Source organism: Nocardia sp. NPDC024068 (assembly GCF_040638875.1).
GTDB lineage: Bacteria > Actinomycetota > Actinomycetes > Mycobacteriales > Mycobacteriaceae > Nocardia.
On sequence record NZ_JBEZYU010000008.1, the window covers coordinates 1 to 111,413 of the forward strand.

The window sequence follows — 111,413 nt, forward strand, 5'->3', positions numbered from 1 at the left end:
GTCTGCTGTCAGCCCTCGAAGCGAAGCGGCGCAGCCGCGAGTCTCGAGGGCTGACAGCAGACGCTCAGGAGGGCCGAACCTCGAGCGGCGGAGCCGCTCCAAAATTACAGCCCGAACCTCGAGCGGCGGAGCCGCTCCAACAACTCAAGCCCAGAGTTGGCCGTCCAGGCGTTCCTCGGCTTCTTCCAGGGTGCCGTCGTAGGCGCCGGTGGAGAGGTATTTCCAGCCGCCGTCCGCGACGACGAAGGCGATATCGGCCCGTTCCCCCGCCGCGACCGCCTTCCGGGCCACCCCGAGCGCGGCGTGCAGGATCGCGCCGGTGGAGATACCGGCGAAGATGCCCTCTTCCAGCACCAGTTCACGGGTGCGCCGGACGGCGTCGTAGGGGCCGACGGAGAAACGGCTGGTGAGCACCGTCTCGTCGTACAGCTCCGGGATGAACCCCTCGTCGATGTTGCGCAGACCGTAGACCAGCTCACCGTAGCGGGGTTCGGCGGCCACGATCTGGATCCCCGGGACCTTCTCCCGTAGGAAGCGCCCGGTGCCCATCAGCGTTCCGGTGGTGCCCAGGCCGGCGACGAAATGGGTGATCTCGGGCAGGTCGGCGAGGATCTCCGGGCCGGTGGTCTCGTAGTGGGCGAGTGCGTTGGCCGGGTTGCCGTACTGGTAGAGCATCACCCAGTCGGGGTTGGCCGCGGCGATCTCCTTGGCTCGCGCGACCGCCTGGTTCGACCCCCCGGCCGCCGGTGAATCGATGATCTCGGCGCCGAACATGGTGAGCAGCTGCCGCCGCTCCACCGACGTGTTCTCCGGCATCACGCACACCAGCCGGTAGCCCTTGAGCTTGGCCGCCATGGCCAGCGAGATCCCGGTATTGCCGCTGGTGGGTTCCAGGATGGTGCAGCCGGGGGTGAGCCGGCCGTCGGCCTCGGCCTGTTCGATCATCCGCAACGCCGGCCGGTCCTTGATGGATCCGGTGGGGTTGCGGTCCTCGAGTTTGGCCCACAGCCGTACCGGCTGGTCACCGTCCCACTGCGGGGAGAGGGTGCGCAGGCCGACCAGCGGCGTATCGCCGAGGGTCGCGATCAGCGATTCGTAGCGTGCCACGGGTCCGTCAGACCCCGCCCGCGACGGCCGGCAGGATCGTCACCGTCGAACCCTCGCCCACCGTGGTCTCGAGGCCGCCGGAGAAACGCACATCCTCGTCGTCGACGTAGATGTTGACGTAGCGGTTCAGCTTGCCTTCGTTGAGCAGCCGCTCGGCCAGGCCCGGGTGGTTGGATTCCAGGTTCTCGATCACCGAGGCGAGCGTGGCCCCCTCGGCCTCGACACGCTTCTCGCCTCCGGTGTGGGTGCGCATGATGGTCGGGATGGACACGGTGACCGGCATGAAAACTCCTAGCTCGTTACGGTCGTATCGGAAATCTGCGGTGGTCAGGCCGTTTCGTAGGCGGGGACGACCCGCACGGGCTCCTCGGTGACCTCGCCGTCGACGATCCGGTAGCTACGCAGTTCGTGCTGTTCGGGATCGCGGGTGGAGATCAGCACGTAGTGCGCGCCGGGTTCGGAGGCGTAGGAGATATCGGTGCGGCTCGGATAGGCCTCGGTGGCGGTATGCGAGTGGTAGATCACCACCGGCTCCTCGTCGGCGTCGTCCATGGCGCGCCACACCTTCAGTTGCTCGCCGGAGTCGAACCGGTAGAAGGTGGGTGACCGCTCGGCGTTCAGCATCGCGACGAAACGTTGTGGCCGGTCCGACCCCTCCGGCCCGGCGATGATCCCGCAGGCCTCGTCGGGGTGATCGGCGCGCGCGTGCGCGACCATCGAATCCACCAGGTCGGCCCTGATCACGAGCACAATCGAACCCTTCCACGCATCGTCTCGGCTCCCGCCGACCCGTCAGAGCCGACAACCGTCGAGGATATTCGGCTATTCCCGGCGCTCCACACACGCCCTCACGATTCGCGCGATGGCCGCATCCGGCGGCCGGGGCCCGCCCCTGGGCTGCGGGGACGGGTGCGGGAGCGCAACGACCGAGCGGAGGAGTGTGGGCCCGGGGTCACGAGGGCCCCGCCCCCGCGACGCCGAAGGCGGCGCCATATGACGGGATACCCGCCACCGGGACCGCCGCGAGGATGGCGTCGACCATGGCGCGTTCCACGCAGACCGCGGTGGCGGTGCAGAGTTCGTCCAGCAGGGGGAGGTCGGCGGGGAAGGCGCCGGGTAGGGCGGGCAGGTTCGGCGGTGTCGCCGTACCGGTGGCCAGGGCGAAGAATGTATCGCCGTCGAGCGGGGAGTGCGCGGGCCGGACCGCGCGGGCCAGGCCGTCGTGGGCCACCGTGGCCAGCCGGCGGCAGGCCGCCGGGTCCAGCGGCGCGTCGGTGGCGACCACTCCGATCGTGGTGTTGAGGACGGTCGATTTCACCGCCAGCGCGTTCGCCGCCGCGAGCCGGTCGGCGGCGGGCGGGCGCAGACCGAAGAATTCCGGTCCGTCGGTGCCCGCGCCCCAGGGCAGGCCGGTGCGGGGGTCGAACACCGAACCCACCGGGTTGGCCACGACCAGTGCGCCCACGGTCAGCCCGGACGCGACTCCGCCGGTGAAACGAATACTGGCGCTGCCGATTCCGCCTTTGAGTGAACCTGCCTGCGCGCCCACCCCGGCCCCGGCGCACCCGCGCAGGAAATCGGGTCCGGCGGCTTCCGCGGCGTGATAGCCGAACTCGGCGGTCGGGCGGGTGTACCAGTCGCCGACGGGCAGATCGAAGATCACCGCGGCGGGCACGATCGGCACCACCCGGGCGGGATCGTCGGGCGACATCGGAATGCCCTCGCCGTGTTCCTCCAGCCAGCGCATCACGCCGTCGGCGGCGGCCAGGCCGTAGGCGCTGCCGCCGGTGAGCAGGACGGCATGCGCCTGCCGCACGGTGTTTGCCGGGTCCAGGAGATCGGTTTCCCGGGTGCCGGGCCCGCCGCCGCGTACGTCGACCGCCGCGGTCGCGCCGCCCGGCGCCCGGACCACCGTGCAGCCGGTGGCGGCGCCGGAGCCGCGGGTGGCATCCGGGTCGAGGACGTGATGGTGACCGACCAGCAGGCCGGATACATCGGTGAGCGCGTTGAGCGGGCCGGGCGTGCCGCTCACGGGGCCATCGCCTGGAGTAGGGAGTCCTGCATCCAGGTGAGCCAGTGATAGACGTCCAGATGCGGGGCGCGCGGATCGTCCGGTGGGAACTGCTCGGGCGTGTCGGCGTCGATATCGAGGACCACACCGAGCGCGAGGCGGACATCGGTGAGTGCGGTCAGCCAGGCGTCCGCTTCTTCCGGGGTGATCAGGATCTTGCCGCCCTCTTCCGGCACCGTGTGCAGGACGACGCCGGCCGCGGCCAGTTTCTCGTCGATGATCTCCGGCTCGTGCAGGCCGCGCAGCGCACTGTTCAGATCGGCGCGGTCGGCGTCGGGGGAGCCGGGTTCGGCGCGGTGGAATTCGGGCAGCAGCCGGGCGAGTCGCGGATCGTCGGGCGGGAGCGTGTTCCCGCTGCGCAGGCCGGTGAGGGCGGCGAGTTCGTCCTCCGGCGCCGAGGACGCCCGCTCACCCAGCAGGCCCGATACGGCGCCCACCAGGGAACGCAGCACACTCGCTTCGCGCGCGTCCAGCTCCGACCGCAGCTTGAGACCGCTCAATGAGTTTTTCCGGCTCCATTTACGCACGTCGTTACGGTAACCGTCCGATCAGTCGTCTCGCTGCATGGTCGCCCACAGGCCGGCCGCGTGTAGCCGGCGCACATCCTGTTCCATTTTGTCCCGCGAACCGGACGAGACGACCGCCTTGCCCTCGTTGTGCACCTTCATCATCAGCTCGGTCGCTTTGGCTTTGCTGTAGCCGAACAGCTTCTGGAAGATGTAGGCGACGTAATGCATGAGGTTGACCGGATCGTCCCAGACCACGGTGACCCACGGCCGATCTTCCGCCTCCAGGATCTCGGTGGCTTCCACGGCTTCGGGGGTCGCCTGTGCCGCCGACAACATGGCGCCGGGAGCTCCGGCGCGGACCGCGATCGTCCGATAGCGGGGTGCTGTATTGCACATGGCCATGAATTCAAGGGTACGACTCGAGGAGTAATTCACAACACCCGGAGCAGGAACGATGGCTCCGCCACCGGCGGTTCCCCCGCCCGCGCGGCCGGCCTGTTTACAGTGACCACCGTGGACCTGCGCGACGCGGTGGGCAGCACCGCCCTGCTGACCGACCAATACGAACTGACGATGCTGGCCGCGGCCCTCGCGGACGGTTCCGCGGCGCGCAGGTGCACCTTCGAGGTGTTCGCCCGGCGCTTGCCGCACGGCCGCCGCTACGGCGTGGTCGCGGGAACCGGCCGCCTGCTCGAGGCGCTCGACCTGTTCCGGTTCGGCGCGGCGGAACTCGAGGTCGCGGCCCGGTTCCTGGACGAGCGGACGGTGGCGTGGCTGCGGGGTTTCCGCTTCTCCGGGGATATCGACGGGTATGCCGAGGGGGAGCTGTATTTCCCGGGTTCGCCGATCCTCTCGGTGACCGGCAGTTTCGCGGAATGCGTCGTCCTGGAGACGCTCGTGCTGTCGGTGCTGAACTACGACAGCGCGATCGCGGCCGCCGCCGCGCGGATGGTCAGCGCGGCGGCCGGGCGCCGGACGATCGAGATGGGCTCGCGCCGGACCCATGAGCAGGCGGCGCCGGCCGGTGCGCGGGCGGCGTATCTGGCCGGTTTCGACGCGACCTCGAACCTCGAGGCGGTGCGTCGTTACGGCGTGCCGGGTGCGGGGACCAGCGCGCACGCGTTCACGCTGGTGCACAGCGGCCCCGACGGTGAGCACGAGGTGGAGGCGTTCCGCAGTCAGGTCGCGACCCTCGGGACCGGGACCACACTGCTGGTGGACACCTTCGATATCACCCGGGGTGTCGCGTTGGCGGTCGAGGTGGCCGGCCCGCATCTGGGGGCGGTCCGTATCGATTCCGGCGATCTCGGGGTGCTGGCCCGGCAGGTTCGCCGGCAACTGGACGAACTGGGTGCGCCGAATACCCGGATCGTGGTGTCCGGGGACCTGGACGAGTACGCGATCGCGGCGCTGCGCGCCGAACCCGTCGACGCGTACGGGGTGGGCACCCAGCTGGTCACCGGCTCGGGCGCGCCGACCGCGGGGATGGTGTACAAGCTGGTGGAGGTCGACGGGGTGCCGGTGGCGAAGCGGTCGAGTCACAAGGAGTCGCGGGGCGGGGCCAAACGAGCGTTGCGGTTGGCGCGGCGCACCGGCACCATCGTCGAGGAGATCGTCTATCCCGCTATCGCCCCGCGGCCGGATCCCGGCGAGCTGGAATCGCGTGATCTGATGGTCCCGCTGGTTCGGGGCGGTGCGGTGCTCGACCGCCCGGAGCTCGCCGAATCCCGTGATCTGGTGGCCCGCGGCCTGGTGAGTCTGCCGTGGGAGGGCCTCAAGTTGTCCGATGGTGATCCCGCCGTGCCCACCACATTTGTGGCCTGACCGGGACCGGGCGCGCACACTGAGGGTATGAGACGCGCGCTGATCGTGGTGGATGTACAGAACGACTTCTGCGAGGGCGGCTCCCTCGCCGTCGTGGGTGGTGCTCGCGTTGCGGAGCTGATCAGCGATTATGTGTCCGGCTCCGAGTACGACGCGGTGGTGGCCACCCGTGACTATCACGTCGATCCCGGCGCCCATTTCTCCGACACTCCCGACTATGTCGACAGCTGGCCGCCGCACTGCCGCGTCGGTACTCCCGGCGCGGATTTCCATCCGAATTTCGATACCGGCGCGGTGCAGGCGGTGTTCTCGAAGGGCGAATACTCGGCCGCGTATTCGGGTTTCGAGGGTGCGTCGGAGGAGGGCACACCGCTGGGCGACTGGCTGCGCGGCCGCGAGATCGAACAGGTCGAAATCGTCGGCATCGCGACCGACCACTGTGTTCGCGCCACCGCCCTCGACGCCGTCGCGGCGGGATTCTCGACCCGGGTGTTGTTGGACCTCACGGCGGGCGTCGCGCCCGGCACCGTGGAGAAGGCGCTCGACCAGCTCACCGGCGCCGGGGTGGAACTGTCGGGCACGATCACCCGCGCCGACGTGTGAGCGCCGGGCGCCCGGCCGTCCGGGTTGGGTGCCCGCCCCCGCCGGGGCAGAATTTCGTCCATGACCGCCACCGGGGACGACGTCCGCACCTACGCTCTTTCACTGCCCGAGACGTCCGAGCAGTTCACCTGGGGAATGCCGGTGTTTCGCGTGGAGCGCAGGCTTTTCCTCACGTTGCCCGAGGACGAGACGTCGATGGCGGTGCGGTGTCCGGCGGTCGACCGGGACGAACTGGTGGTCGCGGAACCGGCGAAGTTCTGGGTCGCGGCCCATGAGGCGAACAATCCGTGGGTCCGGGTGCGGCTGACCGCGCTGGACGACGCGGAGGAGATGCGGGCCATCGTCCTGGATTCCTGGCGTCTGGCGGCCCCGGGACATCTGCTCTAGGAGTTCCTTGCTCTCAATTACTCGCCTGCGTATATTCGTAGACGAGTAAGGAGGGTGCATGGCGAAGAGACGCAAGGTCGGCAATCTGCTGGCGCTGGCGGTACTCGCGGTGATGCAGGACGAGGCCATGCACCGGTACCAGATCGCGGCGCGGCTGCGTGACTACGGCAAAGACCGCGATATGGATATCAAATGGGGGTCGCTGTACACCGTCGTCCAGAATCTCGCCAAGGCCGGATTCCTGGAGGTGGTCGGCAGCGAACGCGAAGGCGCGCGGCCGGAACGGGTGATCTACCGGATCACCGCGGCCGGGCGCGCGGAACTCGTGGACTGGACCCGGGAACTGATCGCCGAACCGGAACCCGAACAGAGCCGCTTCGTCGCGGGCCTGTCGATCCTGGCGGCCCTGCCTCCGGCCGAGGTCGCCGAACTGCTGGGCCGCCGGCTCGCGGCCCTGGACGAGCGGATCGCGCAGACCGAGCGGGAGTTCGCGGAACTCGCCGGGCAGCTGCCCCGGCTCTTCCTCGTCGAATCCGAGTACGGGCTGGCGATCCTGCGGGCCGAAGCGCGCTGGACCAGGGAACTACGCACCGAACTGCTGGACGGCACATTCCCCGACCTGGCGGAATGGCAGGCGTGGCACAGCGGGTCCGGAGTCGACTCCGCACGTGCCCGTGAATACGCGAAGGGGGCCGATACGACCGGCGAAGACTGAATGCCAACCGAGCCCGATGGAGGTGCGGCAACACCGCCATCGAGCCCGGGTCACCTGTCTCGGACCGTGCCCGCCTGATGCACACCCGGCCGCGAGTTTGGCAGAACACAGAATAACCGGGTGAGGGGACGACGGGGCGGTTCGGCTCGACCAGATCCGAAGCGAACTCTTCGAGGAGTACACCCATGTCCAGAATCGACACCGCGCTGGTGATCGGCGGCGGAATCGCGGGGCCGGTCGCGGCCACCGCCTTGCGGAAGGCGGGTATCGCCGCCGAAATATACGAGTCCTATCCGAGCCCCGCCTACACCATCGGCAGCGGGCTCGCGCTGGCCCCGAACGGGGTGGCCGCGCTCGACGTGATCGGCGCCGGTGACGCGGTGCGCGATATCGCGGTCCCGGTACCCCGGATGTGTCTTTCGGTCGGCGGGAAACTGCTGCCCGCCCCCGTCCTGCGGGATCAGCCGCCACTGCAACTGGTCGATCGCGCCGATCTGCACCGGGTGCTGTACGAGCGGGCGGTGGCCGCCGGGGTTCCGGTCACCTTCGGCAAACGGCTCGTGGGCGCCGAGCAGACCGCCGCCGGTGTCACGGCCAGTTTCGCCGACGGCAGCACCGCCACCGCCGACGTCCTGATCGGCGCGGACGGTATCCGGTCCACCGTGCGCGGGCTGATCGATCCGCAGGCGCCCGGCCCCGAGTACACCGGGATGCTCGGATTCGGCGCCACGATCGATTGCGCCGCCGAGATACCGCCGGACACCATGGTCTTCGCCTACGGAAAGAAGGCCTACTACCTGTATTGGGCGCTCGGCGACGGCCGGGTCGGCTGGGGTGCGAACCTGCCGAGCACGCGGTATCTCTCCCTGTCCGAGGCGCGCGAGATCCCGGCACAGCGCTGGCTCGACACCCTGCGCGATGTCTACGGCGACGACACCCCCGGCGGGCAGTTCGCCCGCGCCACCACCGCGGAACAGCTGGAGGTCACCGGGGCCTTGCACATCATGCCGCCGGTGCCGCACTGGTACAGCGGCCGGATGGTGCTGGTCGGCGATGCCGTGCACGCGCCGTCGAACAGTTCCGGGCAGGGCGCCGCACTGGCCGTGGAGAGCGCGGTGCAGCTGGCCCGCTGCCTGCGCGATATCGGCGATCCGGCCGCGGCGTTCGCCGCCTACGAGAACCTGCGCCGGTCGCGGGTGGAAGGGATCGCGGCCCGGGCCGCGAAGATCAACCACAGCAAGACCCCGGGCCCCGTGGCCCGCAAGGTCATGCAGGTGGTGATGCCGATCATGGCCCGCACCATGAACCCGGAGAAGATGCTCGGCGAGCAGCGCTACCGAATCGATTGGCCCGCCCCCGCGCAGGGGTGAGCCGGCGCGGCTGAGCCGCGCCTGAACACCGCTCTCAACATTCGAAGGGGATCGTGTTGCCCGCCGCGTCGCGGGCGCCGATCCCCTTCGTGATGGCTTCGGCGAGGTCCCCGCAGGTTTTCCAGGTGCGGGGATCTTCGTCGTCGAGGTTGCCGATCGTGTACCACTCCTCGGTTTCCCGGTAGCGCACGAGTCCGTGACCCTCGGGGTCGAGGGTGATATCGAGCTCGCCGGAGATCGTCCCGGCTTCACGGGTCATGACCGAGGCTGCGGCGGGTAACTCGATGACGTCGGCTATTTGAACTCACCTCGCTGTACGCAGTCGTCCACCGCGGTACGCAGTGCGGTCTGTTCGTCCTGATCGACGGTCAGGCCGTACTTTACTTTCACCTGGACGTAATGCCAGATATAGCCACACCGGAAACTTCCCGGCGGGAGATAGTCGGCGGGGTCCTGGTCGCCCTTGGATCGGTTGGCCGAAGGGTCCGAGGCGATGAGATTCACCGCGTCGTTGGCGATCCGGCGCCGGGTATCGGTATCGAGATCCTTGGCTCCCGACCGCCAGGCCTCCGCGAGCGGGACGATGTGCTCGGCGTCCACTCCGGAGGATTCGGATATGAACTTGTAGGGCTTGAGCTTTCCGGCCTTGTTGTCCATCACGCCGTAGGCGTCCTGCCAGCCGCCGCCCTTGCCGATCTTCAGATCGCAGGTCTTCGCGTCCAGGCTCACCTCGCCGGTGGCGTCGCGCAGGAGCATCACCTCTCGGGTGGTGCACTTGCTGTACTGGGCGTATTCGGGACCGAACCCGTGTTCGGCCGCGTTGTCGTCCCAGTGCGGGAATTTCTCCCTGCTGTAGCCCGCCATCCCGGCTTCTTTTTTCACGGGCAGTTTGTCCATGGCCGCGCGGACGTCGGTGGCGGTGGCTCCGGTGGATTGCGCGGCGCCGGCGGCGGGGCCGGTGCCGGGACTGCCGGCTTCCAGGGAACAGCCGGCCAGCCCGGCGACGAGGAGCAGCGGCGCTGCGGCGGTGGCGAATGTGCGCAGCGCGGAGAGAGGTGAGTTCATCGCCGGACCTCCGGAATTCGATGTGCGGCGGGCGCTGCGGTCACAATCACACGGGGTACTGCGTCCCCGATCGTGCGGGGCGTGGTGCCCGGGTCTATTTCATATGCTGTGGGCTTCAACGAATTTCCTTGCCGAGGTTCCGGGATGTGCCGTGTGCCGAGCACCGGCGTCAAGCTACCGGTCGTCAGCTAACCGAAAGCTACTGTGCGGTGTGAGATTCGGCATACCTGGGCGGGAGTACCCGGGAAGCGCGCGAGTATCCCTGATTCGACTACCTCCGATGCGACGGAGTGCGCCACCCCCGAGTCGCCGTGCCGGCGCCGACTCGGGGGTGGGCCTGTCACGAACGAGGGCGTTGGGTGCCCGGCGCGGAGTAGCGGACCGGTTGTCCGGACCGGTTTGCGCGACGCGCCGCGGGACTTGATGAGGGGGAGCCCCGTGGACGCTTCCACGCCGGATGCGCTCGTCGTGACGTATCCGGGCCGGAAGAGATCCGGCCGTGTCTATGAAGATATCGATGTGCCGCGGCCCCGGCGATACCCGCCGGGCGGGCACGCCCGCCGACGCATCGATGAAAAGCATAGGGAATTCCCATGATTGGGAGCGAGTGGGGTGGGCCGACGCCGGCCGGGCGTTCAGTCGGCGGGTTCTTCCTCGGGAATCGGCTGCGCGGTGGGGGGTACGCCGGTGTCCAGGAATTGGATCAACCGTTCGATGCGATCGGTGTGGTCGAGGGTGCGTGCGAGCTTGTCACCGATCAGCGCGAGGGTCATCGCGCCCTCGGTCGCGTGATCGCCCGCGGCCAGGGCGGAATGTAGTTTCCGGTTCAGCTCCTGCATATCCCCGGCCGCCGCGGCGTCGTCGCGGGCGTGGCGGGCGGTGGTGACGGCGCGCTGGGCGCGGGCGGTGGATTCGGCGGTCAGATCCGCCATCTGCGCGAGCACGGCCAGGATCGGCGCCGGGGCGAGGGGGTCGGGATGGGATTGGTACACCTGGTCGGCTATCCGGCTGAGCAGCCAGCCGACGCGGGAGAGCTCACCGGCGATCTGGATCGCGGTCACCACATGACGTAAGTCGCGGGCGACCGGCGCCTGTAATGCCAGGAGTACGACGGTGCGCGCCTCGCAGGCGCCGTACATCGCCTGCAGTCGCTCGTCGTGAGCGAAGACCTCGTAGGTCGCGGTGAGGTCGGCCCCCACGAGAGCGTCGGTCACACGTTCGGCCGCTTCATGGGTGATGTGGCACATCTGTGTGAGATCCGCGGTCAACGCGACGAGCTCGTTGGTGAACTGAGTTCGCACGGAGGAATTGTCACCTATGGCGCGGGTATCGGTCGAATGAACCGGCGATTCTCGCGGGCGGGCTTTCGGCCGCCTTCGGTGTTACCGTCGCCACATGGCCGACCTGCGAGGTATCAAGCATCGGATTGTGACCACTATTCAGCGCCGGGTGGCCAATCCGCTGAACCGCAGGCTGCCTTTTCAGCAGCTGCTGGAGACGACCGGCCGGGTCAGCGGGGAGCCGCGGGTGGTGCCGATCGGCGGCCGCCGGACGGGGAACGAGTTCTGGTTCGTCTCCGAGTTCGGCGACCGCTCGAATTATGTGCGCAATATCCGGGCGTCCAACCGGGTCCGGGTGCGTCTGCACGGCGAATGGCTTTCCGGCACCGCGCATCCGATGCCCGAAGACGACCCGGTGCGCCGCCTCGCGTCGCTACCGCGTGGCAACAGCGCGGCGGTGCGGGCGATGGGTACGGATCTGCTCACAATTCGTATCGATCTCGACGCCTGAACACGGTCGGCCATTTCTGTGTGACGCGCAGATATTCTTTTGATAGAACTTGTTCTAATTTCCTCTTTTCCATGTCGTGACCGTTCACACAATTGCCGGGAATTCATGCGCACCCGGTATTTCTCGTGCGCACTGTCACACCCCGCATAATTTGTCCGTGACCTTCCGTAACGATTAGCTTCCTCTCCGTTGGCATCGATGCCGGACCGGAGAGATCACACGCATGAAATTCGCAACATTGCGCGCCGCGAGCGCGGTCCGGAGATCTCGGCCATGAGCTCCGAGAGACCTCTCGCGTCGATCGATCCGGATCCGCGGCCCGAGCCGGGCGGCCCCGAGAGTGTGGCCCGGCGCCCCGAAACCGCGCGCGAAATCGTCGCCGAGAACTTCTCGGGCACCGTCGTATCCTCGGTGCGCACCTTCGGCCGCGCGGTCGGGATGGCGCAGGAATCGGTCACCGGCACGGTCTCGGATCTGGCGCGGGGTCGTTTCCAATGGCAGGAGATGCTGGTCCAGGCGTGGCGGCTGGTCACCGTGACCGCGTTCCCGGCCATCCTGATGGCCGTCCCGTTCGGTGTGATCGTCTCCGTCCAGGTCGGTAACCTGATCCACAATCTCGGCGCGGATTCACTGCTGGGTGCCACCGGCGGTCTCGGCGTGATCAAACAGGGCGCCCCCATGGCCACCGGGTTCCTGCTCGGTGGCGCGGGTGCGGCGGCCATCGCGGCCGATCTCGGCGCGCGCACCATCCGGGAGGAGATCGACGCGCTGCAGACCATGGGCATCAGCCCGGTGCACCGGCTGGTGATCCCGCGGATGGTGGCGATGCTGCTGGTAGCCCCGCTGCTCAATATTCTGGTGATCTTCGTCGGCGTCGTCGCCGGATACCTGGTGGCCATCGGCGGTCAGGGGGTCACCCCCGGTTCGTACTGGGCGACCTTCGGCTCGTTCACCACCGCCGCCGATGTCTGGGTGTCACTGCTCAAGGCAGTGATCTTCGGATTCCTGGTGGTGATCATCGCCTGCCAGCGCGGCCTCGAGGCCAAGGGCGGACCCCGCGGGGTCGCCGACGCGGTGAACGCCGCCGTGGTGCTGTCGGTGGTGTGCATCGTGATCGTCAATCTCGCGATGACGCAGGTGACCGCCATGTTCCTGCCCACCAGGCTGGCGTGATGGCGGCGACCTCGTACGCCCCGAAGGGGCTGGGCCCGCTCGCGCGGTACTTCCGCCGCGGCAGCCGGCTGCTGGGCGCGGTGGATTCGGTCGGCTTCGTGACGGTGTTCTGCTGGCAGGTGCTCTCCTCGATACCGCTGTCGCTGCGCCGGTACCGGGCCGAAACGCTGCGGATCATCACCGATATGACCTGGGGTCGTGGCTCGGTCATCGTCGGCGGCGGCACCGTTCCGATGATGATCGTGCTCGGGTTGGTGATCGGCGCTTCGATCGGCGTGGAATCCTTCGCGACCCTCGACATGCTCGGTATGGGACCGGTCACCGGAATCGTCTCCGCCTTCGCGACCACCAGGGAACTGGCGCCCATCGCGGCCGCGGTCGGTTTCGCGGCGCAGGCCGGCTGCCGTATCACCGCCGAGATCGGGTCGATGCGGATCTCCGAGGAAATCGACGCCATCGAGGCGCTGGGCCTGCGGTCGGTGCCGTTCGTGGTGACCACCCGGGTGATCGCGGGCGCGATCGCCATCGTCCCGACTTTCCTCATCGCGCTGATCGGCGCGTATTTCGCCTGCCGTGGCCTGATCACCCTGGTGCACGGCCAATCGGCCGGGGTCTACGACCACTACTTCTTCCAGTTCATCTCCGGGTTCGACATCATCGCGGCCACGGTGAAGGTCGCGGTGTTCGGCACCGTCGTGATCTGTGTGCACAGCTATTACGGGTTCTTCGCCACCGGCGGTCCCGAAGGGGTGGGTATCGCCTCGGGGCGCGCGGTCCGCGCCAGTTTCGTGGCCATCATCGCCATCGACATGGTCCTGACGATCGTGTTGTGGGGATTCAACGCGGCGATCAGCTTCACGGGATAGGGACAGATGCCGAAGTACGGAATGCCGGGGGTCGCCGCGGACCGGCGCAGCGCGCGCCGGGTCGGCGCGCTCGTGGTGGCGGCACTGGTGGTGGTCACCCTCGCCGGATACGGGTACCGGGAGCTGACCTCCGACCGAGGACTGCGGATCGCGCTGCGCACCGAGCAGATCGGCGACGGAGTGGTCGCCGGGACACTGGTGCGGGTGGACGGGGTGCAGGTCGGTTCGGTCACCGGGATCGCGCCCGCCGGTCGCGGGACCCAGGAGATCTCCCTGTCCCTCGATGACAAGCGACTGCGCGGTATCGACGACAGTCTGCGGGTGGACTACGCCCCGGCGAACCTGTTCGGGATCAGCGAGATCGAACTGCACCCGGGCGACGGCGGGGCGCCGCTGCGTTCCGGTGCGGTGGTCGACCTGACCGGGCAGCGGGCCGCCGATGTCTACGACGCCACGATGGGCGCGCTGCTGCGCAGCCTCTCGCAGACCAGCGGCACCGTGTTCACCGCCGATATGGCCCGGGTCATTTCGCAGGCCGCCGCCGATGTCAAGGCGTTCACCCCGTTGGCCGAGGCCCTGATCACCGCCGGCCGGGTCATCGCCGACCATCAGTTGATGCCGGCGAACGAACTGGTGGGCAGGCTGGGACCGGCCTTCCAGGGTGGCGGGCAGTTCGCGGGAGCGACCATCGAGGTGCTCGACCAGATCGTCGATATCGATGTGCTGCGCACCGACCGCGCCGATTACGACGCCGGGGTGAAGGCGCTGACCGGCGATATCCTGCCGTCGCTCACCGGCGCGGTGCACAGCGCCGGGCAGCTGTCCGGCTACACCGATATGCTCGCGCCCACGCTCAACCTGCTGGCCCTGGCCGTACCGGACCCGCAGCAGTCCGCCGCCGACCTGCGGACCCTGCTCACCCGGCTCGGCCTGGCTTTCCGCGAGGGACCGCAGGGGCCGGTGCTGGACGTGGAGGCCGAACTCGGCCCCGCCGCGGGAGGCCCCCGGTGACCGCGCGCCGCGCGGCCTGGCGGCTGGGGCTGTTCGCCGCGGTGATGGCCCTGGTGCTCGCCCTGGTGATCGGTGCCATCGAACGTCCCGTCGACGGCGACACCGAAACCCATCACGCGCTGTTCACCGACGCCAACGGCCTGAAAACCGGTGACGATGTGCGGATGTTCGGGGTGCAGGTCGGCAAGGTCGAGGCCGTCGCCCTCGACGGCGACAAGGCGAAGGTCCGCCTCACCACGACCACCGGCACACCGGTCTACGACAACAGCGTGCTGGCCATCCGCTACCAGAACCTGACCGGCCAGCGCTATGTCGATCTGCAGCAGCAGCCGAACCCCGGCGTCCGGCTGGACGACGGCGCTACTGTCCCGCTCGCGCAGACCATCCCCTCATTCGATGTGACCAGCCTGTTCAACGGTCTGCAACCGGTGCTGGCGACGTTGTCACCGGAGGCGATCAACCAGTTCACCGAGAGCATGCTCGCGGTGATCGAGGGTGACGGCACCGGTCTCGGACCCGCGCTCGACGCGATCGGGAAGCTCAGCGAATACGCCGGCGACCGGCAGCAGGTGATCGGCACCGTCGTGCGGAACATGTCCGACCTCGCCGAACGGGTGGGCGGGCGGCTCTACCATCTGGTGCCGCTGCTGGCCCGGCTCACCGATATCTTCGAGGCCCTGCAACGCAATGTCGGCGGGCTCGCCGATTTCGCGATGAGCGCGCCGTCGGTACTCGAACCGGTGGACCGGCTGCTGGCCGCGGTGGGCCTGAGCCCGGAGATGGGCCCCGATATCGACGCCATGATCCGGAACCTGTTCCCGGATCCCCGGCAGGCCGTGGACGTATTCGGCCGCCTGCCCGGGCTGCTGGCGTCGGTGGATACGGCCTTCCCGCGTAAACCCGCGGGGTTCGCACCGGTTTGCAGCCGCGGCGCGGCCGAGGTCCCGGCCCCGGTGCGGATTCTGATCGGCGGACAGCAGGTGGCGATATGCAACGGCTGACCTTCACCGGTTCGCGGTCCGCGCTCGCGCGGTGGTTCGACCGCGACCGCCCGATCACCGACGAACCCACCGCCCTGCGCCGCCAATTGCGGCTCGGGATCATCGGATTGTGCTTCGTCGCCCTGCTCGCGGTCGGCGCGGGCGCGCTGTATGTGGTGCCGCTGGGCAAGGCCACCTACACCGCCGAACTGTCCGAGGCGCAATCGGTCAAACCCGGGGACGATATCCGCCTGGCCGGGGTACCGGTCGGCGAGGTGAAATCCCTGGAACTGCGCCCGGATACGGTCCTCATGCGGTTCACCGTCGACAGCGATGTCTTCGTGGGCGATCAGAGCTCACTCGATATCCGCATGCTGACCCTGGTCGGCGGCCACTATGTGGCGCTGTTCCCCGCAGGCGGCAAACCGCTGGGTGAGCAGGCGATTCCCGCCGACCGGGTCCGGCTGCCCTACAGCCTGATGGACACCTTCCAGGACGCCACCGCGCCGCTGCGCGAAACCGACGGCGACACCCTGCGCCGCAACCTCGCGGCCCTGGACACCTCCATCGACGCGGCGCCGGAATCGCTGCGCAGCGTGCTGGACACCGTCGGCAGCTATCTGGACGCCGTCGAACGCCAGCGCACCCAGGTGTCGAATGCCATCGCGACCGCCGACGAATACGTGACCATGTACGACGGCGCGAAAACCGATCTCGGCCGGTTGATGGACAACGTCAACCTGATGGAAACGGTGCTGCTGGACAAACGCGCCGAACTGCGCCAGGCGCTGGCGTTGCTGAGTTCGGTGGTGCAGCGGGTGACCGCGCTCGCGCCCGCGTGGGATCAGACCCTGCGGCCGAAGGTGCAGCAGCTGGCCGACGCGCTGCCGCGGTTGCGGTCCTACGGCGATCAGCTCGAGCCGATGATCGCGTCGGCGCAGAGCCTGGGCGCGAAACTCCGCGAATACGTGGGTCCGGACGGCGGCGTGCGGGTCGGCGATTCGGGCACCATGGTCACGGCGCCGGGACTCGATCCCGGGGCCGCCGTCTGTGTTCCGCTTCCCGGGAAGGTGTGCTGATGCCGAAACGGGTTCTCGGATCACCGGCGCTGATGTCGGTCGCGGGGGCACTCGTACTGGTGCTGCTGGCGAGCGCGCTGTACGTGGTCGTCTTCCAGCCGCTGCAGGCCACCCGCGCCTATTGCGCGATCATGCCGGACAGTATCGGCCTCTACCAGGGCAATCAGGTATCCATGCGGGGGATCACGGTCGGCACCGTCACCCGTATCGCACCCGAGGGCCCGAAGGTGCGTGTCGATTTCGAGGTCGACGCCGACCATCCGCTCTACGCCGACGCCGGTGCGACCACCGTGTCCGATACCGTCGTCGCCGATCGCGATCTGGCGGTGATGTCCAGCGGGAATACCACCGAGCAGTGGGATCCGGGGCAGTGCGTCACCAAAACCCTGACGCCCAAGAGCCTCACGCAGACGATCACCGCGCTGGCCGAACTGTCCGATCAGATCGGTGGTACCGAGACGCAGCCGAACGCGCTGGCCGGCGGCCTGGACGCGCTGGATTCGGCCTCGGCCGGTACCGGTCCGCAGATCAACGACCTGATCAACAAGCTCGGCCGGGTCCTGGAATCGCCCGATGCCGATATCGCCCATCTGGCCGGTATTTTCGACGCGTATGCCTCGGTGTCGAACAAGGTCGCCGAACACTGGGGTGATCTGAAACTGATGCTCACCCGGCTGGGCCCGACCCTGAATCAGGCGCACACCGAACTGCTCACCCCCGGTATCGCACTGTTCGACGGTCTGCGTGAGGTACTGCCCATGCTCAACGACCTCACCGTCATCCTGGCCGACCCGCTCATGTCCGCGCTGGACAATCTGGTGCCGCTGGTGAAGCTGCTGCGCGCGAACGTCGGTTCGCTGAGCGAGATCGTGGCGACCACTCCGGTTCTGGCCTCGGCATTCCGGACCGTCACCGATCCCGGTACCGGCGCGCCCGGTCTCACCTACGCGCCGCCGCGGGTCGCGGTTCCGCAGGAGAACGCCGAACAGGTGTGCGCGGCGGTGAACGCGCTCGCCCCCGGCCAGTGCGCCGGCGCCGCGAACGGCATGGTGGATCTGCACCTGGTGCAGCTGGTATTGCGATTGGCGGGTGCGCGATGACGGCACGGATCACGCTGGACCTCGTCCGCGCGCGCCGCGCCCTGGCCGGTGCGGGTCTCGTCGCGGCCCTGGGACTTTCCGGTTGCGCGTACGACCCCTCGGATACCCCCGTTCCCGGCGCCTCGGTGTCCGGGGGCAGTTATCCGGTGCGGATCGAATTCGCCAACGCGTTGAACCTGCCCGCGCGGGCGAAGGTGATCGCCAACGGCGCCCAGGTCGGGAACGTGGAGAAGGTCGAGGTCGTCCCCGGCGACGCGTCCGGTCCGGGTTATGTGGTCGTCGATATCGAGGTCGACGATTCGGTGGAGCTGCCTGTCTCCACGGTCGCCGAACTGCGGCAGAACACGGTGCTCGGCGATATCCACGTCGCGCTGACCACCCCGCCCGACGGGTACGGCACCCTCCTCGAACCGGGCGGCACCATCACCCTCGACCGCACCCGGCCGCCGGTACAGCTCGAGGACACGATGGCCGCCATCGCGTTCTTCGTCAACAGCGGGTCGGTGGGTCATCTGCAGGACATCGTGAACCGGTTCAACTCCGTCCTGCCCGCCGAACCGGCGGAGACCCAGCGGATCGCGCAGGTGCTGTCCACCGACGCGGTCGATCTGGCGAACCATCTGGACCAGGTGGATCTGCTGCTGTACGGCGTCGCCTCGAACGCCGAGGTCATGCACGGTATCCAGGACGAGCTGGACAATATCCTGCGACCCGAATCGGTCGAGCAGATGAACGCGGCCACCGAATCGATTGCCGGGGTGACCGATATCTTCGGCGGGCTCGGTCCGGTGGGACAGTCGCTGACCTGGCTGGCGCCGCTGGCGCAGTCCGGCGGGGCGGCCGCCGCGGCCTTCATCCCGTTGCTCACCGGCGGTCCGCTGGATCTGCGGGAGCCGTCCAACCTGAACCTGCTGGTCGACCTGATCCAGAACAAGGTCATCCCGTTCGTGGAGAACGGCCCGAAGGTGAACGTGAGCGCGGTGCGCACCGGGGACCCCCGCTCCACCGACGACCAGGTGCACCGGATCATCGAAACCCTGCGCATGATCGGAGCCGTGCGATGAAACTCGGCCCACTGGCCTCGCTGGGCGGGATCGCGGCGATCACCGTTCTCGGCGCGGGTTATCTGACCTTCGGTGTGGTGCGGGCGGATCCGTTCCCCGACTATCTGAACGCCTCCCTGGTGCTCGACGACTCCGGCGGGCTCGGGGTCGGTTCGCCGGTGCTGCTCACCGGAATCGAGGTGGGCCGGGTGACCTCGGTGGACCGCGGCGCCGGGGGCGTAGAGGTCGGTTTCCGGGTGGGCGAGAAGCATCCGCTGCCCACCGACAGTGTCGTCACCATCGAACATCTGTCCGCGCTGGGCGAACCCTATGTGCAGTTCGTCCCGAAAACCGGTGCCGGGCCGTACCTGGTGGACGGCCAGCGGCTCGAATCCGAGGACATCCGCAGCCCGCTGTCCATCCCGGAGGCGGCGCGGATGGTTACGAAGACCATGAACCAGCTCGACCCCGCGACCATGGGTTCGCTGGTGCGGACCTTGAGCGACGCCCTGAACGGCACCGACGCGGTACTACCCGAACTCACCCGCGCGGCCGATCTGCTCGCGGCCACCATCATGTCCCGCGAACCCCGGATCGCGGAACTGCTGGACAATTTCGAGACCGCGGCCGCCGACAGCGACTGGGCCGGCCCGTCGACCTCGGCGGCGGCCACCGAGTTCACCCGCTTCGCCGAGGTACTCGACGATTTCGTCGAATCGGTGGGCAGGTTCACCGGCGACGAGGGGTCGCCGGAAATCTACTACCAGGACGGCGGCCTGGTGCCGCTGCTGCAGAAACTCCGCGCCGTACTCGACGAGATCGGTCCCGAACTGGCCGGATTGCAGCCCGGCCTGGCGCCGTTGACCCGGGCGCTGGACACCGCCGCACCGCAGATCGATATCAGCAGCCTGCTCGGCCAGGCGTTGCAGAGCACCGATGACGATTCGGTGCGGATCCGGGTCGGGGTGAAATAGCGCGCCCGGACTACTCGTCGGTGTCGGCGCGGTCGAGGATCGCCTGGGCGCGCGCGTCGACATCGCCCAGCGCCGAGATCAGATCCAGGGCACCCAGTTCCAGCGGGGTCTCGTCGGCCATCTGCCGCAGCTCGGCGAGGAGGCTGTCGATATCGTCCTCCGGCGCGGCGCGGCGTCTCGGGGCCGGGGCCTCGGTGCGCTGCCAGGCGATGGCCTGATGCCACCACGGATCACCGGTCGCCCAGGCCCACAGGGTTTTGCGCACCAGCGTCGTATCGTCGGTGTAGAGCTGATAGAACTCGTCGAGGTTGCGATGTTCGAGTTCGAAGATCTCTTCGGGTAATCGCCGGGCCCGGATATGGCACATGGGTGCGCGGGTGACCTCGAGGGCGGGATCTCGGGTGTCGGGCAGGGATTCCAGGATTTCGACGAGCATGGTCTCGGTGAGGTAGGGCAGCGTGATGTTCCCCATGGTCATTCGCACCCGGGCCGCGCCGCGCGGGTTGTAGAGCCGCTTGGTCGCCACATCCAGGACGGCCAGATCGCGGTCGGCGGTGAGGGCGAGCAGGGCCCGCAGGCAGTCGAACCGGTCGTCGACGGTCGCCTCCAGTACCGCCCCGCGGGCGTCGGGGCGGCGGTACACCCGCAGACCCGTTCCGGAACGATGGATCAGTGTGCACACCACCCCTACCGCCGCCGGCGGCGGAGTGGGTTCGGGTGCGCTGTCCAGGGCCAGGAAACGCGCGTACGCCTGTTCGGCCGATTCGATCGCGGCCGCTGGCAATACGGCGAAAAGAGAACTCACCCGCCAAGTACAGCAAAGTATGCGAATCGGCGCTGGTTCACTTCCGATAAATACCGACCTGACAACAGAATTCGTGACATTTCAGATACCCGCCACGTCGGCCGCCTGGCCGATCACATAGGTCACCGCCATCGCCAGCGCACCGCCGAGCACCACCCGGGCCACCGCGCGCGCCCGGCTGCTGCCGCCCACTCGCGCGCTGATCGAGCCGGTGAGCGCCAGCGCCAGCAGTACCGCCACCATCGTCACCGGGATCCGCACCGCGGTGGGCGGCAACAGAATGGCCAGCAGCGGCAGTAGCGCGCCCAGGGTGAAGGAGATCGCCGAGGAGAAGGCGGCATGCCAGGGGTTGGTCAGCTCCTTCGGATCGATGCCGAGTTCGGCTTCGGCATGGGCGGTGAACGCGTCGTAGGCCGTCAGCTCCTCGGCCACCTGCCGCGCCGTCTTGGCGGACAGTCCCTTCGCGTGGTAGATGGCGATGAGTTCGTTCAACTCGTCGCGCGGATCGTCGGCGAGTTCCCGGCGTTCCTGCGCCAGCAGTGCCTTCTCGGTATCGCGCTGGGTGCTCACCGAAACGTATTCACCGACCGCCATGGAGATGGCGCCCGCGCTGATCCCGGCGATGCCCGCGGTGAGGATCGTATCGGTGTCCGACGAGGCGGCCGCCACCCCGACCACGAGGCCCGCCGTCGATACGATGCCGTCGTTGGCGCCCAGCACACCGGCCCGCAACCAGTTGAGTTTGGACGCGAGGCCGCGTTGCGGCAGGTAGCTGTCATCGATCCGCTCGGCCATAGCTGCAGGCTATGCCACTATTCGCAGGTTCGGGTAGGCCGACTCCGGGGTGGGCATCAGTTCGGCACCGCGTAGACGTAGAGCAGGCCGACGGTCACCAGACCCATCAGCGGCGTGAGAACCCAGGTCTCCACCTTGTTGCCGGTCCGGGAGATGATCGGCAGCGCCAGCCGCGGTTTCAGCGGCCACAGCAGCGGACAGCCGCGGTCGGTCAGGCAGTCACCGGCGATATGGATGAGCGCGCCCAGCCCGAGCGCGAACGGTAGCCAGTACGGGGCGTCGGGAAGCCAGCGATCCATGAGCACCGTCCCCGCCCCCGCCAGCAGCACACAGGTACCCCAGGCGCGGATGGAGTCGCCTTTCGGGGTCAGATGCAGGGCCCGGATACCGAAGGCCAGCATGATGAAGATGATCGCCAGGGTGAAGTACCGGCCGAGATAGGTCACGCCCGCCCAGGTGGCCCACCCGGCGAGCAGCACGAACAGCAGACCGTGCGTGCCCTTGCGGTGCCCGCCCGATACCGCCGCCACCCCCTTGGCCACCACATTGCTGAACGGCCCCAGCGACTGCCCGATCGTTCCGCCCGGGTGGTCGATATCCGGGACCAGCGCCGCGCCCGCCGTGATGAGCGCGCCGAGGACCAATTCGAGCGCGCTGATATCCACGGGTCCGCGCACGGCCTCCATGACCTCGACGGGAACGACGGTAGCGGCGGTGACGAATGCCAGCGCGCCGCTGGTGGCATGGGAATGGCCGAGCAAAAGGAACTCTCCGGTCTCGCGAGGTGAAGGTTACGTAGCGATCCAAACTAGCAATCGATACCGACATGCCCACCCACCGCGAGACCCGGTGCGACGCGCCGAAGCCGCCGCAGCGTGGGACACGCCGTGCCCGTGGCACTTTCGGCGAATCGACCTGCGGGAACGCTGTACCGAGTCGGTGATCGATGCAATGCTGTCGCCGTCGGGTCACCGAAGGGGGGATCCGGTTGCCGAGGGGGGGCCTATGAACGATTTCCAGCCGATTCTGTACCGGGTACCGGGATTCGAGCCGTCCAGCGGCTCGCCGGCCGCCGGTTCCACACCGGATCGGGAGTCCGCGGCGCCGGCGAGCACACCGTCCGCCACGCGCTCCGAGAACCCGGCCGCGTGTGGCCGCGTCGACCGGCCGTCCCTCCGCGCCAATCGCAGCGCCCCGGCCGGTATCCGGCGGGCCCAGCGGGCCGCGCATACCGCCCAACGGCGCCCGGCGCCGCCCGGGTCCCAGGAATTCGCCACGACAACCCTGCGGATCCTGCTGGAGGTGCTGGACCGGCGGCGTCCCGTCGCCCAACTCGCGACGCTGTGCGCGCCCGCGCTCGTCCGCGCGATCGGAACGCTGGTGGCAGGCGACCACGTTCCGAGCCGGACGCTCGGAGCGGCCGCGCTGACCAGTGTGCGCCTCCTCCCGGCCGGCGAGCGCGCCGCCGAACTGGTGGCGATGTATCAGCGCGGTCCCCGGCGGCTCGCCATCGCCGGACGGATCGAACTCGATACGCGAAAGGGCTGGACGGTGACGGCCCTGCGTCTCATGTGACACCGCGGGCCCGTCGGCCGGTGCGGGAATACCCCGGCGCGGCCCTGACCGGATCAGGCTTCGCTGGGTTGGACGATGACGAAACCCTCGCCGTCCAAGCGGAGTTGGAACATCTCACCCGACCCGCCCCGCACCATCGACCCGAACGATTGCGAGCGGTTGAGGGAGGTCTGGAGGTTGGCGCTCCAGCCGACCACCGCGTCGGTGTCGACGAAGACCGGCGCCTGCGGTTGGACGGGGATGATGATGGGCACGCCCGCGCAGACCAGCCCGAGCCGGCCCTGCCCGGTGAAGACACAGTTGAACAGGCCGCCGCCGGTCATGCCGACGCCTTGGACGAGGCGGATGTCGTATTGCAGGCTCGCGTCGAAGACCAGGACGTTGCGGCCGTTGAGGGTGAGTGCGTCGCCTTGGACGAGGTCGACGATGAAACAGTTGCGGTCGAAATGCGCGAACCAGGCTTCGCCCTGCCCGCGCACCGACATGAGGGGTACGCCTTCGCCGGTGAACGCGCGTTGCAGGAACTTGCCGACGCCCTGGCCTTGTTTCTCGAACTGCAGGTTGCCGCGGAAGGCGACCATGGATCCCTGGCGGGCGAGGCAGTTGCCGTTCACCGCGTATTTGAGCGATTTCGCGCTCTGCCGGGTGAGGCCGGGGGCGGTCGCGGGCTGGGCCATGTTCTCGGCGGAGAAGAGTTCGCTCTGCATATATCGATCGTGCCGCACGGGACCCGGCGCCGGGTGCGGAAACGGGGACGCCGGGGCGGTGCCGGTCAGTTGAGCGGGCGGTGGGCCCGGATATCGACGGGGCGGCCGTCGGGATCTTCGGCGGTCATCGTCCACTGGGTGGGCAGGGTTTCGATGAGACCGGCCGGGAATCCGGCGCCGAGAATCCGTTCCCGGACCTCGCAGAGCTGTTCGTAGTTCGCCAGCCGCAGTCCCCAGCCGGCGCGGCCGAGCGCGTCGGGGCCCGCGGGGGCGGCCGCGGCGGCTTCGACGATCATCAGGTGGTCGGCACCGCCGACGTCGACGACCGCGAAACGCGGATCGGCGCCGGTGGCGGCGCGTTCGAAGGCGAGGCGGGCGCCGAGGAGGCCGGTGTAGTACGCGACCAGCTGGTCGAGGTCGGGTGTGGCCAGGGTGAGATGGTTGATCCCGAGGAGGTCGGACATGATGCTCCGAGCCTAAGGCCTGTTCCGGCGGTCCGTCCAGGACGGGTTCCGGCGGCCGGTTCCCGGCGAGCTGCCCGCTTTGCCCTGATCGGCCGTGTTCTACGCTGCTGGTCCGACCAGGAGCGGAGGATGTATGACCGTCGGCGACGAGCCGCAGGGCCGGCGGCGGGATGCCGCGGCGACCAGGGTGGCGATCCTTTCGGCGGCGCAGGAACTGTTCGCCGAACGTGGATACGAGCGGGCGACCGTGCGCGATATCGCCACCCGGGCGGGGGTGAATCAGGCGCTGTTGTTCCGGTACTTCGGGAACAAGGACGAACTGTTCCGGGCGACGATGACCGATCGGGGACGGTCGGTGCTCGAGGCCGGGCCGGTGGACGCGCTGCTGTCCCGGTTGCTGGAACGGGTGCTCGAACCCGGTGGGGGAGTTTCGCCCGGGAGCTGGTTGCAGGCGGCGTTGCGGTCGAGCGGACACGAGGAGGGGGCGTCGGTGATCCGGCGCGAACTGGGGGAGGAGTATCTGCGCGCACTCTCCTCGCTCACCGACAGCGCGGACGGGGAGCTGCGTGCCGACCTCCTGCTGGCCTGGTTGCTGGGGATCGGATTGGTCCGGTCGGTGCTGCGTCGGGAGCCGCTGAACAGCTCCGATCCAGCGGAGATTGCCGGTCATGTGCTGCGGGCGGCGGGGGTGCTGCTGGAACGCAACGACGCGGAATTCCCTCCGGCGTAACGCGGCGGGATCGTTGACCCCGCCTCACGAAACCCCTTACCCTGCCTAAGTAAGCTGCCGCTTACATAGTCTCGCGCCCGGCGCCGGGCGCCCCGGGAAGGGAGACCCGCATGACCGTGAACACCGAGGTTCGCCGATTCCCCTTCGGCGAACCGGTCCGTCTCGATATGGATCCGCTTTTCGCGCGACTACGCCGCGAGGAGCCGGTATCCCGGGTCGAACTGCCCTACGGCGGCGAAGGGTGGCTGGTCACCCGGTACGAGGATGTGAAACTGGTCCTCGCCGACCCCCGGTTCAGCCGCGCGGTGACCGTCGGCCGCGAGGACATCCCGCGCGCCACTCCGGCGCCCGCCCGCGCCGACTCGTTGCTGAGCCTGGACCCACCCGAACACAGCAGGCTGCGCAAACTGGTCGCGAAGGCGTTCACCGCCCGGCGCGTACAGGAGTTGCGGCCGCGGACCCGGGAGATCGTCGACACCGCGCTCGATACCCTCGAATCCGCCGGTGCCCCGGCCGATCTGGTGCAGAACTTCGCGCTCCCGGTACCGGTCACGGTGATCTGCGAAATGCTCGGCGTTCCCCCGCGTGACCAGCACCGTTTCCGCGATTTCTCCGACGCGATCCTGTCCACCACCGCCTACACCCGCCAGCAGATCGAGGATGCCCGCGACTCCCTCGAGGGCTACCTCGCCGAACTGGTCGCCGAACGCCGGCAGCGGCCGACCGACGATCTGCTGGGCGCGCTGGTCACCGCCCGCGACGAGGACGATCGGCTCAGCGAGAAGGAACTGGTGAACCTGGGCGTCGGCATTCTGATCGCGGGCCACGAAACCACCGCCAACCAGATCGCCAACTTCACGTATCTGCTGCTCACCCAACGGGAGTACTGGGACATGCTGCGCGCGGACCCCGCACTCATCCCCGGCGCGGTGGAGGAACTGCTGCGTTATGTGCAGCTCGGATCGGGCGGCGGCCAGCCCCGGGTGGCGACCGAGGATGTGGTGCTCAGCGGGGTCACGGTGCGCGCGGGGGAGGCGGTGTTCGTGAACACTCAGGCCGCCAACCGCGACGAATCCGTCTTCGAGGACTCCGAGACGCTCGACCTCACCCGGCAGCGCAACCCGCATATCGCGTTCGGCTACGGAGCGCATCACTGCCTCGGCGCACAGCTGGCCCGGGTGGAACTCCAGGTCGCGCTGGAAGCGCTGATGCAGCGATTCCCGGCGCTGCGGCTGGGCGTGCCGGTGGCGGAGATCCCGTGGAAGACGGGTCTGCTGGTGCGGGGTCCGGAGGAACTGCTCGTGGCCTGGTGAGGAACCCGGCGCCGGTCAGGCGAGCCAGCCCCGGCGGTTGCGTTCCCGGTAGTAGTCGTCGTCCGAGTCGGCGGACTGCTCCGGGATCGCCCGGCCCGGCGCCGGTTTCGGCTCCGGGCCCGGCCGAAGAGCTGTGATCGCCTGCCGGAGGCGGTGGGTGATCTCCTGCGGACTCCCCGGTGTGAGGGTGAAATCCTCTTTTGTGTGGTTGATCAGCAGGTACCGGCCGTCCTGGGGTAGATAGTCCATCCAGTGGAAACCGTGCGGATTACCGGTGGGGCGGGCGTCGATCGCCGGACCGGCGAAAACGCCGATCTCGCCGATACCGGAACGCGGCCGGCGAATGATCCGGTTGATCTCCTCGGTGCGGGAGATCCGGGTGGGATGGCGGGCGTATTCGACCTGCCCGATCTCGGCCCGGCTCCCGCGCACCGCGCCGAAACGCCCCGCCGCGCAGCCCGGTAACTGCGCCACCAGCCGGTCGGCCAGCTGCTCGGCCGGAACCGACAGCAGCACGATATCGCCCCCGTATTCCTTTGTGGCGCCGGGAGTCTGGACGGCGAGGGTCGCGGCCGGTCCGGCGATACCGGCGTGCAGCCGCACCACCCGCTCGAAACCACGGTCGTAAACACCGTGCACCTCCACCCGGACCTGCGGTTCCAGCAGCACCCGCAAGGCGTGAAACAACCGCTCGTCCGCGATCTCCCGCAGCCGCCGCGCGGCCTCCGCCCGGAACTGTTCGTAGTCGTCGGCGCTGGGCGGTGTCTCGGAGGGCCCCAGCGGCAGCACCCGGATCGGGTACGGCAACCTGTCCCGCCCGAACCCCCGCACCGCCTGGAGGAACATCTCCCCGTCCAGGCGCCATTGCAGGTCGTTCACCCGCCGATCACTCCACCCGGAGGCAGCGCGGGCGGCTGGGTTCCGAGCAGTTCGCTACCCCGGTCGTAGATCAGGTAATCGGGGGTTTCGTGCTCGTCCTCGTCGTCACGGCCGTTACCGCGCCCGGCGCCCGGCGACATCATCCCCGGCATACCGCCGCGGGCACCACGATTGGCGGCGTTCGCGGCCGTGGTTCCGGCGGGCGTTCCCGTCGTCGAATTCGGCGTGCCCTGCAAGGTCTGACCGGCGATGAACGGAGTGGTGGTCTGCGGTGTGCCCGAGGGGGTTCCGGACGGTATGCCCGACGGCGTGCCCGGTGTGGTGGTCGTCGGGGCTCCGGTGGTGAGGGCGGGAGTCGTCGACTGCGGGGTCGTCGACTGCGGTGTGGTGCTCTGCGGGTCGTCGGTGGACTGTGGATCGTCTTCGCCGGTGGTTTGCCCCTGACCCTCCGGGTTCGTGCCGTCCTCGGTCTTCGTGCCGTCGTCGGTGCTCGTGCCCTGCGGTTGGGTGTCGGTACCGGCGGGCTGGGTGGTGGTGCCGTTCGGCTGATACGGGCCCGGCTGCTGGGTGCCGTCGTCGACGGGTTGTTTGGGTTCCGGCAGGACGGGGGTCTTGCTGTCGACGTCGGCGGCGCCGGGCTCGTAGAAGGCGGTCATCACCCAGCGGGCGGTTTCCTGGGCCTCGTCGGCGCGGTATTGGGGGGTTTTGAGGAGATCGTCCATCGGGAGGGCATTGATGATGGTGTCGCCGACGGTGACGTTATCGGGTTCGCCTACGGAAGCCTTGGCCTGGGCGAGATGGCCCTCCATGAGATCGAGACCGTGCGCGACCACCTGAAAACCTGCCGCCAGCGCGGAAAACGAGGTACTGAACTCGCGCACTCCGTTGACCGCCGCGGTGCCGGATTGCCCGTTCCAGCCGGCCTCGAGATCGGCGTTCACCCCGTCGAGAAACTCCTTGTTCGCTGCACGAGCCTCTGTCGTCAGGTTCCGCCAAGCACTCGCCTTATCGTTGATCACCGACGAGTTGACGTCCTTCAGCGCATCCCAGATCTGCTGATGGGTCATGGCCGCGAAGCCGTCCTTGTCCAGGATGGCGGGTGGCGCGAACTGTCCGCCGAACTCGCCGACCAGCCCGGACCACTCCCCGCCGACAGCGGCGCGATCCTGATTCCAGGTGGTGTTCTGGTCCTCGGCGCGATGGGTGTCGTCGCTCTTGTTCTTCGATGCTTCGTCCCGCCCGCCGAGGATCGGTTCGAGCCATTGAGAAAGGGAAACCACGGCTACACTCCTGCGTTGCCCAGAGCGGTGGAGGTGGACTGATCGGTTTCTTCGATCCGGCGCGCGGACAGTTCGAAGGTTTCCTTCATCAGGGTGACGATGTCGATGGCGGTCTTCAACCGGTTGGCGGCGGAATCGGCGTCGTTGACGGCTTTGCCGGCGAACTTGTTCTTGAGCGTGTCGGCAGACCGGAGGGTTCCGAAGCCGTCCACGTAGCTCAGACGATCGGTCTGCCTGAGCATTCCGTCGAGTCGTGTGAGGAAGTTGGTGCATCGAGCGGCGAGTTGCCCGCCGATTTCGGCTTCCATTCGAAGCTCTCCGCTCTCGGCCTGGGCCTTCAAGCTCTGCCACTGCTGCAACATCTGTGACTGCGAAGGTTCCTCAGCCACAGCACTCTCCCTTCGCGAGATTCGAGGGCCGGACCCGCTGTGTACAGGACTTCGGCGTCATATCGTCATTCCGGGAGGAACGGTTCGAGAGTTTGCGCATGCTGGACTGCCAGCCCGCAGGGCGGCGCCTCCGGCAGGGAACTCCGCTCGCTGTATCGCCAATCGACGTACACGTTGAGCATCCCGCCCTGCATCGGCAGGCTTACATAGCAGGCGCGAATCGGATCCTCGGAAGTGCTGGGATAGTAGGTCAGCCCTGCTCGGCCGTTGATCTGCGCTTCGGTAATGCCCGTCACGGACGTGTTCTGGTACATGTCCGATTGCTGGATGGTTGTCGCTCCTACACCGATGTAATAAGGACCGTCGACCGAATTCCATGCGCACATGCGCCAAGTGGCCCTGTCGCCCGGCGCATCGAAGTCGGTGCTCTTGCTGGCCGGGTCCGCACCTGTAGCCTGCAATGCCTCGTCCGGCAGTTCGGAGCAGGGATTCCATTCGACGAACTGTTCGCCGCTGGTCGTGCTCTGCCTCTCCGCGGCAGGATCGCCGTCAACCGTCACCCCGCACCCGGTGACCGGTCCGGCCATCGCCCCAGCGAGTGCTACGGTCCCCGCGACCCTTGCGAACTGTTTCCTCGCGGTGCGCATGCCCCTCCTGCCCGACGTGTGAGCCATCCACACAAATCCCCCCGTCACGATACAGGCCGGATATTCGGCCCAGCGCGGCATCCAGGGGCGAGCTGCCGGACAATCAGGTGGAAGGCCAACCTGTCCTTCCGCTACGAACCCAGCCCGTGAATGCCGACCACTCGCCGTGGGTGAACCGCAGAGCCGGTCCGCCCGGGTGCTTCGAATCGCGGACCCCCACATCCCTGGTGCCGAGCCAGGCCACCTCGACGCATTCGCCTGCGGGATGGCTGCGGGAAGATTTGAACCATCGAGTATTTGTCCGGTCAACGGTCACCACTCGTACCTCCTGGCCACCTGCCTCAGCAGGTCTATTGAGTGCTGTTCATCCAGTGTTGCCGCATTGAGAAAGGGAAACCATGGCTACACTCCTGCGTTGCCCAGAGCGGTGGAGGTCGACTGATCGGTTTCTTCGATCCGGCGCGCGGACAGTTCGAAGGTTTCCTTCATCAGGGTGGCGATGTCGATGGCGGTCTTCAACCGGTTGGCGGCGGAATCGGCGTCGTTGACGGCTTTGCCGGCGAATTTGTTCTTGAGCGTGTCGGCGGACCGGAGAGTGCCGAAGCCGTCGAGGAAACCGAGGCTGTCGGTGCCTCGCAGCATCTCCTGCAGCCGTCCGATGAACGTATCGCAACGGACCGCCAACTGCTGACCGATCCCGGCGTCCATCCGCAGCTCACCGCTTTCGGCCTGCGTTTTGAACGTCTGCCACTGCTGCAACATCGTCGCCTGAGCGGTTTCTTGTTCGGTCGGCGCCATGCTGCCCCCCTTAGTTTCTCTCCTGACGGCGCCCGCTCGGACGCCGGTATCGATAACTTAGGATCATTTCGGCAGGTAGGGCTCGAGATTCAGCGTGTGGTTCACGGCCAGACCGCATGGCGGCGATTCGGGCATCGAGTCGTGCTCGCCATAGCGCCAATCGACGTACACGTTGAGCATCCCGTTCTGCATCGGGAGGCTCACATAGCATCGGCGGATGGGACGCTCGCCACTACTCGGATAGAACGTGAGCCCGGATCGGTCACCGACCTGTACAGGAGTGAAGCCGGTTACCGTGGTGTTCCCCCGGACCTGCTCCTGCGTCAAGGTAGTGGCCCCGACACCGATGAAGTATGGCGCGTCGACGGAATCCCACGAACACATCCGGTAGGTGGCCCGATCTCCGGGCGCATCGAAGTCGGCGTCCTTACTGGCCGGATCGGCGCCGGTGGCGAGCAGGGCCTCCTCCGGAAGTTCCGAACAAGGATTCCATTGGACGTGTTGCTCGTCGGATGTAGGGGAGGAGCTTTCACCCGCCTCACCATCAACCGTCACCCCGCACCCGGTCACCAGGCCGACCATCACGACTGCTCCGCTCACGACCCCTGCGTACTGTCTCCTCGCGGTGCGCATGCCCCTCCTGCCGAGCGTGTGAACTATCCACACAGATCAGGAACAACCATACAGGTCCGCTATGCGCCTCAGCGCGGCATCGTTGCGGTGATGATTACGCGAACTACGCGTTCGAGGCGTTGCTCCGGACGCTTCTCGTGAACGCCGCCCACTCTCGCTGCGTGAACAGCAGGGACGGCCCGGCCGGGTTCTTCGAATCGCGGACCCCCACCTGCGCCGCACCCACCCAGGCGACTTCTACACATTCGTTGGCAGGTCCGCTGTGCGATGACTTGAACCACTGCGGCCCCGATCGCTCTTCGGTCACTGCTCGTATCTCCTTGCCGTCCGCCTGAGGAGGTCCCTCGATCGTTGCTCATCCAGTGTGGCGGAGCGAAGACCCTCGTGGATCTCGCGGTGCCGCGCCACATCGGCAGCGTCCTCGAAGAACATCGAGCCGATGGGACTTTCGCAGTACACGACCGGTGGTTCCGAACTCTCAGCTGGAAATTCGAGCAAGATATAAGGAAGAACCGGAGCTGCGGCCCCGGGAAATCCCGCCGTGAACGGCAAGATGCGGACGGTGACGTTGGGGAGAGCGCTCAGATCCGCAATATGGCGGAGTTGCGCCGCCATTACCCGATGGGAACCGACGACAATATGCAGAACACTCTCGTGAAGAATGAATTCGGCGGTGATCGGCTTGCGTTGCCGCGTAAGGATCGCCTTCCGCTGCACGCGGACAGACACCCGGTTGTCCAGGTCCTCTGGTAGATCACCTGGGAAGACAGGGCGCTCGATCGCGCGGGCATAGTGCGCAATCTGCAACAGTCCGGGAATGATCACCGGTTGGTACGAGCGCAGGTGAGATGCCCCTGATTCGAGTCCGAGATAGGTGTTGTAACCGGACAGAAGTAAATGCCGCGACGCCTGCCACCACGATTTGGTCGCGGATTGCTGCGCAAGGGCTTTCAGCTCCTCGATACGTTGGTCCGGGAGTTCGTACAACCTCCCGAATTCCTCCACATCCCGCACCCGGACTTTCTCGTTGTGCCCCTTCTCGATCCGGATCACCGCGGTTTTGCTCATCTCCATTTCCCGGGCCGCCTGTTCCAGCGTGAACCCCACCCCCTGCCGCGCTTCGCGCAGCGCCCGGCCGAGTTGGCGGCGCGGCAGGGTCGAGCCCGGCTGGTCACCTCGTGTCATATCTCCCCTTCCCCGATGGTCCGAAACGGCCCAGGATGCGGTCCGATTCGTACTACTGCGATTGGCCGGTCGGTCCGGGCTGTGGGGGTTTGCCCGAACTGAATCGGACTGTCCCGCTGAGCCGTTCGGGCGCGGCGTGCGGGGTGCAACATAACCATATGAACGAGCGACACGGAAGCCCGCTGACCAGGCAACTATCCCGTTCCCGGGACCGTGGTGACGGGGTGGCCGATTCCGGTTTCCGGGCTGTCGGGCGGCGGCCGGCGAGCGGTTCGCGGCTGTGGGGTGGCGGTGACGAATTCGCCGTCGGCACCCGCAGCACCGAGGCGGGGCAGTGGCGGGCGGTGTGGTGGCGGGGGGAACACGGGATCCGAATCCTGCGGGTGCGCGATATCGTCGGCGACCGCACGGTGCTGGCGGTGACCGATGCCGCCAACGCCCCGGATCTCGCGGATATGCGGGAGCGGTTCCCCGAGCTCACGGCGCTGTGGGACGCGATCCGGCATCAGTTCTGGGTGCGGGCGGGAGAGGCGGCGGGATGACGGTGATCCGCTACCCGGGTGCCGAGGTCGTCGAGGAGATCACCGCCCGGTACCTGCTGTCCATGCCCACCGGCCTGATGCCGATGCTGTACGGGTTCCGCTTCGACGGGGACGCGATCGACGGCGACTGCGCGGCGGTGGACCTCTCCGGTGACCGCGGTCCCGGCGAACCCAATCCGATCCACCTGCGGGCGGCACGGTTGCGCGAGATCCTCGGGCCCGGGATGTTCGGTTTCGGCCTGGTGTTCGTCGTCTGCGCCGATCAGCTCACCGATGGTGCGGAGAACCGTCATATTCCCGACCGGGTCCGGCTGGCCGCCGGGCAGCTGCCCGGTGCGGGAGACGTGATCGTCGCGGTGGTGGCCGACGCGACCGGCCGGCAGTGGTGGGCTGTGGTGGACCGGTATCTGCTGGAGCTGGATCCGGTGCGGATCCACGTCCCCGCCGTCGCGCCCGGTGAGTGGAGTCTGCCCGAATCGGTCGACGCCTCGCTGCTGACCGCGGCGCTCGCTCTCGACGCGGCCAACCATCCCCACCTGTTACGACTCGGGAGTCCGCACCGGCCGGAGATATGAGCTGTCCGGTGCCGGATCGGCCGGCCCGGATCGGAAGGCACGGCGATAGGCGCCCGGCGTCGTGCCGACCTGGGAGCGGAAGCGGCGGCGCAGGTTCACCGCGGAGGCGAGGCCCACGCGGGCGGCGATCGCCTCCACCGGCAGATCCGTTTCCTCCAGCAGGGTCCGCGCTTCGGTCACCCGGCGGCGCAGCAGCCACGCACCGGGACTCGTGCCGAACCGGCCGGTGAAGCGGCGGGCCAGCGTGCGTGGCGAAACACCCAGTCGGGCGGCCAGATCGTGCACCGACAGCGGTTCGGCGAGATGCGCGGATGCCCAGGTGAGCAGGTTGTCCAAGGGGTCGGCAGAGGCCGGGGCGGTGCCGTCGCGCCGGGGTGGCAGGGCCATATGGTGCGCGAGGAGATCGGCGTACCCGGGGCCGTGATCCCGCCGGACCAGATGCAGGCACAACTCCATCCCCGCGCCCGCCCCGGCGCTCGTGGCGATATCTCCGTGATCCACGTAGCGCCGCTCCGGTTCCACCCGCACGCGGGGGAACTGCTGCCGCAACTGCGCGGCGCGCGCCCAATGCGTGGTGGCGGTGCGACCGTCCAGTAGTCCGGTGCGGGCGAGCGCGAACACACCGGAACAGATCGTGACCAAGCGGGCGCCCCGGGCATGGGCATCCAGCAGCGCCCGGCACACCCGGTCGGGCAGGGGCGCCTCCACCGGGTCCCAGCCGGGGATGATCACGGTATCGGCGGATTCGAGCGCCGACAGGTCCCGGGAGACGGAGATGGCGTAGCCGGCGGTGGTCGGCACCTGCCCGGGGGTTTCGGTGCAGATATCGAATTCGTAGTGCTGTTCGATCCCCGCCCGTTCGGTGCCGAAGACTTCGACGGCGCATCCGAGCTCGAAGGTCGACTGCACCGGCCGGACCAGGACCACCACTCGATGCATGGCAGGAAAGTACCCGATGATGTCCGGCTCGGCTCTGTCCCGGGTGGCCCGCGCTCGGCACTGTGGGGACATGCATCCCGAAATCCTCGCTCAGGACGGCTACCGCGCCGTTTCCGTCACCGAATCACCGGTCCGTGAACTGTTCCCCGGGATCCGGCTCCGACCCCTCTGGCAGGGGCCGGACGGCGCGCACGCCAACGTGCTGGAAATGGATCCGGGCAGCTCATGGCCGCGCCGCGATGTGCACAGTCCCGGACCGGAGGAGGTCTATGTGGTCGCCGGTGTATTCAACGACGGCGCGCGCGACTACCCGGCCGGGACCTTCCTGCACGCACCGGCCGAATCGTGGCATATACCCGCCACCCGGACCGGCTGCACACTGTTCCTCTTCTATCCCCAGGGGTGAAACCGCAGGCCGGGCCCGCACCGCCGACCTGTCACCGGTCCGGCGCGGCAGGGATCGCGTTCGATGAACGAGCTGTGGAATACCACTGTTCGTCTCGAGTGGTGGAGCGGCGACACGATCGCGGGGGTGCGGTGGGCGTGCCCCAGGAAGAGGGGGCAGGGTTCGCTGTAACCGTGGTGCGGGCGGATCCGAAAAACCCTGTGACGCATGCATTCGTGGTGTCCGCGATTTCGGTAGGAGCGGGCGGGTGCAGACGTCGAATCCTTGCTCGCGATCGATTATCGAGAGGGCTCGAAATGCCTCCGTTCCTGCAGTACCTCGTCTTTCTGAATGTGCTGGGCTATCTGACCGGCGCCTTGGTCATGTGACCGGGCCCGCCTACCGGCGCTCTGCGCGGCCCGGTAGGCCGGGGCCGGCCGTGGAAATTCCGGTTCGGGGGCGCGGAGGCGAGGTGGTCGGGGCCGAAGGTGAGGCTTCGACCGGGGGGAGGGCGATCCGTAGGATTGGCGAACCGGGTGGTGGGCAGCCATGGGTCCGGAACGTCGAGGATGGGATCGTATGACCAAGACCGCACTGGTGACCGGGGCGTCGTCGGGGATCGGGCGGGCTACCGCCGCGCTGCTGGTCGAGCGGGGGTACCGGGTGATCGGGACCAGCCGGAACCCGGATTCGGTCGACGAATCGGTGCGGGTCGCGGGGGTGGAGTACCGGGCGCTGGACCTCACCGATCCGGAGGGGATCGAACGGTTCGCCGCGGCGTCGGGGCCGGTGGATGTGCTGGTCAACAATGCGGGGGAGAGTCAGTCGGGGCCTGTCGAGGAGTTGCCGCGGGAGGCGATCGCGCGGATATTCCAGCTCAACGTTTTCGGGGCGGTGCAGTTGGCGCAGGCGGTGCTGCCGGGCATGCGGGAGCGGGGATACGGGCGGATCGTGATGGTGGGGTCGATGCTGGCGAGTTTCCCGCTGGCGTATCGGTCCTCGTATGTGGCGACGAAGGCGGCGATCAAAGGATTCGCGGACGCGGCGCGGTTGGAGACCGCGCCGTTCGGGGTGTGGATCACCACGGTGGAGCCGGGGTCGATCGCGACGGGGATCGGGGAGCGGCGCACCAAATACGTCGGGGAAGACTCGGTGTACGCCGAGGATTTCCGGACGATGCAGACCCACCTGGATCGCAACGAGCGGGCCGGGACGCGGCCGGACGAGGTGGCGGCGACGATTCTGCGCGCGATCACGGCGGAGAAGCCGAAACCGCTGTACGCGAAGGGGAGCCGGGCGCCGGTGGTGTTCCTGCTGCGCCGGCTGGTGCCGGCGGCGGTGGTCGAGAAGGTGGTCGCGCGGATGCACGGGCTGAAACGCTGACGGGAGGCCGGAGCATGCGGTTGTCCGTGGGGTGCGCCATGTGGACCCACAGCGCCTGGCCGGTGACCGGGGACAAACTGCGCGGTTACGCGAGCTGGTGCGACGCGGTGGAGGGCAACACCACCTTCTACGCGGTACCGGCCCGGAAGACGGTGCAGACGTGGGCGGAGCAGACCGATCCCGGGTTCCGGTTCGTGATGAAACTGCCCAAAACCGTCACCCATGAGCGGCGGCTGTCGGGGGCGGACGCCGAGATGAACAACTTCCTGCACGTCATGGAGCCGCTGGGGTCGCGGATGCACGCGCTGTGGATCCAGTTGCCGGGGTCGTTCGGCCCCGGCGATCTCGGGTCGCTGGCGAATTTCGTGCGGAAGATGCCCGCGGGAACACGGGCGGCGGTGGAGGTGCGGCATCCGGCGTTCTTCACCGACCGGGACGCGGCCGCGCAGCTCGAGCGGGCGCTGGGCCGGGCCGGTGCGGAATGGGTGCCGTTCGATACGACGGTGCTGTTCGCGCAGCGGCCCGCGAGTTCGGCGGAATACGAGGCGCAGTCCAAGAAACCGCGGTTACCGCGGCGGATGGTCGCACTCACCGATACACCGATCGTGCGCTACCACGGCCGGGACGAACTCGAAGCGACCGTGGCGGGCTGGCGACCCTGGGTCGAGCAGGCGGCGGCATGGTTGCGGGAGGGGCGCTCCCCGACGGTTTTCCTGCACACGCCGGACAACGCCTCGTCGCGCGATCTGGCCCGCCGTTTCCATGCCGAGGTCGGCGACCTGGTCCCCGGCCTCGAACCGCTCCCCGACCCGGCGGAAACGGAGCCGATGACCCTGTTCTGACCGGACCATCGAGGAACTCAATTCACGGCCAGGAGCGCCGCGGCCGCGACCGTCTCGACCCAGAAGTAGAACCACACCGGGTAGAACGCGGTCGGAGCGTCGAACAGCCGGGAGAGCAGCCGGCCGGCGGCCATACCGGCCAGCGCGACCGCTACGGCGACCACGACACCCCGCGGCAGCTCACCGGAGGCCGTCGCGGACCAGAACAGGGCACCGGCGACGGCCAGCCCGAAACCGCCGTAGACCGCCCGCACCTCGGAACGGCCCGCCGCGGTGGCGGCGGTGATCCCGAACGGCTGTACGAGCCGAGCGGGGGAGGCGAGGGCGAACAGCCCCATCCCGGCGAAGAAGACTCCGGCCGCGAGCAGTACGACGGTGCGCATATTCTGCCTTTCGTTCGACGTTCGTCCTCTCGATCATCGGGTGCCGGCCGGGGGTGCGCTTCCGGAAACGTGCCGCGTGTCGTGCGGCGGCGTGTGCGCCTCGGCGACGCTGTTCCGAGCGGTCCAAGTAAATAGCCATTCATCTTCGATTAAGAACCAATTGCCTGGTTTCGGCGCCGTTAGTGAGCGCGGATTCGCGCACCGTGGTAGAACTTCGGCAGTTGTGAAGGGTGGACGCTTATGAAACCGACCAGCAAGCAGCGCGCCGCGCTGGAAATGATCTGCGATACGTTCCTGCCGGGTGACGGACCGACGCTGCCGTCGGCCTCCGAACTCGGCGCCGTCGATACCGTTCTCGAGCTCCTGGCACGTAATCCGCGGGAAGCCGATACCAAACAGCTGGCCACGTTGCTGGGTATCTGGGATTCGCCGGTGACGGGGCTGCTCACCGGATGGGGTCCGCGACGGTATTCGAAGTTGTCCCAGGAGGGCCGGGAGCGCGCCATGCTGCGTCTCGGGGACTCCCGGATCGGCGCGGTGCGGGCGGTTTTCCAGGCCCTGAAGCAGGCCTCGCTGCTGGCCTACAACGTGACCCCCGGCCCGACCGGATTCAACCCGCTGTGGAAGGAGATGAGCTACCCCGGCCCGCCCGGCGTACTCGCCGCGGCGCCGCGGCCCGCCCTGTCCCCGCAGCGCATCACCGAACCCGGCACGCTCACCTGTGATGTGGTGATCGTCGGATCGGGTGCCGGAGGCGGAACGGCGGCCGGGGTGCTCGCCGAGGCCGGGCTCGATGTCGTGGTCCTGGAACGCGGCGGCTACTACGACGACCGGGATTTCGGCACCGGTGAACTGGACGGGCTCGAGCAGCTGTACGCGCCCGGGCCGCTGGCGTCCGCGGAGGGACAGATCTCGCTGGTGGCGGGAACCTGCCTCGGCGGCGGCACCGTCGTCAACTGGAGTACCTCGCTGGCGACCCCCGACGGTGTGCGGGAGGAATGGGCGGGCCTGGGCGCGACACAGTTCGGCGAGGCCGAATTCACCGAATCGCTCGACGCGGTGGTCCGGCGGATCGGGGTCAACGAACAGCGGTCGACCATCTCTGTCCGGGACAGCACTCTGGAGAAGGGGGCGCGCGCCCTCGGCTGGCAGGTGGATCCGTTGCCGCGCAATGTGACCGACGCCTGCGATGCCGGGGTGGAATGCGGCCGGTGCGGCAGCGGCTGCCGGGTCGGGGCCAAACAGTCGGTGACCAAGACCTGGCTGGCGGACGCCGCCGCCAAGGGTGCCCGGCTGATCGTGGACGCCGATGTGCGGCGGATCGAGGTGCGGGGCGGTAAGGCCGAATCGGTGTCGGTGCGCACCGCCGACGGTGTCGAGTTCGAGGTGCGGGCGCGTGCGGTGGTGGTGTCCGCCGGCGCGATCCAGACCCCCGCGCTGCTGCGGCGGTCCGGGCTGAAGAACGACAACATCGGGCGCTACCTGCGGCTGCATCCGGCTTCGGCGGTATTCGGACTCTTCGACGAGGAGATCCGGCCCTGGGAGGGCGGGATGCAGACGCGGATCTGCCGCCAGGACGCCGACCTCGACGGCAACGGCTACGGCGTGATCTACGAGACCGGGCCGCTGCAGCCGGGATCGGCGACCGGGTTCATGAGCTGGCGGGGTTCGGCGAACCATCGCGATGTCCTGGTGAACTTCGCCCGCACCAACGCCGTCGGCATCATCACCCGCGACCGTGACTCCGGATCGGTCGTGCTGGGCAAGGACGGCGAGCCGACGGTCAACTATCGTCTCTCCGACTACGACGCCGCCCACCTGCACACCGGTGTGGAGGGCGCCGCCCGCATCCTGGAGGCCGCGGGCGCCCGGCGCATCTTCTCCGGCCATCAGGCGGGCGTCTCCTATGAACCGGGCGTGCGTGGCTCGCACGCCGAGTTCACCGCCGCCGCCCGCGCCGCGGGCTACGGACCCGGCAACTGCGCGCTCGGCGCCCTGCACATCATGGGATCGGCCCGGATGGGTGGTTCGCCGGACCTTTCGGCCACCGACCCCGACGGCGCCACCTGGGAGGTCCCGAATATCGTCGTCGCCGACGCGTCCTGCTTCCCGACGGCGTCGGGCGTGAACCCGATGGTGTCGATCGAGGCGATCGCCCATATGAACGCGAAACGTCTGGCCGCGCGGCTGAACTGAGAGAGCAGACGTCAGAACCCCCGCAGGCTCTGCGCGATGGTCCGCAACATATCGATATCTCCGGTCGGGTCGATGGTGACCTCCACCGGGGCGCGAACGGCCAGCCGGCCGTCATCGATCAGATCACCGACGAGGACCTTCGTCAGGGCCAGCGGGAGGTTCAGTTGCGCCGAGATCTCCGCGACCGACTGCGGCCCCCGGCACAGCCGGATGATGTCCACATATTCGGGTTCGGTGCGCCGCGGCGCGAACCCCGCCCCGACGTCGATCACCCTGGTATCGAGGGTGAGTTCGGGGCGGGCGGTGCGGCCCCGGCCGCGGGTCACCGCATAGAGACGGACGACGGGGCCGGCGTCCTCGTCGTCCCAGAGGTCGTCGTCCCGCGGACTCACCGCCGTCTCGCACCATGGGGATACGACGGCCGGGCGTCGACGCCCAGGTGGGCGCCGACCCGCATCACCGTGCGGTTCATCTCGTAGGCCACCATCCCCATATCGGCCGCGTCGTCGGCCAGCAGCGCCAGGCAGGCGTTACCACCGGCCGCGGTGATGAACAGGACGGCCCGGTCCAGTTCCACCACGGTCTGGCAGACGCCGCCGGCGTCGAAATGGCTCCCGGCGCTGCGCGCCAGACTGTGGAACGCCGACGCCATCGCGGAGAACCGTTCGGCGTCGGCGCGGTCGAGCCGGGACGAATATCCCATCAGCAGGCCGTCGGTGGACAGCAGTACCGCCGATTCGGCATCCGGGAGTCCGCTGACCAGTTCTTCGAGGAGCCAGCTGAGATCGGTGCGATCGGGAGCGTTCATCGTTCACCTTCCCGTCGAGTGCGGTGGTCGGGGGTGGCGCCGTTCGGGCCGTTCTGCGCGCGACCGGACCGGCTACCCCGGGAGATCGCGGACATCCGGTTCCGTGCCTGATCAGGGGTGCGGGGCCGGGCCTCGGCGACCGCCGGGAAAGTTCCGGTGTCCGGATCGGCCGGCTTCCGGCTCCGGCGCGGTAGTGGCGGTTTCCCGTCCTCCGGTCCGTGTGGCTGCGCCCCGGCGGTTGTCGGGTCTTCGTCCCGGCGAGGCCACTGCCGCGGTGGGTCGAATACATCGAACCTCGGATCGTGGGAGTCGTACGGCCCGGGAGGGGAGTCGTAGGGGCCGGGCGGGTAGGTGTCGGAGGGCCCGCCGTGGACCGGTGGGGTGGAGAACGAAGTCCGCCAGGCGGACTCGGAGCCGTCCGCCCGGGGCGCCGGCGCGGAGTGCCGTACGGGCGCGGGGCGCTGCGCGGGTGCGTTACGCACCACGGGGGCGGTGTGCCGGGCCGGCGTGCTGGACTCGGCGAGTGGCGTGGAATCGACCACCGGCGCGGGTTCGAGTGGGTGCGGCCCGCCGGGCTCGGTGAGCACCGTCGGGATCAGCACGATCGCCTTGATACCGCCGTACGCCGATTCGGCCAGGCGCACCGAGATATCGTGCCGGGCCGCCAGCGTGGCGACCACGAACAGCCCCAGGCGGGTATCCGCGGTGAGCGCCGCGACGCCGAAATCCGGTGGCTCGGCCAGCGCCTCGTTACGGGTCTGGATCTCGTCCTCGGTCATGCCGAGGCCCTGGTCGGCGACCTCGACCGCGACGCCGCGGCCGACCACGGTCGCCGATACCTCGACACGTGATTCCGGTGGGGAGAACGTGGTCGCGTTATCCATCAGTTCCGCGAGCAGATGGATGAGATCGGAGGCGGCTTTGCCGACGACGCGCATATCGGGTACACGTCCGCTGTGGATACGGGTGTAATCCTGGCTCTCCGCCGCCGCCGCGCGGATCACGTCCCAGAGCGGCACCGGGTTACGCCACCGGCGGCCCGGTTTCTCGCCGCCGAGCACGATCAGATTCTCGGCGTGCCGCCGGGCGCGGGTGGCGAGATGATCGAGCTCGAAGAGGAGTTCGAGCTGGTCGGCGTTCTCCTCACGGCGTTCGGCCCGGTCGAGCAGTGCCAGCTGACGGTGCACGGCCAACTGGTTGCGGTGCGCGATATTGAGGAAGACGGTGTGGAAACCGGCCCGGGTCTTGGCCTCGGCCACGGCCGCGGAGACCGCCGCGACCTGCGCCCGGTTGAACGCGTCGGCGACCTCACCGAGTTCGTCGGTGCCGAAGTCCAGTTTCGCCACCTCGGCGGCCGAATCGACGTCTTCGCCCTCGTCGAGCCGTTGCATGAGGTCGGGGAGCCGTTTATCGGCCAGTTCCAGGGTGTCGTTGCGCAACCGGCGCATCCGCGCGATGAAGCGGTTGGCCAGCAGCAGTGCGGCGAGGAAGGCCAGCACGGTCAGCAGCAGTACCGCCGCGCCGCCGGCCACCGACCGCATCGCCGTATCGTCACCCTGCGCCCGGGCGGTGGCGTGGGCGTCATTGCTCTGATCCTCCCAGAGCTCCAGCAGCCGTCCGGTGACCTGGCCGGAAGCCTGCTGCCAGGTGTTGATATCCATCGGCAGGGCCGCCGGTTCGGCGTCGGCCGACTGGTCGCCGGTGCCCGCGCGGCCCGTTTCGGTGGTGCTCTGCCGGGATTCGCCGGGGAGCCGGGTGCCGCCCTGCATGATCGCGTCCTGCATGGCGATCACCTGCTGGTACGCCGCGGAGCCGGTGATCTCCTGCAGCTGGGCGAGCCGGTCACCGCGCAGGACAGCGGTGGAATACGCGATCTCGCCGCGGAATTCGCCGACATAACGGTTGAACTCGACCAGTTGCGCCGCGGACAGTTCATCGAGGGTGAGCGCCGCCGCGCCGAGCGTATCGGCGCTGGACAGCGACTCCGCGGCCCGGAGGGGTTCGACGCCGTAACCGAGCGAGATCGCCAGCCCCGCGTTCGGGGCCACCCGTGCCGCCAGCATCGAGGCCGCGACGATGGTGTCGATCACCGCGCCGAAGAAGCCGAACGCCTCTTCGCGGGGGATCGCGCGGGCGTCCACGGCCGCGCGGGTGGTGGGGATACGACCGAAGAGCTGGACGTATTCCTGTAGTTCGGCCTCCGAGCCCGCGGGACTCAGCTGCTGGGCGGCGTCGTTCTTGGCGACGACAGCGGCCAGCGCGAGGTCGGACTCCTTGCGCGCGTCCATCAGCGCGGGCGCCACACCGAGATTGCCCGCCAGGTAGAGCGACGACAGTCGCCGCTCCTCTTGGAAGGCCTGCACCATGGAGATCGCGGGAGTGGTGGTGCTGCTGGCCAGTTCGGCCCATTTCGTGGCGTCACGGCCGGATTGCACCAGGTAGGCGGCGGCGCCGATACCGATCGTCACCAGCGCGATACTGGTGATCAGCACGATGGCGAGCAAGCGGGTGCGGATGCCGACCCGGCCGCGGGTGCGATCCCGTCCGGAACGTATTCGCCTGGTGAGTACTGCGGGGAGAGGTAGCCGAAATGCCAAGGTAGATCCCCTCGTTCCCGGGGGAGCCCCACCACCACGTTGTCGGCACGGCTCGTCGCCCCAACTTTCCCTGCATTGCGGTGATCCCGGCAATGCCCCATCTGTCTCAGACCCTAGCGAAAAAGAGTCGTGCCGGCCTCTCAGGAGCGGGTGGTCTCACCGGGCGTTCACGCGGCGTTTTCCGGCGACCCGGATCAGCCACCTCGCAGACTGTTGGCGATCGTCTTCAACAGGCCCAGGTCGGCCTGGCTGCCGGTGGTCTGCGCCGGGGCGCGCACGGCCAGCCTGCCGTCCCCGATCAGATCGCCGATCAGCACCTTGGTGAGTGTGAGCGGAACATGGATATGAGCGGATATCTCGGCCACCGATTGCGGTGTCCGGCAGAGCCGCACGATGGCGACGTATTCCGGGGCGGAACGCCGGGGCGCCAGCCCGGCGTTGGTATCGACCACCATGGTGTCGAGGGTGAGTTCCGACTCGCCCGACCGTCCCCGGCCGCGAGTGAGCGCGTAGAGCCGGACGACAGGTCCGACCACCTCTTCGTCCCAGGGTTCGTCGTCGTCGGGTGGGTTCACGGCTCTCGCTCACCGTTCGTATCCGCGTCGCCGGGACGCGGCCGGTCGCCGTTCCCGGCACGCTCGTTGCGACCCGAGCGGGTACCGCCTTCGATCGCGGCGAACAGATCGCGTGCCTGCTCGGGCGTGCGGTCGGTGGGCTCGGCCGGGGGAGTGACGGCCGGGCGCTCTCCGGTATCGGGTTCGGCGGACTGGCGGCGCCGGCGGGGCAGCGGCGGTTTCGTGCCCGCCGCCGGAGGCGCCGGCAGTTGGTCGGTGACATGTTCGGCGGCCAGGGCGAGGGCGGGAGCCGCGGTGGCGCCGTTGGACCGCGCGGGCGGATTCTTCGATCCGGCTGCGGCGAGCGCGGGTTCGGGCTCCGGCGCCTCGAGGGGAACCCCGGTCTCGACGAGGGGGCCGGGAATCAGCACGATCGCCTTGAGCCCGCCCGACTCCGAGGCGGCCAGCCGGACCGAGACCTCGTGGCGGGCCGCCAGAGTGGCTACCACGAACAGTCCGAGACGGGTCTGCCCGGTCAGCGCCGCGACCCCGAAATCGGGCGGTTCGGCCAGCAGCCGGTTGCGCTCGGCGATCTCCGGTTCGGTCATGCCGAGGCCCTGATCGCTGATCTCCACCGCGACCCCGCGCCCGACCTCTGTCGCCGAGATGTCCACCTGGCACTGCGGCGGCGAGAACGCGGTCGCGTTGTCGATCAGCTCCGCGAGCAGGTGGATGAGGTCGGCCGTGGCCTGACCGGCGATATGGACATCGCTGATATGGCCGATCTGGATGCGGGTGTAATCCAGGCTCTCCGCTTCCGCGCCGCGGATCAGATCCCACAGCGGGATGGGTTTACGCCAGCGGCGGCCGGGTTTCTCGCCGCCGAGGACGATGAGATTCTCGGCGTGCCGCCGGGCCCGGGTGGCGAGATGATCGAGCTGGAACAGCAGTTCGAGCTGTTCGACGTTCTCCTCCTGGCGTTCGGCACGTTCCAGCAGGGTCAGCTGGCGGTGCACGGTCACCTGGCTGCGGTGGGCGATGTTCAGGAAGACGCTCCGGAACCCGGACCGGGTGCGCGATTCCGCGACCGCCGCCGAGACGGCCGCGAGCTGGGCCCGGTTGAACGCGTCGGCGACCTCACCGAGTTCATCGGTGCCGAAGTCGAGCGTGGGTACCTCGGCCGCGGAATCGACCTGCTCCCCGTTGTCGAGGCGGCGCATGATGTCGGGCAGGCGTTCGTCGGCGAGTTCCAGGGTGTCGCGGCGCAACCGGCGCATCCGGGCGACGAAGCGATTGACCATCAACAGCGCCGCGGTGAGGGCGAGCCCGGTGATCAGCAGTACCGCGATACCGCCGGCCAGTGAGGTCGCCGCTGTCGTGGTGCCCTCGGCGCGCGCGGTGGCGTGGGCGTCGCGGCTCTGGTCCTCCCACAGTTTCAGCAAGGCCGAGTTGACCTGCTGGGACGCCTGCTGCCAGGCGGGGACGGTGAGCGGCAGGGCGGTATCGGACCGGGTGGACTGCTCGGAATCCGAGCCGGAATCCTCGTTCGCCGAGCCACGGGAGGGCACCGGACCACGCAGAATGACCGCGTCCTGTACGGCGATCAGCTGTCGCCAGGCGGGGGAGTCGGTGATCGCGCGCAACTGGTCGAGGCGCTCGCCCTTCAGTACCGCGGCGGAATAGACCGCCTGGGCCCGGAATTCACCCGTGTGCCGGGTGAATTCCAGCAATTGTCCCGGGGTGATCTGGCCGCGCATCACCGCCACCACCCCGAGCGCGTCGGCCTTCGACAGCGCCTCGGCGGCCCGCAGCGGTTCGACGCCGTACCCGAGTTCGAGGGCGGTGCTCGCCTCGGGCGCGACCCGGGCCGCGATCAGCGAGGCGGTGAAGATCGTATCGATCACCTCGGTGAAGAACGCGAACACTTCCTCCCGGGGCACCACCCGGGTGTCGATCGCGGCACGCATACCGGGAACGCGGTTGTAGAGCGGGCGGAACGTTTCGAGTTCGGCCGCCGATCCGTCCGGGTCGAGCCGCTGGGCCGCCTCACCCTTCTCGATCACCGCGGCCAGCGCGTCGTCGGAGCGCTTGCGGATGCCCACCAGCTTGTCCGCCGCCGTCGGATCGCCTTCCAGGAACAGCAGGGTCAGCCGGCGTTCCTCTTCGAAGGACTGCACCATCGAGATGACCGGCGTGGTGGTGCTGCTGATCAGATTGGCCCATACGGTCGCGGTCAGGCTCGAGAACAGCAGATACCCGGCGGTGCCCGTGCCGACCGCCAGCAGGGTGATGCTGGTGACGAGGACTATCGCGAGCATCCGGGTGCGGATCCCGACCCGGCCGCGAAATCCCCCGCCGCCGAAACCGGTCGCCCGGACCAATGATCCGGGTAGGCGCCGCAGACCAGCCACAGTAGATCAACTCGTTCCCGGCGATGCGCCGCGTACGACTTCCCGGCGCCCGGCCCACCACCCAATTCTCGGCGTCGCTGCATAGTCCCGCGACGCACAGGGTTTCGTCCGGAGACCATAGCAAGTCGCCCGCTCGGCCGGTGACGGGTCTCACCGAGCGGTCCTCGAGGTTTGGATCGGAACGGTTGTGAGCTCAGCCTCCCCGCAGGCTGTGGGCTATCGTCCGCAGCAGATCGACGTCCGGGGCGGTGTCGGCGGTCTCCACGGGGGCGCGGACGATCAGCCTGCCGTCATCGATGAGATCGGCGATCAGGATTTTGGTCAGCGCGAGCGGGAGACGGAGCTGCGCCGATACTTCGGCCACCGACTGCGGGTGCCGGCACAGCCCGATGATGTCGATGTACTCGGGTTCGGTACGCCGCGGCGCGAACCCGGCCCCGGCATCGATCACCCTGGTATCGAGAGTGAGGTCGGCCCGTGCGGAACGACCTCTACCGCGGGTCACCGCGTAGAGGCGTACGACAGGTCCGGCGTCCTCCTCGTCCCAGGGGTCGTGCGGGGCGTTCACGGCTGTCTCGCGCCGTTCGGGTACGGGCGGGCCTCGACCGCGAGATGCGCGCCCACCCGCTGGACCGTGCGGTTCATCTCGTAGGCCACCATGCCCATATCCGCGGATTCGGCGGCCAGCAGGGCGAGGCAGGCGTTACCGCCCGCCGCGGTGATGAACAGGACGGCCCGATCGAGTTCGACGACCGTCTGGCAGACCCCGCCGGCGTCGAAATGGCTACCGGCGCTGCGCGCCAGGCTGTGGAACGCCGACGCCATCGCCGAGAACCGTTCGGCGTCGACGCGGTCGAGCCCGGTCGAATGGCCCATCAGCAGTCCGTCGGTGGACAGCAGTACGGCGGATTCGGCGTCGGGCAGACCGCCGACGAGTTCTTCGAGGAGCCAGCTCAGGTCAGTGCGCGGGGAAGTGGTCATCGTTGCCTTCTTCTCGAATGTGTTCTGTTGTGGGTGTGCCGGGCCCGGCGCGGCGACCCGACCGGGTGCCGCCCTCGATGGCCGACATGAGGTTTCGCGCCTGCTCCGGGGTGCGGGTGGGCGGTGTCTCGAGCACGGGGATCCGGCCGGTATCGCTGTCGGCCGGTGGCCGCTGCCGTCGCGGCAGTGCCGGACGGGGGCCCTCGGCGGGCCGGGGCTCCGAGACGACGGTGAGGGTTTCGGCCATACCGTTGGCGCTGCGCGGGGGCGCGGTGGGGCCGGGGGGCCGCTCGGCGGCCGCGACATCCACCGGTCCGATGGCCGGGCGTTCGCCGGATACCGGTCCGCCCGATTCGGTGAGCGGGGTCGGGATGATCACGATGGCCTTGATCCCGCCGTACACCGACTCCGACAGCCGCACGGCGACCCCGTGCCGGGCCGCCAGGGTGGCGACGACGAACAGGCCGAGCCTGGTGTCACCGGTGAGCGCGGCCACCCCGAAGTCCGGCGGCTCGGCCAGCAGCCGGTTGCGCGTGGCGATCTCCTCGTCCGACATTCCCAGGCCCTGATCGGCGACCTCGACCGCGACCCCGCGGCCGACCACCGTCGCCGACACCTCGACACGGGAGTCCGGCGGCGAGAAGGCCGTGGCATTGTCCATCAGTTCCGCGAGCAGATGGATGAGGTCGGAGGCGGCCTTCCCGACGACCCGCACATCGGCCACCCGGCCGGTGTGGATCCGGGTGTAGTCCAGGCTTTCCGCGGCGGCGCCGCGAACCAGATCCCACAGCGGCACCGGATTGCGCCACCGCCGGCCGGGTTGTTCGCCGCCGAGGACGATGAGGTTCTCGGCGTGCCGCCGGGCGCGGGTGGCGAGGTGGTCGAGCTCGAACAGCAGCTCGAGCTGTTCGGCGTTCTCCTCCTGGCGTTCGGCCCGGTCCAGCAGGGCGAGCTGGCGGTGCACGGCCAGCTGGTTGCGGTGGGCGATATTCAGGAACACGGTGTGGAAACCGGCGCGGGTCCGGGATTCGGCCACCGCGGCCGAGATCGCGGCCACCTGCGCCCGGTTGAACGCGTCGGCCACCTGTCCCAGTTCGTCGGTGCCGAAGTCCAGCCGGGCTACCTCGGCGGCGGAATCGACCTGCTCCCCGCGGTCCAGGCGGGCCATGATGTCGGGGAGTCGCTGATCGGCGAGTTCCAGTGTGTCGTTGCGCAACCGGCGCATCCGGGCGATGAACCGGTTCGCCAGCACCAGCGCGGCGAGGAACGCGAGCGCCGTGATGAACAGCACCGCGGCGCCGCCGGCCAGCGAGCGCAGCGCGGTCTCCTCGCCCTGGGCCCGGGCCGTGGCATGGGCGTCGGCGCTCTGGTCCTCCCAGAGTTTCAGCAGGCCGGCGATGACCTCGCCGGAGGCCTGCTGCCAGGCGGCGACAGTCAACGGCAGCTCGGATACATCGGAATCGGTGGACTCTTCGGAGTCGTAGCCGCTGCCGGTTCCGCTGCCGTTTTTGCCGCCGGTGCCCTCTTCGGAGGTCTCGGTCGTGACCGGGCCGCGCAGCATGACGGCGTTCTGCACCGCGATCAGCTGATGCCAGGCCGCGGAGGTGGTGATCGCCTCCAGTTGCGCCAGCCGCTGCCCCTCGAGCTGCGTGCCCGAATAGGTCACCTCGCCGCGGAATTCGCCGACCAGGCGGTTGAACTCGATCAGTTGCGCCTCGCTCAGCTCACCGAGGGTGAGCGCCACCGCGCCGAGGGTATCGGCCTTCGACAACGCTTCGGCCGCGCGCAGCGGCTCGACACCGTAATTGAGTGCGATACCGATTCCGGCGTCGGGAGCCACCCGGGCGGCCAGCACGGAGGCGTCGATCACGGTATCGATCACCGCGCTGAAGAAACCGAACGCTTCCTCCCGCGGCAATGCGCGGGCGTCGATGCCCGCGCGCAACACGGGGACCGCCTCGAACAGTTTGCGGTAGCCCTCCAGCTGATCGCTCGATCCGTCCGGGTCGAGCCGCTGGGCGGCATCGCCCTTGGCGGTGAGTAGCGCCAGTGCCGCGTCGGAGCGTTGCCGCGCGTCCACCAGGGCGGGGGCCGCCCCCGGGTCACCGGCCAGATCCAGCAGTGAGAGCCGCCGCTCCTCCTGGAGCGATTGCACCATCCGGATGGCGGGTGTGGTGGTACTGCTCGCCAGATCGGCCCATTCCCGTGCGTCCCGGCCGGATTGCACCAGGTAGGCCGCGGCTCCCACGCCGATCGCCAGCAGCGCGATGCTGGTGATCAGGACGATCGCGAGCAGGCGGGTCCGGACACCGACCCGGCCGCGGGTCCGGTCCCGGCGGGCGCGGAGCCTGCGGACCACGAATTCGGGGAGGGGCAAACGCACAGCCACAGCAGCTCAACTCGTTCCCGGGCATGCGCGCGTCCGACGGCATTCGTGGCCGGCCACCGCCCAACTCTCTCGGCACTGGCGGTCATCCGGCAATGCATCGTGCTCTCGATCCGAGAATTTACCGAAAGTTGGGCGTTTCAGTGTCGGAAATGATCAGTCTCACCAGGAGGGTTGGTCGAATTCCGGAACTGCCTTTTAACGGATGGGTCAGCCGGTGGTCCGAGTGGCGGTGGCGCGCCCGGCCGCGGGTGCCCGGAAGCAGAGCACCAGATCACCGTATTCGGCGAGGGGCCGAGCCTCGGCCGCCTGCCGGATACCGCTGGCCGGGAGTTCGGTCAGTTTCGCGAACATGGTGGCATTGCCGAACGCGGAACGGATCTGGGTCTCCGAGGCGTAATCGGCGCCGTAGTCGGCCAATTTGCCGAAATCCAGCGGAGCCAGCGGGGCGTCGAGAGCGACCGGTTCGGCCGGCCGGCCCAGCGCCGCGTACTGCGTGGCGCTGCCCTGCTCGTACCAGCACAATTCGTAGGCGAAGCTCTCGGTGCTGGTCACACTCAGCACCGGCCAATGCTTCGAGAGGCTCAGCGCCAGCGGGTTCTTGGCCACCGGGGTGAGCTCCCACTTGAGGCTCTTCACCCCCACCCAGCTGCCCGAGAGCCGCTCGACGAGCACGATGTCCTCACCGAGTTCGGCGGCGGCGTTCATCTGCGGGTCCCGGGTCCCCCAGTGCGTTTTGTCCACTCCGTAGGCGGTGTTGATATCGGCCCGCTCGGCACCGGCCGCGGTGAAGGTTTCGATGATCGCGGCCCGGACCTGTTCGAGCGCGTCGGGCGCCGAACACAACACGCTCAACGCGCCGAAGGACGAACCGATCTCCACCGGTTTGGCGGGCTGATCCGGCATCGCGCCGGCGACCAGCGGTTTCAGCCCGACCAGCGCCAGCTGCCAGTTGAGCTCCTCGATGGTGGCCAGATCGCCCGCGCTTTGGTACAGGATCTGCTGCTGCGTCAGGTATCCGGCGCGCTCCAGCGTCCGGCATTCCAGTTTCCGCAGCGCGGCCTGAGTTTTGCCGGTGAACCCGATCTCCTCGATCTTCAGCGCGCGCAACTGCGCCGCCATGGCCGGCGTCGTGAGCGCGGTATAGCGCTCGCGATACATCGATACGGCCTGTTTGCGCTGGCGGCCCACCATCAGCGTGCGCAGCAGGGTGTTCAGGGTGGCGAGGTATTTGCGGCACTGCTCCGGATCGGCCTCGAACAGCGTGGCGCGGATCCGGACCGCCTCGTTGGTGGCCACCACGGCCGCGCCCGGGTCGAGCCGGCACAGCCATACGCCGCACTTCGACAGACCGTCCGCGCAGACACCCGCCGCGTTCGGGTGCTCGTGCGCGACCCGGGTGTAGGCGTTGCAGGCGTCGCGAATGGTGGCGGTGGCCAGTTCCCGATGCCCGATGGCGCGCGCGGCCTGCTCCAGCAGCCGCAGCGTGTCCTGGACCTCGTTGGCGAACACCGCCGACACCCGGCCCGCGGTGAACCAGCGCAGCCGGATCATCACCGCTTCCTGCGCGGGTTCCAGGGCGCCCGCCACCCGGTTGCGCACCGAACCGTCGTTCTTGGTCTCCAGATACCCCGTGGCGAGTTCACACAGGGTGGCGGCCAGTTGGAGTTCGGATTCCGGGGTCCGGTCCCGCGCCGCGATCCGGTCCGCGGCGACCCGCCCCTCGATGGCGATCAGATCCATCGCGATCTCAATTCCCGCATCACCTTCCGCGCACGGTCGCGAGCGGCCGTCGTCCCAGCATTTCCCGCAGAGTCTGCCACACGCGGGGGTGGGTTAGCAGGGCTACCGGGGGTATTGCGGCGCGACACCGCCGTGGGTCAGCCGGCCGGTACCGTCGCGCTGCCCATTCCGAGATAGAACAGGGTCAGCAGCAGCAGGAACCAGCCCGCGCCCTGCCAGATGGGCCAGGTCCCGCCGCGCCGCCACACCCGGATCGTCTCGGCGAACGCCCCGATACCGCCCAGCAGCAGCACGGCGCCCGGCCCGAACAGCACGGCGACCTGCGCGGGCGTATCGCACAGCAGGTCCTCGGCGTCGCGGCAGCGGCCGGTGCCCGCCCATACGGCGGTGGCCGCGCACACCAGTGCCGCGACCACCAGCACGGCCAGTACATAGCGCACGGCCCGGCGGAAGTTTCCGTCGTCGGACCAGCGTTTCTCCACATCGTCGGTCATCGCCGGACCTCCTCGGCGCGGGATAGCCCGGTGCGGTCGGCCCAAACGTGCTCGCCGGCCGCGGTCCCGGGTCCGGGTTCCGCCGGATGCCCGCGCCCACCCGGCGCCGGAACCCGCCGAGCGAGCGCGGCCCGGTGAGAGGAGGGTCGTCAGAGGTACTGTTCGCGCAGTTTGCGCTTGACCAGCTTGCCGGTGGGAGTGCGCGGCAGTTCCGCGGCGAAGTCGACACTGCGCGGGACCTTGTAGTGCGCGATCCGTTCACGCAGGTACTCGCGCAGTTCGGCGGCCAGTGCCGGCCCCGGCTCCGCGCCGGGCGCGGGCTGGACGACCGCCTTCACCGATTCGCCCATCTCCTCGTCGGGCAGCCCGATCACCGCGACGTCGAGCACCGACGGATGCAGGGCCAGCGCGTCCTCGATCTCCTGGGGGTAGATGTTCACGCCACCGGAGATGATCATGAACGCCTTGCGGTCGGTGAGGAACAGGAATCCGTCGGCGTCGACGTAGCCGATATCCCCGGTGGTGGTCCAGTTCGGATGGTCCGGATGCTTCGCGTCGTCGGTTTTCGCCGGATCGTTGTGATAGGTGAACGGCAGTTCTTCGCGTTCGAAGTAGATGGTGCCGATCTCGCCGGTCGGCAGTTCCGCGCCGTCGTCGCCGCAGACCCGGATCGAGCCCATCCCGGCGGGGCCGACCGAACCCGGCTTCCGCAACCACTGCTCGCTGTTGATGAAGGTGGCGCCGTTGGCCTCGGTACACGCGTAGTACTCGTACAGCACCGGGCCCCACCAGTCGATCATCGCCCGTTTGACCTCGACCGGGCACGGGGCCGCGGCATGGACGGCGACCCGCATGCTGGATACGTCGTAGCGGCCGCGCACGGCCTCGTCCAGCTTCAGCATCCGTACGAACATCGTCGGCACCCACTGACTGTGGGTGACCCGGTAGCGCTCGATCGCGGCCAGGGCCTGCTCGGCGTCGAACCGCTCCATCACCACCAGCGTGCCGCCCAGGGCGTGCACCACGCCGCCGAACCGCAGCGGCGCGGCGTGATAGAGCGGGGCGGGCGACAGGTACACCGCGTCGGGGCCGAATCCGTAGAGCGGGCCGAAGACGGCGGTGTAGGGGTCGCCGGGCTCGTCCCCGACCTGACTGTCCGACAGCGACTGTTTGATCCCCTTCGGGCGGCCGGTGGTGCCGGAGGAATAGAGCATATCGGCGCCGCGCGGCTGGTCGGCCAAGGGTTCGGGAGAGGCCGCGGCCAGGGCTTTTTCGTAGGATTCGTATCCGGCGACCGCGCCGCCGAAGGCCAGCCGGATCTCCACCGCCGGCGTTTTCCCGGCGACCTGCTCGGCGACCTCGCGCAGTCCCGCCGACACGATCAGCGCGCGGGCGCCGCAGTCGTCGGCGATATAGGCGATCTCGTCCGGCGACAGATGCCGGTTGACGGCCGTGATGTAAAGACCGGATCGCAGCGCCGCCCAGTAGGCCTCGTACACCTTCGGATCGTTTCCGGACAGCAGCGCGATGTGATCGCCGCGGCGCAGACCCGCCTCGTGCAGATGCCGGGCGAGCCGGGCGGAGTTCTCCTCGAGTTGCCGATAGGTGAGCGTCTCGCCGGTCCCCGCCATGATGACGGCCGGTTTATCAGGGAAACGATCGACATGCGCGCCGGGGTACATGCTGCTCCTACTTCGCCAACGGTGCGATCGTGACCGACCGCCGAGCCGAGGGGGGACCCGCGCCGCGCCGCGTCGCGCGTCTCCCGCCGGGCGTATCGCCCGGTAGCGCGACGATAGCCGAAAGTGAACGGTGATTCGGTTACTATCTCCAAACTCGCGGGCTCCGATCGGCTTCCGCCGCGGACTGCCGCCCCGGGGCCGCGGTTACCGCCGCTCCTCCAGGAAGGCGGTCGCCAGCTCGTTGAATAGTCCGGCCCGCTCCCATTGCACCCAGTGGCCGGTGTTCGCGACCCGGTAGGTATCGCAGTCGGGCATCCGGCCGGCCAGCATGCGCGCGCCGCCGGGCCGGTTCACCCGGTCACACGCGCCCCATACGACCAAGGTCGGGTGCGCTACCTGCCGCAGGCGGGCGTCGCGGGTGAGGTCCATCCGCAGCAGGGTCCGTGCCGCGCCCCGGCCCGACGGGCGGCGCAGCGGCGGATTCGCGACGACCTCGGGGTCCAGGCCGGCCCGGAAGCGGGCGTCGATCATCTCGTCGGTGACGGCGCTGCCGTCGAAGACCAGGTGCTCGCGCAGGAAGACGGCGAGTTTGTCCCGGGTGGGTCCCTCTCCGCTGTAGTAGGACAGCAGTGCGCGCAGCCCCGGTGTCGGCAGGGTGCGGGTGGTGCCGATACCGCCGGGGGCCAGCAGTATCAACCGGTCGACGACATCCGGGCGGTCCATCGCCAGCCGCAGCGCCGCCGCCCCGCCGTAGGAGTTCCCGACCAGGTGTGCGCTCGGCAGGCCCAGTGCGTCGAGCAGTCCGCCGACCGCGGCGGCCAGATCGCCGAAGGGGTCGGCCCGGTCGATCCGTTTGGTGGACCGGCCGTAGCCGGGCAGGTCGGGCACGATCACCCGGAACCGGCGGGCGAGTACATCGATATTGCGCGCGTAGGCGGCCGCGCCCGAGGCGCCGGGCCCGCCGCCGTGCAGCAGCACGACGACCGGGCCGCTGCCGTGGTCGCGGTAGAAGATCTCCCGGTCGCCCACGGCTGTCGTGTGCCCGCTGTCCTCGCCCGTCATCTGGTCCTCCTCGCCGGGGTGTCCCGCCGAACGCTACGCAATGCCGGGTCCGCGAGCCGGTCCGGTGGCCGGGCCCGGGCAACGGAGTCGGTGTGGCGGCACTCGCCCGTGGAGCCGGTGCCGGTGATGGTCCGGGCGGCTGTGGCGGCCGGACCGGCAAACACCGGCCGTAAGCCGGGCCAGTGGTCTGACCAATCTGTCGAAACTGCTCCGATCCGGACTCCCCGGAGCTGATTTCCCGTTGTCTTCCACCGTGCCGGATCCCGGCCAATTGGTCGGGGAAGTTACCGCCGCAGCGGGATTTTCCAGGTTGTATTGCCGTCCGGTAAAGCGGTGGTTACGTTCGGCGCCCGTTCTCGCCAGGGCCGATTCCGCATCTTATCGTCGATGCATCAGGTGGTCTGACCAATAAGGAGATCGCGGTGACGCTGACCTGGCAGGAGGCCGCGGCCTTCCCGGTTTTGCAGCAGGACACGGGAATCGAGCCGGGCACGGCGTATGTACCCGCGGAGCCCGGCACGGTGCTCTGGGGCCGGTTGCCGTGTCGTTCCGACACCCCGGTGGCGACCCTCGCCTCGGGCACGACGGTGGTGATCGACACGATCAGCCACGAGGGCATCCTGGAAGACCAGGGTTCGGACCCCGTGCGCTACTTCGGTAGTCACGGGGTGGAACGCGACGATGTGCTCGCGGACGCCGTCGAAGTGACGGCCCGGTGCCGGCGTGAGCCGGGAGCGGGGCCGCATATCGTCACCGGGCCGATCGCGGTCGCGGGGGCGCGGCCGGGGGATCTGCTCGCGGTGCGGATCGACGCGTTGACCATGCGGGCGCCCTACGGCGTGATATCCACCCGGCACGGGCGCGGTGTCCTCGCCGGACGTCCGGGATTCGACGGCGACTACGGCCAGTTCTGCCGGGTCCGGGCGCACGAGGACGACTGGTACGCCACCATGCCGCTGGCCTCCACCGCCGGTGCGGCCCACGCGACCTTCCCGCTGGCACCCTTCCTGGGCATCATCGGTGTGGCGACCGATACCGGGATCCGGGTGAACTCGGTGCCGCCCGGACCGCACGGCGGCAATATCGACGTCAAACTCCTCACCGAGGGCGCGACCCTGTTCCTGCCCGTGCAGGTTCCCGACGCGATGCTCTATATCGGCGATCCGCACTTCGCCCAGGGCGACGGCGAGGTGGCGCTCACCGCGCTCGAGGCGCCGCTGCGCGCCACCCTCACCGTCGATGTGATCCCGGCCGCGGAGATCGCCGGCGGCTTCGGCGGCCGGATCGGGCCGTTCGCCGCCGCCCACGGGCTGCTGATCCCCACCGGGCTGCATCCGGACCTGAACACCGCGCTGGAACTGTGCGTGACCCACGCGGTGGAGATGATCTCCGAACTTTTCGAGGCCGAACCCCGCCGGGCCTACCTGTATCTCAGCGCCGCCACGGATTTCACGGTCTCGCAGGCCGTGGACCAGGTACGCGGTGTGCATGCCGCGGTGCGCCGATCCGATTTCGGCCCGGGAGCCGATACCGCGCTGGCCCGCCGGATATTGGAGCGGGTGCGATGACCGTGGTCGCCGATGTGGATACCACCGTCTGGCGCCTGGCCGGTACGCCGCTGATCGAGGCCACCGCGCCGGGGCCGCTCACCGGTCACACGGTGGCGGTCAAAGATCTCTACGCACTGGCCGGGTACACCGTCGGCGCGGGCGTGCCCGGCTACGAACTCGGCCGGGCCGCCGCCCGCGAGCACGCCGCGGTACCGGCCCGGCTGCTGGCCGCGGGCGCGCGGATCGCGGGTATCGCGCAGACCGACGAGTTCGCCTACAGCCTCACCGGCAGCAACGGCCGATTCGGGATGCCGGTCAATCCGGCCGCCCCCGACCGGATCCCGGGCGGCTCGACCAGCGGTCCGGCGGTGGCCGTGCGCCGCGGCGAGGTGAGTATCGGGCTGGGTACCGATACCGCGGGGTCGATCCGGGTGCCGGCCGCCTACCAGGGTCTCTGGGGGATCCGCACCACCCACGGCAGGGTCGCGACCAGCGGCCTGCTGCCCCTGGCGCAGTCGTTCGACGCGGTCGGCTGGCTCACCCGCGACGGCGCCACGCTGGCCGCGGTGGCGGACTGCGTCCTCGCGAACGAACCTGTAGAGCCCACCGGTTTCGTGACCGACCCCGCGTTGTGCGACCACGCCGACGCCCCGATCGCGGCGGCCGTCCGCGCCTATGCCAGCGGCCTCGGCGCCGGGCGAGTGGATATCGCACCGGATGACTCGTGGGCCGAGGCGTTCCGCGTCGTCCAGGCGTTCGAGGCGTGGGCCAACCACGGGCCGTGGGTGGCCGCGCATCCCGGTGCGCTGGCACCCGATGTGGCCGAACGGTTCGCCTTCGCCGCGACCGTGACTCCGGAGCGGGCCGCGGCCGCGCGGGCGATCTTGGCGGACGCCTCGGACCGTATCCGTGCCGCGGTCACCGGCCGCGCCCTGATCCTGCCCGCCACCGCGACCCAGCCGCCGCCCCGGTCGGCAGGCCCGGAGGTGCTCGCCGCGGCGCGCTCCCGCACTGTCGCACTGACCTGCCTGGCCGCCATCGCGGGGTTGCCCGCGGTGGCGCTGCCGCTGGGCGGTCACGACGGCGTGCCGGTCGGCGTCTGCCTGGTCGGCGCGCCCGGTACCGACCGTTCCCTGATCCGCCTCGCGCTCAGCAGCGCCGCTGTTCTCGCCGAGGGGCCGCTCCACAGTGAGGACCGAGTATGAAACGCCCACTCCGTCATATCTTCTCGATCGTCGCGGTCGCTGTCCTGGCGGTGGCCGGCCTGACCGGGTGCCTCGCCACGCCGGACAGCGTCGGCGGCGATCCGGGCGCGATCAAGATCGGCACCCTGCGTGGGCAGCCGCATCTGTACGCCCCGTATTTCATGCAGCGGTTCGCGCCGGAGAACACCACCTACGAGGTCGTGCTCTTCGAGAACTCGCCCGATATCAAGAACGCGCTCGCCTCGGGCGCCATCGATCTCGGCGTCCTCGGCGCACCGGCCATGCTCGCCGGGATCGCCGCGGAACAGAACGTCCGGATCATCGCCTCGGCGGCCGACGGCGGATCCGGTTTCGTCGGGCGTCCGGAGATCAGGAATGTGCAGGATCTCCGCGGTAAGCGAATCGGGTTCCCGGCCGGATCGTCGCAGGAGATCGCACTGAAACTCACCCTGCGCGCGCACGGCCTGGATCCGGACTCCGATGTGCAGCTGGTGAATCTGGCCTATTCGGATATGGCGAACGCCTACACGGCGAACCGGGTGGACGCGTTCCTCAGCGCCGAGATGGGCGTATCCATCGCCCGGCAGGCCGGCGCCCACCAGATCGTCTCGCCCTACGAGACCCCGATCGGCGCCACCAATATCGTCTTCGGCGGCAACGGCGCCTTCCTGGATGCCGAACCCGACCGCGCCCGCGACGCCGTCGGCGCCTTCACCCGCGCCACCGACTTCATGGAGGGCGACCACAACGCCTGGGCCGCCGGGCTCGTGGAAACGTTCGGGATGGAACGGGCCGTCACCGATATCGCCATCGAGAACATCAGCCTGCGCTGGCAGCTGGACGACGAATACCGGCAGCGGGTGGCCGAACTCGCGCGGCAGATGGTGGCCTTCGACCAGCTCCCGGCCGCGCCGGATATGACGAAGGTCTTCCGCACCGATTTCCTCGACACCGTGGGCGCGTCCCGATGACCACGCTGGGAATCGCGGCCGAAACCGCCGCGGCGAAGCCCCCGGCCACCCCGGCCCGGGCCGAGCCCCGCAAGGGCACGGCCCGGTGGGCGCGCTACCGGGGGCGGATCATCACCCTGCTCTGGGCGTTGCCGGTACCGGTGCTCGGACTCCTGCTGTGGCAGCAGGGCGTGGGCGGCGGCTGGACGCTGCCGTTCGGCATCCAGATGGAATTCCTGCCGACCCCGTACGAAGTCGCGCGCCGGCTGGCTGACCTCGCGGTCGGCGGGATCGTCGACGACACCTACAGCGGCACCCTGTGGATCCACCTCTACGCCAGCACGCTGCGGGTGGTCCAGGGCTTCGCGATCGCCGCCGCCATCGCGGTACCGCTGGGTATCGTGATGGGCCGGTCACCGCTGGTCTACCGGATGCTCGAACCGACCCTCGGCCTGATCCGGCCCATCCCGGTGACGGCCTGGGCCCCGCTTTCGCTGCTCATCATCGGTTTCGGCGATCGCGCGACCATCTTCCTGGTATTCCTCGCCGCCGTGTTCTCGATCCTGATCAATACGATCGCCGGGGTGCGCGCGGTGCCGCAGCGGTTGTTCGAGGCCGCCGCGATGCTGGGGACTCCGCCCGCGCAGACCCTGTACAAGGTGGTGTTGCCGGCGGCCATTCCCACCATCGTGTCCGGTCTGCGGATCGCGCTCGGACTGTCCTGGGTGATCCTGGTGGTCGGGGAGACCGTCGGTATCCGGGTGGGACTGGGCGCGTTGATCACTCAGGCCCGTGAACAGTCGCGCACCGACCTCATCGTCGCGGTGATGATCGTGATCGGCCTGGCCGGATTCCTCGCGGACCGCATCATGATGCTGGCCGTACGGCTGCTCGCCGGGCGGCGCCCGCTCCTCCCGTGACCCGGCGGCGTCCCCCGCCGCCCATGACTCTTTCCCGGATCAGGTGATCACCATGAAGATCTACTCCACCCGCCGCCGCCCCCACCGGCCCGCCCGGATCGTCCTCGCGGACATGGGCAAACAGTATCCGGGAGCCGCCGGGTACGCGGTGGACGGCGTCTCACTCGATATCGCGGCCGGTGAATTCCTCTGCGTGGTCGGCGCGAGCGGCTGCGGTAAGTCCACCCTGCTGCGGATTCTCGCCGGTTTCGAAACCGCCACCAAGGGTTCGGTCGCCGTCGCCGACGAACCGGTCACCGGACCGGGCCCGGACCGCGGCGTCGTCTTCCAGGACTACGGCCTGTTCCCGTGGCTGACCGTCGCCGAGAACGTCGCCTATGGGCCGAAACAGGCCCGGATGACCCGCGACGATATCCGTGAGACCACCGACCGCTGCCTGGAAACGGTCGGGCTCACCCGGGTCCGCGATTCGTTCCCGCATCAGCTCTCCGGTGGTATGCAGCAGCGGGTGGCCATCGCCCGGGTGCTGGCCAACCGCCCGGCGGTCCTGCTGATGGACGAACCCTTCGGCGCCCTGGACGCGCTCACCCGCACCGGGATGCAGGCCGAACTGGCCCGCATCCACCGGGATTCGGGGGTGACGGTCGTCTTCGTCACCCACAGCGTGGAGGAGGCGGTGTACCTGTCCGACCGGGTGGTGGTGATGGCCGGCGGCACCGCGCACGGGTCGGCGGGGCATATCCGTGAGGTCATCGAGATCGACCTGCCCGGCGAGCGGGAATCCACCACCCCCGAATTCAACGACTACAAACGCCGTATCGACGCGCTCATCCACCAGGGCGATCGCGCCGCGGCGTAGCACTCGACCCGGATCGCCCGGCCGTCCGGTGCGGTGCGCTTCCTCCGTGTGGGCTCACCGCCAGGGCTCGAGCAGCCGGTTCGCCTCGGTGGCGAGCGCGGACTGCAGGAACGGCCCGAAACTCACCCGCGCGGCACCGGCATCGGCGAAGTACGACTTATCGCCCTGTTCCGGCAGGGTGACCGCGTTGACCGGCAACGGCAGTTCGGCGCACAGGCGGCTCAGCACCTCGGGCCCGTAACGGCCCACCGGATACAGCACATCGGCGCCCGCCGCGGCCGCCAGCCGCAATCGCTGGATCGCGGGCCCGACCAGTTCGGCCGTGTCACCGGACGCGGTGAGCAGCAGATCGGTACGGGCGTTCACGACGACGTGCACACCCGTATCGTCGGCGGCCTGACGCAACCAGCTCACGAGATCGGCGTGCTCCTGCGGCTCGCGCATCCGGCCGCCCTCTTTGTGCACGGTGTCCTCCAGGTTGAAACCGACCGCACCCGCCTGCAACAGCCCGTCGATGAGGGCCACCGGCTCGACTCCGTAGCCGGATTCCAGATCGACCGAGACCGGCACCTCCACCGCGGCGGTGATCTCCCGGACTCGACCGAGTACATCGGCGAAGGCCATACCCTCGTGATCGGCTTTGCCGACCGAGTTGGCGAGCGGATGACTGCCGACCGTGAGCGCCGGGAAGCCGGCCTGCTGCACCAGATCCGCCGACCAGGCGTCCCAGACCGTGGGCAGGATGACCGGATCACCCGGACGATGGAGTGCGAGAAACGCGGCGGCCTTTTCCGACAATGTGGTCATCCCGCCGATCCTGCCGTACCCCGGGCACCTCACCGCGACGCCCCGCGGACTTCGGTGGTTCGCTCATCCCACTGTGACGGGTAGCAACTCCCGGGTGCGGACGGTCCGCGCGACCACCCGGCCGCCTTTGATCACATAGCTGCGGTCCGGGCGGTCCAGCAGCGCGTCGGCGACCCGCCGGGTGTCCAGGACCACCAGATCCGCCGCCGCGCCCACCCGCAGGCCGTAGGTGTCGGCGATACCGATCACCGCGGCGGCCTCGTAGGTGGCCATACCGAGGACCCGGGTGAGGTCGGCGGGACCGGCCAGATGCGAGGTCTGCGCCAGGAACAGGCCGATATCGAGCAGGTCGGCGTTCCCGTAGGGGGTGAAGGCGTTGCGGATGTTGTTGGACGAATAGGCGGTGCGCACTCCGGCGGCCCACAGTTCGCGGACCGGGGCGATACCGCGGCGGATATTCGCGGTATCGGTGCGGCCGCCGAGGAACATATCGGTGGCGGGCAGCGGTACCACCGCGACCCCGGCATCGGCGAGCAGGCGCAGCACCCGCCGCCGGTCGCCGGGTTCCCGGGCGGCCAGCGAGGTCGCGTGGCCGATGGTCACCCGGCCGCCCATACCGGTGCGGTCGGTGACCTCGGCGATGTAGTCGGCGAGGGCGAACCGGGGATCGCCGATATCGTCGGCGAAATCGGCGTGCAGGTCCACCGGCACCCCGAATTCGGCGGCGAGTTCGAAAACCAGGTCGATATGCCGGCGGCATTCGCCGGGAGAATCCTCGTTGTAGGTGCAGCCGCCGATCACATCGGCACCGTCGGCCAGACCTTCCCGCAGCAGCGCCAGGGTGCCCGGTGCGCGGAATATGCCCTCCTGCGGGAACGCGACGATCTGCAGGTCGATCCGGCCGCGGAACTCCTCCCGCAACTCCAGCAGGGTGTGTACGCCCAGCAGTCCGACGATCGGGTCCACGTCGGGGTGGGCCCGGATGGCCGTGGTGCCGTTGCCGATCGCCTGTTCCAGGACCCGGCGGGCGCGGTCCCGGATGGAATCCGCGGTGAACTCGCGTTTCAGGTCCGCGGTGATCGCGATCGCCCGGGCGAGGGTGCCGTCGTCGTTCGCGCGTTCCCGGTCGAGCAGCGCCTTGTCGAGGTGTACGTGTGATTCCACGAGTCCGGGGATCACCACCCGGCCGGCGCAGTCGATCTCGACGGTGGCCGGTTCCGCGATCTCCGATTCGACCGCGGTGATCACGCCGCCGGTGACGGCGATATCGACCGGGGCGGTCGCGTCATCGATCCGGGCGCGGCGCAGCAGCAGATCCACCGTGCCGGGCGCGGTGTCCGGCGTGTCACGCAGCGGGGCGCCGGGCACGGGTGCGTCGGGTGCGTTGAGCGGGACTGTCGACTCGGGTGCGCGGAGCGGGACTGTCGGCATCGATACCTCCCGGAGAAAAACGAACTCCGGTTTGTATACGACCCGGGTGTTTCCGGAAGTGCGGCGGATTGCTTCGCTCAGGTTACGAATACGAACTCGCGCTGATCCGAGCCCGCGGGTGGCCCGTGGCCCGCCGGGTGGGTTCCTAACCCGCGGGCGCGGTGCCGGCCCGGCCGGCGGTGGCCGTGCCGGCCGCATCCACCGGTGCGGGGTCCCGCTGCCGCAGCCGGTAAGCGGTGGTGGCGTGCCCGATGTGCTCGGCGACCAGCCGCCGGGCCGCGTCGGCGTCGCGCGCCTCGAGCGCATCGCAGATCCGCTCGTGCTCGTACCAGGAATCGGCGGCGCGGCGGGGGAGTTCGACCGCGTACACCCAGGCGATCTTCCAGCCCAGCTGGGTGATCAGCTGGGTCAGCAGGGTACTGCCCGACGCCTCGGCCAGTACCTCGTGGAATCGGCTGTTGAGCCTGGTCAGATCATCGAGCCGGCCGGTCCGCACGGACTCCTGTCCCAATGCGGTGAGCTCCTTGAGCCGTCCGAGCTGTTCGGGTGTGCGCCGGTGCGCGGCCCGGCTCGCGCACATCGGTTCCAGCAGGGCGCGGATCTCGAGCAGGTCCGCCGCCTCGTCCTCGGTCAGTTCCGCGACGAAGGTGCCCGCGTAGGGCCGTGAGTAGGCGAAACCCTCGGCCTCCAGGGTGCGCAGCGCCTCGCGCACCGGTACCCGGGAGACGCCGTAACTCTCGGCCAGGGTGTCCTCGGTCAGCCGCTGTCCCGGGGCGTACAGGCCGTGGATTATGTCGTCGCGAATGGCGCGGCACACCTGCTGCTTGGTCATGCGCGGGTTGCGGGTGCTGTCCACATCGTCCTCGGTTCGCTGGGGGAGCGGCGGCATTCGTCTACGATCCGCCGCCCGGTATTTCCACTGGATACCAGGAAACCCCACCGGACGCTGCCGGGGCTCGCCCGACCGGGGCGGCTGGAGTGACCGGCGGCACTCGATCGGCAGGCTGGAAATTTTTCGTATACGATCCGGACTCACTTCGGATCGGAAGGACGCCATGGATCCCGTGTACGCGGTTCTGCTGCTGGTGGCCGGATTCGGCGCCGGCGTGTGCAATGCCATCGCCGGCGGCGGCAGCCTGCTCTCGTTTCCCGCCCTCGTCGCCACCGGACTGCCCCCGGTGACCGCGACGGTGACCAATGCCGTGGCCGTCTGGCCCGGCTACCTGGGAGGTGCGGCCGCCCTGCGCTCCCGGCTGGCCGATCACCGCAGTCTGGTACCGGGACTCGTCGTCGCCGGGACGGCCGGTGCGATCGGCGGTGTGATCGCCCTGCTCGCGGCTCCGCCGGAGGTTTTCGCCGCGCTCGTGCCGTACCTGGTGCTGGCCGCCACGGCGCTGTTCGCCGCGCAGCCGGTGATCTCCAAGAGACTGGCCCAGAAGGGCGGCGATTCCCGGTTCACACTTTTCGCCGGGGTCTTCCTCGGCGGCGTCTACGGCGCCTACTTCAACGGCGGCATGGGGATCGTGCTGCTCACCGCCCTCGCCCTGGGGATCGAGGCGTCGATCAATTCGCTCAACGGCCTCAAGAGCGCCCTCACCCTGGCCGTCTCGACCACCGCCACCATCGCCGTCGCGCTGTTCGGGCCCGTCGAGTGGTGGTCGGTCGCGGTATTGGCCCCGGCCTGCCTGCTCGGCGGCACGGTGGGCGCCAAGATCGCCGACCGGCTGCGTCCCGGCGTATTCCGCGGCGTGGTGATCGTCTTCGGTACCGGTGCGGGCCTCGCGATGCTGTTCACCTGATTCAGGAAGTCACTCCACCTCGGGAAAGAAGGAACCATGACCGACCTGCTGCTGCGCAACGGCCGCCCCTGGACCCCGGGCAGTCCACTCGCCACCGCCGACATCCTGGTCCGGGACGGCCGGATCGAGAGCATCGGCCCCGCGCTCCCGGCCCCCGATATCGAGACCGTGGACCTCGACGGCGCCCTGGTACTGCCCGGATTCGTGGACACCCACTGCCATCTGGACAAAACCCTGTACAGCGGGCCGTGGGTGCCCAACACCGGGGGGCGTTCGCTGGCGGGCCGGATCGCCAACGGTGAGAACCGGCGCGCCGAACTCGGCATCCCGAACGCCGGTTACGCCGGGAACCTGCTCGGCGCCATGATCGCCGCCGGCACCTCCTATGTGCGCAGTCATATCGATATCGACCCCTCGGTGGGATTGGGCGGGGTCGAGGCGGTACGCGAGGCCGCGGCCCGCCACCGTGACCGGGTGGACGTCGAACTGGTCGCCTTCCCGCAGGGCGGTCTCATCTCCCGGCCCGGTGTCGCCGATCTGCTCGCCGCGGCGCTGGCCGACGGGGTGGAGGTGGTGGGCGGTATCGACCCCGCCGGGTTCGACGGCGATCCGACCGGTCAGCTCGACACCATCTTCGGTCTGGCCGAACGGTTCGGCGCGAAGATCGATATCCACCTGCACGATCCGGGCAACCTCGGGGCCTGGGAGTTCGATCTGATCATCGAACGCACCAAGGCGACCGGTATGGCCGGCCGGGTGACCATCAGCCACGCCTACGCCATGGGCGGGCTGCCCGCCGACGAGCAGCAGCGGTTCGCGGAACGGCTGGCGGAGGCGGGGGTCGCCATGGTGACCTGCGCGGTGGGGGACGCGCCGGTGGTACCCGCCCGGGTGATGCACGCGGCCGGTGCGACTCTCGCGCTGGGCAACGACGGTATCCGTGATCTGTGGACCCCCTACGGCGACGGCGATATGCTCCGCCGGATCATGACCGTCGCCTTCCGTGACCGCCTGCTCGCCGATGCGGAGATCGAACTCGCGCTGGCCGCCGGAACCCACGGCGGCGCCCGGGTTCTGGGTCTGGCGGAGTACGGGCTCGTCCCGGGCGCCCGGGCGGATTTCCTGACCGTGGACGCCCCGACTCCGGCCGCGGCGGTGGTGGGTGTCGCACCGCGGGCACTGGTGGTGAAGGGCGGCCGGGTGGTCGCGCGGGCCGGGCAGCTCATCGACTGACACGAGACGCCCCATCGAGACGCCGAGGCCGAGGCACGGCTGATCGTATACGAAACAGACGCGTAATCCGGTGGACCGCGATCGGCAATCAGCGGCCGATAGAACTGTTCCATGAGCACAAAGGCTATTCCGGCGCCGACCTCCACGGAGGAGGCGATGTATACGACCCAGGCGGCCAAGACCCGGGCAGTGACGTCCGAGCCGGACCCGGCGCTCGCGTTCCGGAACGTTTCGATGGTGTTCGAGAACGGAACCGCCGCCCTGCGCGATATCGATATCGCGGTTCGCCCAGGGGAATTCGTTTCCCTGGTCGGCCCGTCCGGATGCGGCAAATCGACCCTGCTGCGCCTGGCGGCCGGTTTCGAAGAGGCCAGCTCCGGCTCGGTCGATGTGGCCACCGAACAACTCGGCTACGTCTTCCAGGAGGCGACACTGCTGCCGTGGCGCACGGTGCTGCGCAATGTCGAACTCCCCGCGGAACTGGCCGGGGTGGATCGGGCCGAACGTCGCGCCGCCGCCCTCGACGCCATCGAGCGGGTCGGCCTGGGCGGCTTCGAGAAACACAAACCGGCGCAACTGTCCGGCGGGATGCGCATGCGGGCCTCGATCGCCCGCGCGCTCACCCTGCGCCCGGAGGTGTTCCTCTTCGACGAACCGTTCGGCGCGCTCGACGAGATCACCCGCCAGCGCCTGAACGAGGAAGTGGGCGGGCTGTTCCGCCGCGACGCGTTCGCGGGTGTGTTCGTCACCCACTCGGTACCGGAGGCGGTGTTCATGTCGACCCGGGTCGTCGTGCTCACCGGCCGTCCGGGCCGGGTGGCCGCCGATATCACGGTGCCGCTGGACTTCCCCCGGGAGGCCGGTATGCGGTACACGGCGGAGTTCGCCGAGATCGCCGGCACCGTCTCCGCCGCCCTGCACGCCGCCGAGAAGGCGGTCGCGGCATGACCACCGTGGCGGCGGATACCGCCGCACAGACGGTCACCGCCGAGTCCCGTCCGAAATCCTCCGCGGCCCGCCGCGCGCGGCCCGCTCCGGTTCGCGTCATCGCGCCCGTGGTGGTATTCGTCCTGGCGATCGGCGCCTGGTACTTCGCGAGTCACTATCTGATCGCCGCGGAGTCGCGGTTCCTGCTGCCGGGCCCGGACGAGGTGATCACCGAGGGATTGCTCGACGCCGCGGTGCGGGCCGAGATCCTGTCCGCGCTGGGATCCACGGTGCTGGTGGCGCTCAGCGGGCTGGTCATCGCCATGGCGCTGGGGGTGGGATTCGCGGTGGTCATGAGCCAGGCGCGGTGGGCGGAGTACTCCCTGTACCCGTACGCGGTGATCCTGCAGACCATTCCGATCCTCGCGGTGGTGCCGCTGTTCGGATTCTGGTTCGGCTACGAATTCGGCAGCCGGGTGATCGTCTGCGTGATGGTCTCGCTGTTCCCGGTCGTCACGAATACGCTGTTCGGCCTCAAGGCCGTCGCGCCGGCCGAACACGACCTCTTCACCCTGCACGGCGCCACGCGGTGGCAGCGGTTGCTGAAACTCCAGTTGCCGGCCGCGCTTCCGGCGATGATCTCGGGTTTCAAGATCTCCGGCGGGATGGCGATCATCGGTTCGATCGTGGCGGATTTCTTCTTCCGTCAGGGGGAACCGGGGATCGGGCGGATGATCGACGTCTACCGGCAGCGGCTGGCGACCGAGGAACTGCTCACCGCCCTGCTGCTCTCCTCGCTGGCCGGTCTGATCCTGTTCTGGTTCTTCGATTTCCTGGCCGTCCGCGTCGAACGGGCCCACGGTCGTCGTCGCGGCCAGTGATCACGGGCCGCCGTCGCGGCCGGTGACTTCGCCCGGTCGTACCACCCTCGGCCCGAACCGGGGGACCGCGGCCGCGGCGCTCTCTCCCCATCCACCGTTTCACACCAGGAAGTCCCATGAAGAGATCCCTTTCCGCCCTTTCCGCCGTAGCCGGCGTCGCACTGCTCACCGCGTGCGGTGGCGCGACCTCGGTACCCGAACCCACCGGTGAGGGTCCGCTGGCCGGTGTCTGCCCGTCCACCGTCGTCATCCAGACCGACTGGTACGCGACGCCGGAACGCGCGGCCGCCTTCCAGCTCGTCGGGCCCGACGGCACCGTCGACGTCAACAAAGGTTCCTATGCCGGCCCGCTCGGCGATACCGGTATCAATGTCGAGGTCCGGCTCGGTGGGCCGTTCCTGGGCGGCCAGCCGGTTCCGGCGCAGATGTATCAGGACACCTCGATCACACTCGGATTCGTCCCGACCGACGACGCGGTGAGGGCGCAGTCGGAATTCCCGGTGACCGGAGTCTTCGCTTCGCTCGACGTCAATCCGCAGATCGTGATGTGGGACCCGGCCACCTACAAGGTCGGGTCCTGGAAGGACGTGCCCGGTACCGGCGCCCCCGTCGTGTACAGCGAGGGCAAGATCTTCATGGACTACCTGGTCGCCAACGGATTCGTCCGCCCCGATCAGGCCGACGCCTCCTTCGACGGCACCCCGAGCCGGTTCGTCGCCGAGCGCGGCAAGGTGATGCAGCAGGGCTACGTGTCCAACGAGCCCTATCGGTGGGCGCACGATGTCGAGGGCTGGAAGAAACCCACCGACTATCTGCTGGTGCACGAAGCCGGTTACGAGATCTACCCGCACGCCTGGTCGGTGCGCGCCGGTGAACTCGAATCGCTGCGGCCCTGCCTCACCGAACTGGTGCCCAGGCTGCAACAGGCCCAGGTCGACTACATCGAGAACCCGGAACTGGTCAACGCCGCGCTGCTGCGTATCGCCGAAACCATCCCGGACGGCCCGCCGATGACCGCCGCCGGTAACTCCGATTCGGTGAAGGTGCAGGTCGCGGAGAAGATCGTCGGCAACGGGCCGGACAGCACGCTGGGCGATTTCGATACCGCCCGGGTGGACCGGGTGATCGACGCGGTGACCCCGATCCTGCGCAAACGCGGTGACCAGATCGCCGACGGCCTCACCGCCGCCGAGCTGGTGACCAACGAATTCATCGATCCGGCCATCGGGCTCCCGGCCGCGCCGAAGCCCTGAACCCGGCGCCGTCCGGCCGGGCCACCCGGCCGGGCGGCCCGCTGAACCGCCCTCCGGGAGCCGTCCGTGCCGCGGTTGCCGAGGGGCGGTTGCCGTCCGCTCACGGCGCGAGCGTCGCCGCGATCGCCGCGGTGACCTCACGCGCGAGTGCCGCGTCGACCGGTGCGTGCCGGCCGAGCAGCCGGTACCACATCGCGCCGAAGGCGAAGTCGACCGCCAGATCCAGGGAGGTACCGGCCGCGAATTCACCTGCGTCCACGCCGCGTTGCAGCAGTGTCCGCAGTGCGGCTCGTCGCGGTCCGATCACGGTCTCCTGCAACCGTGCCGACAGCGCCGGATCGCGCTGCGCGTCCGACATCAGTCCCACCAGGGCCTGGCCGGTCACGCTCCGGGCGAGTTCGAAGGTGGTCGTCAGCAGTTCTTCCACCCCGTCGAGTACGGGCCCGGGTTCGTCCGCGGCATCGAGCGCCGGATGCCGCGCCGCCAGGTCGGTCAGCGATTCGAGCAGGATCGATGCCTTGTCCGGCCACCACCGGTAGAGGGTCTGCCTGCCGACTCCGGCGGTTTCCGCGATCGACTTGATCGTCAGTTCCTGATAGCCGTGGCGTTCGCAGAGTTCCAGTGCGGTGCGCAGGATCGCCCGCCGGGCGTCCTCACTGCGTGGCCGGCCCCGAGTACCTGTCATACCGGACACTTTACAAGACACGATGCCTCGAATATATTAACGAGGCACGGTGGTTCGAAAACCGTGCGAGACGAACTCGGGAGGCAGCCGTGGGTAAGAAAGTCGTCATCGTGGGTGGCACATCCGGTATCGGCCTGGCGACGGCCGGGCGGCTCATCGCCGCCGGTGCCACGGTCGTCATCGCCGGTCGCGACAAGGATCGCCTGAACAGTGCGCTGGCCGAACTCGGTGCGGAAGCCCAGGGTTTCGTCGTCGACGCCCGCGACGAACAGGACCTGGCGCGCATGTTCGCCGAGATCGGGCCGGTCGACGATATCGTCGTGACGGTCACCGGTCCCGCCGGCACCACGCCGTTCCGGGAGGTGACCCGCGAGCTTCTGCAATCACATGTCTCGGGCAAACTGCTGCCGCATATCGCGGTCGTTCAGGCGGCGCTACCGCATCTCGCGCCCGGTGCGTCGGTCACCCTGGTGTCCGCCGCCTCCGCGGGCGGGTCGATGCCGGGTACGGCGGCGTTGGCCGCCGTCAATGCCGCGGTGGAAGCCACCGTTCCGGTGCTGGCGCTCGAGCTGGCGCCGGTGCGGGTGAATGCCGTCTCACCCGGGGTGATCGACACCGACTGGTGGAACTTCCTGCCCGGCGACGCCCGCGCCGACGTCTTCGCCGGAATCGCCGCCGCGACACCTGTCGGCAGGGTGGGGTCGGCCGACGATATCGCGCAGGCCATCGAATTCCTGATCGGCAACAGCTTCACCACGGGGATCGTGGTGCGGGTGGACGGCGGGGCAAGGCTGGGATCGCCACAGTGATCACCAGCGGCCGGTCGCCGATCACGCGGCCGGCCGCGCCGTTCGCTCCGGAGGCGGTTCGACGAGGTCACAGGGCGGTTCCCCGCGCTTCCGACTTATACGGAAGTGATATTCTCCTGCAGTGGAATCGCCGGTCAACCCGCAGGTCGGCGACGTTCTCTACCTCATGGCCACGGTGGAACGGGCCGAGGGGCTCACCGAGTCGCAGCTGTCCGGGCTCTCGGTCGGCAGTGCCGCCCTCGTCCGCGGCGATATGCCCGCCGCGCTGGCCGGTTTCGATATCGTGCTCGCCGCCCCGGACCTCACCGAACAGACCCGCGACCAGGTGGCCGCGCTGCGATTGCTGACCGTGACGCTGCTCGGCGATCGGGCCGGCCGCGCGGCGGATTCGGGTGGGTTCACCGGCGGTCCGGCGCTGCGCGCGGTCACCCTGTGCCTGCGCGCCGACCGGCACTGGCGGGCCGGTGAACTCGCGGAAGCGCTGTGGCAGAACCAGCTGGCCGAGAACGTCGCGGCCGAGGCCGGCCCGGTATGGCATGTCTACACCCGGCTGATGTCGGCGAAGCGGCTGGTCGATATGCGGGTCACCGCCCGGGCCGCCGATCTGGTCGCCCGGGTCCGCGACGAGCAGGATCGGTACGGACTCCACGCCTTCGAGTCCATACCGGCCGCCTTGGAGGCCGCGCTGTGCCTCCAGCGTGATGAACCCGAGGCCGCGTTACGCTTCGCCACCGCCGCGATCGGATACGCCCAGCGGCACCGCACCACCGTCGCGGTACCGCGGGCGCTGGCGGTCTCCGCGCTGGCCCACCTCCGGCTCGGTGATATCGGCAGCGCGACCGGGCAACTGGGCCGGATGCGTGAGCTGCCGGACTACTTCGTGCTCCCCGATACCGTCGCCCGCGCCGCGCTGATCGATATCGCGGTGGCCGCGCGCCGGTCCGGCCCGGACGCCGCGGCCGGTCTGGTGCGCGCCGGTTGGCCGGTGATCGAAGCCGAACCGTCCTCGTTCCTCGAAGATCCCACGACTGCCGGTGTGCTGACCGGTATGTCGGTGCGGGCGGGCGATCTCGCGACGGCCCGGCTCGTCGTCGAAGCCACCGAGGCCCTCGCGCAACGGAACCCGGGGATCTCGCTGCTCTACGACGCCGCCCGCTACGCCCGTGCCGTGCTCCACGGCGACGCGCGCGCACTCGCGGGCCTACTCGATTCCGTCTCCGACCCCTACCTGTCGCGCCATCTCCGGACCGCGATCGGTGCCGCGCCCACGGACTCGCTGCCCGGCGGCGAACGGTTCCCCGCCGAGGGCCCCGCACACCAGCCTCCGGCGACCGGCCCCGGCCTCGCGGACGCCGAACTCACCGACCGGGAACACGAGGTCGCGGGGCTGGTGGGCCGCGGGATGACCAACCGGCAGGTGGCGCGGGCCGTCGGTATCACCGAGCACACCGTGAATTTCCATCTCCGCAAGATCTACCGGAAACTCGATATCTCCTCGCGCGCCGAACTGATCCGGAGAATAGCCCGCTCCGGCTGAACACATCGGTGCTACCCATCCTGCTACTACCTATCTTGGTAGTGCCTATTCGCGTTGCGCTGCAATACCATTCGAATATGGGCAGCGGGGCCTGATCACGATCCGAAACCTATTCGTACAAGGAAAGCGGGGGATTGGGTGAGCGACTTCTGGGAGCGGGCGCAGCTCATACGCGAATCAATTCGCGAAGATCTGTTGAATCCGGATTCGAAGAATGCCGACGGAGCCGATATGGCTTCCCGGCTGATAGCCCTGGGCTGGAGCGGGGTCGGCATTCCGCGGCAGTGGGGCGGGCAGGGGCGGGGCACACTCGCGCGGCTGGTGGCGATCGAGGAGGCGGCCCGGACGGATGCCGCGCTGGGCGCGAGCCTATCCGCGGCGACCCTGGGCACGGGCCTCTTACTGGAGTTCGGTGACGAGCGCCAGCGTGCCCGCTGGCTCCCGCAACTGGCCCGCGGTCAGGACATCATGACGATCTGCATGACCGAGGCCGATTCCGGATCGCATCTGCTGGGTATGGGAACCACCGCGGTCCGCGACGGTGACCACTGGATCCTCAACGGCCGCAAATGGTTCATCGGTAACTCGCATATCGCCACCCTGCACGGGGTGATCGCGCGGACCTCACCCGGTGCGCACTCCCGGGCGCTGAGCGCGTTCGTGGTCGAGGCCGGAACACCCGGCTGCTCGGCCGGTATCGAGCACGACCTGGCCGGATTGCGGGGATTCGGGCTCGGTGAGGTCGTATTCGAGGACTGCCGGATACCGGCGGCGAACATGATAGGAGGGGAGGGCGAGGGGCTCGGCTACGCGCACGCGGTGGTAACCCGGCACGGAAAGCCGAATATCGGTTCGGTGGCACTGGGGCTGGCCACGGCGGCACTGGACCGGGCACGCGAATACAGCCGGAACAGGGTGCTCTACAACGCGCCGCTGTCCGGGCTCGACAGTGTGCAGCGCCGCCTCGCCGATATGTTCGCCGGTATCTACAGCAGCCGGCTGGCGTTGTATCACGCGGCGTCCCGGCTCGACGCCGGCCATCTGCACGACGTCGGCTTCATCATCGGAAAACTGCAGGCCAGCGAGACGGCCGTGCACTGCGCGACCGCGGCCGTGGAACTCATGGGCGCCCGCGGCTGCCATCCCGGTATCGGCGCGGTGCAACTGCTCGACGACGCGCTGATGACGCTCGCACCGTCGGGCACCTCCGATGTCATCCGGAAACGGCTGGCCGAATTCGCCCTCGAGGTGCATCGTCCGGCGCCGGAAAGTGCCCCGGTATGAAACCGGTACGCATCCTTTCACTTCTTCTTCCCTATTCCGACAGGAGTTCCTGCTGTGCATGACATTCTGACCGTGGGTGATGTCCAGGAAATGACCTATACGGTGCCCGCCGACAAGACCGTGCCGCATCTGTATCCCGAATCCGAGGATTACCGCATCATGCCGGAGGTTTTCGCCACCGGATTCATGGTGGGCCTGCTGGAATGGTCGGCGATCCGCGCGCTGCGCCCGGTGCTCGAAGAAGGCGAGGGCAGTCTCGGCACGATGGTGAACATCCTGCACAGCGCACCGACTCCGCCCGGCGCCCGGCTCACCGTCACCGCCCGCTGCGTCCGGGTGGACAAGAACTATGTCGAGTGGGAGGTCGAGGCCCGCGACGACGACGGGGATGTGGCGGCCAAGGGCACCCACGGCCGGCATGTGATCGATACCGGCCGGTTCTTGAAACGGGTCGCCGCCAAGGCCGAACGCCTGGTCCCGGTCCGCGCGTCGTGAACACCGCCGCCGTATCCACCGCCGGCCGCGCCCCGCACGGATGGTCGGTGGGTACGGCGGGCCTCGCGACCGTCTGGGCGCTGCTGTGGGCGGGCGCGTTCCTCGCCACCCAGATCGCTCTGCGGGACGCGGGACCGGCGGCAGTGGTGGGCGCACGTTGTGCGCTCGCGGGGCTGGTCCTGCTCGCCCTCCGGATCAGGCTGCTGCACACGCTGTCGCCCCGCTCGCTGCTCGCACTCGGACTGCTGGGGCTGCTCAACAATATCGGCTATCTGCTGGTGATGGCCTGGGCGCTACCGCATCTGTCGGTGGGGATGGCCGCCGTCCTGTCGGCGTGCACCCCGCTGCTGGTGCAGCTCGGTTCGGCGGCGCTGGGCGACGCCCGGCTCTCCGGGACACGGCTGCTCGGCCTGCTCCTCGGGTTCGGCGGCATCGTGGTCTCCGCGCTCGACCGGCTCGGGGCCGGGGTGATCACCGCGGCGGGAATCGCCGCGGGTGCCGTCGCGGTGGGATTCCTGGTGGTGGCCACCGTGTGCACCCCGCGCCTGGTCGGCGATATCGACCCCTACCTGGCCACCGGGTGGCAGGCGCTGGTCGGCGGGGTGCCGATGGTGGTGTTCGCCGTGCTCTCCGGCGGGACCGTGGATTTCGGGCCCGCACTGGCCGGTGCGGTGCTGTTCCTCGCGCTCGGCGCCTCGGTGATCGGGATGAGCCTGTGGCTGCTGCTGATCCGGCGGGCCGGGCCGGCGGGCGCCAGTGTCGCCCAGTTCATGCCGCCGCTGTTCGGGGTCGCGCTCGGGGCGCTCGTCCTCGGGGAGGAGGTCACCGTCGTCGAAATCGCCGCCGTCGTCCCGGTCGCGGCGGGGATCGTCCTGGCCACCCGGCGCCCCGCGGCCGCAACGGCTGAACGGCTGGGCGCCGTAACGACCGAACGGCTCGCCGCCGGAACCACCGGGCGGTCCGCTGCCGGAACCACCGGGCGGCTCGCCGCCGGAACCACCGGGCGGTCCGCTGCCGGAACCACCGGGCGGTCCGCTGCCGGAACCACCGGGCGGTCCGCCGCCGCAACAACCGGGCGGCCCGCCGCCGCGCAACCGTCATCCGGGCGGACATCGTCCGGTTCCCGACACCCTGAGGAGTCGTCATGAGAGACGCAGTGATCGTCGAGGCTGTCCGCACCCCGATCGGAAAAGGTAAGCCCACCGGTGCGCTGCACGGCGTGCATCCGGTCGATCTGCTCGCCCACAGCCTGCGAGAACTGGTGGAACGCAGCGGTATCGACCCGGCGCTGATCGACGATGTGATCGGTGGCGTGGTCACCCAGGCCGGAGAGCAGTCGGTGAATATGAGCCGGCGCGCCGCGCTGGCCGCCGGCTACCCGGAATCGGTACCCGCGACCACCGTCGACCGGCAGTGCGGCAGCAGCCAGCAGGCCATCCATTTCGCGGCCCAGGGCGTGATCGCGGGAGCCTACGACATGGTGGTGGCGGCCGGCGTGGAATCGATGAGCCGGGTGCCGATGGGCGCCAGTGTGCTCGGCGCTGACCTGGACGGCGCCGATTTCCTGGCGCGCTATCCCGAACCGCTGGTCTCGCAGGGCATCAGCGCGGAACTCATCGCGGCCCGCTGGAAGCTGAGCGGCGGCGAGGTGGACGAGTTCGCGGCCGTCAGCCATGAGAAAGCGGCCCGCGCCACCAAGGACGGCGCCTTCGACGCGCAGTTGGCCCCGCTCGCGGGCCTGGCCACCGACGAGGGCATCCGCACCGGGACCACCGTGGAAACACTCGCCGGACTGCGCCCCGTCTTCCACAGCCCGCAGCTCGCGGACCGCTTCCCCGAGATCGGCTGGCACGTCACCGCCGCGAACGCCAGCCAGATCAGCGACGGCAGCGCGGCGGTACTCATCACGACCAGCGAGAACGCGGCTCGGCTCGGCCTGCGGCCGCTGGCCCGCCTGCACAGCTTCGCCGTCGCGGGCGACGATCCGCTGCTGATGCTCACCGCGGTGATCCCAGCCACCCGCAAGGTCTTGGAGCGCGCGGGCCTCGATATCTCCGATATCGACCTCTTCGAGGTGAACGAGGCCTTCGCGTCGGTGGTGCTGGCATGGGCCCGGGATGTGGCAGCCGACCTGTCCCGGGTGAATGTGCACGGCGGCGCGATCGCCCTCGGGCATCCGCTCGGCGCCTCCGGCGCCCGGCTGGCGACAACCCTGGTGCACGCCCTGCGGGACCGCGACGCCCGCTACGGCCTGCAGACCATGTGCGAGGCGGGTGGTCTGGCCAACGCCACCGTCTACGAACGTCTCTGAACTGCGAAACTCCCGGAAACGCCGCCCCGGCCGGGTACGGCGAGTACAACCGGAACAGGGCCGAATCCGCCGGAGCACGAGGACCACGCGCATGAACGACCAGCACATCGCCCCGCAGGACGGATATCCGCGGGCGGCGGAGACGACACCCGGATGGCATGCCGAGCGCACCCCGGATCGTCCGGCCGTCATCATGGCCGCCAGCGGCCGGGTCGTGACCTACCGGGAACTGGAACAACGCTCGATCCGCGGCGCCCGTGCCCTGCGGGCCCGCGGGCTGCGGACCGGCGACCATATCGCGATCCTGATGGAGAACAACGCCGCGAACCTGGAGATCGCGTGGGCGGCACAGCGGTCGGGCCTGTACTACACCGCGATCAACTGGCATCTGACCGCCGGTGAAGTGCAGTACATCCTCGACGACTGCGGCGCGACCGCGTTGATCGCCGGCGACTCGGTGGCCGCGGTGGTCGCGGAGCTGGACCTCACCCGGATCCCGGTACGGATCGCGGGCGCGGGTGCGCTGCCGGGTTTCGAGAGCTACGAGGAGGTGCTGGCGGCCGAATCACCCGAACCTCTCGGGGCCGACGAATGCGAAGGCCGGGAGATGCTGTACTCCTCGGGCACCACGGGACGGCCCAAGGGGATCCGCAAACCGCTACCGGCCACCCCGCTGGGCGATCCGAGCGCCGCGCCCGTGCAGATCGCGCGGGGGCTGCTGGTGAGCGGCGGTACCGAGGGTGCTGTGTACCTGTCGCCCGCGCCGCTCTACCACGGCGCGCCGCTGGTGTTCTCCATGTCCTGGCACCGGCTCGGCGCCACCGTGGTGGTGATGGAACGGTTCGAGCCCCGCCTGTGCCTGGAATTGATCGAACGGCACCGGATCACCCACACCCAGATGGTGCCCACCATGTTCGTACGCCTGCTGCGCCTGCCCGCCGCCGACCGCGCGCGCTACGACACCTCCAGCCTGGTGGACGTCGTCCATTCGGCCGCGCCGTGCCCGGTCGCGATCAAACAGCAGATGCTGGACTGGTGGGGACCCATCATCTCCGAGTACTACTCGGGCACCGAGGATGTGGGCAACACCTATATCACCGCCCGCGAATGGCTCGAGCACCCCGGATCGGTGGGCCGGCCCGCACAGGAATGCCATATCGTCGGCGAGGACGGCGCGGAGCTTCCCCCGGGGGAAGTGGGGGTGGTGTATTTCGCCGGCGGCCGCCCGTTCGAATACCACCACGACCCAGGCAAAACGGCGTCCGTGGCTCATCCGAAGGGCTGGCGCACGCTCGGCGATATGGGATACCTGGACGCCGGCGGCTACCTCTATCTGACCGATCGCCAGGCCCATATGATCATCTCCGGTGGTGTGAACATCTATCCGCAGGAAGCGGAGAACCTCCTGGCCGCCCATCCCGCCGTCGTCGATGTGGCGGTGATCGGGGTCCCGGACGCCGAAATGGGGGAGTCGGTGAAAGCGGTGGTGCAGCCGGTCGATCCGGCCGCCGCGAACGCCGATCTGGCGTCCGAACTCATCGCCTCCTGCCGCGCGGAACTGGCCGCCTACAAATGCCCCCGCACGGTCGACTTCGTGGACGAACTACCGCGTGATCCGAGCGGCAAACTGTACAAACGGCAGCTGCGGCAGCAGTACTGGCGCGACCACGACAACCTCATCGTCTGACTCCCGCTTCCCGGCCGGGGCATCGATATCCGGGCGTGCGGCCGCTGCCGATCGGTCCGTCGGGGTGGGAACTCACCGGCGGCCGGGGCCCTTGGCCGGCCGTTTCGCGGGCACCGGGACGTGCACGAGATCTACCTCGAATACTTTCGGGGCCGTGCCGCATTCGGCGATCATCAGTATCGCCTCCTTGCGTATCGCCTGTTCGTCGAGGACAATCCTCGTCACGCCGAACGCTGGTGCGGTGATGAGCCATCGGGCGCCATCGCAGCTCACCCTCACCTCGAAGCGCATGCTTTCCCCTTTGTGATTGTCATCGACCCCACGGGCCGTACCGGTGCGCGAACGTCCGGCACGGCCGCCGATTCGACGTTAAGGAGCCGGTACCCGTCCAGGCGAGCGGTGAGCACAAGTTTGCACAGATGCCGTTTCCTGTGCGGCAGGAGTAAACAGCGGGGTGCATCATGGACCCGGTACGGGAAAACTCGTGCTCATCTTCGGAACAGGGGTCGAACAATGCAGTTGGCGTTCCTCGGCAAAGGCGGTTCTGATCTGGGCGGCTGCCCGAGCCTCTACACGACGGATCAGGAGAGCTATCTGGTCCAGGGCTGGGAGACGGAGAGACCGGAGACCATCGAAATCCCGCATCTGCTGGTCGGTTACGTCGAGCCCGACACCTTCATCGGCGCCACGATGACCGATACCGGACGGGGCACATTCACTCTCACCGGTCGCCCCGTCGCCGATCACGAGGTTCTGGCGCAGCTCGAGCTCGCGCCGAACGAAACCGCGATCGAAGTTCCGAAGACCCCGAGGGCGTTCTACGGTGCTCTACCTCCCGCATGAACCGCCGGACTGGGCGGCACTGCTCGGTGGCTCCGGCCTCGAGGCGTTCCACCTCGAGGTCGGAGACGACTACGCCGTCCCCACCGAGTCGGACCGGTACCACCGCTTCCTCGAAGGGCGGCCAGTCCTTGCGGACGAGTACAAGGACCGGTGGAACGCGCTGATCCGGGAGACGATCGCCCGGGGCGTCACGGTCCGCAGGGTGCGGGTGGTCACCGTTCCGCATACCGCCTACCACCGGTGGCTGCTCTCGGTGAGCGATACCAACACCGAGGCCGGTGAGGACATCCGATACGTTCCCCGGCATCTGGCCGGAGACGTCCCGCCGGACGACTGGTGGCTGATCGACAACGAACGCGTCGTCTACAACCTGGTGGACGGGCGCGGGGGTCCGGCCGGACTGGCGATCACCGCGGACCCGGTGATCGCCGGGCACTGCCGGACCGTGAAAGAGCGGCTCTGGGAGCTCGCGACGCCCTACCCGGAGTACGCACGACAATGACCGATGTACACGACGCGCGGGAAGCGCTCGGAGCCCGGCTCCGCGAGATCCGCCGCACCGCCGGACTCACCAACCGCCGGCTCGCGCACTTGGCCGGCTGGCACGAATCCAAGGTCAGCAAAATCGAATTCGCGCGGATCAGGCCCTCCGACGACGATGTCCGCGCCTACTGCCGCCACTGCGCTGCCGAAGATCAGCTGCCCGATCTGCTGGCCACCGCGCACACCATCGAGACCGCCTACCTGGAGTGGCAGAAGGTGCTGGGAACCGGGCTGAGACGCCGCCAGCAGAAATCCCTGAAACTCGAGGCGGCCGCCACCCATATCCGTGATTTCCAGCCGCAGATCATTCCCGGCCTGCTCCAGACGGCCGAATACGCCGAGGCGAAACTGCGGCGGGGGATCGAATTCCATCGCATACCCGGCGATATCGACGAGGCTGTCGCGAAACGAATGGAGCGCCAGCAGGTCCTGTACAAACGCGACCACCGTTTCCATTTCCTGATCGCCGAGCAGGCGCTCTACACCACGGTGGGTGGTGACGCCGTGATGGTCGGCCAGCTCGACCGGCTGTCCTCGATTCTGGGTATGCCGCGGGTGACCCTCGGACTCATCCCGTCCACCGCCGAAGCGCTGGTGGTGTCGACAAACTTCGCGATGTTCGACAATCGGCTGGTCATGGTGGAGGGCACGGCGGCCGAACTCACCATCACCCAGCCGCGGGAGATCGACGTCTACGGCCGCGCGTTCGACACGCTGTCGGAGCAGTCGGTGACGGGTGCGGCGGCGCGCGGACTGATCCAGGCGGCACTGCGGACGCGCGGGGCGGACGCGGGCCGCGGGTGATCGCTTCGAAAACGCCGGGCCGGCGGTTCGGCGGCCGATCGGTGAGTGGTGTGAATCCGCACGTCCAGGAGACGCTGCTACCGGAACGTAAAAAGTCAGATCTAATCTAAGTAAGATACTATCTAAGTTAGATCGAATCTAACGTTAATGAGGTGATCTATGCGGTTCAGGGGCCGTGGCGCGGATCTCGGGCTGTTGGACGAACAACTGCGGTCTGTTGCCGAGGGCAGGGGCGCGACCCGAGGGCGGGCCGTGATCATGACCGGGCGGCGCCGCGTCGGAAAGTCGCGTCTGGTCCAGGAATTCTGCGATCGTTCCGGGCTTCCGTATGTCCTTTTCCAGGCCACTCGGGGTCGCAATGCCGCGGCCGAACGGGCGGACTTCGTCTCCGCTGTCGTTTCTGCCCCGCTCGCGAATGCCGAGCTGGTGGCCGGGCTCGCCACAGCCGATTGGAACCAAGCGCTGCGCACCGCCGCCCTCGCGGCCGCCGATGACACGCCGAGTCTTGTCGTGATCGACGAAGTCCCCTGGCTCGTGGAGCAGGACTCCGAGTTCGAGGGTGCACTGCAGACAATCTGGGATCGGTATCTGTCCGCGAAACCGGTCCTGCTGCTGCTGGTCGGTAGCGACCTCTCGGTCATGGAGGCTCTGCAATCCCGCGACCGGCCGTTCTTCGGGCGAGCGACCAAGATGACAGTACAACCGCTGCACCTTGCCGACGTGCAGGAGATGACCGATCTGTCCCCGGCCGAGGCCGTCGACGCGCTGCTCATCACCGGCGGCTTTCCCGAAATCATCCAATCCTGGCGGCCGGGCAGCAGTCGCCCGGAGTTTCTCGCGGAGGCGCTGTCCAATCCACTGGCCCCGTTGCTCGTCGCAGGCGAACTGTCGCTCCTCGGGGAATTCCCCGAATCGAGTAGGTCGCGGGCGGTACTCGAGGCAATCGGCAGTGGGGAACGCACGCACGGCACGATCGCGGCACAGGCGGGAAATTCCGGGGCGCTGCCCGCGGGTACGCTGTCGCCGATATTGAACACGCTGCAGGCCAAGCGGATCGTTGCCGCGGATCTGCCCCTGTCGACCGCATCCGATACCAAGAACAAGCGGTACCGGGTGGCCGATTCCTATCTCCGGTTCTGGCTCGCATGCCTGGAGCGGGCGATCCCGTTGACCGAGCGAGGCCGCAGCGATCTGGCACTGGCTCGGGTCGAACGATCCTGGGCGAGCTGGCGGGGCCGCGCTGTGGAGCCGTTCGTCCGGGAATCGCTCGAACGACTCCTGCCCGACGAGCACTGGCCACAGGTCGAAGCCGTGGGCGGATGGTGGAACCGGCAGAACAATCCCGAGATCGACCTGGTCGGCACCGATCGGCGCCCTGTTGCCGGCGAGGTGGTATTCGTCGGCTCGATCAAATGGCTCGAAGATCGGCCGTTCGATCGTCACGATTACGATGCGCTGGCGCGCAGCGTGCTCGCTGTTCCCGGCGCGGCATCCACCACGCCGCTGATCGCGGTTTCCTGCTCCGGGACGGCCCCCGATCTGCCACTCGCGATGGCGTGGGGGCCGGACGACCTATTGCGTGCCTGGCGTTAGCCGCCGGCGGCCGACCGGCAACCCTGCCCTGCCCTGTCTACCGGCTCGGACGGTGCCGGCCGAGGAAGTCGTCGATGAGGGTGTTCACCGCGTCCGGTACCTCCACCGCGAGCAGGTGAGCGGCACCCGCCATGATGGACAACTCGGCACCGGGAACGGCGCGCGCCATCTCTTCGACCTCGGCGGGTGGGAAGGTCGAGTCCTCGCTGCCACCGATGATCAGGGTGGGCGTGCTGATCCGCGCGAGCAGTTGTCGCTGGTCCGGACGCTGGGGGACCACGCTGCGTACCGCGTGCCGGACTGAACGGATATCGTTGGCGCGCACTGTCTTCCGCACGTGCTCGACCGCTTCCGGCCTGGTCCGCATGGTGGTCGGACCGAGGAAGGCGTCGAGCGCGGAGCGGGTGAGCGGCCCGCGGAATCCGCCGAGGATGCGCGCGAGCACGAGCAGGGCACCGTACTCGAGGCGCTGGCGCACACCGGCCGGTGACGCTGTCCCGTTCATGAGGACGGCGGTCAGTACCCGCTCGGGGTAGAGGGCGCAGAACGTGGCGCCGATCATGGCGCCCCAGGAATTCCCGACGATATGCGCTCGTTCGATCTCGAGCGTGTCGAGGATCCGGCCCACACCTTGTGCGCATTGTTCGAAGGTGAACGGCCGGTCGAGCGGGGTGCTCGCGCCGTGGCCGGGCGGGTCGACGGCGATGGTGGTGAATCGCGCCGAGAAATGCGCGACCTGTGCGTCCCAGAGCGTGTGGTCCATCAGCAGACTCGGCCACAGCAGCATCGCCGGTCCCGTTCCGGTGACGCGGACGCGCAACGTGCCCAATTCGGTGGGTATATAGCGATCCGCCGCGCTCACGCTGATACTTCCGTTCCGGTCGGGGTCCGCGGACGAGCCGCCTGGTGGTACCTGTCGTAGACGCGGGTACCCCCGGTGGCCGGGGGCAGAGGCGATGACAATCCATTGTGCTGCGCGCGATAGAGCTGAACAGACATGGGTGAGTCGTACTTTCGCGATGGATTCCGGGTGGGATGAACAGATCGGGTTCGAGGGGAGATCAGCGGCCCGCCCGCAGGGCAGTCACCGGGGCAAATGTGAGCGTAGGGCGCCCCGGCCGGGTCTTCTATGGGCGGACACCATGAAACCCCGGCGTGCTCTCATGCGCTCCGCACAAATGAGGCGAGTCCCCGGCCGGAACGGCGATTGCTACCGCAGTAGGGCAGATGTCCTGTTGTTTCGCTCGTCCGGTCGATCATCGCGTGCCGGTCACGGGAACGGCGGTATCGGGTAGGAACCGAGGTCGGCGCCGGATCGGCACCGGACCCAGTGGGCCAGCTGTGCGGGAGCCTCCAGATGTGCCGCGTGCCCGGTTCCGGGGAGTACGCGGTAGGTGAGGCCCAGGGCCGCGCCGAGGTCCCGGACCGAACTGTGCCGGGCGGGCGGCGAATGCTGACCCAGGGTCAGGGTGATCCGATCCGCCAGGGCGCCGACCGGACGGGGTTCGAACGCGCGGAACATCGCCAGCTCCCCGGCGACCGTATCGCGCGCCGCGACCGTGAGCTCCGGTGACCAGGCGGGACCGTAGAGCGTGCGGCCGAACCCCGCCACACCCGCCCGCTCGAAAGCCCGCGCGACATCGTCGAGCAATCCCGGTGCGAGTGACCCGGCCGCCGGTTCGTGCAGGAGCGCGGCCGCGAATCCGACTCCGCGGGCCGCCATCTCCAGACCGAGTGTCGCGCCGCCGCTGACCCCCACCACGAACGCCCCCTCGCACAGTGGTGCGAGGGCGGCGACCTCGGTATCCATATCGCCGGACTGCGGCCGGTCCGGGGCGTGGACCTCGACGGCCGGGCCGAGGGCGGCGATCGTGGCCGCCCAGACCCGGCTGTCGGTGGCCACGCCGTGGATCAGGACGACTCTCATGCGGGTACGGACTGCTTCCCGAGCGCGGCCAGCAGTTGGTCGGAGGTGGCGACGGCACCGAAGATCCCGCCCTGCATGGTGACCATGCTGAGCGCCGCTTCGTGGTGTTTGCGTTCGGTGGCACCGGTGCAGTCGGACAGGATCAGGCATTCGTAACCGCGGTCGTTGGCTTCGCGCATGGTGGTGTGCACGCAGACATCGGTGGTGATACCGGTGAGGACGAGGTGGGTGATGCCCGCGCTGCGCAGCAGCAGGTCGAGGTCGGTGGCGTAGAAGGCGCCCTTGCCCGGTTTGTCGACGATCGGCTCGCCGGGGATCGGCGCCACCTCGGGCACGATCTCCCAGCCCGGTTCGCCGCGCACCAGGATGCGCCCGCACGGGCCCACACTGCCGATCTCCGCGCCGACCCGCGCGGACCGCCAGCGTTTGTTGGCGGGCAGATCGGAGAGGTCGGGGCGGTGGCCTTCGCGGGTGTGGATGACGGTGAAACCGAGTTCGCGGGCCGCGGCGAGAACACGCGCGGTGGGTTCCAGTCCGGCGCGGGTGAGGGACAGGTCGTAACCCATCTGGTCGACATAGCCGCCGGTCCCGCAGAAGTCGGTCTGCCAGTCGATCAGCAGCAGCGCGGTGCGGGCCGGGTCGACGGCACCGTCGAAGGGCCAGGCATAGGGGGTGGCGTCCACGGGGGTGATGGTCATGCGATGAGCTCCTTGTCGCGTCGCGCGGTCACTGTCGCGCAGAGGGTGAGGATGGCGGCGGCGGCCAGGAAACCGATGACGGCGTCCGACAGCCAGGGGGCGAATTCGTGGGTGATCAGCGCGGCGACCGCGCCGCCGGCCCAGGCGGTGAACGCGGGCCAGTGCCAGCGGGCGCGGCGTTCGCTCGCGCCGAGTCCGAACCGGGGCAGTACCAGCTGGTCGAGGATCACCACCGCGCCGATCGGCGGGACGACCACACCCAGCAAGTTCAGCCACTGTTCGAAATACGACCAGATTCCCGCGACCGCCAGCACCACACCGGCCGCGCCGAGGATGAGGGTGAGCCGCCGCATCCGGCCGCCGGAGAGCTGGCTCCAGCCGACGGCGCCGTTGTAGAGGCAGTGCGCGCAGACCGAGCCGAGGTTGATGAAGACGAACGCCACCGCCAGCGGCACCAGGATGCCGCCGTGGTCGACGAGCAGGCCGAGGAAGTTACCGCCGTCGGTGGCGGGGTCGGCGCTACCGCCCAGTGCCACCACCAGACCGCCGATCACCAGGGCGATCGAATTGCCCACCGGGAACGCCGAGGCCGCGGCGAGGAAGGCTTCGCGGCCGTTGCGCGACCAGCGGGTGAAATCGGCGGTCATGGTGCCGGAGTCGATGAACGAGGCGATCACCAGCGTCACCGCCGCCCCGAAACTCATCGCCGCCGCGCCCGCGCTGCCCTGGTAGGAGGCGGGTGAACCGCCGCCGTCGGCAACCGCGATACCGATCGCGACCAGGCCCAGCACCACATACACGGGAGCCGCGATCATGCCGATGGCCGACAGCGCGCGGATACCGAGCAGCGTCACCGCGACGAATCCGAGTCCGGCGGCGAGTGCGGTGAACTGTTCGTGCCAGCCGAGGGTGTCGTGCAGGATGGCGCCCGCCATCCCGGTTTGGAAGGCGAACCAGCCGATCACGATGGTCGCCAGGAAGGCCGAGGGCAGGAACGCCCCGGCCCGGCCGAAGGATTCGGCGGCGGTGAGCGCGAAGTTCTTCCCGGTGCGCCCGGCGATCACACTCAGCGATCCGACATACAGCATCATGCAGATATTTCCGACCGCGATGGCCAGCAGGCCGAGCCAGAAGCCCAGTGAGTAGACGATGAGTCCGCCGAAGATGGCGCAGGTCAGCACCATCGGGAACCCGAACCAGACCGCGGAGACCGAGGCGAGCCCGCGGCGGTGTTCGGCGGGAACCGGTGTGTTCTCGAATTCCTCTATTTCCCAGGTGTTCTCGGCTTCGGTGACCGTGGTGGTGCTCATAGCGCATCGGTACCTTCGGGGGTCGGGAGTTCGTAGATCACGGTGACGCTGCCGCCGCCGGGCGGGCCCTGATGTTCGGCGCCGCCGGAGACATACACCGCGCCGTCACCCTTGAGGGCCGCGAGCAGGCCACCGACCGCGCCGCGCGCATGCCGGGTCGCGTTGATATCGGAGTCGGTGAGCATGGTGTGCCGGAAACCGCGCACCGACCCGCGTGGATCGGCCTCCGCCTTGGCGAAGATCTGCCGGACCGTGCCCCCGGCGGCCGCGACCCGGGTCAGCAGTTCCTGCACCGAGGCGAGGTCGATGGCGTCGGCCATATGTCCGTGCAGCGCGCGCAACGGGTTGGCCGCGGTGGGGCTTTCGGCGACCACCAGCACATGGCAGTCGTCCAGTTCGGCGCCCGCGCTGGCCGAGGCCCGCGCCGACCACACGTCGGCGTCACCGGCCAGCGCCCGCAGCGCGGTCTCGCGATCGCATTCGCCGAGCGCGACCGCGATACCCAGCGAACTCGCCGCCCGCGACCAGCCCATCGACGCATAGGTGTCGGTGGCGACGGGAGCCTGCCCGGCGGCGTGCAGCGCGGTGATCTTGTCCGAGGTGAGCAGCGGACATTTCACCAGCACCAGATGGACATCGGCGGGCGTGACCCCCAGTTCGGCCAGCAGCTTCCCCACGGTGTCGGCCACGGTGTCCACCTGGGCCGCCCGGCCGACCTCCGCCGGATCGAGCACCCGGCTGCGCCGCGCCGCCGCGACCAGACCGCGATCGAACCCGGGATGGTGCCGGCCGTCGCGGACCAGCAGGTTCACATGCGGGCTCAGTACCCCTTCGGTGCCGCCGGAGAACACAGTCACCGCGGCCTCCGGGATGCGCGGCTCCCAGACTGCGGTGGCCAGGGTCCGGCTGAAATCGTTGACGCAACCGTTGCCCTCGGTCTTGCCGATGATCGAGACGAGATCCTCGGCGCGATAGCCGGACTCGGTGAGCACGTCGAAGGGGCGGGCATCGCCGGGGTCGGCGGTGGGGACGGTCAACAGGGCGATACCGGTCATGCGGCGCTCTCCTTCGTGGTGCGGTCCGGGGTGAGGTGGTTGAAGACGAGGTTGAGAACGAACGCCACGATGACCGTGCTGGTGATCGCGCCGCCGGCGATGATCCGGACCGAGGACGGCAGCCCCTCGTAGACCTCCGGCGCCACCACCGGGATCATGCCGATCCCCATGGCCAGGGAGACGACGAGCAGATTGTCGTTGCGGGAGTAGTCGACCCGGGCGAGCGTCGCGATCCCGACCCCCGCGACGGTGGCGAACATGACCAGGCTCACCGAGCCGATCACCGCTCCCGGCAGATTGGCGACCACCTCACCCATCTTCGGTACCAGCCCGAGCGCCACCAGCAGCCCACCCGCGACGGCGACCGCCCGGCGGCTCGCCACCCCGGTCATCCGGACCAGGCTCACGTTCTGCGCGAAGATCGTGTCCGGGAACGAGGTCAGGAACCCGCCCAGGACGGCGGAGGCGCCGTCGGCGCCGAGCGCGCGGGCCAGCCGCTTCGGTTCCAGCGGGCGACCCAGATGATCGGCGGTGGCCATCAGGTACGCGGTGGATTCGGTGAAGATCACCAGCATCACCAGGCACATCGAGATGATTCCGGCGATCGGGAAGGTGGGCGTGCCGAACAGGAACGGGTTGGGCAGGCCGAACCAGTCGGCGGTGCCGACGGCGCTGAAATCGGTGAGCGAGAGGGCCGCCGCGGCGACCGTGCCGAGGACCAGTGCGATCAGGACCGCGGACTGCGCGACGATGCCGCGGCCGTAACGCATCAGGACGACGATCGTCACCACCACACCAAGGGCCAGCGCCAGCGGGGCGCCCCCGGCCGGTTCGTCGCCGAAGGTCATGGATACGGCCTTGCCGATCAGCGACAACCCGATCATGGTGACCGCCGCGCCTCGCACCATCGGCGGGAAGAACCGCACCAGCTTGGAGAACGGGATCGCGACCAGCATGCCGAAGATGCCCGCCGCGATCATGGCGCCGTAGACGGCGGACAGCCCGTATTCCTCGCCGATCAGGATCATCGGCGTGACGGCGGTGAAGGAGGCACCGGCCACCACCGGCATCCGGGCTCCGAGCAGTTTTCCGATCCCGAGGGCCTGCACGAGGGTGATCACCCCGGCGACCAGGAGGTCGGCGTTCACCAGCGTGGCGATGGTGGAGGTGTCCAGGCCCAGGGCGGCGCCGAAGACGAGCGGGACCGCGACGCACCCGGTGTACATGACGAGCACGTGCTGGATTCCGAACAGCGCGGTACGCCACCAGGGCAGCGGAGGAGCGGGGGTCAGCGGCGGCGACTGGGTCGGGGCGGCGTCGGTGGACATGGGACCTGACCTAGGGCAGAGGAAACAATCAACACCCAGATTTGTATACAAACACTGTTTCGTGGATGTTGCTCAAGGTTCCAGGGCCGTGAACTATTGGCTTTGAAGTGATGGGTTGCCAAAGGTTGTATACAAGAAGCGGGATATTCGTTCCGCGGCCAAGTCGCTGCCGCTCTGTGGAAACTCGCGCTCCGAGTTCGTGTTCCAGGTTTCGGCGCGCGCGTTCCTACGGTCCCTCGACTCGATCCGGTGCGTCGTCGGCGTCCATCTCGGCCAGAAGGTCTTCGTCGCGTGCGATGTGCTCGTCCATCAGGAACCCCGCCTGAACGGGTGATCCGTTGAGGATCGCCTGCGCGATCGCGGCGTGATCGCTCCACGATATCCGGGTGCGGGTATCGAGGTGCTGGCCGAAGATCCAGGCCACCCGCTCCAGGATCTGCTCCAGCATCGCCCGCAGTTGCTGGTTGCCCGAGGCCTCGGCCACCAGGGTGTGGAATCGCAGCGTGAGCGGTGGCAGTTCGTCGTGTGCGTGGCTCAGATTCGCGGACCGGCCCTGTTCCACGACCCGCTGCAACTCTTCGGCGACCGCGCCGCCTCGGTTTCGCGCGGCCAGCTGGGCGGACAGCACCTCCAGGCCGCGCCGGATCTGCACGAGTTCCGTGGCGGCCGAGCCCGAAGGTGCCGAGACCGTGGCGCCCCGGTAGCGGACCAGGGTGACGAAGCCTTCGCTCTGCAATTGCGACAGCGCCTCGCGGACCGGGATGCGTGACACTCCGAAACGCTCGGCGAGGTCGACCTCACGCAGCCGATCGCCGGGGGCGAGCCGTCCGGCCAGGATGTCCGCACGCAAGGCGTCCGCGACCGCGGCGCGTGGTGCGGTTCGGGCGGTGTGCTGCGAGGTGGTCACGCTCGTGAGCGTAATCGGATCCGGAGAGGATGCGCCCTGACGAAATTATTGTCTCTCTGATCCACGAGTCCGCACGCGCCCTGACCGAACTGCTCGACCGGCACCTCACGTCGCGGGAGGTGACCGCGCAAGCAGGCGCCCCTGCTGATCAACCTCGCCGACGGCGAATCCGGCCTGCTGGATCGTGCCCTGACCAGCGTTCGGATGGGTCACGGCCGATAAATTCAGCCGGGCGCCGCTCCCGGTGTGCACCCGGGTTCAGGCCACTCCGAGCATCTGCGCGGCGGCGGCGAGGTCTTTGTCCCCTCGGCCGGAGAGACACAGCAGCACCAGTGAGTCCTCGGGCAGTTCACCCCGTTCGGCCATTGCCATCAAGTAACCGACAGCGTGCGCGGGTTCCAAGGCGGAGACGATTCCTTCATGCCGGCTCAGCGCGGTCAGCCCGCGGAGCGCGAGCTCGTCGGTGGCGGTCCGGCAGATCATCCGGCCGGTGCTCTCGAGGTAGCTGAGTTCGGGCCCGACACCCGGATAGTCGAGGCCGGCGGCAATGCTGTGGGTGGGGGCGACCTGGCCGTCGATGTCCTGCAGCAGGTAACTGAACGAGCCGTCCATCTCGCCGGGGGTGCCCGCGGTCAATGTCGCGGCATGGGCGCCGGATTCTATGCCCCGGCCCGCCGCCTCGACTCCGATGAGCTGAACCTCCCGATCGCCGGCGAAGGCGTGGAAGGTCCCGACGGCATTGCTGCCGCCGCCCACGCAGGCCAGGACGAAATCGGGAAGCCGGCCCTCGGCCACCAGGATCTGGCGCCGGGCCTCCGCTCCGATGACGGTCTGGAAGTCGCGGACGATCTGCGGATACGGCGCCGGACCCGCGGTGGTGCCGAACAGGAAGTGGGTGGTGTCCACGGAAGCGACCCAATCGCGGACCGCCTCACTGATCGCCGCCTTGAGCCGGCGGCCCCCGGTATGCACCGGCCGGATATCGGCGCCCAGCAGCCTCATCCGGACAACATTCGGTTCCTGTCGCTGGATATCCGCGGCGCCCATATAGATGGTGCATCGCAGGCCGAGCATGGCGCAGACCGTCGCCACGGCGACGCCGTGCTGACCGGCCCCGGTTTCTGCCACGACACGGCTCTTGCCCATCCGGACCGCCAGTAATGCCTGGCCGAGCGCATTGTTGATCTTGTGTGCGCCCGTATGGGCCATATCCTCCCGCTTGAGATAGACCCTGACGCCGGCGATATCGAGCATCGCGGCGAACCGCGGAATCCGATGTTGCAGTGTGGGTCTCCCCACCCGGTGCCGCAGGAGCGCCATCAATTCATCGGTGAATTCCGGGTCGGCCCGGGCCTGCCGGTAGGCGCGGTCCAGGTCGAGAAGCGCCGCCATGAGACCTTCCGGAACGTATCTACCTCCGAAACGGCCGTAACGGCCGAATTCGTCCGGATATATCCCGTGCTCATATGTGCTGTTTCCCCCGGGCCGGCTGATAGCCATACGCGTGAACGCTTTCTCTGGACCGTTTGAATATGCCGGACGGCTCTCGGCCGGGTCGGGTGCACCGAATAATAGAGTGCAGTTGCCTCGGGTTCTCATCCATCATCGGGTGGTACGGGGGCGTTTCCCGCATCGGTTCGCCGGGCGGTGTGAACCGAGGCTAACTGCCTGCGTGAGGCCGGGAAATATGGTGAGAGAACAAAATTGAGAGCGAGTTTTGTGCCGGCTGCACTATCTGGTTGTAGCACTGGGCGTGAATACCGATTCGCGAGTGTCGCTGTTCAGCATTGGGAAGTATTTCGTTGACTTTCCGGGGTTACCGTATTTTGTGGTGGTCGAAATGTGGCGGACGCGCCACACTTCTGCAACCCCGCCGAAACCACCGGTTCAATCGTCGCCGGTGACCTCTCACATTCCCGAAGGGAAATGCCATGTTCGGTACCGTTGTCAAATACGTCGGAATCCCGATTGCCGCCGCCTCCGCCGTCGTCGCGATCTCGGCGGCCTCCGCCTCCGCGCAGCGCAGCGATGTGGCTCCGCCCCGCACCGATCTCGACGTCGTCGTAGGCCAGTGCGTGCTGGAAACCGCCGGTTACAGCCAGTTCCAGTCCTGCGTCAACGCCGCGCTGGAGCCCTGACCCGAGGCTGTGCCGGGTATGCCGGGACCCGCGTGGGTTCCGGCATACCCGCGACCCACCGCCCACCGCTCGTCCCGTCCACGAATGCATCACAAACGAGCGAGGAGTAACCGTTCTCGGCCCCGCTTCCGCTGACTACACGCGGTCGGCGAATTGACCGCCGCCGGGCAGGTACTACGCCGTGGCCCGCGGCCACCGCTTGATCTTCGTTTATCCACACAAAACCCGATAGTCCACGTGGCTGCGGCCTCAGCCGCCGATCGAGAGATGGCTACCGGGCACTGTGAGCGTCGGCCGACGGTGGAACAGCGCGGTTAGAGCGCCATGCGGCAGTAGAGTCCACGGCCGTGTGACCGAGCCCGTCCAGCCAGTGCGGCAAATTCGTTGAGGAGGTCCGCAAGATAGCCGGGATCGGCACAGCCGTAGAACTCCTCCGCTTGCGACCACGGTACAGAGATCTCGGCCAATCGCTCGGAGGGTGCGTCCGCCAAGGCGTCGCGCAGCTCGTCGGGCAGAGTAACGATCCAGGTACTCTCTGCCTCCGGGCTCGTCACCAGATGAACGAATCGGGGATGTCCGGTAAGCCGTGATAAAGGTTCACGAATCAGCAGCGCCACCGCCTGCCCGAGCAGGACACCGGGGTCGATCGTCTTGACGCGGAGCGTGTCGAAGCCGGCGTCATCAGGTCCCTCTGCAAAGGCTGATGCTGCTGCTTGATCGCCGGGTGCGCTGAAGTAATCGTAGAAGGCGCTCACACCGAGGAGTTTGACAGTGCGCTCCGAAGCCGGTCGTACTCTGATGGCGGAGAAGCCGCGTCGGCCCTCGGTGCAGTCGATCGCAGCCTGACACACGAACCGTGATCGTAGATGAAAGTGAGTGAAAACCAGGGAGTCGCACAGAGAACGCCTGATCGAGAAGTGTGCTCCCCGCGCCCCCGGGGGATATGACGTGGTCAGTGTCGCGCCGACGGTGGTTACGGGCTTCCCGTGTGTTCAGCTGGTGGAGGCGGTGGCGAACGGGGTTCCGGTGGCGGCGACGGGCCGGTCGACCGCGCGGCGCCACAGGCCCTTCTTCTCCAGGATCGGCAGCACACCCTCGCCGAACCAGTACGCCTCCTCGACGTGCGGGTAGCCCGACAGGATGAAGTGGGAGATACCGAGGCGCGAGTACTCGATCAGGCGTTCGGCCACTTCCTCGTGCGACCCGACCAGCGCGGTGCCGGCGCCGCCGCGGACCAGGCCGACGCCCGCCCACAGGTTGGGGGCGATCTCGAGTTTGTCGGTGCGGCCGCCGTGCAGTTCGAGCATGCGCCGCTGGCCTTCGGATTCGCTGCGGGCGAGGTTGGACTGCACGCGTTCGATATCGGCCGGATCGATCCCCTCCAACAGCCGATCCGCTTCGGCCCACGCCGCCTCCGAGGTGTCGCGGGTGATGACGTGCAGCCGGATACCGAAATCGACGGTGCGGCCCTGCCCGGCGGCCAGGCCGCGGATCCAGTCGAGTTTTTTGCTCACCGCGAAAAGTGGTTCGCCCCAGGTGAGATAGGTGTCGGTGTACTGGGCGGCCACCGGGCCGGCTGCGGGGGAGGAGCCGCCGAAGAAGATCGGGGGCAGGGGGTCGGGGTGATTGTTCAGCAGGGCGTTCTGTACTTGGAGGTGTTTACCTTCGAAGGAGAACGGTTCGCGGGATTCCCACAGGCTGCGGACGATGTGCAGGAATTCGCCGGTGCGTTCGTAGCGCTGTTCCTTGTCCAGGAAATCGCCGAAGGCGCGCTGTTCGTGGGGTTCGCCGCCGGTTACCACGTTGAGTAGTAACCGGCCGCGGGAATGCCGCTGGAAGGTGCCGGCCATCTGGGCGGCGAGGGTGGGGCTCACCAGGCCGGGCCGGAACGCGACCAGGAATTTCAGGGTCTCGGTGGTTTCCACCAGCATGGCGGTGGCCAGCCAGGCGTCCTCGCACCAGGCGCCGGTGGGGGTGAGGACCGCCTCGAATCCGTTCTCCTCGGCGGCGCCCGCGATCTGGTTCAGGTAGCGCAGCGAGGCGGGCCGGTCGCCGGACATGGCCGTACCGTGGCCGCCGGCGATCAGGCCGCGCGAATCGCCGTAGGTGGGCAGGAACCAGTGGAAGGACAGGCTCATCCGGAGAACTCCTTCGAGGGGCTCGATAAGTGGGCAGGGCGGTGGCCGAGCTCCTCGCCGGGCCGGCCTCCGATCCTGACCCATCCCGCCGCGCAGGTCACCGGTTGGAATCATCGGGATTCTTGGGGAGTGGGACGTCCGCGGTTGCCGTGCGGCCGAGACGCGCACCGCCGCCGCTCGCCCGCGGCGCGGATATCCGGCCCGCCCGGGTACCAGGAGCACCGGGACGATCGGCGGGGGTTTCGATCGCGGTGCGTGTAACGGGTGAATGCGACGGGTGCCGTCGGTGATTGTGGACAGATGACCTCCATCGCTTCCCCTCCAGCGACCGATGCCGATCTCGACGCGGTGTTCGCGCCGATCTACGCCGATATCGCGACGGGCGCGGTCGAACGCGAGATCGACCGCCGGCTCGCCCACGACGAAGTCCGCCGCCTGCGGGAGGCGCGTTTCGGTGCGCTGCGGGTCCCGGTGGAGAACGGGGGATTCGGGGCGAGTGTGCGGCAGCTGTTCCGGCAGCTGATCGAACTGGCCGCCGCCGAATCCAATCTGCCGCAGGCGCTGCGGGTGCATTTCGTCTTCGTGGAGGACCAGCTGCTGGCCGAGGCCGGTGCGGGCCGGGAGCGCTGGCTGCGGGCGCTGTCGGAGGGCACATTGATCGGTAACGCGATCACCGAGCCGGGGGTGGGCGCGGTGGACCGGTACGCCACGCGGCTCACCCGGGCGGGGGACGGGTGGGTGCTCAACGGCACCAAGTACTACAGCACCGGATCGCTGTACGCCGATCACATCCTGGTCGCCGCGGATCGCGACGGTGAGCGGGTAGGTCTGCTGGTGGCCGCCGACGCCGAGGGGGTGCGTCAGCACGACGACTGGGACGGTTTCGGGCAGCGGCTCACGGCCAGCGGGACCACCGAGTTCACCGAGGTCGCGGTGGCCGAGGAGCAGATCCTGGGCCCGGGTTACGGGGTCGCCGGGCCGACGTATTCGACCGCCTATCTCCAGCTGGTCCAGCTGGCGGTGCTGGCGGGGATCGCGCAGCGCGCCGAGCGCGACACCCGGGAATGGGTGGCGCGGCGCCGTCGCGGTTACACCCATTCCGCCGCCGATCTGCCTCGCCACGATCCGCTGGTGCAGCAGGTGATCGGCCGATTGTCGGCCGCCGCGTTCAGTGCGCGGGCGAATGTGCTGGCGGTCGCCGATCTGCTCGACGAGGTGCTGGCCGCGGGCGCGCGGGACGAGAGTGCGCTGGTGGCGCTCGAGTTGGCGTCTGCTCAGGCCCAGCTGGCGGTGATCGATACCGTCCTGCCCGCCACCAGCGAATTGTTCGAGGTGGGTGGGGCTTCCCTCACCGCCGAAGGGCTGCGGCTGGACCGGCATTGGCGTAACGCCCGCACCATTTCGGTGCACAACCCGGCGATCCAGAAGGCCCGCGCTGTCGGCGATCATCTGCTCAACGGCACCGAACTCCCGTTCGCCTGGAGCGCGGGCGAGCGCGCGGCGGCGCAGGAGCCGGCGAAATGACCCGGCGGATCCGGTTCAACGCGTTCGATATGAACTGCGTCGCGCACCAGTCCCCGGGACTGTGGCGACATCCCGACGACCAGTCGCATCGGTACAAGGAGATCGGCTACTGGACCGAGCTGGCCCGGCTCCTGGAACGCGGCCGGTTCGACGGGCTGTTCATCGCCGATGTGCTCGGTACCTACGACGTCTACGGCGGTGACGACCGCGCGGCGCTGCGGCAGGGCGCGCAGATCCCGGTGGCCGATCCGTTGCTGCTGGTATCGGCCATGGCGGCGGTGACCGGGCACCTCGGTTTCGGGATCACCACCGGCACCGGTTTCGAGCATCCGTATCCGTTCGCGCGGCGGTTGTCCACCCTCGACCACCTCACCGGCGGCCGGGTCGGCTGGAATGTGGTCACCGGGTATCTGCCGTCGGCGGCCCGGAATTTTGGGGCCGCCGATCAGCTGGACCACGACGACCGCTACGACCAGGCCGACGAGTATCTCGAGGTGCTGTACAAGCTGTGGGAGGGATCCTGGGAGGACGACGCGGTCGTGCGCGACCCGCAGCGCAATATCTATGTGGACCCGGCGAAGGTGCACCATATCGGCCACGCCGGTGAGCATTTCACGGTGCCGGGTGTGCATCTGTCCGAGCCGTCACCGCAGCGGACGCCGGTGATCTACCAGGCGGGGGCCTCACCGCGCGGGGTGCGGTTCGCCGCCGAGAACGCCGAGGCGATTTTCGTGGCCGCGCCGTCGAAGCGGGTGCTGGCGCAGACGGTGACGAATATCCGGGACGCGCTCGAGGCCGCCGGACGGGACCGTTACGCCGCCCGGATCTACGCGCTGGCCACCATCGTCGCCGATGCCACCGACGCGGCGGCGCGCGCCAAACACGAGGACTACCTGTCCTACGCCAGCGTCGAGGGCGGACTGGTGTTCATGTCGGGCTGGATGGGTATCGACCTGTCCCGCTACGACCTCGACGATCCGATCGGTGCGGTGCAGAGCAACGCCATCCGGTCGGCCGTGGCGGCCTTCCAGGAATTCGACGACGACGGCCGGGAGTGGACGGTCCGCGATATCGCCCGGTGGGCCGGGATCGGCGGGATGGGGCCGGTGTTCGTCGGGTCCGGGGAGACGGTGGCCGACCGGTTGCAGGAATGGGCCGGGGAAACCGATGTGGACGGGTTCAACCTGGCCTACGCGATCACACCGGGGACCTTCGAAGATATTGTCGAACATGTGATTCCGGTCCTCACGGAACGTGGTGCCTATCCGGGCGAGTACGTGCCGGGGACGCTGCGCAACGCGCTGTTCGGCCGGGGCGACCGGTTGCCCGCCGAACATCGAGGTGCGCGGTACCGGCTGGGTGGTCCCGGGTCCACGGCGCTGCCGGACGAGGTCGCGCGGGGGTCGCAACTGGTGCCCTGACGCCGACGAGCACGGGCGGAGCCGGGTCGCCGCCGGCACGAACCGGCCGCCCGGGATGTGGAGGTTGCCCGGTATCCGAGATACGGCGGGAACGCGCCGGTCAGGGTGGCGTCAGCGAATTCACGAACACCTCGGCGACCGCCTCCAGCCCGCCGCGGTCGATCTCGTCGAACCGTGACGGCTGCGGGCTGTCCAGATCGAGGACTCCGATCAGGGTGCCGTCGTGAACCAGCGGCACCACGATCTCGGAGCGGGAATCGGCATCGCAGGCGATATGGCCCGGAAAGGCGTGCACATCGGCGACCAGCTGGGTCTGCCGGGACGCGGCGGCGGTGCCGCACACCCCGGACCCCAGCGCGATCCGCACACAGGCCGGTTTGCCCTGGAACGGGCCGACTACCAGTTCGTGCCCGTCGAAGAAATAGAAGCCGGCCCAGTTCACCCCGGGCAGTGAGTGGAACACCAGCGCGCTCAGGTTGGCGGCATTGGCGATCCGGTCGGTCTCGCCGGTCACCAGCGCCGCGGCCTGCGTGGTGAGTTCGCGATAGCCCTCGGCGCGGTCGCCGGAGAGCGGAACGAGGTCGAAGGACATGACCGGATCGTAGGACGGGCCCCGGCCAGTCCGCTGGGCCCGGGCCAGGCGCTGCCCAAAAAACGCGCGGTCCAGTACTTTTCGTCTATCAACTCGCGGTGAGTGTAATAGTGCACGGCACCGGCGGTGACCGAGACCATAGCGCCATGACATCCCAGACCACTTCCCCTCGTAAGGCAGCTGTCGTCGGTGCGGGACAGACCGGCGTCACCGCGGCGCTCGGCCTGCTCGACGCCGGTTTCGACGTCACCCTCTACAGCGAACGCGATCAGCGCGAACTGCGCGACGCGGTGCCGGCCACCGGTACCGCGCTGATCTTCGGTGAAGCCCAGGACGCCGAAGCGAAACTCGGCCTGCCCACCTACCGCGACCGCGCCCCGCTGCACACCGGTCTCACCGTCCGGGTCGCCGGTGGCGGTGCGGAACTGATCGCCTTCGACGGCGCGTTCCACGGTTTCGTCGGGCTCGCGGTCGACACCCGGCTCAAGGCCGATGAGCGTCTCACCGTATTCCGTGAGCGCGGCGGGCGTTTCGTCGTCGACACCGTCACCCCGGAACGGCTCGACCCGATCGCCGCCGAGAACGATCTGACGCTGGTCGCCACCGGGCGCGGCGGGCTGTCGCAGCTGTTCGAGATCGACACCGCCCGCACCGTGTACGACGCGCCGCAGCGCACCCTGCTCACCGTGACGGTCACCGGGCTCCCGCACGACGAGTCGGTGTTCGCGCATCGCAGCCCGGCCGGTGGCGGCCGCAGCCTGTTCTCCATCGTCGCCGAACAGGGCGAGGCGTGGTGGGGTCCCTATCTGCACAAGGACGTGGGTCCGAGCTGGGCGTTCCTGGGCTGGGCGCGGCCGGGCAGCGATTGGGAGAAGCGGTTCCAGGCCGCCGACTCGGCGGAATCGGCGCACCGCATCGTGACCGATCTGTACCGGGACTACCTGGACTGGGATCTGCCCGAAGTGCTTGCCACGAAGGTGATCCCGGAGGATCCGCACTCCTGGCTGAAGGGCGCGGTCCGCCCGCTGTTCCGCCGCGGGGTCGGGCATACCAGTGGTGGGCATGTGGTGGCGGCGCTGGGCGATACCGCCGTGGCCTACGACCCGATCGCGGGCCAGGGCGCGCAGAGCGGCCTCATCCAGGCGCAGCGGCTGGTCGCGGCGGCCGCCGCGCACGACGGGGCGTTCGACGACGCCTGGATCACCGAACAGTACGAAGCGTTCCTGTCCTTCCGCGCCGAGGATGCCGCCAAGGTCACCCGGCTGTTCCTCAGCGATCCCGACTTCGCCGAGGTCGGCGGCGAGTTCTTCAGCGCGGCGGCGGCCGATCCGCGGTTCGCCTCGGCGCTGGTGAGCACCCTGCACCAACCGCAGGCGGCGCATTCGGTGAACTCGGTGGAAGACGCGCACAACCTCATCGCCCAGGTCACAGGGGAGGACGCGGCCACCGTGCTGGGCCGTTTCCAGCCGGCGGGACGGTTCAGCCGGTCGGAATACAAGGGTCACGTGGCGTCCGAGGCCTGACGTAAAACAGCGGGCACCCGGTACACCGAACTGCGCCCGTTGTGTATCGGGTGCCCACCCGGCGCCCTCGGCCGAGCGGGCCGTGGCCCCGGACGTCGACCGGCGTCGCCGCGTCCGGCGGCTCCGGTGCGACGGCGGCAGTGCCGTTCGGCCCGATCGGTTGTCTGCGCCGGATCCGGGGTCTTGCACCGCCGCCGAGGCGTTCCTCGACACGATCGGCTCGGCCAACACCGAGCAGGCCCTTCCGGGATGTGATCCGGCAGATTCAAACCCTCGTATCCCCTCCACCCCACTGGTGAACTGTGGGCGCGCCGGACCCGCGCCTGCCGCGTCCGGCTTCCAGACGACCCCACGCCCACGGCCGGCAGCGGGAGCAGCGAGGATGCGATACCTCCGCCGACGCTTCGGCCGCCACGGACCGCGCGTACCAGCTTCAGGGAGGCTCCATGAGTACCGAGAACATCACCGACGAGATCCGGTTCGCGTACTGGGTGCCCAATGTCAGCGGCGGGCTGGTCACCAGTGAGATCGAACAGCGCACCGGCTGGGATTTCGAGTACAACAAGAAGCTCGCCCAGACCGCCGAGCGCAACGGGTTCGACTACGCCCTTTCCCAGGTGCGCTACACCGCGTCCTACGGCGCCGAGTTCCAGCACGAGTCGACCTCGTTCAGCCTGGCGCTGCTGGGCGCCACCGAACGGCTGAAGGTGATCGCGGCGGTGCATCCCGGCCTGTGGCATCCGGCGGTGCTCGCGAAATTCGGCGCCACCGCCGACCATCTGTCGGGCGGGCGGTTCGCGATCAATGTGGTGTCGGGCTGGTTCGCGGGGGAGTTCACCGCATTGGGCGAACCGTGGCTCGAGCACGACGAGCGGTACCGGCGCAGCGCGGAATTCCTCGAGGTGATCCGCAAGATCTGGACCGAGGACGACGTGAACTACGGCGGCGACTTCTACCGGATCCGCGATTTCACCCTCAAGCCGAAACCCCTGAACACCCCCGAGCGGCCGAATCCGGAACTCTTCCAGGGCGGTAACTCCAGCGCGGCCCGGCGCAACGGCGGCCGCCACGCCGACTGGTACTTCTCCAACGGTAAAGATTTCGACGGTGTCACCGAACAGCTCGACGATCTGCGCGCCGTGGCCCGGGCCCACGACCGGGAAGTGAAATTCGGGCTCAACGGCTTCATCATCGCCCGCGACACGGAGCGGGAGGCGCGGGAGACGCTGCGCGAGATCATCGCCAAGGCGAACAAGCCCGCTGTGGAGGGCTTCCGGGACGCGGTCCAGCAGGCGGGCGCGTCCACCAGCGACGGTAAGGGTATGTGGGCGGATTCCAGCTTCGAGGATCTGGTCCAGTACAACGACGGTTTCCGGACCAAGTTGATCGGCACCCCCGAACAGGTCGCCGAACGTATCGTCGCCTATCGCGAACTGGGGGTCGACCTGATCCTCGGCGGCTTCCTGCACTTCCAGGAGGAGATCGAGTACTTCGGCGCCAAGGTGCTGCCGCTGGTGCGCGAACTGGAGGCCGCGCGACGTCCCGCCGCCGCGGCGAGCCGGTGACCGCCGTCGGCGCCTCCCGGATCACCTCCGCGGACCAGGCCCGCACGGCCGCCGCGCGGCTCGCGGCCGAGTTCGCGGGTGGGGCGGCCCGCCGCGACGCCGAACGGGAGCTGCCGTTCGCCGAGATCGGGCAGCTCACCGCGAGCGGGCTGCTCGCCGTGACCGTCCCCGCCGAACTCGGCGGCGCGGATCTGCCGCCCAGCGCGGTCGCCGAGATCGTGCGGCTGCTGGCGGTGGCCGACCCGAATATCGCGCAGATCCCGCACAGCCATTTCGTCTACGTCAACCTGCTGAAACTGGCCGGATCCGACCAGCAGCGGAGCCGGTATCTGACGGCGGTGCTCGACGGCGCGCAGATCGCCAACGCGCAGTCCGAGCGGGGCGGCGCCACCGTCGCCGAGATCGCCACCACCGTCGCGCCGATCGAGGCCGCGCAGCGGTTCCGGATCGACGGCACCAAGTACTACTGCACGGGGTCGCTGTTCGCGGACACCCTCGCCGTGCTCACCCGGCTCGACGACCCCGAGGGGCGTTCCGGTCTGCCGCCCGGGCAGTACGTAGCGTTCCTGCCCGCGAACGCGCCCGGGGTCCGGATCGTCGACGACTGGAACGGACTCGGGCAGCGCACAACCGGCAGCGGCACGGTCGTATTCGAAGGGGTCGCGGTGGAGCGCGATCAGCTGGTGCCCCGGACCGCGGCCGTCGACGCCCCGACCGCCTACGGCGCGTCCGCGCAGCTGCTGCACGCCGCGATCGATGCCGGGATCGCACGCGGCGCCCTCACCGCGGCCACCGAGTTCGTGCGCGACAAGAGCCGGCCCTGGTTCGAGGCGGGGGTGTCGCGGGCGATCGACGACCCGCTGGTGATCCAGCGGTTCGGGGAACTCGCGGTGACCCTCGCCGCCGCCGAGTCCACCCTGACCACCGCCGGTGCCGCCGTGGACGCGGCGGTGCACGACTCCGATCTGGTGGGTGACGCGTCGATCGCGGTCGCCACCGCGAAAGTTCTCGCCGACCGGGCCGCCAACGAGATATCCGGCGCGCTGTTCGAGGTGAGCGGAACGCGCAGCGCGGCAGCGGATCTCAATCTCGCCCATTTCTGGCGTAATGCCCGCACCCATACCCTGCACGATCCGGTCCGCTGGAAGTACCAGCACATCGGCCGCACCGTGTTGCACGGGACGCCGCCGCCCCTGAACGGGGTGATCTGAGGGTCCGCCCACATCGGGTTCCGGGAGCCGATACCGCGGTACCGCCGCGGGATCGCGGGAGTTACGTCGCGACCGAACCCGAATGCAGATCGGTGACGACCGCGGGCACGATATCGACCAGCTCGGGAACGAACTCGCCGCTGACCGGGCTGATATTGCAGACCGTGGCGACCAGGTAGACCCCGCGCGGGATATCGGTGAACGAACCGGTGACCCGACCGGCCGAGGCGAATTGGATCTGCGGCCCGGCGGCAACGGTGCCGTCGGCGATCAGGCGCTGCAGCAGCGCGAACGCGTCGGGGGTGCGGCCGGACAGTGAATCGACGGCGGCGGGGGTGAGCGCGGGCGCCGCGGCCAGGGTGTCCACCAGGACGGTGGTGCATTCGCCCGGGATGACCGGGAAGTTGTTGCGCCGGTTGGGGATATCGGACACCGTGTATTCGATGGTGGTACCCGAGACACCTGCCGAGAGGGAGATCGCCGGCCGCACATCCTGGCCGGCGGCCGCCGCCGGGAAGAGCGCGGCCAGGACGGCCAGCATGAGCGCGGCGAAGGTCGCGCCGAGGCCGAGACGGAGAACGGACCGATCCATCGATCTCTCCTGTTCGTCAGGTTGGGGTCACGCTAGCAGGAAAAAGCAGGTCAGCGTGGTATTCGCGCGGGTGTGCCGAGCAATCACGGCGCCCTCCTCAAAAAGGACTTCCGCGCCATCGCCGACGCCGTCCGCGAGACGGTGGTGGCCGGAGAGCGCGGTCAGGAGAGGCGTTCGAACACCGCCGCCAGACCCTGACCACCGCCGATGCACATGGTCTCCAGGCCGTAGCGGCCTTCGCGGCGGTCGAGTTCGCGCAGCAGGGTGGCGAGGATACGGGCGCCGGTGGCGCCGACCGGGTGCCCCAGCGAGATACCGGAACCGTTGGGGTTGAGCCGTTCGTCGCCGGGTTCGATCTTCCAGTTGCGCAGCACGGCCAGGGTCTGGGCGGCGAAGGCCTCGTTGAGCTCGATGACCGACATATCGTCTAGGGTCAGGTCCAGCCGGGCCAGCGCCTTCTCGGTGGCGGGGACCGGGCCGATGCCCATGGTGCGCGGGGGCACCCCGGCCACCGCCCAGGACGCGAGCCGCGCCAGCGGCCGCAGGCCCAGGGCACGCGCCTTTTCCGGGGTGGTGACGATACAGAGCGCGGCGCCGTCGTTCTGGCCGCTGGCGTTACCGGCGGTGACGGTGGCGCCGGGGTCCACACGGCCGCGGATCGGCCGGAGTTTCGCGAGCGTTTCGACGGTGGTATCGGCCCGGGGGTGCTCGTCGGTGTCCACCAGCACGGGGTCCGATTTCCGCTGCGGCACCCGGACTCCGACGATCTCGTCGGCGAATCGGCCCGCCCGCTGGGCGGCCACCGCGCGCTGATGCGACTGCACCGCCAGCTCGTCCTGCTCGGTGCGATCGATGGAGTACTCGGCGCGCAGGTTCTCCGCGGTTTCGATCATGCCGCCGGGGACCGGGAAGTTCTGACCGCCGGCATTGACCCGGGCGCGGGCCAGCCGGTCGTTCAGGGCCACCCCCTCGCCTTGCACGCCCCAGCGCATACCGGTGGCATAGAACTCGGCCCGGCTCATGGATTCCGTCCCGCCCGCCAGCACCAGATCGCTGCCGCCGGTGGACACCTGCATACAGGCCTGTAGCACCGCCTGCAGACCCGACCCGCAGCGCCGGTCCACCTGCAGACCCGGAACCTCCACACCGAGACCGGCGTCCAGGGCGGCCACCCGGCCGATCGCGGGCGCCTCGCCGTTGGGGGAGGCCTGCCCGAGGATCACATCGTCGATCTGTTCGGCGGCCAGGCCGGTGCGGGCGAGGAGTTCGGTGATCAGGGTGGCGGCCAGGGTTTCCGGCGCGATATCGGAGAACACTCCGCCGAACCGGCCCACCGGGGTGCGCAGTGGTTCACAGATGACGGCGTCGTACATGGAGATTCCTTCGCGGAGCGGGATTTTCAGGAGCGGTTCTGGACCCGGGACAGGTCGGTGCCGATGGCGGTGGCGGTGGTCAGCAGCGGTGGGAGCAGGTCGGCGCGCACCGTATCGGCCGTATAGCGGGCGGCGTGGGTGGAGATGTTCACCGCCGCGCAGACGGCGCCGGTGTGGTCGCGGATCGGCGCGGCCATGGACCGCAGCCCTTCCTCGAGTTCCTGGTCCACCAGGCAGTACCCCGCCACGCGGGTGCGGGCCACCTCGTCCCGGAGGGCGTCGGTGGTGAGGACCGTGCGATCGGTGAGCGGGGTCAGCGTGACCTTGGCCAGATACTCCTCGAACGCGGGCTCGGACAGGCCCGCGAGCAGTACCCGGCCCATCGAGGTGCCGTAGGCGGGGAAGCGGGTGCCGAGGGTGATCGATACGGTCATGATCCGGCTGACCGGGACCCGTGCCACATAGACGATGTCCTCGCCGTCGAGGATCGAGACCGAGGTCGACTCGTGCACCTGGTTGGCCAGCGCCTCCAGATGCGGGCCCGCGACCTCGGGCAGGCTCAGACTGGACAGATAGCTGTAGCCCAGTTCCAGGACCCGCGGGGTGAGCCGGAACTGCGAACCGTCGGTGCGGACGTACCCGAGTTCGACGAGGGTCAGCAGGAATCGGCGGGCGGTGGCCCGGGTCAGTCCGGTGGCCTTGGCGACCTCGCTGAGCGTGCGGCGCGGATTCTCGGCGTCGAAGGACCGGATGACGGCCAGGCCCCGGCCCAGGGACTGTACGTAATCCGGGGAGGGTTCGGTCATGATGATTCCTCTGCGTCCGTGGAGCCGGTCGCGGGCCGGTCGGACGGCCCGGCCCCGACCCCCTCGGCGAGCGCGTCCCGGCCGAGTCCGAAGGCGAGGTTACTGTTCGGCACGCCCGCGTAGACGGCGGTGTGCAGGAACACCTCGGCCAGTTCGGCGGGCGCCACCCCGGCCCGCAACGCGGCGCGGATATGCATATCCAGCTCGTGGGTGTTGCCGACGGCGGTCAGGATCGCGAGGGTCAGCAGCCGGCGGGTGTGGTGGTCCAGCCCCGGCCGGGTCCAGACATCGCCCCAGGCGGTGCGGGTGATGAAATCCTGGAACGGTTCGGTGAACGCGGTGGTGGCGGCCACGGCCCGGTCCACATGGGCGTCGCCGAGCACCGCGCGGCGAACCCGCATGCCCTGATCGAACGCGGCGGACCGCTCGCGGTGCCCGGCCAGATGTGCGGCGAGCAGGGCCGAAACCCGCCCGGCCTGTTCGATATTGGCAAGATGCGCGGCCGGGTCCAGTACGTGCAGCACCGAATTCGCGATCCCGTCGGCGAGGACACGCATATCGCCGGGGGTGGTGGCCGGGTCCTGCGCACCGGCGATCACCAGGGTGGGCGCGGTGATCCGGGCCAGGTCGGCGCGCCCGTCGAACTGCGCGAGTGCGGTGCAGCAGGCGGCGTAGCCCGCGTCCGGGGTGGCCGAGACCATCGCTTTGCTGCGGGCGACCAGGCCGGGATCGCGATCGATGAGCGGGGCGGTGAACCAGCGGCCGACCACCGCGTCGGCGAGCGCGGCCGTACCGTCGGATCGGACCGCCTCGGCGCGGTCGAGCCAGGCCTGCGCGGTGCCGAATTTCGCGGCCGTGCACAGCAGGGTGAGCGTGCGCACCCGCAGCGGCGCGTGCGCCGCGATCCATTGCGCCACCGCGCCGCCGAGCGACAGCCCTACCAGGTGGACCCGCTCGCGGCCCAGCCGGTCCAGCAGGGCCAGCACATCGGCGGCGAGGTCGGCGATCGTGCAGGCTCCGTCGGCGGCCGGGGAATCGCCGTGACCGCGCAGGTCGACGGCGAGTACCTCGTACTCCCCGGACAGCGCGGCGACCTGCGGATCCCACATGGACCGGTCCGAACCCAGCGAGCCGAGCAGGACCACGGTGGGGGCATCGCCGCCGGGTCCGGTCGCCCGGTAGGCCAGACCGGTCTCCGGTCGTGCCGTATCCGCCGCGGTGGTACTCATGCCATCTGCTCCGTTTCTCTCACCGGTGTTTCGTGCGTGGTGCGGCGTGCCCGGTCCGGGCGCGCCCCGGTCCCGGGGTCACCGGTCACGGTCGGTCCGTGGTGTCGTGCGTTGTTCGAGGGTCGCCGGGCGTATCCGTTGCGGTGGGGACACCGGTGTCGCGGGTGGTCAGGACGCGGTCGACCAGATCGGTCGCGTGACCGAGATAGGTTGCGGGATCGAGGAGTTCGCGGACCCGATCGGCCCCCAGTACGTCGACGATCGCGGGATCGGTGGTGAGGGCCGGGGGATCCGCGGTCGCGGCGGCGGTGACTATCTCGCGCGCCCGGTCGGTGTGCTCGGACAGCGCGGCGGTTAGGCGTTCGGCCAGCAGCAGTCCCCCGGTGATCTCGAGGTTGCGCGCCATCGCGCCGGGGTGGACGTGCAGCCCGGTCAGGCTCTGCGCCAGCCGGTGGGCGGCGCCCCCGGTCAGGCGCAGCAGATCGGTGACGGTTTCCCATTCCGCGTGCCACGCCCCCGCCGCGCGCTGGAATTCGTGGTCCATCGAGGCGAGCGCGTCCGCGACCAGACCGGGAACCCGCCGCGCGGCGGCCCGCGCGGTGATCGCGGCGACCGGATTGCGTTTATGGGGCATCGCCGACGAGCCGCCGGGGGAGGCCTCGCTCACCTCCCCGACCTCGGTCGCCGACAGCGCGACGAGATCCGTCGCGATCTTGGCGACCGCGCCGGCGGCGACACCGAGTGCCGTGCACAGTTCGGCTATCGGGGTCCGGTCGGTGTGCCACGGGACCCGCTGGTGCGCCAGGCCGAGTTCGGCGGCCAACGCGTCGGCCACCTCGAGTCCGTGCGGATACAGCGCCGCGAGAGTGCCCGCGGCCCCGCCGAATTGCACGGGGAGTTCGGCCAGCACCGAGATCAGCGCCCCGGCGGACCGGTCCAGCGCCGCGCACCAGCCGGCCGCGAGGGCGCCGAAGGTGGTCGGCAATGCCTGCTGACCCAGGGTGCGCGCGGCCATCGGGGTGTCGCGGTGGGTGCGGGCGAGTCCGGCCGCGGCGTCCGCGGCGGCGCCCAGATCCGCGACGATCAGTTTTCCGGCGCGCTGTACGAGCAGGAGTAGCGCATTGTCGAGAATGTCCTGACTGGTCGCGCCCCGGTGTACCGCGGCGGCGGGGACGCCGCGGTCCGCGCAGGCCGCGCGCAGTTTCCCGACCAGCGGGATCACCGGATTGCCGCCCGCGACGGCCGCCTCACCCAGTGCCGCCGGGTCGAGGGCGGCGGCCACCGCCGGACCGGCCGCGTCGATGGCGGCGGCGTGGTCGCGGTCGACTACACCGGCTACGGCCTGCGCGCGGGCCAGCGCGCATTCCACCTCGACCAGTGCGGTGATCCAGGCGCGATCGGAGAGGACGGCGCCGAGCCCGGCCGCTCCGAACAGCGGGTCGAACAGTTCTCCACGCGCCACGGTGCGATTCCTCCTAGAAGTAGAAGAACGGGGTTTCGGCGCCCTCCGGGTCGGCGTCCTGGAGCACGATGCCGAGGTGGTAGCCGTCGTCGGTGGTGGTGGCGATCACCTTGTGCCGCTGGGATTCCGGCAGCGCGCGCAGCACCGGGTCGGCGGCGTTGGCGGCCGCTTCGTCGGGGAAGTAGAGCCGGGTGATCGCCCGGTTGAGCATGCCGCGCGCGAAGATCGAGAGGTTCAGATGCGGCGCCTGGGTACCCGCGTCACCGGCCGGTACGGCCCCGGGTTTGACGGTGGTGAACCGGGCGGTGCCGGTGGCGTCGGCGGGGCAGCGGCCGAACCCGCGGAACGCGCTGTCGGTCTGCGGGCGCGGGTCGTCGGGATGTTCGAACACTCCGTCCCGGTTGGCCTGCCAGACCTCCACCAGCGCATCCGCGACCGGGTTGCGGTCGCCGTCGGTAACCGTGACGGAGATCGTGAGCGATCCGGTGGTCCCGGGGGTCACGATTTCCGGTCCGTCCGGCCAGGGCAGTCCGATATGGAGGAACGGCCCGACGGTCTGCGACGGTGTCGGTCCGAAATCGACGGTGCTGAAATCCCCCGGCGTCACCGGGTAGCGGGGGGCGAATACGGCGTCATTCATCGTGGTCGTCCTCCTCGAACGGCGTCGCGTCACGACCCCGCAGCACGATGTCGAAACGGTAGCCGAGCGCCCAGTTGCCGCGGGTGGCCGAATAGTCGAACACGCTGATCATGCGCTGGCGGGCGCCCTCGGGAACCGAGTTGTAGATCGGATCCTGGAAGAACATCGGATCGTCGGGAAAGTACATCTGGGTGACCAGGCGCTGGGTGAAGGCGCGCCCGAACAGCGAGAAATGGATATGCGCGGGCCGCCACGCGTTGTGGTGGTTACCCCACGGGTAGATGCCGGGTTTGATGGTGGTGAAGGAGTACTGCCCGTCGCTGTCGGTGAGCGTCCGTCCGACCCCCTCGAAATACGGGTCGAGCGGGGCGGGCCACCGGTCGCCCTGATGCCGGTAGCGGCCGGCGGCGTTGGCCTGCCAGATCTCGACGAGGGTGTGGGGCACCGGTGTGTGATCGCTGTCGAGGACCCGGCCGTGGACGATGATCCGCTGACCTGACGCCTCGCCGCCGCGGGCGAGGGTCAGATCCGCGTCCGCGGCGGTGACCCGGCCTTCGCCGAGCGCCGGTCCGGTCAGCTCGCCGAGCCGCTGCGGTAGCAGTACCAGCGGTTGTTTCGGGTGCCGCAGGGCGGTGGTGCGGTAGTCGGCGAAGTCGAGCGGAGCTTCCTCGTTCTTGTCGATACCGCGGTACGGCGGTGGCAGTTGGAGCATGCGCGACGACCTCATGTTCGTTATGTGGACATAGTTTCGGTATGCGAACAGCATAGGACGCCGAGCTGTGGGTGCCAAGCATCCGGGAAGGATTTGTTCGCTATGCGGACGCTGGTTCACAATCCGCACGAGGGAGGTTACAGTGGTCCGCGTGATGGACAAAGTCATTCCCACGGCCGCCGGCGCGGTCGCCGATATTCCCGCCGGGTCGTCGCTGGCCGTCGGCGGGTTCGGGCTGGTCGGCGTCCCCGAAGTGCTGATCAACGCGCTACTGGACCAGGGCGCCGGCGATCTGGAAGTGGTGAGCAACAACTGCGGTACCGCCGGGTTCGGGCTCGGTGTGCTGCTCGCGGCGCACCGCATCCGCCGCACCGTCAGTTCCTATGTCGGCGCCAACGAGGAGTTCGCCCGGCAGTACCTTTCCGGCGAACTGGAGGTCGAACTGACCCCGCAGGGCACCCTCGCCGAACGGATGCGCGCCGGTGGCGCCGGCATCCCGGCGTTCTTCACCCCGGCGGGCGTCGGCACCCAGGTCGCCGCGGGCGGTCTGCCGCTGCGCTACGACGGTTCCGGCGGTATCGCGGTCGCGAGCCCGCCCAAGGAGACCCGGGAATTCGACGGCGTCACCTACGTCATGGAACGCGGCATCGTCACCGATTACGCGCTGGTCCACGCCTGGAAGGGCGACCGGCACGGCAATCTCGTGTATCGCGCGAGCGCCCGCAACTTCAACCCGCCCGCCGCCGCGGCGGGCCGGATCACCATCGCCCAGGTCGAACACCTCGTGGAACCCGGCGAACTGGATCCCGACGAGGTGCACACCCCCGGTATTCAGGTCCAGCGCGTGGTGCACGTGGGCAAGGTCGAGGTCGGAATCGAGAACAGGACGGTGCGCGCATGACGCTGACCCGCGAACAGATGGCGGCCCGGGTGGCCGCGGAACTCGAGGACGGGCAGTACGTCAACCTCGGTATCGGGATGCCCACGCTGGTACCCAACTATCTGCCGGGTGACATCGACGTCGTCCTGCATTCGGAGAACGGTGTCCTCGGTGTCGGCCCGTACCCCACCGAGGAGGAGCTCGATCCCGAGCTCATCAACGCGGGCAAGGAGACCATCACCGTGCTGCCCGGCGCCTCGTACTTCGACTCCGCGCAGTCGTTCGGCATGATCCGCGGCGGCCAGGTCGATGTGGCCGTACTGGGCGCCATGCAGGTCAGCGCGTGCGGTGATCTGGCGAACTGGATGATCCCGGGCAAGATGGTCAAGGGGATGGGCGGCGCCATGGATCTGGTGCACGGTGCCCGCCGGGTGATCGTGATGATGGACCACGTCTCGCGCGGCGGGGAACCGAAGATCGTCGCGGAATGCTCGTTGCCGTTGACCGGTATGGGCTGTGTGGATCGCGTCATCACCGATATGGCCGTCCTCGATATCACCGAGACCGGTCTGCTCCTGGTGGAAACCGCGCCGGGTGTGACCGTCGAGGAGGTGCGGGCCGCCACCGGCGCCGAGATCCAGGTCGCCGCCGGGCTACTGGAGCGGGTGAGTTGAAATGCCCGCGGCGGAACGGGACCGGACCCTGTTACAGGGCCGGAAGTTTCGCCATCGCCGTCCGGATCACATCCAGGAACCAGCGCTGCGGCGCCCCCTCCGGGGTGTGGCGGGTGTAGGCCGCGACCTCCACCGGGTCGATCGGCCACGGCAGCCGGAAGATCCGCACGGAATGGGTGCGGCCCAGAGCCCGGGCTACCCGCTCGGGCACGATCGCGACCAATTCGCTGTCCTGCACCACATACGGCAGCGTCGCGAACCTGGTGACCCGCACCGCGATCCGGTCCTCGAGCCGATGTTCGGTCAATGCGGCGCGGGGGCCGGGATGCCCCGTACCGCCTTCCACCACCACGTGCCGTTCCTGTTCGAGCGCGGCCTGGTCCGGGGTATCGGACCGGATCCGGGGGTGATCGGCCGCGACCATCCCCACGTACCCCTCGGTGAACAGCGGTGTGCGGCGCAGGCGTGGCGAATCGAGAACCGGGCTGGCGATCACGGCATCCAGTTCGCCGCGCGTCAGCTGATCGGTCGCGGTGTCCAGGTCGAACGCCCGCACCCGCAGTCCGGCCCGCGGCGCCTGCTCCGCGAGTTCGGCCAGGACCAGCGGCAACACCGTCACCTCGCCGAGGTCGGAGAGGCCGAGGGTGAACCGGGTCGGGCGGCCGGGGTCGAATTCGCCGGTCGCGCCGAGCGTTTCGGTGACCTTGGCGAGCGCGGTGCGCAATGGCGGGTACAGCCGTTCGGACTCCGAGGTCGCGGTGAGCCCGCCGGGGCCGCGGACGAAGAGTTCGTCGTCGAGGCGCCTGCGCAATTTGCCGAGTCCGTAGCTGACGGTCGGCTGGGTGACGCCGAGCAGATCGGCTGCCGCGGTGACGCTGCGCGTCTCGTAGAGCAGGACGAATGTGCGCACCAGGTTGAGATCGAAATCGGATGCCATAGATCCTCTCTATTCAACTTCGGAAAAACATCTATTGGATTTCTGATGGACGCGAGCTTAGCGTGAGTGCCATCACAGTTCCGGGTCGGCACGCACGACTCGAAGATCAGAAATGAATTCCCCCATGAACAAACTGCTGTCGTGGCCGGCCGCGTTGTGCTGGCTCACCGTGCTCCTCGACGGGTACGACCTCGTCGTGCTCGGCGCGGTCATCCCGACTCTCATCGACGAGAACCACATCGGCTTCACCGCCGCGAGCGCCACCTTCGCCGCCACCATCTCCCTGGTCGGCGTCGCGATCGGCGCGGCGGGAGTGGGACCGCTGGCCGACCGCTACGGCCGCCGCCGGGTGCTGCTGGCCTCGATCGCGCTGTTCTCCGTATTCACCATCGCGGTGCCCTGGGCCGGATCGGTCGGCGTATTCGGCGCCTTCCGGCTGCTGGCCGGACTGGGACTCGGTGCGTGCATGCCCACGGCACTGACCTTCATGGCCGAACATATGCCGCCCACCCGCCGGGCCTTCGCCAGTACCTTCACCATGACGGGCTACCACGCCGGTGCCGTCCTCGCCTCGCTGCTCGCGCTGTGGCTGGTCCCGGACTGGGAGATCCTGTTCTACGCCGGTGGTGTCGCCGGACTCCTGCTGCTGCCGCTCATGTGGCGCAAACTGCCGGAATCCGACGCCTACCTGCAAGCCCGCGACAAAACCGAGCGGGTCAAGCCCACGGTGGTGCTCCAGCCGCGCTACCTGCGCACCACGCTCGGCGTCTGGGTGGGCTCGTTCATGGGCCTGCTGCTGGTCTACGGCCTGAACACCTGGCTGCCGAAGCTGATGCGCGACGCCGGATACAACATGTCGACCTCGCTGACCCTGCTGCTGGTGCTGAACATCGGCGCCATCATCGGCCTGGTCGTCGCCGGAATCCTCGCCGACCGCCGCGGCACCAAACCGATCATCCTGGTCTGGTTCGCCGCGGCCGCGGTCCTGCTGGCGCTGCTGAGCGTCAAGGTGTCCGGCACGGTCGCCCTCAACGCCCTGGTCCTGGTCACCGGCATCTTCGTCTTCTCCGCGCAGGTCCTCGTCTATGCCTATGTCACCCAGGCATATCCGGCCGAGGTCCGGGCCACCGCGCTCGGTCTGACCGCGGCCGTCGGCCGCCTCGGCGCCATCTTCGGCCCGAGTATCACCGGAGCGCTCATCGTCTCCGGTTCCGCCCACCCCTGGGGCTTCTATTTCTTCGCGGCGGTGGCCGCGCTGGGACTGATCGCACTGGCGACGGTGCCCCGCCTGGCCCGCCACGACGACCCGCCGGCCGAACCCGCCCGCACCGGACGCGACGATCTGAAGGAGTACGCCACATGACCACCACCCGCACCCAGGTAGCCATCGTCGGCGCGGGTCCGGCGGGCCTGCTGCTGTCGCATCTGCTGCACCGCTCCGGGATCGACTCGGTGGTCGTGGATATCCGCGACCGGCACGAGATCGCCACCACGATCCGGGCCGGCATCCTCGAGGCCGGATCCGTGCGGACCCTGGTGGAGTCCGGTGTCTCCGATCGGGTGATGACCGAGGGCGACCGGCACGACGGTGTGGTGTTCCGGTTCGGCGGGGAAAACCACCGCATCGATTTCAAGGACCTGGTCGGCGAATCGGTGTGGCTGTACCCGCAGAACGATGTCTTCGTCGATCTGGCCGCGCGCCGCGAAGCCGACCATGGCGATGTGCGGTACGGGGTCACCGATACGTCGGTGGATATCGCGGCCGAGCGGCCGGTCGTCTCCTTCACCGGAGCCGACGGCCGGCCCGCCCGGGTGGAGGCGGATCTGGTGGTCGGCGCCGACGGGTCGCGGTCGATCTGCCGGAAGACCTTCCCGGCCGGGACCCGCAGCGAATGGTTCCGCGAATATCCGTTCGCGTGGTTCGGTTTCCTCGCCGACGCACCGCCGTCGCATCCGGAACTGATCTACGCGCATTCTGAGCACGGCTTCGCGCTGGTCAGCCAGCGCACGCCCACCGTGCAGCGGATGTATTTCCAGTGCTCGCCCCAGGAGCGTCCCGAGGAATGGGACGACGACCGGATCTGGGCCGAGATGCGCCGCCGGGTGAACGGGAACGGCTTCGAGATCGTGGAAGGTCCGATCAGCGCGAAGATGGTGCTGCCGTTCCGGTCCTTCGTCACCGCGCCGATGCGGTACGGTCGCCTGCTGCTCGCCGGCGATGCCGCGCACACCGTCCCGCCGACCGGCGCGAAAGGCCTCAACCTGGCGCTGGCCGATGTGCGGGTGCTGCACGAGGCGATCATCGATTTCCTCGGCGGTATGGGCGATCCCGCGCTCGACCGCTACACCGAGCGGGCGCTGGACCGGGTGTGGAAGGCCCAGCACTTCTCCTACTGGATGACCACCATGCTGCATTCGGTGGAGGGCGCCTCGCCGTTCGATATCGAACGCCAGCGTGGGGAATTGGCGCTGGTCACCGGCTCCCAGCACGGCGCGGCCTACCTCGCCGAGGCCTACACCGGCTGGCAGCAGGC

General features: G+C 69.0%; 115 protein-coding genes (1 of these 115 running past the window's edge). 54 read left to right on the plus strand and 61 right to left on the minus strand.

Annotated features, from left to right (window positions below; all coding sequences use genetic code 11):
* Positions 1-144 precede the first annotated feature (144 nt).
* The 6 genes from AB0F41_RS10445 to clpS all read right to left on the minus strand — a co-directional run bounded on the left by AB0F41_RS10445 (position 145) and on the right by clpS (position 4,023).
* A complete protein-coding gene (locus AB0F41_RS10445) occupies positions 145-1,107 on the minus strand; it encodes a cysteine synthase (protein ID WP_357422509.1) in 963 nt (320 codons plus the stop codon).
* A gap of 7 nt (positions 1,108-1,114) precedes the next feature.
* Entirely contained in the window at positions 1,115-1,390 is a 276-nt protein-coding gene (locus tag AB0F41_RS10450) for a MoaD/ThiS family protein (protein WP_357422510.1), read from the minus strand.
* Positions 1,391-1,434: 44 nt separating this feature from the next.
* The gene (locus AB0F41_RS10455) at positions 1,435-1,857 is read right to left on the minus strand and encodes a M67 family metallopeptidase (RefSeq protein WP_357422511.1); all 423 of its coding nucleotides are present in this window, start codon (positions 1,855-1,857) and stop codon (positions 1,435-1,437) included.
* A 202-nt stretch (positions 1,858-2,059) separates the two neighbouring features.
* Positions 2,060-3,139, minus strand: a complete 1,080-nt coding sequence (locus AB0F41_RS10460) for a P1 family peptidase (protein ID WP_357422512.1) — start codon at positions 3,137-3,139, stop codon at positions 2,060-2,062.
* Complete coding sequence (locus tag AB0F41_RS10465; RefSeq protein ID WP_357422513.1) at positions 3,136-3,705, minus strand: DUF2017 domain-containing protein; 570 nt, start codon at positions 3,703-3,705, stop codon at positions 3,136-3,138. Before AB0F41_RS10465 ends, AB0F41_RS10460 begins: the two co-directional genes overlap by 4 nt.
* A 21-nt stretch (positions 3,706-3,726) precedes the next feature.
* Positions 3,727-4,023: an ATP-dependent Clp protease adapter ClpS gene (gene clpS, locus AB0F41_RS10470; protein ID WP_357422674.1), complete on the minus strand. Its 297-nt coding sequence runs from the start codon at positions 4,021-4,023 to the stop codon at positions 3,727-3,729.
* A gap of 237 nt (positions 4,024-4,260) precedes the next feature.
* On the opposite strand from clpS, the gene AB0F41_RS10475 reads away from it, so the two are divergent.
* The 5 genes from AB0F41_RS10475 to AB0F41_RS10495 all read left to right on the plus strand — a co-directional run bounded on the left by AB0F41_RS10475 (position 4,261) and on the right by AB0F41_RS10495 (position 8,586).
* Positions 4,261-5,511 (plus strand): nicotinate phosphoribosyltransferase, encoded by a 1,251-nt coding sequence (locus AB0F41_RS10475; protein ID WP_357422675.1) that lies wholly within the window; start codon positions 4,261-4,263, stop codon positions 5,509-5,511.
* A gap of 27 nt (positions 5,512-5,538) precedes the next feature.
* Positions 5,539-6,114: a nicotinamidase gene (locus AB0F41_RS10480; RefSeq protein WP_357422514.1), complete on the plus strand. Its 576-nt coding sequence runs from the start codon at positions 5,539-5,541 to the stop codon at positions 6,112-6,114.
* Between the two features lie 60 nt (positions 6,115-6,174).
* Entirely contained in the window at positions 6,175-6,501 is a 327-nt protein-coding gene (locus AB0F41_RS10485; RefSeq protein ID WP_357422515.1) for an MmcQ/YjbR family DNA-binding protein, read from the plus strand.
* Between the two features lie 58 nt (positions 6,502-6,559).
* Positions 6,560-7,216 carry a PadR family transcriptional regulator gene (locus AB0F41_RS10490; protein ID WP_357422516.1) on the plus strand — a complete coding sequence of 219 codons (657 nt, stop codon included), beginning with the start codon at positions 6,560-6,562 and terminating at the stop codon, positions 7,214-7,216.
* A 185-nt stretch (positions 7,217-7,401) separates the two neighbouring features.
* A complete protein-coding gene (locus AB0F41_RS10495) occupies positions 7,402-8,586 on the plus strand; it encodes an FAD-dependent monooxygenase (RefSeq protein WP_357422517.1) in 1,185 nt (394 codons plus the stop codon).
* Between the two features lie 34 nt (positions 8,587-8,620).
* Here AB0F41_RS10495 and AB0F41_RS10500 read toward each other — a convergent pair whose 3' ends face one another.
* The 3 genes from AB0F41_RS10500 to AB0F41_RS10510 form a co-directional block, all read right to left on the minus strand.
* Positions 8,621-8,845 carry a hypothetical protein gene (locus tag AB0F41_RS10500; RefSeq protein ID WP_357422518.1) on the minus strand — a complete coding sequence of 75 codons (225 nt, stop codon included), beginning with the start codon at positions 8,843-8,845 and terminating at the stop codon, positions 8,621-8,623.
* A gap of 35 nt (positions 8,846-8,880) precedes the next feature.
* On the minus strand, positions 8,881-9,651 hold the full coding sequence (locus AB0F41_RS10505) for an HNH endonuclease family protein (protein WP_357422519.1): 771 nt from the start codon (positions 9,649-9,651) through the stop codon (positions 8,881-8,883).
* A gap of 635 nt (positions 9,652-10,286) precedes the next feature.
* Positions 10,287-10,952: a PhoU domain-containing protein gene (locus AB0F41_RS10510; protein WP_357422520.1), complete on the minus strand. Its 666-nt coding sequence runs from the start codon at positions 10,950-10,952 to the stop codon at positions 10,287-10,289.
* A 94-nt stretch (positions 10,953-11,046) separates the two neighbouring features.
* Between AB0F41_RS10510 and AB0F41_RS10515 the strand changes: the two genes are divergently transcribed.
* The 9 genes from AB0F41_RS10515 to AB0F41_RS10555 all read left to right on the plus strand — a co-directional run bounded on the left by AB0F41_RS10515 (position 11,047) and on the right by AB0F41_RS10555 (position 19,668).
* The gene (locus AB0F41_RS10515) at positions 11,047-11,442 is read left to right on the plus strand and encodes a nitroreductase/quinone reductase family protein (RefSeq protein ID WP_357422521.1); all 396 of its coding nucleotides are present in this window, start codon (positions 11,047-11,049) and stop codon (positions 11,440-11,442) included.
* A 273-nt stretch (positions 11,443-11,715) separates the two neighbouring features.
* A complete protein-coding gene (locus tag AB0F41_RS10520; RefSeq protein ID WP_357422522.1) occupies positions 11,716-12,615 on the plus strand; it encodes an ABC transporter permease in 900 nt (299 codons plus the stop codon).
* The gene (locus AB0F41_RS10525; RefSeq protein WP_357422523.1) at positions 12,615-13,481 is read left to right on the plus strand and encodes an ABC transporter permease; all 867 of its coding nucleotides are present in this window, start codon (positions 12,615-12,617) and stop codon (positions 13,479-13,481) included. Before AB0F41_RS10520 ends, AB0F41_RS10525 begins: the two co-directional genes overlap by 1 nt.
* A gap of 6 nt (positions 13,482-13,487) precedes the next feature.
* Positions 13,488-14,492: an MlaD family protein gene (locus AB0F41_RS10530; RefSeq protein WP_357422524.1), complete on the plus strand. Its 1,005-nt coding sequence runs from the start codon at positions 13,488-13,490 to the stop codon at positions 14,490-14,492.
* Entirely contained in the window at positions 14,489-15,493 is a 1,005-nt protein-coding gene (locus AB0F41_RS10535; protein ID WP_357422525.1) for an MCE family protein, read from the plus strand. The genes AB0F41_RS10530 and AB0F41_RS10535 overlap by 4 nt, the downstream gene beginning before the upstream one ends.
* Positions 15,481-16,551 carry an MCE family protein gene (locus AB0F41_RS10540; protein ID WP_357422526.1) on the plus strand — a complete coding sequence of 357 codons (1,071 nt, stop codon included), beginning with the start codon at positions 15,481-15,483 and terminating at the stop codon, positions 16,549-16,551. The genes AB0F41_RS10535 and AB0F41_RS10540 overlap by 13 nt, the downstream gene beginning before the upstream one ends.
* Positions 16,551-17,651 (plus strand): MlaD family protein, encoded by a 1,101-nt coding sequence (locus AB0F41_RS10545; protein ID WP_357422527.1) that lies wholly within the window; start codon positions 16,551-16,553, stop codon positions 17,649-17,651. The genes AB0F41_RS10540 and AB0F41_RS10545 overlap by 1 nt, the downstream gene beginning before the upstream one ends.
* Positions 17,648-18,715, plus strand: coding sequence for an MlaD family protein (locus AB0F41_RS10550; RefSeq protein ID WP_357422528.1), 1,068 nt, complete (start codon positions 17,648-17,650; stop codon positions 18,713-18,715). The genes AB0F41_RS10545 and AB0F41_RS10550 overlap by 4 nt, the downstream gene beginning before the upstream one ends.
* Complete coding sequence (locus AB0F41_RS10555) at positions 18,712-19,668, plus strand: MlaD family protein (protein ID WP_357422529.1); 957 nt, start codon at positions 18,712-18,714, stop codon at positions 19,666-19,668. The genes AB0F41_RS10550 and AB0F41_RS10555 overlap by 4 nt, the downstream gene beginning before the upstream one ends.
* 10 nt (positions 19,669-19,678) lie before the next feature.
* Here AB0F41_RS10555 and AB0F41_RS10560 read toward each other — a convergent pair whose 3' ends face one another.
* The 3 genes from AB0F41_RS10560 to AB0F41_RS10570 form a co-directional block, all read right to left on the minus strand.
* Positions 19,679-20,473 (minus strand): hypothetical protein, encoded by a 795-nt coding sequence (locus AB0F41_RS10560; protein WP_357422530.1) that lies wholly within the window; start codon positions 20,471-20,473, stop codon positions 19,679-19,681.
* Positions 20,474-20,554: 81 nt separating this feature from the next.
* Positions 20,555-21,268 carry a VIT family protein gene (locus tag AB0F41_RS10565; RefSeq protein ID WP_357422531.1) on the minus strand — a complete coding sequence of 238 codons (714 nt, stop codon included), beginning with the start codon at positions 21,266-21,268 and terminating at the stop codon, positions 20,555-20,557.
* Positions 21,269-21,324: 56 nt separating this feature from the next.
* Positions 21,325-22,029 (minus strand): metal-dependent hydrolase, encoded by a 705-nt coding sequence (locus AB0F41_RS10570; protein ID WP_357422532.1) that lies wholly within the window; start codon positions 22,027-22,029, stop codon positions 21,325-21,327.
* A 244-nt stretch (positions 22,030-22,273) separates the two neighbouring features.
* Between AB0F41_RS10570 and AB0F41_RS10575 the strand changes: the two genes are divergently transcribed.
* Complete coding sequence (locus AB0F41_RS10575; protein ID WP_357422533.1) at positions 22,274-22,843, plus strand: Rv3235 family protein; 570 nt, start codon at positions 22,274-22,276, stop codon at positions 22,841-22,843.
* Positions 22,844-22,896: 53 nt separating this feature from the next.
* On the opposite strand, the gene AB0F41_RS10580 is transcribed toward AB0F41_RS10575, so the two are convergent.
* Both AB0F41_RS10580 and AB0F41_RS10585 read right to left on the minus strand, forming a co-directional pair.
* Positions 22,897-23,550: an AIM24 family protein gene (locus AB0F41_RS10580; RefSeq protein WP_357422534.1), complete on the minus strand. Its 654-nt coding sequence runs from the start codon at positions 23,548-23,550 to the stop codon at positions 22,897-22,899.
* Between the two features lie 65 nt (positions 23,551-23,615).
* Entirely contained in the window at positions 23,616-24,014 is a 399-nt protein-coding gene (locus AB0F41_RS10585; RefSeq protein WP_357422535.1) for a VOC family protein, read from the minus strand.
* A 133-nt stretch (positions 24,015-24,147) separates the two neighbouring features.
* Between AB0F41_RS10585 and AB0F41_RS10590 the strand changes: the two genes are divergently transcribed.
* Both AB0F41_RS10590 and AB0F41_RS10595 read left to right on the plus strand, forming a co-directional pair.
* Positions 24,148-24,744 carry a TetR family transcriptional regulator gene (locus AB0F41_RS10590; protein ID WP_357422536.1) on the plus strand — a complete coding sequence of 199 codons (597 nt, stop codon included), beginning with the start codon at positions 24,148-24,150 and terminating at the stop codon, positions 24,742-24,744.
* Between the two features lie 110 nt (positions 24,745-24,854).
* Positions 24,855-26,057 (plus strand): cytochrome P450, encoded by a 1,203-nt coding sequence (locus AB0F41_RS10595; protein ID WP_357422537.1) that lies wholly within the window; start codon positions 24,855-24,857, stop codon positions 26,055-26,057.
* 15 nt (positions 26,058-26,072) lie between these two features.
* On the opposite strand, the gene AB0F41_RS10600 is transcribed toward AB0F41_RS10595, so the two are convergent.
* The 9 genes from AB0F41_RS10600 to AB0F41_RS10640 form a co-directional block, all read right to left on the minus strand.
* Entirely contained in the window at positions 26,073-26,936 is an 864-nt protein-coding gene (locus AB0F41_RS10600; RefSeq protein WP_357422538.1) for an ESX secretion-associated protein EspG, read from the minus strand.
* Positions 26,933-28,216: a hypothetical protein gene (locus tag AB0F41_RS10605; protein ID WP_357422539.1), complete on the minus strand. Its 1,284-nt coding sequence runs from the start codon at positions 28,214-28,216 to the stop codon at positions 26,933-26,935. The genes AB0F41_RS10600 and AB0F41_RS10605 overlap by 4 nt, the downstream gene beginning before the upstream one ends.
* A gap of 2 nt (positions 28,217-28,218) precedes the next feature.
* Positions 28,219-28,578, minus strand: a complete 360-nt coding sequence (locus AB0F41_RS10610; protein ID WP_357422540.1) for a hypothetical protein — start codon at positions 28,576-28,578, stop codon at positions 28,219-28,221.
* 92 nt (positions 28,579-28,670) lie between these two features.
* A complete protein-coding gene (locus AB0F41_RS10615; RefSeq protein ID WP_357422541.1) occupies positions 28,671-29,192 on the minus strand; it encodes a DUF3558 domain-containing protein in 522 nt (173 codons plus the stop codon).
* Positions 29,193-29,355: 163 nt separating this feature from the next.
* Positions 29,356-29,571 carry a DUF397 domain-containing protein gene (locus tag AB0F41_RS10620; RefSeq protein ID WP_357422542.1) on the minus strand — a complete coding sequence of 72 codons (216 nt, stop codon included), beginning with the start codon at positions 29,569-29,571 and terminating at the stop codon, positions 29,356-29,358.
* An 83-nt stretch (positions 29,572-29,654) separates the two neighbouring features.
* Positions 29,655-30,050 (minus strand): hypothetical protein, encoded by a 396-nt coding sequence (locus AB0F41_RS10625; protein ID WP_357422543.1) that lies wholly within the window; start codon positions 30,048-30,050, stop codon positions 29,655-29,657.
* A 63-nt stretch (positions 30,051-30,113) separates the two neighbouring features.
* On the minus strand, positions 30,114-30,650 hold the full coding sequence (locus tag AB0F41_RS10630) for a DUF3558 domain-containing protein (protein WP_357422544.1): 537 nt from the start codon (positions 30,648-30,650) through the stop codon (positions 30,114-30,116).
* 136 nt (positions 30,651-30,786) lie between these two features.
* A complete protein-coding gene (locus AB0F41_RS10635; RefSeq protein WP_357422545.1) occupies positions 30,787-30,990 on the minus strand; it encodes a DUF397 domain-containing protein in 204 nt (67 codons plus the stop codon).
* Positions 30,987-31,868: a helix-turn-helix transcriptional regulator gene (locus AB0F41_RS10640; RefSeq protein ID WP_357422546.1), complete on the minus strand. Its 882-nt coding sequence runs from the start codon at positions 31,866-31,868 to the stop codon at positions 30,987-30,989. The genes AB0F41_RS10635 and AB0F41_RS10640 overlap by 4 nt, the downstream gene beginning before the upstream one ends.
* Positions 31,869-32,026: 158 nt before the next feature.
* On the opposite strand from AB0F41_RS10640, the gene AB0F41_RS10645 reads away from it, so the two are divergent.
* Complete coding sequence (locus AB0F41_RS10645) at positions 32,027-32,410, plus strand: hypothetical protein (protein WP_357422547.1); 384 nt, start codon at positions 32,027-32,029, stop codon at positions 32,408-32,410.
* Positions 32,407-32,985 (plus strand): hypothetical protein, encoded by a 579-nt coding sequence (locus tag AB0F41_RS10650; protein WP_357422548.1) that lies wholly within the window; start codon positions 32,407-32,409, stop codon positions 32,983-32,985. Before AB0F41_RS10645 ends, AB0F41_RS10650 begins: the two co-directional genes overlap by 4 nt.
* Here AB0F41_RS10650 and AB0F41_RS10655 read toward each other — a convergent pair.
* The gene (locus AB0F41_RS10655) at positions 32,950-33,924 is read right to left on the minus strand and encodes a helix-turn-helix domain-containing protein (protein WP_357422549.1); all 975 of its coding nucleotides are present in this window, start codon (positions 33,922-33,924) and stop codon (positions 32,950-32,952) included. The two genes, AB0F41_RS10650 and AB0F41_RS10655, sit on opposite strands and share 36 nt — an antisense overlap.
* Before the next feature lie 70 nt (positions 33,925-33,994).
* Between AB0F41_RS10655 and AB0F41_RS10660 the strand changes: the two genes are divergently transcribed.
* The 3 genes from AB0F41_RS10660 to AB0F41_RS10670 all read left to right on the plus strand — a co-directional run bounded on the left by AB0F41_RS10660 (position 33,995) and on the right by AB0F41_RS10670 (position 36,534).
* Positions 33,995-34,330: a cupin domain-containing protein gene (locus AB0F41_RS10660; protein WP_357422550.1), complete on the plus strand. Its 336-nt coding sequence runs from the start codon at positions 33,995-33,997 to the stop codon at positions 34,328-34,330.
* 558 nt (positions 34,331-34,888) lie between these two features.
* Positions 34,889-35,692, plus strand: coding sequence for an SDR family oxidoreductase (locus tag AB0F41_RS10665; RefSeq protein ID WP_357422551.1), 804 nt, complete (start codon positions 34,889-34,891; stop codon positions 35,690-35,692).
* Between the two features lie 14 nt (positions 35,693-35,706).
* Positions 35,707-36,534, plus strand: a complete 828-nt coding sequence (locus AB0F41_RS10670) for a DUF72 domain-containing protein (RefSeq protein ID WP_357422552.1) — start codon at positions 35,707-35,709, stop codon at positions 36,532-36,534.
* A 17-nt stretch (positions 36,535-36,551) separates the two neighbouring features.
* Here AB0F41_RS10670 and AB0F41_RS10675 read toward each other — a convergent pair whose 3' ends face one another.
* Positions 36,552-36,917 carry a DUF4345 family protein gene (locus tag AB0F41_RS10675; RefSeq protein ID WP_357422553.1) on the minus strand — a complete coding sequence of 122 codons (366 nt, stop codon included), beginning with the start codon at positions 36,915-36,917 and terminating at the stop codon, positions 36,552-36,554.
* Positions 36,918-37,157: 240 nt separating this feature from the next.
* Here AB0F41_RS10675 and AB0F41_RS10680 point away from each other — a divergent pair, with 240 nt between their 5' ends.
* Positions 37,158-39,113 (plus strand): GMC family oxidoreductase, encoded by a 1,956-nt coding sequence (locus AB0F41_RS10680; protein ID WP_357422554.1) that lies wholly within the window; start codon positions 37,158-37,160, stop codon positions 39,111-39,113.
* Between the two features lie 11 nt (positions 39,114-39,124).
* Here the strand turns inward: AB0F41_RS10680 and AB0F41_RS10685 are convergent, their stop codons facing one another.
* From AB0F41_RS10685 to AB0F41_RS10740, 12 genes are all read right to left on the minus strand, one after another.
* On the minus strand, positions 39,125-39,505 hold the full coding sequence (locus AB0F41_RS10685; RefSeq protein WP_357422555.1) for a DUF742 domain-containing protein: 381 nt from the start codon (positions 39,503-39,505) through the stop codon (positions 39,125-39,127).
* Positions 39,502-39,921: a roadblock/LC7 domain-containing protein gene (locus AB0F41_RS10690; protein ID WP_357422556.1), complete on the minus strand. Its 420-nt coding sequence runs from the start codon at positions 39,919-39,921 to the stop codon at positions 39,502-39,504. Before AB0F41_RS10690 ends, AB0F41_RS10685 begins: the two co-directional genes overlap by 4 nt.
* Positions 39,918-42,518: a nitrate- and nitrite sensing domain-containing protein gene (locus tag AB0F41_RS10695; protein WP_357422557.1), complete on the minus strand. Its 2,601-nt coding sequence runs from the start codon at positions 42,516-42,518 to the stop codon at positions 39,918-39,920. The genes AB0F41_RS10690 and AB0F41_RS10695 overlap by 4 nt, the downstream gene beginning before the upstream one ends.
* Positions 42,519-42,712: 194 nt before the next feature.
* Positions 42,713-43,093 carry a DUF742 domain-containing protein gene (locus tag AB0F41_RS10700; protein ID WP_357422558.1) on the minus strand — a complete coding sequence of 127 codons (381 nt, stop codon included), beginning with the start codon at positions 43,091-43,093 and terminating at the stop codon, positions 42,713-42,715.
* On the minus strand, positions 43,090-45,483 hold the full coding sequence (locus AB0F41_RS10705; RefSeq protein WP_357422559.1) for a nitrate- and nitrite sensing domain-containing protein: 2,394 nt from the start codon (positions 45,481-45,483) through the stop codon (positions 43,090-43,092). Before AB0F41_RS10705 ends, AB0F41_RS10700 begins: the two co-directional genes overlap by 4 nt.
* A 193-nt stretch (positions 45,484-45,676) precedes the next feature.
* A complete protein-coding gene (locus AB0F41_RS10710; RefSeq protein WP_357422560.1) occupies positions 45,677-46,051 on the minus strand; it encodes a DUF742 domain-containing protein in 375 nt (124 codons plus the stop codon).
* Positions 46,048-46,464 (minus strand): roadblock/LC7 domain-containing protein, encoded by a 417-nt coding sequence (locus AB0F41_RS10715; RefSeq protein WP_357422561.1) that lies wholly within the window; start codon positions 46,462-46,464, stop codon positions 46,048-46,050. The genes AB0F41_RS10710 and AB0F41_RS10715 overlap by 4 nt, the downstream gene beginning before the upstream one ends.
* Positions 46,442-48,847, minus strand: coding sequence for a nitrate- and nitrite sensing domain-containing protein (locus tag AB0F41_RS10720; RefSeq protein ID WP_357422562.1), 2,406 nt, complete (start codon positions 48,845-48,847; stop codon positions 46,442-46,444). The genes AB0F41_RS10715 and AB0F41_RS10720 overlap by 23 nt, the downstream gene beginning before the upstream one ends.
* Before the next feature lie 213 nt (positions 48,848-49,060).
* Positions 49,061-50,593 (minus strand): hypothetical protein, encoded by a 1,533-nt coding sequence (locus tag AB0F41_RS10725; protein WP_357422563.1) that lies wholly within the window; start codon positions 50,591-50,593, stop codon positions 49,061-49,063.
* Between the two features lie 137 nt (positions 50,594-50,730).
* Complete coding sequence (locus AB0F41_RS10730) at positions 50,731-51,087, minus strand: hypothetical protein (RefSeq protein ID WP_357422564.1); 357 nt, start codon at positions 51,085-51,087, stop codon at positions 50,731-50,733.
* Positions 51,088-51,236: 149 nt separating this feature from the next.
* A complete protein-coding gene (locus AB0F41_RS10735; RefSeq protein ID WP_357422565.1) occupies positions 51,237-52,769 on the minus strand; it encodes an acyl-CoA synthetase in 1,533 nt (510 codons plus the stop codon).
* 204 nt (positions 52,770-52,973) lie between these two features.
* Positions 52,974-53,831 carry an alpha/beta fold hydrolase gene (locus tag AB0F41_RS10740; RefSeq protein WP_357422566.1) on the minus strand — a complete coding sequence of 286 codons (858 nt, stop codon included), beginning with the start codon at positions 53,829-53,831 and terminating at the stop codon, positions 52,974-52,976.
* A gap of 422 nt (positions 53,832-54,253) precedes the next feature.
* Between AB0F41_RS10740 and AB0F41_RS10745 the strand changes: the two genes are divergently transcribed.
* The 5 genes from AB0F41_RS10745 to AB0F41_RS10765 are packed head-to-tail and all read left to right on the plus strand — an operon-like array spanning position 54,254 to position 59,315.
* Positions 54,254-55,399, plus strand: a complete 1,146-nt coding sequence (locus AB0F41_RS10745; protein ID WP_357422567.1) for an acetamidase/formamidase family protein — start codon at positions 54,254-54,256, stop codon at positions 55,397-55,399.
* On the plus strand, positions 55,396-56,586 hold the full coding sequence (locus tag AB0F41_RS10750) for an amidase family protein (protein ID WP_357422568.1): 1,191 nt from the start codon (positions 55,396-55,398) through the stop codon (positions 56,584-56,586). Before AB0F41_RS10745 ends, AB0F41_RS10750 begins: the two co-directional genes overlap by 4 nt.
* The gene (locus AB0F41_RS10755; protein WP_357422569.1) at positions 56,583-57,557 is read left to right on the plus strand and encodes an ABC transporter substrate-binding protein; all 975 of its coding nucleotides are present in this window, start codon (positions 56,583-56,585) and stop codon (positions 57,555-57,557) included. The genes AB0F41_RS10750 and AB0F41_RS10755 overlap by 4 nt, the downstream gene beginning before the upstream one ends.
* Positions 57,554-58,456, plus strand: coding sequence for an ABC transporter permease (locus AB0F41_RS10760; RefSeq protein WP_357422570.1), 903 nt, complete (start codon positions 57,554-57,556; stop codon positions 58,454-58,456). The genes AB0F41_RS10755 and AB0F41_RS10760 overlap by 4 nt, the downstream gene beginning before the upstream one ends.
* Before the next feature lie 52 nt (positions 58,457-58,508).
* Entirely contained in the window at positions 58,509-59,315 is an 807-nt protein-coding gene (locus AB0F41_RS10765; RefSeq protein ID WP_357422571.1) for an ABC transporter ATP-binding protein, read from the plus strand.
* Positions 59,316-59,369: 54 nt separating this feature from the next.
* Here the strand turns inward: AB0F41_RS10765 and AB0F41_RS10770 are convergent, their stop codons facing one another.
* From AB0F41_RS10770 to AB0F41_RS10780, 3 genes are all read right to left on the minus strand, one after another.
* Complete coding sequence (locus AB0F41_RS10770; protein ID WP_357422572.1) at positions 59,370-60,122, minus strand: isocitrate lyase/phosphoenolpyruvate mutase family protein; 753 nt, start codon at positions 60,120-60,122, stop codon at positions 59,370-59,372.
* A gap of 63 nt (positions 60,123-60,185) precedes the next feature.
* The gene (locus AB0F41_RS10775) at positions 60,186-61,553 is read right to left on the minus strand and encodes an amidohydrolase family protein (RefSeq protein WP_357422573.1); all 1,368 of its coding nucleotides are present in this window, start codon (positions 61,551-61,553) and stop codon (positions 60,186-60,188) included.
* A 145-nt stretch (positions 61,554-61,698) separates the two neighbouring features.
* The gene (locus AB0F41_RS10780) at positions 61,699-62,442 is read right to left on the minus strand and encodes a GntR family transcriptional regulator (protein ID WP_357422574.1); all 744 of its coding nucleotides are present in this window, start codon (positions 62,440-62,442) and stop codon (positions 61,699-61,701) included.
* Positions 62,443-62,608: 166 nt separating this feature from the next.
* Between AB0F41_RS10780 and AB0F41_RS10785 the strand changes: the two genes are divergently transcribed.
* The 5 genes from AB0F41_RS10785 (at position 62,609) to AB0F41_RS10805 (ending at position 67,646) form a co-directional block, all read left to right on the plus strand.
* Entirely contained in the window at positions 62,609-63,352 is a 744-nt protein-coding gene (locus AB0F41_RS10785; protein WP_357422575.1) for a sulfite exporter TauE/SafE family protein, read from the plus strand.
* A 36-nt stretch (positions 63,353-63,388) separates the two neighbouring features.
* The gene (locus AB0F41_RS10790; RefSeq protein WP_357422576.1) at positions 63,389-64,585 is read left to right on the plus strand and encodes an amidohydrolase; all 1,197 of its coding nucleotides are present in this window, start codon (positions 63,389-63,391) and stop codon (positions 64,583-64,585) included.
* Between the two features lie 111 nt (positions 64,586-64,696).
* Positions 64,697-65,533 (plus strand): ABC transporter ATP-binding protein, encoded by an 837-nt coding sequence (locus tag AB0F41_RS10795; RefSeq protein ID WP_357422577.1) that lies wholly within the window; start codon positions 64,697-64,699, stop codon positions 65,531-65,533.
* Positions 65,530-66,393, plus strand: coding sequence for an ABC transporter permease subunit (locus AB0F41_RS10800; RefSeq protein ID WP_357422578.1), 864 nt, complete (start codon positions 65,530-65,532; stop codon positions 66,391-66,393). Before AB0F41_RS10795 ends, AB0F41_RS10800 begins: the two co-directional genes overlap by 4 nt.
* A 116-nt stretch (positions 66,394-66,509) precedes the next feature.
* On the plus strand, positions 66,510-67,646 hold the full coding sequence (locus AB0F41_RS10805; RefSeq protein ID WP_357422579.1) for an ABC transporter substrate-binding protein: 1,137 nt from the start codon (positions 66,510-66,512) through the stop codon (positions 67,644-67,646).
* Between the two features lie 100 nt (positions 67,647-67,746).
* Here AB0F41_RS10805 and AB0F41_RS10810 read toward each other — a convergent pair whose 3' ends face one another.
* The gene (locus AB0F41_RS10810) at positions 67,747-68,331 is read right to left on the minus strand and encodes a TetR/AcrR family transcriptional regulator (RefSeq protein ID WP_357422580.1); all 585 of its coding nucleotides are present in this window, start codon (positions 68,329-68,331) and stop codon (positions 67,747-67,749) included.
* Positions 68,332-68,420: 89 nt separating this feature from the next.
* Here AB0F41_RS10810 and AB0F41_RS10815 point away from each other — a divergent pair, with 89 nt between their 5' ends.
* The 7 genes from AB0F41_RS10815 (at position 68,421) to AB0F41_RS10845 (ending at position 76,454) form a co-directional block, all read left to right on the plus strand.
* A complete protein-coding gene (locus AB0F41_RS10815; protein WP_357422581.1) occupies positions 68,421-69,140 on the plus strand; it encodes an SDR family oxidoreductase in 720 nt (239 codons plus the stop codon).
* A 121-nt stretch (positions 69,141-69,261) separates the two neighbouring features.
* Complete coding sequence (locus AB0F41_RS10820; protein ID WP_357422582.1) at positions 69,262-70,677, plus strand: LuxR C-terminal-related transcriptional regulator; 1,416 nt, start codon at positions 69,262-69,264, stop codon at positions 70,675-70,677.
* A gap of 138 nt (positions 70,678-70,815) precedes the next feature.
* Positions 70,816-71,961 carry an acyl-CoA dehydrogenase family protein gene (locus AB0F41_RS10825; protein ID WP_357422583.1) on the plus strand — a complete coding sequence of 382 codons (1,146 nt, stop codon included), beginning with the start codon at positions 70,816-70,818 and terminating at the stop codon, positions 71,959-71,961.
* 54 nt (positions 71,962-72,015) lie between these two features.
* Positions 72,016-72,456 (plus strand): thioesterase family protein, encoded by a 441-nt coding sequence (locus tag AB0F41_RS10830; RefSeq protein ID WP_357422584.1) that lies wholly within the window; start codon positions 72,016-72,018, stop codon positions 72,454-72,456.
* Positions 72,453-73,604, plus strand: a complete 1,152-nt coding sequence (locus tag AB0F41_RS10835) for a DMT family transporter (protein WP_357422585.1) — start codon at positions 72,453-72,455, stop codon at positions 73,602-73,604. Before AB0F41_RS10830 ends, AB0F41_RS10835 begins: the two co-directional genes overlap by 4 nt.
* The gene (locus AB0F41_RS10840) at positions 73,601-74,767 is read left to right on the plus strand and encodes a thiolase family protein (protein WP_357422586.1); all 1,167 of its coding nucleotides are present in this window, start codon (positions 73,601-73,603) and stop codon (positions 74,765-74,767) included. Before AB0F41_RS10835 ends, AB0F41_RS10840 begins: the two co-directional genes overlap by 4 nt.
* Before the next feature lie 91 nt (positions 74,768-74,858).
* Complete coding sequence (locus AB0F41_RS10845) at positions 74,859-76,454, plus strand: acyl-CoA synthetase (protein ID WP_357422587.1); 1,596 nt, start codon at positions 74,859-74,861, stop codon at positions 76,452-76,454.
* A gap of 72 nt (positions 76,455-76,526) precedes the next feature.
* Here the strand turns inward: AB0F41_RS10845 and AB0F41_RS10850 are convergent, their stop codons facing one another.
* Positions 76,527-76,745 (minus strand): hypothetical protein, encoded by a 219-nt coding sequence (locus AB0F41_RS10850; protein ID WP_357422588.1) that lies wholly within the window; start codon positions 76,743-76,745, stop codon positions 76,527-76,529.
* Between the two features lie 222 nt (positions 76,746-76,967).
* On the opposite strand from AB0F41_RS10850, the gene AB0F41_RS10855 reads away from it, so the two are divergent.
* The 4 genes from AB0F41_RS10855 to AB0F41_RS10870 all read left to right on the plus strand — a co-directional run bounded on the left by AB0F41_RS10855 (position 76,968) and on the right by AB0F41_RS10870 (position 80,237).
* On the plus strand, positions 76,968-77,297 hold the full coding sequence (locus AB0F41_RS10855; RefSeq protein WP_357422589.1) for a hypothetical protein: 330 nt from the start codon (positions 76,968-76,970) through the stop codon (positions 77,295-77,297).
* Positions 77,278-77,799, plus strand: coding sequence for a DUF6879 family protein (locus AB0F41_RS10860; RefSeq protein WP_357422590.1), 522 nt, complete (start codon positions 77,278-77,280; stop codon positions 77,797-77,799). The genes AB0F41_RS10855 and AB0F41_RS10860 overlap by 20 nt, the downstream gene beginning before the upstream one ends.
* Positions 77,796-78,644: a helix-turn-helix transcriptional regulator gene (locus tag AB0F41_RS10865; RefSeq protein ID WP_357422591.1), complete on the plus strand. Its 849-nt coding sequence runs from the start codon at positions 77,796-77,798 to the stop codon at positions 78,642-78,644. The genes AB0F41_RS10860 and AB0F41_RS10865 overlap by 4 nt, the downstream gene beginning before the upstream one ends.
* Before the next feature lie 159 nt (positions 78,645-78,803).
* On the plus strand, positions 78,804-80,237 hold the full coding sequence (locus tag AB0F41_RS10870; protein WP_357422592.1) for a DUF234 domain-containing protein: 1,434 nt from the start codon (positions 78,804-78,806) through the stop codon (positions 80,235-80,237).
* A gap of 37 nt (positions 80,238-80,274) precedes the next feature.
* On the opposite strand, the gene AB0F41_RS10875 is transcribed toward AB0F41_RS10870, so the two are convergent.
* The 8 genes from AB0F41_RS10875 to trpB form a co-directional block, all read right to left on the minus strand.
* Positions 80,275-81,099, minus strand: coding sequence for an alpha/beta fold hydrolase (locus tag AB0F41_RS10875; protein ID WP_357422593.1), 825 nt, complete (start codon positions 81,097-81,099; stop codon positions 80,275-80,277).
* 408 nt (positions 81,100-81,507) lie between these two features.
* Complete coding sequence (locus tag AB0F41_RS10880) at positions 81,508-82,164, minus strand: alpha/beta hydrolase (protein WP_357422594.1); 657 nt, start codon at positions 82,162-82,164, stop codon at positions 81,508-81,510.
* A complete protein-coding gene (locus tag AB0F41_RS10885) occupies positions 82,161-82,862 on the minus strand; it encodes an isochorismatase family cysteine hydrolase (RefSeq protein ID WP_357422595.1) in 702 nt (233 codons plus the stop codon). Before AB0F41_RS10885 ends, AB0F41_RS10880 begins: the two co-directional genes overlap by 4 nt.
* On the minus strand, positions 82,859-84,172 hold the full coding sequence (locus AB0F41_RS10890) for a cytosine permease (protein WP_357422596.1): 1,314 nt from the start codon (positions 84,170-84,172) through the stop codon (positions 82,859-82,861). Before AB0F41_RS10890 ends, AB0F41_RS10885 begins: the two co-directional genes overlap by 4 nt.
* The gene (locus AB0F41_RS10895; RefSeq protein WP_357422597.1) at positions 84,169-85,227 is read right to left on the minus strand and encodes a ring-opening amidohydrolase; all 1,059 of its coding nucleotides are present in this window, start codon (positions 85,225-85,227) and stop codon (positions 84,169-84,171) included. The genes AB0F41_RS10890 and AB0F41_RS10895 overlap by 4 nt, the downstream gene beginning before the upstream one ends.
* A complete protein-coding gene (locus tag AB0F41_RS10900; RefSeq protein ID WP_357422598.1) occupies positions 85,224-86,555 on the minus strand; it encodes a nucleobase:cation symporter-2 family protein in 1,332 nt (443 codons plus the stop codon). The genes AB0F41_RS10895 and AB0F41_RS10900 overlap by 4 nt, the downstream gene beginning before the upstream one ends.
* Before the next feature lie 226 nt (positions 86,556-86,781).
* Complete coding sequence (locus AB0F41_RS10905) at positions 86,782-87,462, minus strand: GntR family transcriptional regulator (protein ID WP_357422599.1); 681 nt, start codon at positions 87,460-87,462, stop codon at positions 86,782-86,784.
* 258 nt (positions 87,463-87,720) lie between these two features.
* Entirely contained in the window at positions 87,721-88,962 is a 1,242-nt protein-coding gene (trpB, locus tag AB0F41_RS10910; RefSeq protein WP_357422600.1) for a tryptophan synthase subunit beta, read from the minus strand.
* Positions 88,963-89,393: 431 nt separating this feature from the next.
* Here trpB and AB0F41_RS10915 point away from each other — a divergent pair, with 431 nt between their 5' ends.
* Positions 89,394-89,600, plus strand: coding sequence for a hypothetical protein (locus tag AB0F41_RS10915; RefSeq protein WP_357422601.1), 207 nt, complete (start codon positions 89,394-89,396; stop codon positions 89,598-89,600).
* A 314-nt stretch (positions 89,601-89,914) separates the two neighbouring features.
* Here the strand turns inward: AB0F41_RS10915 and AB0F41_RS10920 are convergent, their stop codons facing one another.
* Both AB0F41_RS10920 and AB0F41_RS10925 read right to left on the minus strand, forming a co-directional pair.
* Complete coding sequence (locus AB0F41_RS10920) at positions 89,915-90,355, minus strand: hypothetical protein (protein ID WP_357422602.1); 441 nt, start codon at positions 90,353-90,355, stop codon at positions 89,915-89,917.
* Between the two features lie 237 nt (positions 90,356-90,592).
* Positions 90,593-91,738 carry an LLM class flavin-dependent oxidoreductase gene (locus tag AB0F41_RS10925; RefSeq protein ID WP_357422603.1) on the minus strand — a complete coding sequence of 382 codons (1,146 nt, stop codon included), beginning with the start codon at positions 91,736-91,738 and terminating at the stop codon, positions 90,593-90,595.
* A 300-nt stretch (positions 91,739-92,038) separates the two neighbouring features.
* Between AB0F41_RS10925 and AB0F41_RS10930 the strand changes: the two genes are divergently transcribed.
* Both AB0F41_RS10930 and AB0F41_RS10935 read left to right on the plus strand, forming a co-directional pair.
* On the plus strand, positions 92,039-93,262 hold the full coding sequence (locus tag AB0F41_RS10930) for an acyl-CoA dehydrogenase family protein (protein WP_357422604.1): 1,224 nt from the start codon (positions 92,039-92,041) through the stop codon (positions 93,260-93,262).
* Positions 93,259-94,683: an LLM class flavin-dependent oxidoreductase gene (locus tag AB0F41_RS10935; RefSeq protein WP_357422605.1), complete on the plus strand. Its 1,425-nt coding sequence runs from the start codon at positions 93,259-93,261 to the stop codon at positions 94,681-94,683. Before AB0F41_RS10930 ends, AB0F41_RS10935 begins: the two co-directional genes overlap by 4 nt.
* 100 nt (positions 94,684-94,783) lie before the next feature.
* Here AB0F41_RS10935 and AB0F41_RS10940 read toward each other — a convergent pair whose 3' ends face one another.
* The gene (locus AB0F41_RS10940) at positions 94,784-95,275 is read right to left on the minus strand and encodes a GAF domain-containing protein (protein ID WP_357422606.1); all 492 of its coding nucleotides are present in this window, start codon (positions 95,273-95,275) and stop codon (positions 94,784-94,786) included.
* A 146-nt stretch (positions 95,276-95,421) separates the two neighbouring features.
* Here AB0F41_RS10940 and AB0F41_RS10945 point away from each other — a divergent pair, with 146 nt between their 5' ends.
* The 3 genes from AB0F41_RS10945 to AB0F41_RS10955 all read left to right on the plus strand — a co-directional run bounded on the left by AB0F41_RS10945 (position 95,422) and on the right by AB0F41_RS10955 (position 99,574).
* Positions 95,422-96,798, plus strand: coding sequence for a styrene monooxygenase/indole monooxygenase family protein (locus AB0F41_RS10945; RefSeq protein ID WP_357422607.1), 1,377 nt, complete (start codon positions 95,422-95,424; stop codon positions 96,796-96,798).
* Positions 96,799-97,244: 446 nt separating this feature from the next.
* Positions 97,245-98,363: a dimethylsulfone monooxygenase SfnG gene (gene sfnG / locus AB0F41_RS10950; protein ID WP_357422608.1), complete on the plus strand. Its 1,119-nt coding sequence runs from the start codon at positions 97,245-97,247 to the stop codon at positions 98,361-98,363.
* Positions 98,360-99,574 (plus strand): SfnB family sulfur acquisition oxidoreductase, encoded by a 1,215-nt coding sequence (locus tag AB0F41_RS10955; RefSeq protein WP_357422609.1) that lies wholly within the window; start codon positions 98,360-98,362, stop codon positions 99,572-99,574. The genes sfnG and AB0F41_RS10955 overlap by 4 nt, the downstream gene beginning before the upstream one ends.
* A 61-nt stretch (positions 99,575-99,635) precedes the next feature.
* Here AB0F41_RS10955 and AB0F41_RS10960 read toward each other — a convergent pair whose 3' ends face one another.
* The 7 genes from AB0F41_RS10960 to pcaH all read right to left on the minus strand — a co-directional run bounded on the left by AB0F41_RS10960 (position 99,636) and on the right by pcaH (position 106,388).
* Positions 99,636-100,166, minus strand: a complete 531-nt coding sequence (locus AB0F41_RS10960; protein WP_357422610.1) for a hypothetical protein — start codon at positions 100,164-100,166, stop codon at positions 99,636-99,638.
* Between the two features lie 161 nt (positions 100,167-100,327).
* A complete protein-coding gene (locus AB0F41_RS10965; protein ID WP_357422611.1) occupies positions 100,328-101,539 on the minus strand; it encodes an acetyl-CoA C-acetyltransferase in 1,212 nt (403 codons plus the stop codon).
* A 26-nt stretch (positions 101,540-101,565) separates the two neighbouring features.
* On the minus strand, positions 101,566-102,345 hold the full coding sequence (locus tag AB0F41_RS10970; protein WP_357422612.1) for an IclR family transcriptional regulator C-terminal domain-containing protein: 780 nt from the start codon (positions 102,343-102,345) through the stop codon (positions 101,566-101,568).
* Positions 102,342-103,574: a 3-oxoadipate enol-lactonase gene (pcaD, locus tag AB0F41_RS10975; RefSeq protein ID WP_357422613.1), complete on the minus strand. Its 1,233-nt coding sequence runs from the start codon at positions 103,572-103,574 to the stop codon at positions 102,342-102,344. The genes AB0F41_RS10970 and pcaD overlap by 4 nt, the downstream gene beginning before the upstream one ends.
* A gap of 85 nt (positions 103,575-103,659) precedes the next feature.
* A complete protein-coding gene (gene pcaB, locus AB0F41_RS10980) occupies positions 103,660-105,036 on the minus strand; it encodes a 3-carboxy-cis,cis-muconate cycloisomerase (protein ID WP_357422614.1) in 1,377 nt (458 codons plus the stop codon).
* Positions 105,037-105,049: 13 nt separating this feature from the next.
* Positions 105,050-105,676: a protocatechuate 3,4-dioxygenase subunit alpha gene (gene pcaG / locus AB0F41_RS10985; protein WP_357422615.1), complete on the minus strand. Its 627-nt coding sequence runs from the start codon at positions 105,674-105,676 to the stop codon at positions 105,050-105,052.
* Positions 105,669-106,388: a protocatechuate 3,4-dioxygenase subunit beta gene (gene pcaH, locus AB0F41_RS10990; RefSeq protein WP_357422616.1), complete on the minus strand. Its 720-nt coding sequence runs from the start codon at positions 106,386-106,388 to the stop codon at positions 105,669-105,671. The genes pcaG and pcaH overlap by 8 nt, the downstream gene beginning before the upstream one ends.
* Positions 106,389-106,542: 154 nt before the next feature.
* Here pcaH and AB0F41_RS10995 point away from each other — a divergent pair, with 154 nt between their 5' ends.
* Together AB0F41_RS10995 and AB0F41_RS11000 are read left to right on the plus strand one after the other, a co-directional pair.
* On the plus strand, positions 106,543-107,289 hold the full coding sequence (locus AB0F41_RS10995; protein WP_357422676.1) for a CoA transferase subunit A: 747 nt from the start codon (positions 106,543-106,545) through the stop codon (positions 107,287-107,289).
* Positions 107,286-107,942 (plus strand): CoA transferase subunit B, encoded by a 657-nt coding sequence (locus tag AB0F41_RS11000; RefSeq protein WP_357422617.1) that lies wholly within the window; start codon positions 107,286-107,288, stop codon positions 107,940-107,942. The genes AB0F41_RS10995 and AB0F41_RS11000 overlap by 4 nt, the downstream gene beginning before the upstream one ends.
* A gap of 31 nt (positions 107,943-107,973) precedes the next feature.
* Here the strand turns inward: AB0F41_RS11000 and AB0F41_RS11005 are convergent, their stop codons facing one another.
* Positions 107,974-108,879: a LysR family transcriptional regulator gene (locus AB0F41_RS11005; protein ID WP_357422618.1), complete on the minus strand. Its 906-nt coding sequence runs from the start codon at positions 108,877-108,879 to the stop codon at positions 107,974-107,976.
* A gap of 124 nt (positions 108,880-109,003) precedes the next feature.
* Between AB0F41_RS11005 and AB0F41_RS11010 the strand changes: the two genes are divergently transcribed.
* Complete coding sequence (locus AB0F41_RS11010) at positions 109,004-110,242, plus strand: aromatic acid/H+ symport family MFS transporter (protein WP_357422619.1); 1,239 nt, start codon at positions 109,004-109,006, stop codon at positions 110,240-110,242.
* A protein-coding gene (locus AB0F41_RS11015; RefSeq protein ID WP_357422620.1) for a 4-hydroxybenzoate 3-monooxygenase crosses the window boundary here: on the plus strand, positions 110,239-111,413 show its 5' portion. The gene runs 7 nt beyond the window's last position; 1,175 of the gene's 1,182 nt are visible here — the first part of the coding sequence; it begins with the start codon at positions 110,239-110,241; its stop codon lies beyond the right edge, outside the window. The genes AB0F41_RS11010 and AB0F41_RS11015 overlap by 4 nt, the downstream gene beginning before the upstream one ends.

Excerpts from the sequence above, each read along its gene's own strand:
- AB0F41_RS10715 (WP_357422561.1), bottom strand. The coding sequence starts at position 46,464 with ATGACCACTTCCCCGCGCACTGACCTGAGCTGGCTCCTCGAAGAACTC.
- AB0F41_RS10500 (WP_357422518.1), bottom strand. The coding sequence starts at position 8,845 with ATGACCCGTGAAGCCGGGACGATCTCCGGCGAGCTCGATATCACCCTC.
- AB0F41_RS10850 (WP_357422588.1), bottom strand. The coding sequence starts at position 76,745 with ATGCGCTTCGAGGTGAGGGTGAGCTGCGATGGCGCCCGATGGCTCATC.
- AB0F41_RS10540 (WP_357422526.1), top strand. The coding sequence starts at position 15,481 with ATGCAACGGCTGACCTTCACCGGTTCGCGGTCCGCGCTCGCGCGGTGG.
- AB0F41_RS11005 (WP_357422618.1), bottom strand. The coding sequence starts at position 108,879 with ATGGCATCCGATTTCGATCTCAACCTGGTGCGCACATTCGTCCTGCTC.
- AB0F41_RS10475 (WP_357422675.1), top strand. The coding sequence starts at position 4,261 with ATGCTGGCCGCGGCCCTCGCGGACGGTTCCGCGGCGCGCAGGTGCACC.
- AB0F41_RS10490 (WP_357422516.1), top strand. The coding sequence starts at position 6,560 with ATGGCGAAGAGACGCAAGGTCGGCAATCTGCTGGCGCTGGCGGTACTC.
- AB0F41_RS10810 (WP_357422580.1), bottom strand. The coding sequence starts at position 68,331 with ATGACAGGTACTCGGGGCCGGCCACGCAGTGAGGACGCCCGGCGGGCG.
- AB0F41_RS10735 (WP_357422565.1), bottom strand. The coding sequence starts at position 52,769 with ATGTACCCCGGCGCGCATGTCGATCGTTTCCCTGATAAACCGGCCGTC.
- AB0F41_RS10665 (WP_357422551.1), top strand. The coding sequence starts at position 34,889 with ATGACCAAGACCGCACTGGTGACCGGGGCGTCGTCGGGGATCGGGCGG.
- AB0F41_RS10655 (WP_357422549.1), bottom strand. The coding sequence starts at position 33,924 with ATGCATCGAGTGGTGGTCCTGGTCCGGCCGGTGCAGTCGACCTTCGAG.
- AB0F41_RS10670 (WP_357422552.1), top strand. The coding sequence starts at position 35,707 with ATGCGGTTGTCCGTGGGGTGCGCCATGTGGACCCACAGCGCCTGGCCG.
- AB0F41_RS10660 (WP_357422550.1), top strand. The coding sequence starts at position 33,995 with ATGCATCCCGAAATCCTCGCTCAGGACGGCTACCGCGCCGTTTCCGTC.
- AB0F41_RS10945 (WP_357422607.1), top strand. The coding sequence starts at position 95,422 with ATGACATCCCAGACCACTTCCCCTCGTAAGGCAGCTGTCGTCGGTGCG.
- AB0F41_RS10495 (WP_357422517.1), top strand. The coding sequence starts at position 7,402 with ATGTCCAGAATCGACACCGCGCTGGTGATCGGCGGCGGAATCGCGGGG.
- AB0F41_RS10580 (WP_357422534.1), bottom strand. The coding sequence starts at position 23,550 with ATGCAGAGCGAACTCTTCTCCGCCGAGAACATGGCCCAGCCCGCGACC.
- AB0F41_RS10545 (WP_357422527.1), top strand. The coding sequence starts at position 16,551 with ATGCCGAAACGGGTTCTCGGATCACCGGCGCTGATGTCGGTCGCGGGG.
- AB0F41_RS10795 (WP_357422577.1), top strand. The coding sequence starts at position 64,697 with ATGAGCACAAAGGCTATTCCGGCGCCGACCTCCACGGAGGAGGCGATG.
- AB0F41_RS10485 (WP_357422515.1), top strand. The coding sequence starts at position 6,175 with ATGACCGCCACCGGGGACGACGTCCGCACCTACGCTCTTTCACTGCCC.
- AB0F41_RS10525 (WP_357422523.1), top strand. The coding sequence starts at position 12,615 with ATGGCGGCGACCTCGTACGCCCCGAAGGGGCTGGGCCCGCTCGCGCGG.
- AB0F41_RS10550 (WP_357422528.1), top strand. The coding sequence starts at position 17,648 with ATGACGGCACGGATCACGCTGGACCTCGTCCGCGCGCGCCGCGCCCTG.
- AB0F41_RS10680 (WP_357422554.1), top strand. The coding sequence starts at position 37,158 with ATGAAACCGACCAGCAAGCAGCGCGCCGCGCTGGAAATGATCTGCGAT.
- AB0F41_RS10995 (WP_357422676.1), top strand. The coding sequence starts at position 106,543 with ATGGACAAAGTCATTCCCACGGCCGCCGGCGCGGTCGCCGATATTCCC.
- AB0F41_RS10480 (WP_357422514.1), top strand. The coding sequence starts at position 5,539 with ATGAGACGCGCGCTGATCGTGGTGGATGTACAGAACGACTTCTGCGAG.
- pcaD (WP_357422613.1), bottom strand. The coding sequence starts at position 103,574 with ATGAGTACCACCGCGGCGGATACGGCACGACCGGAGACCGGTCTGGCC.
- trpB (WP_357422600.1), bottom strand. The coding sequence starts at position 88,962 with ATGGCTATCAGCCGGCCCGGGGGAAACAGCACATATGAGCACGGGATA.
- AB0F41_RS10640 (WP_357422546.1), bottom strand. The coding sequence starts at position 31,868 with ATGACACGAGGTGACCAGCCGGGCTCGACCCTGCCGCGCCGCCAACTC.
- AB0F41_RS10450 (WP_357422510.1), bottom strand. The coding sequence starts at position 1,390 with ATGCCGGTCACCGTGTCCATCCCGACCATCATGCGCACCCACACCGGA.
- AB0F41_RS10855 (WP_357422589.1), top strand. The coding sequence starts at position 76,968 with ATGCAGTTGGCGTTCCTCGGCAAAGGCGGTTCTGATCTGGGCGGCTGC.
- AB0F41_RS10575 (WP_357422533.1), top strand. The coding sequence starts at position 22,274 with ATGAACGATTTCCAGCCGATTCTGTACCGGGTACCGGGATTCGAGCCG.
- pcaG (WP_357422615.1), bottom strand. The coding sequence starts at position 105,676 with ATGAATGACGCCGTATTCGCCCCCCGCTACCCGGTGACGCCGGGGGAT.
- AB0F41_RS10800 (WP_357422578.1), top strand. The coding sequence starts at position 65,530 with ATGACCACCGTGGCGGCGGATACCGCCGCACAGACGGTCACCGCCGAG.
- AB0F41_RS10555 (WP_357422529.1), top strand. The coding sequence starts at position 18,712 with ATGAAACTCGGCCCACTGGCCTCGCTGGGCGGGATCGCGGCGATCACC.
- AB0F41_RS10750 (WP_357422568.1), top strand. The coding sequence starts at position 55,396 with ATGACCGTGGTCGCCGATGTGGATACCACCGTCTGGCGCCTGGCCGGT.
- AB0F41_RS10890 (WP_357422596.1), bottom strand. The coding sequence starts at position 84,172 with ATGAGCACCACCACGGTCACCGAAGCCGAGAACACCTGGGAAATAGAG.
- AB0F41_RS10775 (WP_357422573.1), bottom strand. The coding sequence starts at position 61,553 with ATGCCGACAGTCCCGCTCCGCGCACCCGAGTCGACAGTCCCGCTCAAC.
- AB0F41_RS10615 (WP_357422541.1), bottom strand. The coding sequence starts at position 29,192 with ATGGCCGGACCGGTCACCGGGTGCGGGGTGACGGTTGACGGCGATCCT.
- AB0F41_RS10765 (WP_357422571.1), top strand. The coding sequence starts at position 58,509 with ATGAAGATCTACTCCACCCGCCGCCGCCCCCACCGGCCCGCCCGGATC.
- AB0F41_RS10725 (WP_357422563.1), bottom strand. The coding sequence starts at position 50,593 with ATGGATCTGATCGCCATCGAGGGGCGGGTCGCCGCGGACCGGATCGCG.
- AB0F41_RS10505 (WP_357422519.1), bottom strand. The coding sequence starts at position 9,651 with ATGAACTCACCTCTCTCCGCGCTGCGCACATTCGCCACCGCCGCAGCG.
- AB0F41_RS10930 (WP_357422604.1), top strand. The coding sequence starts at position 92,039 with ATGACCTCCATCGCTTCCCCTCCAGCGACCGATGCCGATCTCGACGCG.
- AB0F41_RS10780 (WP_357422574.1), bottom strand. The coding sequence starts at position 62,442 with ATGCCGCCGCTCCCCCAGCGAACCGAGGACGATGTGGACAGCACCCGC.
- clpS (WP_357422674.1), bottom strand. The coding sequence starts at position 4,023 with ATGTTGTCGGCGGCACAGGCGACCCCCGAAGCCGTGGAAGCCACCGAG.
- AB0F41_RS10645 (WP_357422547.1), top strand. The coding sequence starts at position 32,027 with ATGAACGAGCGACACGGAAGCCCGCTGACCAGGCAACTATCCCGTTCC.
- AB0F41_RS10845 (WP_357422587.1), top strand. The coding sequence starts at position 74,859 with ATGAACGACCAGCACATCGCCCCGCAGGACGGATATCCGCGGGCGGCG.
- AB0F41_RS10755 (WP_357422569.1), top strand. The coding sequence starts at position 56,583 with ATGAAACGCCCACTCCGTCATATCTTCTCGATCGTCGCGGTCGCTGTC.
- AB0F41_RS10740 (WP_357422566.1), bottom strand. The coding sequence starts at position 53,831 with ATGACGGGCGAGGACAGCGGGCACACGACAGCCGTGGGCGACCGGGAG.
- AB0F41_RS10785 (WP_357422575.1), top strand. The coding sequence starts at position 62,609 with ATGGATCCCGTGTACGCGGTTCTGCTGCTGGTGGCCGGATTCGGCGCC.
- AB0F41_RS10730 (WP_357422564.1), bottom strand. The coding sequence starts at position 51,087 with ATGACCGACGATGTGGAGAAACGCTGGTCCGACGACGGAAACTTCCGC.
- AB0F41_RS10870 (WP_357422592.1), top strand. The coding sequence starts at position 78,804 with ATGCGGTTCAGGGGCCGTGGCGCGGATCTCGGGCTGTTGGACGAACAA.
- AB0F41_RS10840 (WP_357422586.1), top strand. The coding sequence starts at position 73,601 with ATGAGAGACGCAGTGATCGTCGAGGCTGTCCGCACCCCGATCGGAAAA.
- AB0F41_RS10880 (WP_357422594.1), bottom strand. The coding sequence starts at position 82,164 with ATGAGAGTCGTCCTGATCCACGGCGTGGCCACCGACAGCCGGGTCTGG.
- sfnG (WP_357422608.1), top strand. The coding sequence starts at position 97,245 with ATGAGTACCGAGAACATCACCGACGAGATCCGGTTCGCGTACTGGGTG.
- AB0F41_RS10590 (WP_357422536.1), top strand. The coding sequence starts at position 24,148 with ATGACCGTCGGCGACGAGCCGCAGGGCCGGCGGCGGGATGCCGCGGCG.
- AB0F41_RS10565 (WP_357422531.1), bottom strand. The coding sequence starts at position 21,268 with ATGGCCGAGCGGATCGATGACAGCTACCTGCCGCAACGCGGCCTCGCG.
- AB0F41_RS10520 (WP_357422522.1), top strand. The coding sequence starts at position 11,716 with ATGAGCTCCGAGAGACCTCTCGCGTCGATCGATCCGGATCCGCGGCCC.
- AB0F41_RS11000 (WP_357422617.1), top strand. The coding sequence starts at position 107,286 with ATGACGCTGACCCGCGAACAGATGGCGGCCCGGGTGGCCGCGGAACTC.
- AB0F41_RS10585 (WP_357422535.1), bottom strand. The coding sequence starts at position 24,014 with ATGTCCGACCTCCTCGGGATCAACCATCTCACCCTGGCCACACCCGAC.
- AB0F41_RS10650 (WP_357422548.1), top strand. The coding sequence starts at position 32,407 with ATGACGGTGATCCGCTACCCGGGTGCCGAGGTCGTCGAGGAGATCACC.
- pcaH (WP_357422616.1), bottom strand. The coding sequence starts at position 106,388 with ATGCTCCAACTGCCACCGCCGTACCGCGGTATCGACAAGAACGAGGAA.
- AB0F41_RS10970 (WP_357422612.1), bottom strand. The coding sequence starts at position 102,345 with ATGACCGAACCCTCCCCGGATTACGTACAGTCCCTGGGCCGGGGCCTG.
- AB0F41_RS10625 (WP_357422543.1), bottom strand. The coding sequence starts at position 30,050 with ATGGCGCCGACCGAACAAGAAACCGCTCAGGCGACGATGTTGCAGCAG.
- AB0F41_RS11010 (WP_357422619.1), top strand. The coding sequence starts at position 109,004 with ATGAACAAACTGCTGTCGTGGCCGGCCGCGTTGTGCTGGCTCACCGTG.
- AB0F41_RS10675 (WP_357422553.1), bottom strand. The coding sequence starts at position 36,917 with ATGCGCACCGTCGTACTGCTCGCGGCCGGAGTCTTCTTCGCCGGGATG.
- AB0F41_RS10770 (WP_357422572.1), bottom strand. The coding sequence starts at position 60,122 with ATGACCACATTGTCGGAAAAGGCCGCCGCGTTTCTCGCACTCCATCGT.
- AB0F41_RS10515 (WP_357422521.1), top strand. The coding sequence starts at position 11,047 with ATGGCCGACCTGCGAGGTATCAAGCATCGGATTGTGACCACTATTCAG.
- AB0F41_RS10900 (WP_357422598.1), bottom strand. The coding sequence starts at position 86,555 with ATGTCCACCGACGCCGCCCCGACCCAGTCGCCGCCGCTGACCCCCGCT.
- AB0F41_RS10895 (WP_357422597.1), bottom strand. The coding sequence starts at position 85,227 with ATGACCGGTATCGCCCTGTTGACCGTCCCCACCGCCGACCCCGGCGAT.
- AB0F41_RS10935 (WP_357422605.1), top strand. The coding sequence starts at position 93,259 with ATGACCCGGCGGATCCGGTTCAACGCGTTCGATATGAACTGCGTCGCG.
- AB0F41_RS10790 (WP_357422576.1), top strand. The coding sequence starts at position 63,389 with ATGACCGACCTGCTGCTGCGCAACGGCCGCCCCTGGACCCCGGGCAGT.
- AB0F41_RS10915 (WP_357422601.1), top strand. The coding sequence starts at position 89,394 with ATGTTCGGTACCGTTGTCAAATACGTCGGAATCCCGATTGCCGCCGCC.
- AB0F41_RS10865 (WP_357422591.1), top strand. The coding sequence starts at position 77,796 with ATGACCGATGTACACGACGCGCGGGAAGCGCTCGGAGCCCGGCTCCGC.
- AB0F41_RS10805 (WP_357422579.1), top strand. The coding sequence starts at position 66,510 with ATGAAGAGATCCCTTTCCGCCCTTTCCGCCGTAGCCGGCGTCGCACTG.
- AB0F41_RS10925 (WP_357422603.1), bottom strand. The coding sequence starts at position 91,738 with ATGAGCCTGTCCTTCCACTGGTTCCTGCCCACCTACGGCGATTCGCGC.
- AB0F41_RS10885 (WP_357422595.1), bottom strand. The coding sequence starts at position 82,862 with ATGACCATCACCCCCGTGGACGCCACCCCCTATGCCTGGCCCTTCGAC.
- AB0F41_RS10760 (WP_357422570.1), top strand. The coding sequence starts at position 57,554 with ATGACCACGCTGGGAATCGCGGCCGAAACCGCCGCGGCGAAGCCCCCG.
- AB0F41_RS10595 (WP_357422537.1), top strand. The coding sequence starts at position 24,855 with ATGACCGTGAACACCGAGGTTCGCCGATTCCCCTTCGGCGAACCGGTC.
- AB0F41_RS10690 (WP_357422556.1), bottom strand. The coding sequence starts at position 39,921 with ATGAACGCTCCCGATCGCACCGATCTCAGCTGGCTCCTCGAAGAACTG.
- AB0F41_RS10960 (WP_357422610.1), bottom strand. The coding sequence starts at position 100,166 with ATGGATCGGTCCGTTCTCCGTCTCGGCCTCGGCGCGACCTTCGCCGCG.
- AB0F41_RS10530 (WP_357422524.1), top strand. The coding sequence starts at position 13,488 with ATGCCGAAGTACGGAATGCCGGGGGTCGCCGCGGACCGGCGCAGCGCG.
- AB0F41_RS10610 (WP_357422540.1), bottom strand. The coding sequence starts at position 28,578 with ATGTTGCAGCAGTGGCAGAGCTTGAAGGCCCAGGCCGAGAGCGGAGAG.
- AB0F41_RS10940 (WP_357422606.1), bottom strand. The coding sequence starts at position 95,275 with ATGTCCTTCGACCTCGTTCCGCTCTCCGGCGACCGCGCCGAGGGCTAT.
- AB0F41_RS10965 (WP_357422611.1), bottom strand. The coding sequence starts at position 101,539 with ATGTACGACGCCGTCATCTGTGAACCACTGCGCACCCCGGTGGGCCGG.